We start from the raw sequence: 110,367 nt of genomic DNA, 5'->3' as shown, positions 1-110,367 counted from the left end.
TCGGCATGCGCCAAGTCGTCGATCTTGACGTGCCGCAATCGACGATCCGCTTTGGACGCCCGTCGATCACCAAGCACGATCCCGACTATTACGCCGTCGTCGTCGCCAATCACATTCTGGGCGGCGGCACCTTCACGTCGCGGCTGTTCCGCGAGGTGCGCGAAAAGCGCGGCATGGCCTATTCGGTCTATTCGCATCTCAACGAATATGACCATTGCCCGATGTTGATCGGCGCCGCCGCGACCAAGAACGAGCGCGCCGGCGAAGCGATCGGCGTGATCCAGGAAGAGTTCAGAAACTTCGTCGCCGACGGTCCGACCGAAGACGAATTGGACAAGGCGAAGAAATTTCTCATCGGCTCCTATGCGCTGCGCTTCGACACGTCGACGAAGATCGCGAGCCAGCTCGTCAATCTGCAGCTCGATGGTTTCGAGCCGAGTTTCCTTGACGAGCGCAATGGCCGGATCGCCGCGGTGACGATGGAGGATTGTCAGCGCGGCGCGAAGCGGCTCCTCGGCGACGGCGATCTGCTGGTGACGGTGGTGGGCAAGCCGGCGGGGGTGTAGCGGCCGGCCACGCCGCCGCTGGTCGGCATCTTGCTAAGAGATTGTCATGGATAACCCTCTCCTTATGGCCTGGAGCGGCCCTTTCGGCCTGCCGCCTTTCAACGCGGTCGCGCCCGCGCATTTCCGCGAGGCGTTCGAAACGGCCTTCGCCCAGCACAAGGCGGAGATCGACGGCATCGCCAATGACCCGTCGCCGCCGACCTTCGACAATGTCATCGGCGCGCTGGAGCGGGCGGGGCGGCTTCTCACCGATGTCGGCGCGGTCTTCTGGAATCTCGCCGCCACAGACACGACGCCCGAATTGCAGGCGATCGAGCGCGATATGGCCGGCGCCTTTTCGCGTCACTCCAGCGACATCTCCATGAATCCCGCGCTGTTTCGCCGGATCGAGGCGCTTTACGAGACGCGCGAGGCGATTGATTTGACGCCGGAGCAGCGCCGCGTTCTCGAACTGACCTATAAGAACTTCGTGCGCGCCGGCGCGAAGCTGAACGACGTCGACAAGGCGCGTCTCAAAGCGATCCTCGAGCGGCTGGCGGGCCTCTCGACGCAGTTTTCGCAGAATGTGCTGGCCGATGAATCATCATGGCTGCTGCTGCTCGACAAAAGCGATCTCGACGGCCTCTCGCCCGACTTTCGCGCCGGCGCTTCGCGCATTGCGGCGGAGCGTGGATCGCCCGGCAAATATGGCGTCACGCTGTCGCGCTCCAGCGCCGAAGTCTTTCTGCAAAGCTCGACGCGGCGCGATCTGCGCGAGACGGTGTTTCGCGCCTGGGCGAGCCGCGGCGAGAATGCGGGCGCGACCGACAACCGCCCGCTCATCCGCGAAATCCTGCAATTGCGCGAAGAGCGCGCGAAGTTGCTCGGCTTCGACAGTTTCGCCGCTTTCAAACTCGACGACTCCATGGCGAAGACGCCGGCCGCCGTGCGCGAACTGATCGATCGCGTCTGGGCGCCGGCGCTGACGCGCGCCGCTGAGGAGCGCGCGCAGATCCAGGCGATGGTCGAAGAAGAGGGCGCGAATTTCAACGTCGCGGCGCATGACAGGCGCTATTACGCCGAGCGCGTGCGCGCGAAGCGCTACGATCTCGATCAGGCCGCGCTGCGTCCCTATTTCCAGCTCGACAACATGATCGCCGCGGCGTTCGACGTCGCGCAAAAACTCTTCGGCCTGCGCTTCGTCGAGCAGAAGGGCTTGTCGCTCTACCATCCGGATGTGCGCGCCTTCGATGTGCTGGACAGCAACGGCAAGCATGTCGCGCTGTTCCTTGCCGATTATTTTGCGCGGCCGTCGAAGCGGGGCGGCGCCTGGATGTCGGACTTCCGCGCGCAGCACAAGCTCGTTGGCGAAACCAGGCCGATCATCGTCAATGTGATGAATTTCACCAAAGGCGCCGACGGCGCGCCAACGCTGCTCAGCCTCGACGACGCTCGCACGCTGTTCCACGAATTCGGCCATGGCTTGCATGGCATGCTGTCGGACGTGACCTATCCTTCGGTCGCGGGCACCAATGTCGCGCGCGATTTCGTCGAGCTGCCCTCGCAGCTATACGAGCACTGGCTGCTGGAGCCGGCGGTGCTGAAGACCTTCGCGCTTCATGCCGAGACGGGCGCGCCCATTCCCGATGATCTCGTCGCGCGCATCACCGCCTCGCGCCATTTCAATCAGGGCTTCGCGACGGTCGAGTTCTGCGCCTCGGCCCATGTCGATCTCGACATTCACGCGCAAAGCGTCGCGCCGGATTTCGACGCCGGCGCCTTCGAGGCGGACAGCCTCGCGCGAATTTCCATGCCGCCGGAAATCGTCATGCGGCACCGCCTGCCGCATTTCTCGCATATCTTCTCCGGCGACGGTTATTCGGCGGGCTATTACAGCTATCTCTGGGCCGAAGTGCTCGACGCCGACGCTTTCGAAGCCTTCAAGGAGACGGGCGACCCCTTCGCGCCCGAGGTCGCGCAGCGCCTGCACGATCACATCTACGCCGCGGGCGGAAGGCAGGACGCGGCGGACGCCTATGTGGCCTTTCGCGGGCGGATGCCGACGGTGGAGCCGCTGCTACGGCAACGGGGATTTGCGGAGCCGGCGGGGTAGCAGACCTCGCGCGTTGCAGTAACGAAGAAACTGGCGAGCGCGGATTCGTTTCGGCGAACACGTTAATCATCGCCGAGGTCTGGCTAGGAGGAATTGGACAAGGCCGATAGTTCCTCATCGGCGCTTCGACGCTTAGACGAAGATCGCGAGCCAGCTGGTCAAATCTGCAATTCGATGGATTCGAGCCGAGCTTCCTCGATGAGCGCAACGGCCGCGTCGCCGCAGTGACGATGGAGGAATGCATGCGCGCCACGCGGCGGCTGTTGGGCGACGGCGATCTGCCGGTGAGGTGTGAGAAGGATTCTGCTCCCACACAGCTGTAAGCATTTCGCACTCTGCAAGAGCTACTTTCGCATAGTGTTCCGTCCATCGTTCTCGACAACGACTGCGCTCCCACTCCCGACGCCAAACGAAAACAGCGATTCTTTTGGCTTCGGGCGCGCGGCATGTACTGTCTTCAGAACTTCTTCAACGTCGACTCGCGCGCGTTCGGCAAAGTCTTTGGTTCGAATGAGGCGTTCCCAGTTCGCTAAAGGCCTTTGGCCTAGCCGAGCGTCTGCATGCTTGGCATCACATAGGAAAGGCTGAGGTTCGATCTGCTCAGTTTTGCCGTGAGCCATTAGGTTCCTGAAATCTTGCAGTTGGGTAAGTGTTTGCACGGGCCGTTTGCCGGCCTCTCCATGAAAGTCCACCTTTAGAAGTTCGCAAATGAGGTTGAACTTCTTTGGCGGCGGCAAAGGCTCAACACTTTCCCAACAAGCTATCAAGCTCTTGCCAACGTGATTGAGATAAGCCTCGAACGCAAAAGCAGTTAAAACGATGCTGGAAAGAAATTGCCAGGAGGAGCCTTTCTCGTTCTCAATACCTCTCTCCAAGACGCACTTCGATGCGTGCCAAAGCTCCGCATACATGTGGACGGTCTTTTTTTGCGTTATCCGGACTTGAGCTGGTTTTTTCGTCACCGCCAAGAAGCCTGTGCAATGATTTCTCTAAGACGCCGGTGTGTAGCGAAGCCTTCGGTGAGCCAGGGTTCTCATACCAATTCCAACCGCAATTGACGGCCAAGCACTTTGGCCGCTCGTATAAGCGTTTCGAGCGTCGCTGCTATTCTTTGGGTCGAGCAAGCGGTCAATTTGCGCGCGGCTGGTCTCAATCATCTCGGCCATGCGCTCCTTGGTGATGCCCTTCTTCTTCATTTCGGCGGCGAGCTGTTGCGCAAGCACTTCCTTGATGGCGGCGGCCGTGACTTCCTCGCGGATGTCCTGCTCGTCGAGCCAGCTTTCGAAGGTCGAGCCAACATGCGGGTTAGTTTGCTTCGTCATGACAATAACTCGCCATTCAACGGCGCAGCGTTTCACGGAATCAAAATAGCAATAACGCGCTTTCGCGCAAAGACGCTCTCAAAAATCTGTGGCAGTACGATCACTGCAGCGCCGGCGACCGACAGGGATCGCATGGCGTGGATGCTCGCGACGCGCGCGGGCATGACGCGGCGTGGCGCCTTACTTCTGCTGCGGCAGCAGCGCCAGCAGATCCGCCATTTTCGGCGCGGCGCTCGGATTCATCATGCCCACCACATGATAGCCGGCGTCGACATGCAGCACTTCGCCCGAAACGCCGCGCGCCATCGGCGACAGCAGATAGACCGCCGTCTCGCCCACTTCCTCGATCGTCACGACCCGGCGCAGCGGCGAATTATATTCGTTCCAGCGCAGGATATAGCGGAAGTCGCCGATGCCCGAGGCCGCCATGGTCTTGATCGGCCCGGCCGAAATCGCGTTGACGCGGATGTTTTTGACGCCGAGATCGGCGGCGAGATAGCGCACCGACGCCTCCAGCGCCGCCTTCGCCACGCCCATCACATTATAATGCGGCATCCATTTTTCGGCGCCGTAATAGGTGAGCGTTAAGAGCGAGCCGCCATCCGTCATCAGCTTCTCGGCGCGCTGCGCGATCGCGGTGAAGGAGTAGCAGGAGATGTTCAGCGACATCTGGAAGTTTTCCAGCGTCGTCTCGACATAGCGCCCGTCGAGCTGGTCCTTGTCGGAATAGGCGAGGCAATGCACGACGAAATCGAGCCGGCCCCAGAGCTTTTCGATCTCGGCGAAGACCGCGTCCATCGTCTCCGGCTCGGCGACGTCGCAGCGCCCGATGACGGTCGCGCCGATGTCCGCCGCCAGCGGCCGCACGCGCTTTTCCAGCGCTTCGATCTGATAGGTGAGCGCCAGATCGGCGCCGGCGTCGGCGCAGGCCTTGGCGATTCCCCAGGCGATCGAGCGATTATTGGCGACGCCCAGGATGAGCCCCTTCTTGCCCTTGAGCAATCCGGCGAAAAGGGCGGCAGGCGCAGCTTGCTGTGTCATGCGTGTCTATATCCTGGGCAAAGAAGGGCTCGGCGGCTCGCGCCGTTTAGCGTGGTTTGGGCGCAAAGGAAACCCTCGCGCCACAGGCGGCGGCGGATGTGAAATCGCACGCGCCAGAACGGCCAAGCATAGCCAATTGCGCGGCGATGCCCTATCATTCGAAAGGAAACGTCATTGGCTTCGCAGACTGGCGAGAAGACCGAGCGGAGCGGGCCGCATGGGCAGAAGAGCCGATATCATAGCGGATCTGGGCGGAGCGACTCCGGCCCTGAGACGCTATGCGCGCGCCCTCTGCGCCGGCGCAGGCCCGGCCATCGCCGACGATCTCGTGCAAAGCGCGCTGCAGTCGGTCGGCGCGCGGATCCGGTCGCGTGAGCTGCGCCCCGCCGATCTCGCCGAAGCGCGAATCGAAGCCTATGCGGCGCTCGTCGCGCTGGCTCAGAAAAAGCTCGCCAATGCGCCAGGTCCAGCGTCGCGCCACCCGCCGGTCGTGCACGGGCTTGCAAGTCTTTGCTTCGACGAGCGCGCCATGCTGCTGCTCGTTTCGCTCGAGGGCTTCGGCTATGACGCCTCCGCGCGCATCGTCGGCGCGAGCCGGGAAACGGCGCTGGCGCGTCTGATGCGCGCCCGCGCGACGCTCGGCGCCGAGGGTTTGCGGCCCGTCGCGTCGTCGGAGGGCGCCCGCCGCGCCGCTTCGCATCTGCGGGTCGTGAAGTAGCGCCGATGACGCCCTCGGCCCTGATCGAAGAAGCCGATCTGCACGCCCTCGTCGACGGCGAACTCGACCCCGAGCGGCGGCGCAAGGTCGAAGACCATCTCCTGCAGCATCCCGAGGACGCCGCGCTCGTTGAAGGCTGGCGGCGACAGAACGCGGCGCTGCGCGCCGCTTTTGAGCCGGTGGCGCTTGAGACGCCGCCGCTGTCGCTGCGGGAGGCGGCGGCGCGCCCGCCGGCCCCGCCCGCCGGTCAGGGGCCGATCGAAACCGGCGCCATCCATTGGGGGCGACCGGGCGCGGCGCCGCGTCCGACGCGCAAGCTCGACGAAATCCGCGCCAGCCGGCGGCGGCAGGCGCTCGCGTCGACCCTGCTGACGCTCATCGCCGGCGCGGCCGTCGCCGCGGCGGCGTTGCTGTTTCTGGCAAGCCGTCCCCCGGCGCAGAGCCCGACGACGCGCGCCATCGCCGCCACGAGCTATGCCGCACGGGCCGGCTTGACCTACGCGACTTACATCCTTGACCCGCGACCCGTGGAGGTCGAGGCCAGCCGGCGCGGCGAACTTCTCGCGTGGCTTCAGGAGCGCGTCGGGTTTTCACGCGCGCCGGATTTGAGCGGCGTTGGATTGCGGCTGCTTGGCGGACGCGTCGCGCCCGGCGTCGCGGCGCCGGCGGCGTTTCTCGTCTATGAGCGCGACGATGGTGGGCGGGTCGGTCTTTATTTCGAGCGGGCGGAGGCCCTCGCCGCGCCGGCGGGCCAGCGCGGTCAGGGCGTTTCGGTCATCGAATGGCGGGCTGGCGGCTTCGCCTTCGTGCTCGTTGGCGCCTTGGCGCCCGAAGCGATGCAGGCCGCTGCGGAAGCGGCCGCCGCCGCAGTCGCGACGACGCCAGCCGAGGCTAAATAATCGAGATTTTCAAGCCATTTTGGCGCGCGGATCATAGGGCTGCGCGTCGCGCCATTCCCGCATCCGCGCGTCGAGATCGCTCGACGCCGTTTCCGGCAGCATGATCCTCAGCGAGACATAGAGGTCGCCGGCTATTTTGCCGTCGCTCGCGGGAAGGCCTTTGCCGCGCAGCCGCAGCACGCGCCCACTGTTGGAGTGCGGAGGGATGCTTAGCTCCACCTTGCCGTCCAGCGTCGGGGTCTCGACACGTCCGCCGAGCGCGGCTTCATAAACCGTGACCGGCAGCTCCAGCCGCAAATCGCGGCCATCCAGCTTGAAGTGCGGATGGGGCGCGACCTTCACGGTGATCAGCGCGTCGCCGGGTTCGCCCCCCATGGAGCCGGGCTGGCCCTGGCCGCGCAGACGGATCTGCTTGCCGTCTTCGATTCCCGCCGGAATTTTGACTTCCAGCGTGCGGCCGCTGGGCAGGATGACGCGGGCCGAGCCGCCGTGAGCGACCGTTTCGAGCGGCACGGTGGCGGTGGCGACGACATCGTCGCCTCGGGTCGGCTGCGGGCCGGCGCGACGGCGTCCGCCGGCGCCGAAGAGATCCGCGAAGAGGTCGGAAGGGTCGAAGCCCGCGCGCCCGCCGCCGCCGGGCGCCTCATTGCCGAAGTGAAACTCGAAATGCTGATCGCCGCCGGGCGCGCCGCCGCCAGGCGCGCCGCCCGTTCGCCAGCCGCGGGTGAAACCGCCGGGGCCGGCGCCGGCGCCAGCGCCCGCGCCGAAGCCCTCGAAGCCGGTGAAGCGGGGTTTCCCGTCCGGACCGATCTCGCCTTTGTCGAACTGCGCCTTCTTCTTCTCGTCGCCGACGATTTCATAGGCGGAGTTGATTTCCGTGAATCGCTCCTTGGCTTTCGTGTCGTCCTTGTTGCGGTCAGGGTGGAATTTCTTGGCGAGCTGGCGATAGGCCTTCTTGATTTCGGCGTGACTCGCCGATTTGGGCACGCCGAGAACGTCGTAAGGATCGCGCATAATTTTCCCATCAGCCCATGTGAGCGCCCGCCCTTGGCGGCGCGGGCGCGTATGTCCGCCCTATTATTTGGGAGAAGCGCGTTCGCAACGCAAGCGGCGCAGGTCGCGCCGCGCTGAAGGCTAACGCGACTTCGAAGCGAAAAAGGCGGCGAAGCGCCCGCGCGCTTCTGGCGACGTCAGCGCCTTGGCGAAAAGCGCGGCTTCCGCGTCGATGCGCGCCAGTATGTTCTTCGGCTCGCCGCGCATCAGCCGCCGCGCCGCGAGAAGCGCCTCACGGGGTTTCGCCGCCAGGCGGCGCGCGGCCTCCGTCGCAAGGTCGAGGACGTCTTCCGGGGAGGCGAGAGCGTTAACGAGACCGAGACGGAAGGCTTCCGCGCCGTCGAAACTCTCGCCGAGCAACAGATATTGGGACGCCTTGGCCATCCCGAACCGCAGCGGGACCAGCAGGCTGGCGCCACCCTCCGGCGGCAGCGCCAGATCGATGAACGGCATTTTGAAACGCGCCTCTGGGCTGGCGTAGACGAGGTCGCAGTGGAAGAGCAGGGTGGTCCCCACGCCGACGGCGTCCCCGGTCACGGCGGCGACGAGCGGCTTCTCGAAGGCCGCCGCCGCGCGAACGAAGGTCAGAGCCGGAAATGTTTCTGCGCCAGGCTCAATATCTCGGCCAGGAGCAAAATCGCGAAAGTCGGCGAGATCATTGCCCGCAGTGAAATTGCCGCCCGCGCCGGCGAAGACGACGGCATGCACCGTCTCGTCTCGGGCCGCTCCATCAAGAGCGGCGATCAATGCGCGATACATGTCGCGGTTCAGCGCGTTCTTTTTTTCGGGGCGGTTCAGCAGCAGGCGCAGCACCCCGGCATCCCTCGAAACGATGATCTTTTCCGACATAAAGGTCTCCGGATCAGCTCGCTGCGGCGAGCGTCGCCAAAGTTTTGAAGGAATTCCCTGAGATAGGTTAAATGCGGCGCCAGGGCCGGAGATCATCGGCGACTTGCAGCAGCGCCGCAAGCGCGTAGATTTCAACGCTTGAGATTGTCGACGGCTGGGGCGCCGTTTTTCCGACCCCATAGCAGCAGAGGCATGCGCGTCATGAATTTCGGCGAGGTGGCCAATCGGCTATTTGGCGGTTCGCCCGGACGCGGGCAGAGCTTCCTCTACGCCACGGAACAACGCCTGGTCCAAAGCATGGCGCGGGCAGCGCCGCGCTGGATCGCGCCTGCGCATCTGTCGATGATCGGCGCGGGCGGCGCGGCGCTCGCGGCGGCGGCGCTGGTCGGCTGCCGCTCATGGCCCGAGTTGGTCTGGCTCGTGCCGCCGGCGATGTTCATCAACTGGTTCGGCCTGACGACGGATCTTCCGCTTGCGCGGCTGCGCGGCTGCGAACTGCCGGGCGCCGGCATGTCGCATCACGTATCTGAACTCTTCTCGCACATACTGCTCATCATCGCCTACGGATTTTCGCCGTTTCTGACGCTGCGCGCTGCTGCGGCGGTGCTCGTCTGCTACCTGCTATTCTCCTCCTATGGCTACATTCGCGCCGCGACGCGCCACGTTCAGCAGATGGCGTACATTGGTCTGGGCGTAACGGAGTTTCGCATACTTCTGGCCTTCTGGCCTTTCGCCGCGATCGCGCTCGGCGTTCCCGCAAGTCAGCACGATCCCCTGCCGGCGATCGACGTCGCGGTGATCGGGCTGGCGCTGGTGGCGGTCCTCGGGCTGTTCGGCAAGCTGTTCAAGGACGGACGCCGGATCGCGGCCGCCTCCGCATCCGCGGCGCAAAGCAGCGACGAGTAATCGCTGGAACTTTCGTGAAGCGGGCGCATTTACCTTCATGCGCGCCGCTTTCGTGACGATGACAGTCATTGGAGTTCTGCTGGGAGCCGTTGGGGCAACCGCCAGCGCACGCTCCGCCTCCCCTTCTCCTTCAGCGCTTGAAGCGAGAGACGCGCCCGCGGCCTATACGAGCTGGCGTCTGAAAGTCGAAGCGGCGCGGCAACGCTATGAAGCCTTCGCCGCGCGTGCGGAATCCGAGCTGCGCGTGGGGCGGCCAACACGCGCTGGCGCGCCGACCTCGTTGGAGCCGCTCTTGGCGGCGCTTGACGATCCCACCCTTCGTTATAACGATCTGATCGTGACGCGAGGCGGCATTTTCGTATTTCATGGCGCCGAAGGCCAGCGCCACAGCCCGACCGATTTCGAGCGTCTCCCGGATGCCCGCGTGCGCGCGCTCTCGCTGAGAACCTTCGACAAAACTGATTGAAAAGTGGCGATTCGGGCGGTCCGGTTAACCATCCAAACGTTTTGGTAAAATTTTTACGATCCTTCACAAAACTGGTGGTATTTCCGCCATATAGCCGGCATATTGCGTTGGCCCGCACAAGCTCCCGGCGTCTCTGGGAGGGCTCTTCCTCTGTGTTCAATAATTCGCGCCGGCGGGCGCATATATTGGAGCGACTTTGACGATTGCCATTCCCCCGCTGCGGCTTTGCCTTGCGCTCGCTCTCGGATTGCAGCTGGCGGGGTGCTCGATTTTTCCGGCGGCAGGTCCATCCCGCAAGGACATTGTAGAGAGTATGGCGCCGACGTTGGCGACGCCGGAGCCGAGCTTCGCGCTTGTCGAGATCGACGGAAATTCGCTGGGCGTGCTCGCCCGCCGTGCGCCGCCGACATTGCGGGGCTACTTTGGCGATTACCGGCCTGCCGCCGCCCAAGCGATCGGAATTGGCGACTCGGTTCAAATCACTGTTTGGGAGGCCGCTTCCGGCGGATTGTTCTCGGCGCCCGTCGCCGATCGGATGAGCCCTGGATCTCGATCCGCCGCGATTCCGGACCAGATGGTCGGGCGCGACGGTTCGGTCACCGTGCCCTATGCCGGTCGCATCCAGGTCGCCGGCCGAAATCAGCAGGAAGTCGAGTCGGCCATCATTGAGCGGCTTCGCGGCAAGGCGATTGAACCGCAGGTCGTGGTCAATGTGACTCGCAACATCACCAACGCCGTCACGGTCACCGGCGAAGTCTCCAATGGTTCGCGCGTTCCGCTGACGCTCGGCGGCGATCGCATCATGGACGTCATCGCCGCGGCCGGCGGCTATCGCTCGCCAGTCCACGAAACCTTCGTGACCTTGACGCGCGGCAACCGCACGGCGCGGGCGCCCATTCAGGCGCTGCTCGTCAATCCTCGCGAAGACATCTATTTGCGGGCGGGCGACATTTTGACCGTCGAGCGCACGCCGCAGACGTTTACCGTCATGGGGGCGACCGGGGCCAACGCGGTCGTTCCATTCGATGCACGCGGAATCACGCTCGAAGAGGCGATCGGCAGGTCCGGCGGCCTGACCGATTCACGCGCCGACCCCGATGGGGTTTTCATTCTGCGCTACGAGCCGGCAAGTCTCGCGCGCGAATATCCGCAGGTCTCGCCGCGTCTGCTTGCGCTTGGGCTGGTGCCGGTCGCCTATCACCTCAATCTTCGCGAACCGGCGGCGTTGTTTGCGGCGCGCCGCTTCCCCATTCGCGACAAAGACATTCTTTACGTCAGCAACGCCCCGTTCTCCGACATCAGCAAGCTTATGCAGCTCGTCGGTACGGTTGGGCAGCCGGCAATTCAGGGCGTCGCCGTCAGTCGATATTTGTACTGAGGGGCATAAAGCTTGCTTCGCATTCGAGACCGAAAGTGCGGGTGCATTCCAGCTTTTGAATTTGGGTTAATGCCGGTTAAGTTCGCAATATGTCATCGTTTTGCCTGTTTCGTCCGTAATAAAGCTGGGATATGATCGGTTGTTCGCTTGAGCGTCATCGGAAATTGCGCAGACGCTGACTTGTTGAACGCTTTTGAGGGGTTCTCGTGGCCAATCAGCGCATCAACCAAAGTTTTCTCGCGCTCAAGGAGCGCGCTGTGCTGTTGGCCCTGGTGCGGCGTTTGCCGGACTGGGCGACCCCGGATCATCTAACAGCGATCGGGTTGTTCGGCGCGGGCCTGACACTGCTCGGCTTCATCGGCTGTCACTGGTCCAATGGATTTCTCGTTCTGGTCGTTGGAGGCCTGTTTCTCAACTGGTTTGGCGATTCTCTCGATGGCACGCTTGCGCGGCATCGTTCGATCGAACGGCCGCATTATGGCTATTTCATCGACCATTCGTCCGATCTCATCGCTCAGACTCTGATCGTTGTCGGTCTCGGCGTGTCGCCTTATTTCACGCTCGGCTCATCGCTGCTGGTGCTCTCGCTCTATCTTCTGATGAGTTCCTACACCTATCTGAGGGTCGTCACGGAGCAGGTGCACCGGTTGTCTTACGGCGGCATGGGCGCGACGGAGTTTCGAATTCTCGTCGCGTCCTGGGCGCTTTTTGCAGCTTGGCTCGGTTCCAGCACGACGACGGCGCAGGCTTATGGCTTCGTGGTGCTGGATCTCGTGATCGGCGGCCTGTCCGGGTTGACCTTCCTTGGCTTCGTCGTCGTCATACAGAAGGATCTTGCGCGGATGCAGCGCGAGGAGCGCGAGATTATGGGATCGCTCCCGCCGGCGTTGGCGGCGCACGAGCCATCCATATTGGAATTGGATGATCAAAGTCTGATTGAGCCTGCCGCGAACTGACGGCCGCTGACGAGCGCATGGCCCGATCTAGACCTCACGAGGCCGCCGCCCATTTTCCGTGAAGCGGCATTCTCTGTCGATTTCATCAGCAAAGAGAGGCGAAGGAGTCTGGGCTCTTTAAGGGCGCTGGCGCTGGGGCAGGGAAGGAGCATGGTTTCTCGCGGAACGGTACTTGTCACGGGCGCAAGCGGTTTCATCGGCGGCGCTGTCGCGAGAGGTTTGCTGGCGGAAGGATTCTGCGTACGCGCGCTTCTGCGCGGATCGAGTTCGCGCGGCAACGTGCCGCCGGATTGCGAGATCGTCGAAGGCGACGTCACTGATCGCGAGAGCGTCCGGCGGGCCATGACCGGCGTCTCGACTCTCTTTCACCTTGCAGCGAACTATCGCCTTTGGGCTCCCGATCCAGAACCGGTGATGCGCGTCAATGTGAGCGGGACGGAGATCGTCATGCGCGAGGCGCTGCGAGCCGGCGTACAGCGCGTCGTGCATACGAGCAGCGTCGCGACGCTTGATCCCGATTCAGCGCCCTGCACAGAATTCAACCGGTTGATTCCAGAACGGGCGATCGGCGCGTACAAGCTGAGCAAAGTTCTTTCTGAGCGGTTGGTCGAAGGCATGATCCGAGATGAAGGACTGCCTGCCGTCATCGTGTGCCCCTCTGCGCCGCTCGGCTCCGGCGACGTGCGGCCGACGCCAACCGGCAGGATCGTCTGCGAGGCGATGCGCGGCGGCATGCCGGCCTACGTCGATACCGGACTCAACATCGTTCATGTGGAGGATGTCGCCGCGGGCCACATTGCCGCGATGAAAGTCGGCGGGATCGGCGAGCGCTATATTCTCGGAGGCGAGAATCTGACCTTGCGCGACCTGCTTGTTGAAATATCGCGGATCACCGGGCGGCCGCCGCCTTGGGCGAAATTGCCGCGCTGGCCGCTCATGCCGCTCGCCTACGCCAATGAAATCGTCGCGCGCTTTGCCGGCTCGGAGCCGTTTCTCAATCGGGAGAGCTTGCGGCTTTCGGGGAAGCGCATGTTCTTCGACGATTCTAAGGCGCGCCGCACGCTCGGCTACAAAACGCGGCCGCCAGCCGATGCAGTCGCCGATGCGGTGCGTTGGTTCGCTGGCCGCGGCGCCTAGAGCCGGAGTGGGTTCGATGCGGTTCTCCGGGATGAGCATGTGCAGCGCCGCGCTTGCGACGGCGGCTGCTTTCCTGACGTATGCGCAGCCGCTCGCCGCGCAAGCGATTCGAGGCTTCACCTATTGCGCGCCGCCGGCACGCCCCAGCTGCATCGAGACATCCGCCGCCGCACTCGCGATGGCCGCTTGTGATGAGGAAATGCAGCTCTTTACGAAAATGGTTTTTCGCTATCGGGAGTGTCTCGAAAGAGAAACGGAACGCGCTGTTCGAGAAGCCAATGAGGCGATCGAGATTTGGCGATGTCGTTTGGACGAGACGAAGTGTCGCAACTGACGTCGACGTCGACTGACGCGGCGCGCAGCACCGTCATCTATGACGTCACGAGAATCGTGACACGCGCGCTGAATGCGGCGCCAAATGGCATCGATCGCGTGGATTTCGCTCTCGCAAGACATTTTCTTGCGCGCAGCGCAGGCGAGCGTGGTGCGCTCATTTGTACGGCGATCGGCCCGCGCCTCGCCGATCCCGACAGCGCGCTGGAGACGATCGATGGCGTCGAAAGTCTCTGGCGCGAAGATGGCGACGCCGGGGAAGATGAGGTCTATCGCGCCGTCGTCGCGGCGCTGCTATCCAACGGCTCCGCTCGGGCCTCGATGACTCGCGTCAGAAGATCGCCGAATCTCTCTTTCCTTGAGCGAAACTGGCAGGCGATGCGGCGCTGGGCGCCCTATCTTGGAAGGCCAACGGGCGAAGCGCCGCGTGGCGCGATCTATTTCAACGTCACGCAATTTCTGATTGATCGAAGCTGGTATCTGCGCTGGCTGACGGCGCGGCCTGATGTGAAGCCTGTTTTCTTCGTCCATGACCTCCTTCCAATCGAGGCGCCGGAGTTCTTTCGCGCGAGAGAAGCGATGCTGCATCCCAGACGCATGAGCAATGTCTGCCGCTATGGCGCAGGCGTTGTCGTCGGATCGCAAGCCGTCGCCGGGCGCCTTCGTCAATTCGCCGCCGAATGCGGAAGGCCGGAACTGCCGATCTGCGTCGCCCGCCTGCCCGTATCGCCGGTCTTCTCGTCGCGCGCCGAGCCGCCAGCGGCGCTTGACGGCGTCAACTATTTCGTTGTTTGCGGCACGATCGAACCGCGCAAGAATCTTTTGACGCTGCTGAACGTATGGCGCGCGTTGGCGCGAGATAAGGCTCCGCCGAAGCTCGTCATTGTCGGCAAGCGCGGCTGGCTCAGCGCCGCCGTGATCGAAATGCTGGAACGAAGCGCCGCATTGCGTCCTCACGTCATTGAGGCAGGCGGACTTTCCACGCCGGGACTGCGCTGCCTGCTTGCCGGCGCGCGTGCGCTGCTCATGCCCTCTTTCGCAGAAGGCTTTGGTCTGCCCGTCGCAGAAGCGCTTGCGGCGGGAACGCCCGTCATCGCCTCTGACATCGAGGTCTTCCGCGAAGTCGGCGGCGACGCGATCGATTATGTCGATCCGCTCGACGGACTTGGATGGCTGCAAGCCGTTCGCGATTATTCGACGCCGCAGTCGCCGCGTCGTCGCGCGGCGCTCGCGCGCATCAGCAGAGGAGGCACCGCCGATCCCAATGTTTTTTTTGCAAAGATTGATGAGTTCATCGCGCAATTATAAGCCGCTTTGACGCCAACCAGAATTGACCCGCCGGCGCGGCGCGCGCATTGTTTCATTACTCCAAATGAGTCGCCCAGCGCGAGAACGACTCGGGAAGTAAGAGGTTTAATTTGAATCTCTGCGAACAGACACAAGGGACTCCGCGCAAGTCGCCAAGTGAAGACGACCTGGTCGCGCTCGCGCAATTTCGCTCCGACTTACGAAGGTTTTTGGCCTTCAGCGAACAAGTCGCCGCCGACCATGGCGTGACCGTGCAATGGTATCAGGCGCTTCTGGTGGTGCGTACCTTTCGGGGCGCAAAACACATCAGCGTCGGCGAACTCGCCGAGCAGCTGATGATCCGCGATCACAGCGCGGCGGAGCTGGTGTCGCGCCTGGCGCAGGCCAAGCTTGTCAAGCGAAAGACCGATCCGACCGACCGTCGTAGATCGCTGGTCGTCATCACGCGGGCGGGCGACCGGCGGCTGTCGGAGCTCGCCGCCGTGCATTTGAAAAAGCTTCGGGATACGCGAGGCGCTCTTTTGAACTTTTTTCGCACGGCCACGGGGGCTCAATAGCCCGTCATTTCGAGATAGCCCTCGCCGCTGTGCGAACCCGTAAAGCGGATCGGACCTTCCCAATAAGCGAAATCGGTTCCCATCCAGCTTCTTGGATTGAGCGGCCGCGTCTCAATGTCAACGTCGCGGTTTTTAATCTTCACGCGCCAGCGGATCGGCACGTCGCGATCGGCGATACGCGTCGTCTCCAAAGGCTCGAGGACGATGTCTTCGCGCGCGAGTATGGATGTTGCGCCATCGGCGTCGATCCAATTCCCAAAGAGAAACGGCGCCGCCTCGACGCTGCGCATGCGATACAGCATCAGTCTGGCGCCGCCCTCAAGATGCAGCGAAAACCAGTCCCAGCCTTTTAGATCAGCGCTGAGCGGCTGACTCGACCATTCGCGATCCATCCAGGCGCGTCCGGAGACCTGGATTTTGCGTCCGCTCATCGACAATGAGCCTTCCGCCCGAAAGAACGGCTGGCTGTAATAATAGGAGGCCTGTCCAGCCTCGGACTTGCGGCTGTAGCCGCCTTCGCCTTGCAATACGACCGGCCCCGTCGCTGTAAGGTCGAGCGCATAGGCGAAACTCTTGTCGCTCGCGGCAACGCGCAGCCGCTCGATTCCGGCGTCCACGGAATCGTCGCGCGTTTCCAAAAGCCAGTCGTCGATGAAAGCGCGAAAGGGCGTCGCCTCGACGCCCGCCTGGCCAATTCCGCCGCGCGCGAATTTTTGCGCGAAGAGATGTTCATTCACGCTTGTCGCCGCCGCATGGCCCATCCAAATATTGCGATCGTCCCAGCCGGCCCGCGCCGCGTTCGGCTGCAGTGCAAAGCGAAAGAGCGTCCATTGCACGCCATAGGCGGCGCCGTCATCGCCTTTTAGATTCGCGGTGACGTACCACCATTCGGTACGAAAATCGGGATGCGCGCCGTGGTCTCTTGGAAAAGCGAGCTGCGTTCCGGCTCGTGGAATCGCGAAGCCGGGCGCCGTCGCGCCAAGCCCGCCGAAGCCTTGCGCCAACGCGCCGCTCGACGACAGCGCGAGAAGAAGCGCCGATCGCCTCGAAATTGCCGAGCTCCGTTCCTGGGAACTGTTCGGGGATCTAGCGTTCATTCGAGAAGACCCTGAGCAGTTCGGTCGGCGAGACGCGTGCGAGCCGAACGACGGGGATGAGCGCCGCAAAGAACGCGGCGCCGAGCGCGATGCAGGAAACCACGAGCCATTGCGCCGGAAACATATGGAATGGCAGCCGCCATCCGAAGGCGGCGACATTGACGATCGCGACAAGGCACCATGTCATGAACAGCCCGAGCGGGATCGCGAAAGCCGCGGCGCCGGCGGCGAAAGCCATGACCCGCGCCATTTCCAGCGCCGCAAGCTTGCGCCGCGTCGCGCCCAGGGCCCAGACTGGCGCGATGCGGGCGCGCCGCATGTCGCTGAGCGTCAGCAGGCTGGCGAAAAGCGCGACGCCGGACACGATCAGCGTGAGCGTGTTCAACGCCGTCGTGACGGCGAATGTGCGCTCGAAGATGTCCGTCGACAGCGTTTTGACTTCCGCTTGATCGATGATGCGCGCGATTTTTCCGCCAAAGCGCTGCCGAATGTTTTCGATGACGCGCTTTGTGGCGGCGGGATCGACACGCAGGCTGTATTGCACGCCGGAGGCGTCGTCGAAATAGCGCTTCAGCTTTTCGTGATCGATGCGCAGCTGGCCTTTCGGATTGCCGTAATCAGGAAAGACGCCGACGATGCGCGCGGACCAATCTCGCCCCGACGTCGAAATGTCGAGCGTCTCGCCGATGGCGAGACTGAGGCGGCGCGCCAACTGCTCGCTGACGAGAACGGCGTCCTGCGCGTGCAGCGCCGTCCACACACCCGTCGGGGCGTCGATCAAGGGAAAATGCGCCGTATAGGTTTCGTGAGGCGTCATGCCGACGACGTCGACGGGCCATCCGCCGATGCGCGTCTTCGCGCGCCAGACAGGAAGGATCGCGGCGATGTCGGGCTGGGTGCGCGCCCACGCCTCGATGTCGCGCGCATCGGCGGGCGTCGCCGCTTCGAAATAGATCTCGGCGACGAGCCGCGCGTCGAGCCAGCGATCGAACGTCTGGCGAAAGCCCTCGACCATGCTGCCGACGCCGATATTGGTCGCGAGCGCAATCAGCAGCGCCATCAGCGCAAGCGAAAGGCCGGAAATTTCCTGGCGTCCGTCGGCGAAGAACCAGCGGGCGAGCGGGCGGCGCGCGAAACGCTCGCCGAGCGCCAGGACTCCGGCGAGCCCGACCGGCAGAATGAGAGCGGCGGCAAGAAGCGCCAAGCCGATGATCGCGAAGCCTGACGCAAGTCCTTGGCCAAAGCCGTATGCGCCGGCCGCCGCGACAAGAGCAAGCGCCGCGAGCGTCGCCTGCCGTCCCAAATAGCGGTGATGCGCGCCGCGCCAGGCCATGGGACGCGCGAACGACAGCGCCGGCAGCCGCAATGCTTTCGTCAGGCCGCTCGCCGCCGCGAGGGCCGCCCCGGCGCCCGCCATCGCGAGGCCGGAGAGCCACCAGCGCGCATCTAGCGCAAGACGATCGGAGATTTGCGCGCCGTAGAGGCTCTCGAGACTTTTTGCGACATCCGGCAGAAGCGCCTGCGCGATGGCGTGACCGCCGAGGACGCCCGCGCCTCCCGCGATGAGCGTCAGGGCGCCGATTTCGAGTGCCATCGCCGCGATGAGATGAGGGGGACCAACTCCGAGCGCGCGTAAAGTGCGCAAGGTCGGCAGTCGCTGTTCGAACGCGAGGCCGTAAGCGGCGTGCACGATGAACAGACCGACGAGGAACGCAAGAAAGCCGAAGGCGGTGAGATTGAGGTGAAAACTGTCGGTCAGGCGGGCGAGATCGCTATCATCATCCGGCGCGACGAGTCGCAAAGCATCGCCGGCGATTGGCTTAAGCCGCGCCTCGTCGAATGTCTCCTCATCGAGGATAACGAGTCGCGAGAGCTTTCCGGGTCGATCGAGCAGGCGTTGCGCGACGCCGATGTCGACGATGATTGCGCCGGGCGGCGCTTCGGCGAGCGCCGCAAGCGGCGGGAGCAGCTGACCACGCTCGGTTTGCGGCTGGGCGCCCTCCGAAAGATCAAGCCGGCGCAAGGTCTGCGGGGCGGCAAAGCCGCGGCCTGGACCGGAAAAGAAATCTTCGATCACATCCGTTCGCGTCCGTCTGTCGGCAATCGGCGAACGGCGCGGCAGCGACAGCGGTTCGACGCCGATGATCCGAATATTCTTTTCGCCAATTCGGATTGCGCCTTCCAGCACCGGCGAGACTTCGACGCCGGCGCGACGCAGTCTCACGAAGAGCTCCTGGTCAAACAGGCCGCCGCGAGCGGCGACGAGCGTTCTCGCGCCGCCGCCCGAAATCGCGTTCGCTGCGGCGTCATAACTGTTGCGCGCTTGAGCGTTCAGCGCCTGCACGCCGCTCCAGAGCGCCGTGGCGATGGCGAGGCCGAGCACGAGCGTCGCGAGGTTCCCCGGCCGTCGGCGCCAGTGGCTGATAAGCGCGGCGAGCGTCCAGAGCGTCTCTCTCATTGCGCCGCCAGAAGACCGGATTCCAGCCGCACGCGCCGTTGCAGCCGCGCCGCAAGGCGTTCGCTGTGCGTCGCCATCAGAAAGGCGCAGCCGGTCGCGGCGACGAGGTCGAGCGCCAGCGCCATGACGGCGTCTCCGGTCGCTTCGTCGAGATTGCCGGTCGGTTCGTCCGCGAGCAGAAGCCTGGGGCGTACGGCGAGGGCGCGGCCGATGGCGACGCGCTGCTGCTGTCCGCCGGACAGCTCTTCAGGATAGCGGGCGGCGAGCGTCGCAAGGCCAAGACGCGCGGTGAGTTCTTCCTGCCACGCCGGATCGTAGCGCCCGGCAAGCCGCGCCTGGAAGCTCAGATTTTCGCCGACGGTCAGGCTCGGAATCAAATTGAATTGCTGAAAGACGACGCTGATCCTTTCGCGCCGGATGGCGGCCCGCGCGTTTTCCGACAGCCGCGTCAGCGCGACGCCATCGAGAACGATGTCGCCGGAATCGGCGTCGTCGAGCGCGCCGACCAGATGCAGCAGCGTGCTCTTGCCGCTGCCAGATTCGCCGGTCAGCGCGAGACTGGCGCCCGCAGCGAGCGTGAAGTCCACGCCGCGCAGCACGGGAATGCGGCCCTGCGGCGTCGGATAGGATTTCTTAAGCCCATCGACGCGCAGCATCGGCGCGCTTGTCCGCTCAGCGGCGAGATTTTCCGGCGTCGCGTCAATCGACAAGCATTGCGCCCTGATCAGACCGGCGAAGGCGGCCGGCGCGCCAGCCCTATATATGGCTCGCCTCGCCGATCGCCCAAACGTCGCCGAGCTAGAACGCGAGGCGCAAGCCTCCGTAGATCACCCGTCCCGTGCCGGGATAGAAGACTCGCGGATCGAGACCGCGGGCGTCGACGATCGTGGTCACGTCGCTGATGTAGTGGCGATTGGTCAGATTGCGCGCCTCGACAAAGAACGAGAGCCCGTAGGGCAGCTTCATGCCCGCCTGGACGCCCAGCAAGACATAGCCCGGCGCCTGCAGCGTATTGGCGTAGTCGACGAAAGCGCCTGCCGGAACCCAATCCATCTGCGGCGCGAGATAGAGGCCGTCGGGCCGCCAATAGGACAGCGTGGTGCGCAAGACGTGGCGCGGAATGCCGGCCAGCGTATTGTCGCCGAAGTCGCGATCGCCGACGAAGCGGAAATCGTTCCAGGTCCAAACCTGCGACAGCTTCAGCGCGTCGCCCGCATCCGGCGCGAAAATATCGCGCAAGAGTTCGGCGCTCGCAGCGAATTCGACGCCCTGGTGCATGGTGCGTTTCGCGTTGAAGGTTGTCGCCGGAATGCCGAGGCCGGGATTGGTGGTGAATTTCAGCAGTTCGTCCTGCAGTTCCGAATGGTAGAAGGTCACGTCCCAGGTGTAGCGGTCCCATCTGCCGCGCGCGCCGAGCTCCCCGGTCCAGGCTTTCTGCGCCGCGAGCGGCGTGAATTTCGTGCCGTCGCGCGGCGGCGGAAACACGCCTTGCGTCAGGTCGATGAAGTCCGGCACGTCGCGGCTTCCGGTCATGTCGGCGAAGAACTGAATGTCCGGCGTCGGTTCGTACATCAGACCGACCTTGGGCACGATGCCGCGGTAGACTTGGTCCGATACGCCGGGAACAGGCTCGAAGGGAATGCCGCCGAGAACCTCATAGCGGCGCGTATCGGCGAAAAGCTTGGCGCCGAACATGAAGATGAGCTGCGGCGTGATGTGCAGGCGATCCTCGAAATAGGCTTCGAGATTGAGCGCCGTCGCGCGATTGTTGCGCAGACGCGGATCCAATCCGGGATTGATGAACAGGCCGCAAAAGCCGAAGCATGAATTCGCCGCGCCAAATTGCGCGAGTCCATTGAATGAGTAAGGCGGAAAGGAGAACTGCGCGTTGGCGAAATTGGCGGGGATCCCGCCATAGGGATTGAGCCGCATGCCATCGTAATTGTCGGCCCAATTATCGCTCGACGATCCGCCCCAGACGCGGCCGCCGAGGATGAGCTCGTTGGGGTGGCCGTCGACGAGGAAATTCGAGGTGAGGCGCGGCGTGAATCCCCAGGTCCCGCCTTCCTGTTCGATGACCACGAAAATCGGATGATAGAGATAATTGTGCGTGTACCAGCTGTTGAGGTCGATGCGGCCGAACTCGCTCAGGATCGTGGTCTTGTTCGAAATACGCCAGTTCTTGACGTTGCGCGCCTGATTGGCGCCAAAGCCGTCCGGTCCGAAACCCGGCGGAAACGGCGGCAGCGACAGTCGCGGATTGTTGCGCGCGTCGAATTCGTTGAGTTGTCCCGGCAGCAATTGCCACGTGTCATAGACGCCGAAATAGAACCGCGTTTCGAGATCGTTCGAGAAGCGATAGCCGAGATTGCCGTTGAGCTGCGTGTAGTCCGTCGTCGAATGTTTTCTGTAATTGTCGGCATGGGTGAACGTGCCGTTGATGAGGAAATCGAAATTGCCGATGATGCGCGACATCTGCGCTTGCCCGCGCACGGTCCCGTAACTGCCGCCCTCGAGCGACGCCATGTTCGGCGCGAGCGCCGTATAGGCGGTGGGCGAGATGAAATTGATCGCGCCGCCGAGAGTCGAGGAGCCATAGGCGAGGGCGTTGCCGCCTTTCATAACCTCGATCGCGCGAAAATATTTGGGATCGATCTGATACATATCGCCGCCGCCGTCGGCGTAATTCATCGGAATGCCGTCCTGCAGCAGCTCCAGTCCACGCAGATGGAAGTCGCGCGTCAGATTCGAGCCGCGGATCGAAAGACGCAGTTCCTGCCCATAGCGGCTTTCGACATAGACGCCCGGCACGTCCTTGAGCGCGTCGCGTAGGTCGTGAACGTAGCGGGTTTGAATTTCAGGCGTATTGGCGTCGACGAAGGCGACCGAGCCGACGCTGCGCTCGAGTTCGCGGCGCTGCTGGGCGACTGACGGCACTGTAAGCGAGCCGCCGCCGCCGGTTTGCGTCCATGTGGCGGGGGCGGCTGGCGCTGTCGCCGTAGACGGCGCGCGACCGCCGCCGCGTCCGATGACGCGCGGCTTGGCGCCGCCAATGTCGATGGTCGGCAGACTCTGTTGCGCAAAGGCGCTCGAATCCGCGAGAGAAAGAACGAGGGCGACGGCGGAGGCGCCGCGCAGCAAGCCGGTCCGAAACATGGAATCTCTCCTGAGCGGCGTCTCGCCGCGCGATCGTTAAGGGAAGACTGACGCGTTCAGGAGAAGCAGGGCGGCGCGCGCGGCGCGGCGCGCGAACGTGCGCGGACGGTTTTTCTGGCCGGCGCCTGAATGGCGCAGAACGCGCGGCTCGCCGCGCGGGGCGGCGCATAGGCGATGGCGCCAGATACTGACGCGAAAAATGGAAAAACCAGCTCTTTCTGGCTGTGACCGCATAGCGAGCAGCATTGCTCGCCGCCACACGGATGCTTCGTCGGCGCAGGTTGGGAAGTGTCCGGACAGTGCACGGTCGTCCCGGGACGCGCGGCATGCGCCGGCGCGGCGGATGAAACCGCCGCGAGCGCGACAAGCAGCGCGATGCAAAGGGCCCCGATGCGCCGCAAAATCATCGAGCGAGGCATTCTCGCAAGAGCCGCCATCTTGTCTCGGATCCTCGTGGCTGCGTCTCGCCGAAGGCGTGAAAGGAGGGGCGTCCAGCGCCCGAACCAGAATGTTGGTAATATACCAAATTACGTGGGGCAACGCTTCGGCTGGTCTGACGGGCGTATTTTCGGTTGCTGTTGCTCCGGCGCAACAGTGCGCGACAGTCAGGGAATGGGCTTGTGATGGGGATCGAGCGGCGAATGGCTCCCATCCGCCTCGACGGCGGCCATGCCGTCAAATCGGGAGAAACGCGCGACGACGTCGGGGGAGAGACGCGTCTCTTCGGCCGCCAGCCGTTTTGAAAGCGCCTCAGCATTTGCTTTCGAAACGCCGAGTTTTTCCAGCGTGGCGCTGTCTTTCAAGGCGTCGCCGGCGCAAAGCGAGATGCTCCATGCATCGCCCTTACGCGTAAGAAACGCCCGGCCGCCGAGTTCGCCCTGGCGCCAGTCAGCGACGGCGGAGTCGCCTTCAACGACGACAGCATCCACGAAAAGGCGCGTTTCAGGCTTGTCGAATGTTTCGAAAAGCAGGCGGCGCGCCGCTTCGGCCCCGTCGTCGGCGCGCGCGGCTAGGCACGCCGCTGCACTGATCAATCCAATAAGAAATAATCTCATCAATCCTCTCCAACGTTAGCGTGGCGCGCGAGGTTGGTATATTACCAATATAATGTGACGCAAGCGTCAGAGGCGTTTCCGCGGCGCGTTTTTTTTGATACGACGCTGGCGCGGCGAAGGTTGAATGAACGCGAATGGCTATGGTGGAAAAAAGCGCGCGTCAGCGCATTCTGGACGCTGCGCTCAAAATCCTCAGGAAGGAAGGCGTCTCGGCGCTGACCCAAACCCGCGTCGCCGCCGCGGCCGGACTGCGGCAGTCGCATTTGACCTATTATTTTCCGCGTAAGTCGGATTTGCTCGCCGCGACGCTCGAAGCGTCGCATGCGCAGGCGCATAAGCCCAAGCGCGGTTCGATCGGAAGCGACGTTGATCCTGTCGAAGCGGTGCGCGCGCTCATGTTCGAGCGCAACAGGATGCGGTTCTTCTTGAGCGTCGTGGCTCAGGCGAGCGACCAATCGGACATTCGGGCAACGCTCGCCGCGCACGCCCGAGGCGTGGCCGAGCAGCTCGCGCCGCTCTTCGGCCGGACGGCCGACGACCCTGATATCATCGCCTTTATTGACATGCTGCGCGGCATGGGGTTGCGCCTCCTGCTGGAATCGGATGACAAGCGCCGTGCGGCTGTTGATATCGACGCGCTCGCTGCGCGCTTCGGCCTCAGGCGGGCGCCTGAAGCGCGGCTTTGAGCCATGGCCTGGAGCCGCTAGAACTGTGGCCATGCAACGAATCGGTAGAAGCGCCGGCCGCCCGGAAGGTCAGCCCTACGCCCTCGCGGCGGCGTTCTTCCTCGTCTGCGCGCTGGCGCTCGCCTTTCCCTGGATTTCCGGGAGCGTCACCATTCCCTGGGACGCGAAAGCGCATTTTTTCCCGCAATTCGCCTTTCTCGCCCATGCGCTACACAGCGGCCAGTCGCCGTTCTGGACGCCGCACGTCTTTGCGGGGATGCCGCAGATCGCCGATCCGCAATCGCTGATCTTCTCTCCGTTTTTCCTGCTGGCGGCGGCGCTCGTTCCAGAGCCGTCCTTCGTCCTGGCCGACGCGATCGTCTTTGCGATGCTGGCCATGGGCGGCCTTGCGCTCATCGCCTATTTTCGCGATCGCGGCTGGAGCGCCGCGGGAGGATTGCTCGCTGCGCTCGCGTTCGCTTTTGGCGGCTCGGCGGCCTGGCGAATTCAGCATGTCGGGCAGATCATGAGTCTCGCCTGGCTGCCGGTCACGCTGTGGCTGCTGGCGCGGGGGCTAGATCGGCGCTCGGCGCTCTACGGCGCCGCTGCGGGCGCCGCCGCCGCACTGCTGGTGCTGGGACGGGACCAGGTCGCGTTCCTAGGCGTGCTGATGCTGTCCGCTTATGCCGCCTATCGCATCGCTACCGATGAATCGCCCAAACTCAGCGCGGTCACGCCGCTCGCGGCGGGCGCGCTCGTCGGGTTGACGATCATCGCCGTGCCGCTCGCGTTCACGCTGGAGCTCGCCGCGCATTCAAACCGACCCGAGATCGATCTCGACGGCGCATTCAAGGGCTCGCTGCCGCCGGGCTCCTTCTGGACGCTGATCTCGGCCAATATGTTCGGCACGGACGGCCCGCTCAAAAACTTCTGGGGCCCCCCGGTCGGCGAGCGCGACCTTTACCTCGCGCGCAACATGTCCAATGTCTACATGGGCGAACTGACGCTCGTATCGTTGCTCGCGGCGCTGGGCAGGCGCTTCCTTGCGAATAAGGAAATCCGCTTCTTCGCCGCCGCCGCGCTGTTTTTCGCCCTCTACGCCCTGGGCCGCTACACGCCGGCCTTCGCCTTCTTCTATCATCTGCCGGGCGTCGACCTCTGGCGCCGGCCGGCCGACGCCACCTTCCTGTTTTGCGCGACTCTCGCGGTTCTCGCCGGCTATGGCTTCAATCTCGTTGAGCGGGGCGAAGTCACGCCGCGTACGGCTTGGCTTATCGGCGCCGTCGCCGCGCTGTTCGCGGCCGCGCTGCTTGTCGCGGGCGTGAAGGGCCATCTCAACCAAGCCTCCTGGCCGCTCGCGACAAGCGCGATTTTTGCCGCGCTCGCTATCGCGCTAATCCTCGCGACTCGCGACAGGCTGCTGCGCGGCCCGTATCTGCTCGCGGCGGTCGCCACGTTGATGAGCGTCGATCTTACGATCGGCAATGGACCAAATGAATCGACGGCCTTGCCGCCTGAACAGTTCGACGCCTTGCGAGTCGACGGCAAGGATCCGGTGATCGCCTATCTGCGCGGCAAGCTCAAGGAGACAGCGGGGCCGGATCGTCGCGACCGCGTCGAACTTGCGGCGATCGATTTTCATTGGCCGAACGCGTCGCTCGTTCATGGCTTCGATCATGATCTTGGTTACAATCCCATCCGGCTGCGGCTCTTCGAAGACGTAACCGGCGCCGGAGACCATCTCGCGCTTCCCGAGCAGCGCCAGTTTTCCAAGCTCTATCCTTCCTATCGCTCAGTCCTGTCGGACATGCTCGGCCTGCGATTTATCGCGACCGGCGTGCCCATCGAAAAGATCGACGGGAATTACAAGCATGGCGACTTCGTCGAACTCACGCGCATCGGCGACGTTCACATTTACGAAAATCCCCGCGCCATGCCGCGCGTCATACTCGCAACCTGCGCCATCCACGTCGATTTCGCGGCGATGATGAAGAGCGGCGAGTGGCCGGAGGCGGACTATCGCGAGACGGTGCTCCTGGAGACGCCGCCGATCTGCCATACGCGCAAAGATGCGCCGCCGGCGACGGCGAAAATCCTTTCCTACGAGAACGATCGCATCGTCGCCGAGGCCAGCGCGCCTCCGGGCGGAGGTTGGCTTGTTTTGCACGACGTCTGGCATCCGTGGTGGTTTGCGAGCCTCGACGGCGTGGAAGCGCCGATTCTGCGCGCGAATGTCATGTTCCGGGCTGTCGCCATTCCGGAAGGGCGCCATGAGGTGCGGTTCCACTTTCAGCCGCTGCGTGGGTTGTTGACCGAATTGTCACGAAGATAGCGAGCGAATGTCGGCAATTAGCGCGTGACACGAATTCTCTTTGCCCGGCTCCGATGTCATTCCCGACGCGCGCAACGCGCGCAATCGGGAATCCAGAGCAAAACCAACATTGTTGGATCGGCTCTGGATTCCCGGTCAGGCCTTCGACCCGCCGGGAATGACAGGGTCCGAGCGAATGGATCAGCCTGAATCCCTGTTATATCCATCCCGCGACCTCGCGCTTCGCCAGGGTCTCGATCAGCGCCATGCTTTCGTCGCTGTCGTTGAGACATGGCAGGCGGGCGAATTTCTCGCCGCCTTTCTCGAGAAAGAGATCGCGAATTTCGACGCCAAGCTCTTCGATCGTCTCAAGGCAATCGGCGGAAAATCCCGGCGCGACGACGGCGATGCGCTTGACGCCGGCGCCGGCAAGCTCGGTCACCACATCCGACGTATAGGGCTCGATCCACCGCGCGCGTCCAAAGCGCGACTGAAAGGCGAGACGCAGGCTTTGGGCGTTCATGCCGAGCCGTCCGCAGAGCAGTCGCCACGTCGCTTCGCAGTGCGCGCGATAAGGATCGCCGCGATCAATCTGCGCCTGCGGAAGCCCATGGAACGAGGCGATGATGACCTCTGGTTCGAAATCGAGCGCGGCGCGCGCGCGCGTAATATTCGTCGCGAGCGCGTCGATATAGGCGGGGTCGTCGTAATAGGGCGCGCCGATGCGGAGCGCCGGCTGCTTGCGCATCTCCCGCAGCGCGTCGAAAGCGGCGTCGGCGGCGGAGCCCGTGGTCGATGAAGCATATTGCGGGTAGAGCGGCAGCACCGCGATCCGCTCGCAGCCTTTTACGATCAGCGATTCGATCTGCGTCGCGATCGACGGCGCGCCGTAGCGTAGCGCGTAGTCGATGATGAGGTTCGAAGCGCCAATCCGCGCCTGCAGCTTCTCGGCTTGCAGGCGGGTAAAGGTCTTCAGCGGACCTTCGCCGGTGTCGCTGTTCCAGATCGACTCATAGAGCTTCGCCGAGCGGGCCGGGCGGGTGTTGAGCACGACGCCGTAGAGGATCGGCAGCCATAGCGCGCGCGGGAGGTCGACGACTCTGCGGTCGGACAGAAATTCCGCCAGGTAGCGCCGCACCGCCGCGACATCGGGCGCATCAGGCGTGCCGAGATTGACGAGAAGGAGTCCGACGGGCGCTTCTCTCGAGATCGTGGCTGACGTCATGATGACCCTTGTTGCGGACCGCCCGCCCGGATCGCGGCGCGGCAAAGAACATCTTCTAGCGGCGGCGGCGGTCCTGGCAACTCGCCAATGACGATTGTCGCGCGGCATGGAAATCGCTTCTCGCACGAAGGCCGGCTGATGTGCGGATTGGCCCCTCGCGAAAGGGCGCCATGAAATCCATATCTCGCAGCCGCGCCATGTGCGAATGGGACGATTTCGACACCGCCGCGCCGCAAATTCGGGCGGCGCTGGCCTTGTCCGATGGGCCGGCGACGCCCCCCTTCCTCCTGCTTTCTGAGCCCGGCATCACCGCCGGCGAACAGCGCGCCTGTTCCGAGAGCTGGACAGCCGCGCGGCTATTGGCGGCCGGGCCGCTGCGCGCCAGCCTCGCGATGCGATTCGACCTCTCCACCCGCAGCAGGATCCGCGTCGGTTATCTGTCAAACGACTTCCACGAGCATGCGACCGCGCATCTTCTTGTCGAGACGCTCGAGGCGCATGATCGCGCCCGCTTCGAGATTCGCGCTTACAGCTATTGCGGCGTCGAGGGGGCGATGCGGACGCGGCTGCGGGCCGCCTTCGACGCTTTCGCCGACATTTCGCAGCTGACCGACGCCGAGGCCGCGCGCCTCATCAATGCGGACGGCGTCGATATTCTGATTGACCTCAAGGGCTTCACCCATGGCGCGCGCACCAGCGTGATGATGCTGCGGCCCGCGCCCGTTCAGGTCAATTATCTCGGCTATCCCGGCACGCTCGGAACGGGCGTGTGCGATTACATCGTGACCGATCGCTATGTCACGCCGCCGTCGTCGGCGTCGGCCTATTCGGAGGCCTTCGCCTATCTGCCCCACGCCTATCAGCCGCACGGGCGCGGGACGCCGCTGCGCGCGCCGCCCTCGCGGGCCGCCGCCGGTCTGCCGGCGGAAGGCTTCGTCTATTGCTGCTTCAATCAGGCCTATAAGCTCACGCCTTTCATCTTCGATCTTTGGGCGCGACTGCTCGAGGCGACGCCGGGCGCGGTGCTGTGGCTCTCGGCGGCGATGCTGGCGGAAGGCAATCTGCGCAATGAAATGCGCAGACGCGGAATTGACGCCGCGCGGATGATCTTCGCGCCGCATTTGCCGCAGGCCGAACATCTGGCGCGCCTGCAACTCGCCGATCTTGCGCTCGACACGGCGCCCTTCGGATCACATACAACCGCGAGCGACGCGCTTTGGGCGGGCGTGCCGATCGTGACCTGCGCCGGCGACACCTTTCCCTCGCGCGTGGCCGGGAGCCTCTTGCATGCGATCGGATTGCCGGAGTTGATCGCGGCGGATTTTGACGAGTATTTGGAGATCGCGCTGGTCTTGGCGGGCGATCCCGTCCGTTGCGCCGAACTGCGGGCGAAGCTCGCCGCCAATCGCCTGACGACGGCGCTTTTCGACGTCTACGCCTACACGCGCGCGCTGGAATCGCTGTTCGAAGACATGTGGCGCCGGCGTCTCGCCGGCGCGCCGCCCGTGGTCATCGGAGCGCTCTAAGACTCGCCGCGCGTCGCGCGCTCGAAGGCGGAGCGTTCGTCGTCGGCCATGTGAAAGGCGTGCTCCTGCGCCGGAAAGAGCCCGGCGCGAACGTCGCGCGCATAGGCCTCGACGGCCTCGCGCAGCGCCGCGCCAACGGCGCCGTAGCGGCGGTTGTGCTTGAATTCACGCGCGGTGATCCCTGCAAGATCGTTGACGACGAGCACCTGTCCGTCCGTCGCCGCGCCGGCGCCGATGCCGATGGTCGGCGCGCCGATCGCTTGCGTGATCCGCGCCGCGAGTTCCTGCGGCACGAGCTCCAGCACCACGAACTTCTGTCCGGCGACGTCGAGCGCCAACGCGTCGTCATAGAGTTTCGCGGCGGCCTCCGCCGTCTTGCCCTGGCGCCGCTTCACGTCGTGATGCTGCGATTCGAGGCCCAGATGTGAGCACACGTCGAAGCCCGCCGCCGTCAGGGCGCGCATGATTTCCGGTTGCGCGCCTTCAAATTTCACGCAATCGGCGCCAGATTCGCGCAGCAGGCGCGAACTCTCGATCGCCTGCTGGGGCGTGTCGTAGGTCGCATAGGGCAAATCGCCGATGATGTAGACCTCGGGCGCGCCGCGCCGCACCGCCGCGATGTGATGCGCCATATCGGCGAGCGTCACCTCGCGCTCATGCGCATAGCCCAGAACATTCACCCCGACGCTGTCGCCGACGAGGATAATGTCGACGCCGGCCTCCGCCTCGATGCGCGCGGTCGGCGCGTCATAGGCGGTGACGACCACGATTTTCTCGCCTCGGCGCTTCATGTCAAGGAAGGTGCTGGCGTTGGGCAAACGGCGACTCCGGCGCGCCTAATCGTCAGGACGACACTCTATATCAAACGGCTTGCGCTGGCGGGGAATGCGTCAGTGCGCCACGCCGTCCCTGCAGGCGTGCGGCTGGCCGGGAACGCGGATTTCCTGGAAGCCGCCGCATTTGTCGCAGGCGGACAGCAGCGCGGAGAGGGCCGCCATCAGCGCGAACACTCGGATTTTCCGCGTCATCTCGTCTCTCCTGGCGGCGGCTTGACGGCGCGACCATACTGGCCGAGCCGCCCTGCGGCAAGCCGCGAGGCCTTGCGCTCTTGCATCCTGCTTAAAGCCGCGTATAAACCGCCGATCGCGACGTTCCCGGCCGGGGGCTGAACGGAAGCGCTCAAGCGCATATTCCCGAAACGCAAAAAGCGATTTCGGACGAGAATATGGGCAGAGAGCGAGGGTTTTAATGCCCGTCTTCCCGTGCCTCCGCCTTCGAACTTTCCTTCTCGAGCCTTTCCGGGGGCAGGTCCCCAAGAAGCGCTCGAAGGGCTTGGCGCCGGAGCGGCTCGCGGCAACGGAAAGGCGAAAATCCATGCCTCTTTACGAGCATGTCTATCTCGCGCGTCAGGATGTTTCTCCCCAGCAGGTGGAGGCCCTGACCGCGCAGTTCAAAAACGTCATCGCGTCGCTCGGCGGCACGGTCGGCAAGACCGAATATTGGGGCGTCAAGTCGCTCGCCTATCGGATCAACAAGAACCGCAAGGCGCATTTCACCCTGATGAACATCGATGCGCCGCCGGCGGCGCTCGCCGAGATGCAGCGCCAGCAGAGCATCAACGAAGATATTCTGCGCGTGCTGACGCTGCGCGTCGACGAGCTGGAGGAGGGTCCCTCCGCGCAGCTTCGCAAGCGTGAAGACGACGACCGCGGCGAGCGCCGCGGCCCGCGCGGCGACAGAGGCGATCGCGGGGATCGAGGCGATCGTCCCGAGCGTCGCCCGCGTCGTGAAGAAGGCAAGGTTGAAGGAGAGGTCGAATGAGCACCGCCCCGCGCCGCCCCTTCTTCCGCCGCCGCAAGTCCTGCCCGTTCACCGGCGCCAACGCGCCGAAGATCGACTATAAGGACACGCGTCTCTTGTCCCGCTACATCAGCGAGCGCGGCAAGATCGTGCCCTCGCGCATCACCGCCGTTTCGGCCAAGAAGCAGCGCGAACTCGCGCAGGCGATCAAACGCGCCCGCTTCCTCGGCTTACTGCCTTACGTGATCCGCTAAGAAGATCGCGTTTTGAAGCCTGCGGCCGCGCCCTGAAAGGGGCGCGGCTTTTTTTCGACTGATTCGGGCATCCGTCGCTGGCTTGCTTCTCCCGGTAGCGCTTGCCCCCTCACCCCGCCGGCTGCTGCGCGCCGGCTTCGTAAACCCCGTCGAGCGGCGTCGTCGAAACGGTGGGCTCGGTCATGAACTGCGCCGCCGCGAGCATCGCGAAGCGACCGCCTTTCGCGACCAATTCGTCGAAGCCGCCGCTCTCGACGATCTCGCCCTGATCGAAGACGAGAATGCGGTCGGCGTTGCGCACCGTCGCCAGCCGATGGGCGATGACGAAGGTCGTGCGGCCCTTCATCGCCGCCTCCAACGCCTTTTGGATCATCCGCTCGGTCGTCGCGTCGAGCGCCGAGGTCGCCTCGTCGAAGACCATGATCGGCGGATTTTTCAACAGCGCCCTTGCGATCGAGAGCCGCTGGCGCTCGCCGCCCGAGAGCGAGCGGCCGCGTTCGCCGACGCGCGTCGCCCGCCCATCGCTCTGATGCGCGACAAACTCCGTCGCCTGCGCCAGTTCGAGCGCATGGGCGATCTCCTCGTCTGACGCGTCCGGATTGCCGATTCGCAGATTTTCCTCGATCGATCGCGCAAACAGCATCGGCTCTTGAAAGACGACGCCGATATTGCGGCGAAGCGAGCTGAGAGTGAATTCGCGGATGTCGACGCCGTCGATTTTCACGGAACCGCTGTCTGGATCGAAAGCCCGATGCAAGAGCCCGAGCGTCGTTGATTTTCCAGAGCCCGTCGAGCCGACGAGCGCGATCGTCTCGCCCGGTTTCGCCGTAAATGACACGTCCCGCACCGCGGGCCGGCGTCCGTCGTAGGCAAAGGTGACGTTGTCGAATTCGACCGCGCCCACGAGCCGCTCCGCGTCGCGGGCATGCCGACGATCGGCGACGCTCGGCGGCGTGTCGATCACGCCGAAGAATTCCGCGATCTTCGCGGACTGCTGGAACAGGACATTGACGAAGCCGACCGCCTGTTCGAGGCGGGCGATCAGCATCGTTGCAAAGCTCATGAAGGCGACGATCTCGCCGATCGTGGCGAGGCCGCGCAAATGCAGCCAGATTCCCAGAAGGAAAATCGCCAGAATCGTCAGCGTCGCCGAGGCGCGGCTGGCGACGGCGACGAAGGCCCACCAGGAGAGTACGGGCATTTGCGCCGCGATGACGTCATCGATGATGCGGTTCAGCGCATGCGACTCGCTTTCGATGCGCGTAAAGCTCTGCACCACCGGAATGTTGCCAAGCGCATCCGATGCATGTTCGGCGAGCGTTGAATTGTAGCGCTCGACCTGACCCTGCAGATCTTCCGTGCGTCGCAGGACGAAGCTCGTCACGAAATAGAAGATCACGACAAGCGCCATGAGCAGCGAGCCGAGCCGCCAATTGACGAACAGCGTCGCCGGCAAGAGCACGAAAAGCGCAACGAAGGACGCGCAGTTCTCGCGAAAGAACGACAGCCACAGCCCAGACATGGCGTTGGCCCCGTCGAGCATGATCTTTAAGAGCCGTCCGGAGTGGACGTTGGTGTGAAAACTCAACGGCAGGCTGAGAACGTGGTCGAAGTAATCCGACATGATCGCAAGCCGCCGGCGATGCGCGAGACGATCGGCGTTGAGCCCGACGAGGATGGCGCCGCCGATCGAAAACAGGCCGAAGGCGGCCCAGGCGGACACGAGCGGCAGCAGATCGCTCCATGTCAAAGTCGCGCCGGGCGCCTGCGCGCGCGTCATGCGATCGATGATGCGCCCAAAGAGCATCGGCTCGGCGAAGGCGGAGACGGCGAGCGCCAGATTGGCCGCGACCAGTATGAGCGCAAGCCGCGCCTGAGGCCGCAACAGCCCCAGCACGCGCACATAAACTTTAAAGACGGACATTGACGACGCCTGCCAGCAGGGGAAGGTTCAACAAACGTGCGACGGATCGCAACTCTCGCGTTTGCTTCGAGTAACATGGCGACTGTGGCGGACGCGCGCTACAGGGCTGGCTGCTTGCGCGCAAGGTTTGCAAGTGAGATCTTGCGACCGCTTCCGGCGGCGTCTGGCCGAGTTATTCGTCCTCGCCGAAGCGATTGGCGACGAGCGTCTCCAGCGCGTCGAGCGCCGCCTTCGCCTGTGGTCCGGTCGCCGTGACGGCGATGGTCGTGCCCTGGCTGGCGCCCAGCGTCAGAATGCCCATAATCGAGCTGCCGCCAACGGTTTCGTCGCCTCTCGAAACAGTGATGACGGCGTCGAATTTTTCGCAGCACTGCACGAATTTTGCGGTTGCGCGGGCGTGCAGCCCCTTCTTGTTGACGATCGCGAGCTCCCGCGACATGGCGTCTTCGGCCGCAGCCTGATGCAATTTATCGGTCACGAGATCATTCATTTAGCGTTGAGCACTTTGCTGGCGATGTAAACATATTTGCGGCCGGCGTCCTGCGCCTGCAGCACCGCCTGCTCCAAAGGTTGCGTATCGCGGACCGAAGCGAGTTTGATCAGCATTGGCAGATTGACTCCCGCGAGAACCTCCACCTTTCCGCCATCCATTACCGATATAGCAAGATTGGAGGGCGTGCCGCCGAACATATCGGTGAGCAGCACCACGCCTTCGCCGCTGTCGGCCTCGCGGATCGCCTCAATGATATCTCCGCGCCGGCGCTCCATATCGTCCTCGGGCCCAATCGAGATCGCCGCAATCTGCTTTTGAGGTCCGACGACGTGTTCGAGCGCCGCGCGAAACTCAGTGGCAAGGTGGCCATGGGTCACCAAGACCATTCCGATCATACGACCCTACCACTCATGAAGACGTCTCTTGCGCGCCGATGTCTCGTAAAATGCGTCGGCCCGCAAGGGCGAACGGAGCCAAATTGCATCCCAGGAGGAGCCGTTGCGCCCGCCGTGATCGCCCCGCTCAACAGGGGCGACATTTTGTGCAACGCGGCGAAATAGGCAAGCGAAAACAGCAGGGCCCCGTCAATTTGTCGCAACGTTCTGAATGTAAGCTGCAATCCGCGCCACCGCTCCGACGTTTGCGGCGTTTTCGAACATACGCGGCAGCGTCACGCCGCTCAACCGAGTCGTTGCTTCCTCTTCATCGGGATATCGTTTCGGCGACTCGCCGGATGCGAGGAGGTCGATGACGGCCCGTAAAACGCAGGCCGGCTCGTAGGCGACGCGTAAAAGCCCGAGACCGCGCGCTTCGACGATCCCCCGGATCGACGGGTGCGGTCTTGCGATCAGGCGGCCGTGGCGCGCTTCGAGCGCGACTCGATCGTCGCCGACGAGCGCCGCGAATGCGCCGCGCGCCCGCCAGTCGGCGACAAGCTGTAAGCTGAGAGCGCTCTTGCCGGCGCCGGACGGTCCGCGCAGCAGCAGGCCGAACGCGCCGAGAACCAGCGCATTGGCGTGAACATACTCTGACGCTTGCGGCGGCGTCATCGCGCCGAAGGCAACCAGACGACAAAGCGCGCGCCAAGCACGGCGTCGCCGGGCAGGGGCTCGTCAGTGCCCTGCGGATGCGCGCGGGTGCGGTTGAGGGCCCGGATGCGCCCGCCATGCGCCTCGATGATTTGGCGGGAGATCGAGAGCCCGAGCCCGGAGTTCTGGCCAAACCCCTGTTCCGGCCGGTCGGTGTAGAAGCGCTCGAAAATGCGTTCGAACGCGCCGTCGGGAATTCCGGGGCCGTCGTCATCGACGATGATCTCGAAGCCTTCGATCTGCTGGCCTCCCGGCCCCTTGGCCCGCTCCGGCCACAGCAGCACCCGCACGACGCCGCCCGGCCTTGAAAACGACCGGCCGTTGTCGATCAGATTGTTGAACACCTGCCCGAGGCGCGAGTCATTGCCCAGAACGCGCCAGCGGCTGCGCGGCGCGTCGTATGGAGAGGAGCGCACGGTCAGCTGAATGTTGACGCCGTCGCCGCGCTCCACCGCGCGCGCCAATTCGACGACGGTCGACAGCGCCGCCGAGAGATCGACGACGTCCATGTCGGCGCGCGCGAGTTCGGCGTCGAGACGAGACGCGTCGGAAATATCGCTGATCAAACGGTCGAGCCGGCCGACGTCATGCTTGATGATGGCGAGCAGCCTGTCGCGCGACTCCTGGGTCTTGGCGATCGGCAGCGTCTCGACGGCGCTGCGCAGAGACGTCAATGGATTCTTGAGTTCATGCGCGACATCCGCGGCGAAATGCTCGATCGCGTCGATGCGGTTGTAGAGCGCCTTCGTCATGTCGCGCAGCGCGCCCGAAAGATGGCCGATTTCGTCCGGCCGGTCCGAGAAGTCCGGGATCTCCTGGCGGGATTTGACGCCGCGCCGCACGCGCTCGGCCGCTTCGGCGAGGCGGCGCATCGGTTCGGTGATCGTGTTGGTGAAGAACAGCGAAATCAGCAGCATCACGCCGGCCGAGACCAGAAAGATGCGGATGATGCCCCAGCGTTCCGTGACGATGACGGCGTCGATGTCGCCGCCCATGGTCGAGAGGAGCAGCGCGCCGCGCACCGACCGGTAACGCTGAACCGGGACGGCGACGGAAATGATGGTTTCGCCCCTGGCGTTGGCGCGCACCACCGAATGAATATGGCCGCCGAGCGCGCTGCCGACCTCAGGATAGGCTTTGCCGTTACCCATGCCGATGTCTTCGTAAAGCGGCAGCTCCGGTCGATGTGACAGGCGCTGGACAAACTCCAGCGACCGTTCGAGGAACGACGATGCGTCGAGGGTGGTGGGCTGGCCTCCAGCGGGCGGCAGCTCGAAGCGCAGAATGTTCGAACGACCGGAGACGGAGCGCGAGTCGAGCAGCAGAAAGCCGTCGCGGTCGTAGATGCGCGCCCGCAGCCGAGTCGGGGACACCAGTCGCCGCAGCAGCGGCCCGACGCGTTCGGGGTTGAGCGAAAACTCCAGCGGGGAGCCGCCGTCGGCGTCGCTCGCGCTTTCTCCCGGCGCAAGCTTCAACAGCTTCTCGGGATCGATGGAAATGGCGTCGGTGTCGACAGTCGCCGAGGCCGCCACCGCCGCGGCGATGATCTCGCCCTGCGTTTGCAGGCTTTGCACGCGGGCGTCGATCAGACCTTCGCGAAACTGGTTGAGGTAGAGGAACCCAGCCAGCAGCGCGACCAGCCCGCCAAGATTGAGAACGACGATGCGGCGGGTGAGCGAGGACGAAAGATGCGACTGGACGGTTCGCTGCACAGTGCGCTGCGCCCGCGCCAAACGGACGGAGATCGTCCGCCATAGGCGGGCCCGCGCCGCCGCGGCGTCGCGCGCTGGAGCGGTCGCCGGGACCGCCGGACGCGGCGCTTCCGCGGCCGGGTCACCGACGGCGGTCACGTCGCCGTCACCTTCGATGCTTGCGTCCATCTCGCGTCCCCTCCGCGAGAACTCAGGCTTCCTTGAATCGATAGCCCACGCCATAGAGCGTCTCGATCATTTCGAAATCGTTGTCCACGACCTTGAATTTCTTACGTAAACGCTTGATGTGGCTGTCGATCGTTCGATCGTCGACATAGACCTGGTCGTCATAGGCCGCGTCCATGAGCGCGTTGCGGCTCTTCACGACGCCGGGACGCTGCGCCAGCGACTGCAAAATCAGGAATTCCGTGACCGTCAGCACCACCGGATCGCCTCGCCAGGTACAGGTGTGGCGCTCAGGGTCCATCAGCAGCGCGCCGCGCTCCAGGACCTTGGCCTCCGATTCCTTCTGAGCCGCCGCCTCCTTAGGATTGGAGCGCCGCAGAATCGCCTTGACCCGCTCGACGAGCAGCCGTTGCGAGAAAGGCTTATGAATGAAGTCGTCCGCCCCCATCTTCAGGCCGAACAGCTCGTCGATTTCCTCGTCTTTGGAGGTGAGAAAAATCACCGGGAGGTCCGACTTCTGCCGCAGTCGACGCAGAAGCTCCATGCCGTCCATCCGCGGCATCTTAATGTCGAAGATCGCCAGATCGGGCGGGTTGGCGCGCAGCCCGTCGAGCGCTTGTGCGCCGTCGGTATAGGTCTGGACGCGATACCCCTCGCCCTCCAGAGCGATGGAGACAGAGGTGAGAATGTTTCGATCGTCGTCGACGAGAGCGATGGTCGGCATCTTCACCCTTTGCTATTTGCGGCCGCAATTTAACGTCCGGGCCGGCGCGACGTGACTGCGCTTTCCGCGCGAAACGGCCGCCCCCGACTCCTCGAAGGGCGCGACGTCGATGCTCAACAGCCGATACTCTTATCGGCTCGACCGCGGGACTTTCGAAAGGCGCGCCGTCGACCCGACAAAGTCGGAGGCCAAGGCGGCTGAAATGTGGCCGAGGTCCGTTCCCAGAGGGCGGCGCCGCCTCGATGCCGCTGGACCGCTTATACACAATATTGCTAAAAAAATCACCTTGTGCCTGGGTATGCGCAATTAAACATAATGACGACAATGGGATAGCTTAGCAGGAGCGACAGTCGGCGGCGTCCCCGGGGTCTTGGAAAATCTCGGGTTTTCGCCAATTTGCTATAGGTTCTTTTAGCCCCGACGCCGGTCGGCTCTAAGGCAAGTGAAAAGAGGCGCAGCGCGCGGCGTCAGCCCCAGGAGTGGATCGATGAGCGAAGATTGGGCATATCAGGTTCGGGTCAATCTCGTCGAGGATGCGGCAAAGCTCGCGCGCAAGGAGCCGGAAAATCCGGCGCTCAAGCCTCTCAGCGACATTCTCGCCAAATATAACGCGAAGCTTCGGAACCAGCTCGACGCTTTTGCCGAATATGTCGCCGCGGCCGAACAGCGCGGGGAGGAGAATTTCCCGCTCTACAAATGGACCAAGGCGGTGATCGAAGACCCGGCGAAAATCGAGAAGCACAGCAAAGCCTTCTCGATCCATGTCGCCGGTGAGGAAATCTATGGAAAGGACGTCGCCGACGCGCTTGAGGCGGAACTTCAGCCCCTCGTCGGCGGTCCGCTGGTCGCCCGATTGACTAAGCACGACAGCAACCCCGCGAACAATCCGCAGGCGCCTGCGCAATATCGTTAGAGCAGCCACGGCGGGCGGTCGGTTCGCCGCGTCATGGCCGCGCTTGTCGCGGCCATCCACGCCGTGGCGCCTTCCCTGGCGCGCCTTCCAAGTCAATAGCGCGGTCGCCTCGTGATGTGCGGCGCAAGGCGGGGCATGACGGCAAACTGCGCGGCGCCCGCTCCCTCTCCCGCGTCTCGGGGGAGGGGGTCGCGAGGCTTACGCCGTTTCGAGAAAGCCGGCGATCTCATCCTTGAGGACCAGCCGCTTCTTCTTGAGGTCTTCGATCGTTGCGTCATCCGCCGGCTCGACATTGGTCTCCATGCGGTGAATGGCGCGATTGAGCGTGTGATATTCCTCAGTGAGGCGCGCGAAGTGCGCGTTCTTGGCCTTCAAGGCGTGAATGGCCTCGGCGTGTTCGGGAAATTCTTCGTGCAACTCATGCGCAACATGGCTCATTCGAGCTTCCTTCCTTGATCAACTTTGGCGGCGTCGCCGTCGCAGTGGGGGATGATGTTACCGGCCCGCGCCAGGCGCAATGCCGTCGGCATGCGACCAAACTGCGCAGATGAGACGGCTTCTGCGGATTTGGCGGCTGCGCCCGTCCCGAGCCAACGGCGCGCCGGCGCCACACGGTTGCGATCGGTCGGCCATAATCTCGGGGCGGTCTCGATCCAACTGTAGCATGCAGCGTTCAGAATGGCGAAGGCACGCCAAGCTGGGGCGCCTACTCGAAACGCCATTTGCCCTTGCGCTCTCAGTAGGCGTGGCCGCCAGGCTCAAAGATACGCGAGGGGATCTTTCCACGCAGCACCCGATAGACCCAAGCGGCATAGGCCAGAACAATCGCGAGAAAAATGATAACGGCGATGATCATGATGAACAGCGTCAGACGAACAGCGTCAATGACTCGATGAGGCGTGCCCGGCAGTGCTCGCCGCGCTATCGATGGGCGCCAGCTGGAGCTAAGCGTTCTCGCGTCTCGGCCAGACCGGATCGAAGCGCTGGAGCCGAAAAAGGGCAAGGACATGGGGCCCGCCATTAACGGCTGGGATGAGCTTGCAAAGAAGCTCGGCGAGCATGTCGAGCCGGGGATTGAGTTTTTGAAGAATTTTCACTTCGGGCGGATGAGAGCCGTCGCGTCGATACACAATCCCAATAAAATCCTGGCGGCAAGCAGATGCGAATTTCTTCAATCATGACAGATTCTTTGCTTGACGCCGCCCAGCGTCGCCATTAGGTTCCGCCCACTTTCGACAGGCCGTAAGTTCATGCCGTCGGCGAGCGCCTCGCTCTCGATCCTTCGAACTTAAACGCTGTCGCCTTGCCTGTGACCGCCAAATATAGTTGGTAATCAGCACGTCGCGAAAGCGACTGACAGGAAGGCACGATCCCGGCGACGGGATCCTCTGCGTTAGAAGCGCCTTGGCCCTTACGGCCATCGGCGCTTCGCTCGTTTGCGCGTGCCTTTAAGGGCCATGCGCGGCGGGATCCCTTGACATCCGCCATTCGCAATCACGCGAAGGACCCTATTGAATGCCGACGATCAGCCAATTGATCCGCAAGCCGCGCCAAGCGCCGACCTATCGCGAGAAGGCGCGCCATCTGCAGTCCTGCCCGCAGAAGCGCGGCGTGTGCACTCGCGTCTATACGACGACGCCGAAGAAGCCGAACTCCGCGCTTCGCAAGGTCGCCAAGGTGCGCCTGACCAACGGATTCGAGGTCATCGGCTACATCCCGGGCGAGGGCCATAACCTTCAGGAGCACTCGGTCGTGATGATCCGCGGCGGCCGCGTGAAGGATCTTCCCGGCGTCCGCTATCACATTCTGCGCGGCGTGCTGGACACGCAGGGCGTCAAGGACCGCAAGCAGCGCCGTTCGAAATACGGCGCGAAGCGTCCGAAGTAAGGAGCCGTTCGATGTCTCGTCGCCACCGGGCCGAAAAACGTGAAGTGATCGAAGACGCCAAATTTGGCGACATCGTTCTCACGAAATTCATGAACTCGATCATGTACGACGGCAAGAAGTCGGTCGCCGAGCAGATTGTCTATGGCGCGCTCGATCAGGTCGAGTCGAAGGCCAAGAGCGATCCGCTCGCCGTCTTCAAGCAGGCGCTCGAGAATGTCGCGCCGGCGATCGAGGTTCGGTCCCGCCGCGTCGGCGGCGCCACCTATCAGGTGCCGGTCGAAGTGCGCAACGAGCGTCGTCAGGCGCTCGCCATCCGCTGGATCATCACCGCGGCCCGCGCCCGCAACGACAAGACCATGGTCGACCGTCTGTCGGCCGAACTGCTCGACGCGTCCAACAACCGCGGCGCCGCGGTGAAGAAGCGCGAAGACACGCATCGCATGGCGGAGGCCAACCGCGCCTTCTCGCACTACCGCTGGTAAGGACAACCGTCATGGCCCGCTCTCATCCGATCGAGGACTACCGTAACTTCGGCATCATGGCCCACATTGATGCGGGCAAGACGACGACGACGGAACGCATCCTCTATTACTCCGGCAAGAGCCATAAAATCGGCGAGGTGCATGAAGGCGCCGCGACGATGGACTGGATGGAGCAGGAGCAGGAGCGCGGCATCACCATCACGTCCGCCGCAACGACGACGTTCTGGAACGGCAAGCGCCTCAACATCATCGACACGCCCGGCCATGTCGACTTCACCATCGAAGTCGAGCGCAGCCTGCGCGTGCTCGACGGGGCCGTATGCGTGCTCGACGGCAATCAGGGCGTCGAGCCGCAGACCGAGACGGTCTGGCGTCAGGCCGACAAATACAATGTGCCGCGCATCGTCTTCGTCAACAAAATGGACAAGATCGGCGCCGACTTCGACCGCTGCGTCGAGGAAATCAAGACCCGCGTCGGCGGCCGCCCGGTTTGCGTGCAATTGCCGATCGGCTCCGAGTCGAATTTCAAGGGCATTATCGATCTCGTGCGCATGAAGGCCGTCGTCTGGGAAGACGAAGGCCTTGGCGCGAAATATCACGACGAAGAGATTCCGGCCGACCTGCTCGACAAAGCCAAGGAATATCGTTTGGCGCTGATCGAAGCCGCGGTCGAAATGGACGACGAGGCCATGGCGGCCTATCTCGACGGCCAGGAGCCGGACGAGGAGACGCTGCACAGGCTCATCCGCGCCGCCGTGCGCAAGATCGCCTTCATCCCGGTGTTCTGCGGCTCGGCCTTCAAGAACAAGGGCGTGCAGCCGCTGCTCGACGCGGTCGTGCATTATCTGCCGTCGCCGGTCGATCGCGAGGCGATCAAGGGCGTCGACGTGGACACGGGCGAGGAGCTGGACCGCAAGCCGCTCGATTCCGAGCCCTTCTCCATGCTCGCGTTCAAGATCATGGACGATCCCTTCGTCGGCACGATCACCTTCGCCCGCGTCTATTCGGGCAAGATCGACTCCGGCACGACAGTGCTCAATTCGACGAAAGAGAAGAAAGAGCGCATCGGCCGCATGCTGCTGATGCACGCCAATAATCGCGAAGACATCAAGGAAGCCTTTGCGGGCGACATCGTCGCGCTCGCGGGCCTCAAGGACACGCGCACCGGCGACACGCTCTGCGACATGCAGAAGCCCGTCATTCTGGAGCGGATGGAGTTTCCGGATCCGGTCATCGAGATCGCCATCGAGCCGAAGTCGAAGGCCGATCAGGAGAAGCTCGGCATCGCGCTGCAGAAGCTCGCCGCCGAGGATCCCTCTTTCCGCGTCTCGACCGATCAGGAAAGCGGCCAGACCATCCTCAAGGGCATGGGCGAACTGCATCTCGACATCAAGGTCGACATCTTGAAGCGCACCTATAAGGTCGACGCCAATATCGGCGCGCCGCAGGTCGCTTATCGCGAGCGTCTCGGCCGCAAGCTCGAGATCGACTATACGCATAAGAAACAGACCGGCGGCACCGGCCAGTTCGCGCGCGTGAAGATCATTTTCGAACCCAATGAAGCCGGCAAGGGCAATGAGTTCGAAAGCAAGATCGTCGGCGGCGCGGTGCCGAAGGAATATATCCCGGGCGTCGACAAGGGAATTGCGTCGGTGACGACGTCCGGCATTCTCGCCGGCTTCCCGGTCGTCGATCTGAAAGCCACGCTCATCGACGGCGCCTTCCATGACGTCGACTCGTCGGTGCTCGCCTTCGAGATCGCCTCGCGCGCCGCGACGCGCGAAGCGCTGCAGAAGGGCGGCTCGGTGCTGCTCGAGCCGATCATGAAGGTCGAAGTGGTGACGCCGGAGGAATATACCGGTTCTGTCATCGGCGATCTGAACTCCCGTCGCGGACAGATTCAAGGTCAGGACATGCGCGCCAACGCCGTGGTGATCAACGCCATGGTGCCGCTCGCCAACATGTTCGGCTACGTCAATCAGCTGCGCTCCTTCACGCAGGGACGTGCAAGCTACACGATGCAATTCGATCACTACGAACAAGTCCCCGAAGCGGAGTCGAAGAAGGTCCAGGCGAAATACGCCTGATCTCGAACGCGACGGGGCGACAGGTACTCTTCAAAGGAGCACGGCGATGGCCAAGGAAAAGTTTTCACGCACGAAGCCGCACTGCAACATTGGGACGATTGGGCACGTCGACCATGGCAAGACGTCTTTGACGGCGGCGATCACCAAGGTGCTGGCGGAGACGGGCGGCGCGACCTTTACGGCCTATGATCAGATCGACAAGGCGCCGGAAGAGAAGGCGCGCGGCATCACGATTTCGACGGCGCATGTCGAATATGAGACGAAGAACCGCCATTACGCCCATGTCGACTGCCCCGGCCACGCGGATTATGTGAAGAACATGATCACCGGCGCGGCGCAGATGGACGGCGCGATCCTGGTGGTCTCGGCCGCCGACGGGCCGATGCCGCAGACCCGCGAGCACATTCTCTTGGCCCGTCAGGTCGGCGTGCCGGCGCTCGTCGTGTTCCTCAACAAGGTCGACATGGTCGACGATCCGGAGCTTCTGGAGCTCGTCGAGCTCGAAGTGCGCGAGCTGCTCAGCAAGTATGAGTTCCCCGGCGACGACATTCCGATCACCAAGGGTTCGGCGCTGTGCGCGCTCGAGGGCAAGAACCCCGAGATCGGCCATGACGCGATCCTGAAGCTGATGGAGACGGTCGACGCCTACATCCCGCAGCCGGAGCGGCCGAAGGATCAGCCGTTCCTGATGCCGGTCGAGGACGTGTTCTCGATTTCGGGCCGCGGCACGGTGGTGACGGGGCGCATCGAGCGCGGCGTGATCAAGGTGGGCGAGGAAGTCGAGATCGTCGGCATCCGTCCGACGACGAAGTCGACGGTGACGGGCGTCGAGATGTTCCGCAAGCTGCTCGACCAGGGCGAGGCGGGCGACAATGTCGGCTGTCTGCTGCGCGGCACGAAGCGCGAGGACGTCGAGCGCGGCCAGGTGCTGTGCAAGCCGGGCTCGGTGAAGCCGCACACGAAGTTCAAGGCTGAGGCGTATATCCTCACCAAGGAAGAGGGCGGCCGTCATACGCCGTTCTTCACCAACTATCGCCCGCAATTCTACTTCCGCACGACGGACGTGACCGGCATCGTCACATTGCCCGAGGGCGTGGAGATGGTGATGCCGGGCGACAATGTGACGATGGAAGTCGCGCTGATCGTGCCGATCGCCATGGAGGAGAAGCTGCGCTTCGCCATCCGCGAAGGCGGCAGAACAGTCGGCGCCGGCGTCGTCGCCAGCATCATCGAGTAAAGCGAATCCCGGGCCGCGGGCCAAGCGCTCGCTCTTGTGAAAGAAGTCGCGCGCAACGGCGCGCGGCGCATGAAGGCGAGCAGAACTGCTCGCGGTCCTAAAGGACGGAAAAATGAACGGTCAAAATATCCGGATTCGCCTTAAGGCGTTCGATCACCGGATTCTCGACACGTCGACGAAGGAGATCGTCTCGACGGCCAAGCGCACGGGCGCTCAGGTCCGCGGTCCGATTCCTCTTCCGACGCGTATCGAAAAATTCACGGTGAACCGTTCGCCGCATATCGACAAGAAGTCGCGCGAACAGTTCGAGATCAGAACGCATAAACGCGTTCTCGATATCGTCGATCCCACCCCGCAAACGGTGGACGCGCTCATGAAGCTCGATCTCGCCGCCGGCGTGGATGTCGAGATCAAGCTCTAAACGGATTCAAGCGGCGCTCGCTAAAGGATGCGAGCGCGCTTTGCGAAGGATTGGATCATGCGGTCGGGCGTCATCGCGCAAAAGGTCGGAATGACCCGCATCTTCACGGAGGCGGGCGAGCATGTGCCGGTCACGGTCCTGAAGCTCGACGGCTGCCAGGTCGTCGCGCAGCGGACTCAAGAGAAGAACGGCTACACCGCCGTTCAACTCGGCATCGGCCGCGCCAAGGTCAAGAATGTCTCGAAGGCCGAACGTACGCGGTTCGCCGCGGCCTCGGTGGAGCCGAAGATGAAGCTCGCCGAGTTTCGGGTGAAAGAGGAAGAATTGCTGCCGATCGGCGCCGAAATCACGGCGGACCATTTCGTCGTCGGCCAGTTCGTCGATGTGACGGGAACCTCCACCGGCAAGGGCTTTGCCGGACCGATGAAGCGTTGGGGCTTCGGCGGTCTGCGCGCGACCCACGGCGTCTCCGTTTCGCACCGTTCGCACGGTTCGACCGGCGGCCGTCAGGACCCGGGCAAGACCTTCAAGAACAAGAAAATGGCCGGCCATATGGGCGTCGACCGCGTCACCACGCAAAATCTGCGGGTGGTGCAGACCGACCCTGCGCGGGGACTGCTGCTGGTCGAAGGCGCGGTGCCGGGCACGGCCGGCGGTTGGATTTTCGTGCGCGACGCGGTGAAGCGCGCGCTGCCGAAGGATGCGCCGCAGCCGGGCAAATTCCGCCTCGGCAACGGACAGGGTGAAGCCGCGAATTTAGACGCCGCTCCGCAAGAAGCGAACAAGGAGGACTGAGCCGTGAAGATCGACGTCACGTCGTTCGACGGCCAGGCGGCCGGTTCGATCGAACTTTCCGATGAGGTCTTCGGCCTTGAGCCGCGCAAGGACCTGATCTTCCGCATGATCCGCTGGCAGCTCGCCAAGCGGCGCGCCGGCACCCATGCGGTGAAGAACCGTGCCGAGATCGCGCGCTCGGGCAAGAAGCTGCACAAGCAGAAGGGCACCGGCGGCGCCCGTCACGGCTCGGCGCGCGCGCCGCAGTTTCGCGGCGGTGGACGCGCCTTCGGCCCGGTGGTGCGCAGCCATGCGCATGACCTGACCAAGAAGGTGCGCCAGCTCGCGCTGAAACACGCTCTGTCCGCGAAAGCCAAGGACGGCGGCATCATCGTTTGGGAGACGGCGGAGCTCGCCGAGCCCAAGACGAAGCTGCTCGTATCGAGTTTCGCCAAGACCGGCCTCGAGAACGCGATCATCATCGTTGGCGGCGCGCCGCAGAATAATTTCGTGCTCGCCGCACGCAATATCCCGAAGATCGACATTCTGCCCGTCGAAGGCGTCAATGTTTACGACATCCTCCGCCGCGAGAAGCTGGTGTTGACCCGCGCCGCGGTGGACGCGCTGGAGGCGCGACTGAAATGAGCAAGGACGTTCGCCATTACGACGTGATCGTCGCCCCGGTCATCACCGAGAAGGCGACGCTCGCCTCGGAGAGCAATAAGGTGGTCTTCAAGGTCGCGAAGACCGCCACGAAGCCGCAGATCAAAGCGGCGGTCGAAGGTCTCTTCGACGTCAAGGTCGAAGCGGTCAATACGCTGGTGCGCAAGGGCAAGCTCAAGACCTTCCGCGGTCAGCGCGGCCAGCAGAGCGACGTCAAGAAAGCGGTCGTGACTCTCGCCGAGGGCCACAAGATCGACGTGACGACCGGACTGTAAGGAAGGCGTGGGGATAGAACGATGGCGCTGAAGACATTCAAGCCGGTCACGCCGAGCCTTCGCCAGCTCGTCATTGTCGACCGCAGCGAGCTCTACAAGGGCAAGCCGGTCAAGACTCTGACCGAAGGCAAGAGCTCCAAGGGCGGGCGCAACAACGCCGGCCGGATCACCGTGCGTTTTCGCGGCGGCGGCCATAAGCAGGCCTATCGCGTCGTCGATTTCAAGCGGCGGAAGCTCGATGTCGCCGGCAAGGTCGAGCGGCTCGAATATGATCCGAATCGCACGGCGTTCATCGCGCTCATTCGCTACACGGACAATGAGCTTGCCTACATTCTCGCGCCGCAGCGGCTCTCCGTCGGCGACGAAGTGATCGCCGGCAATCAGGTCGACGTGAAGCCCGGCAACGCCATGCCGATCGCCAACATCCCTGTCGGCGCCATCGTGCACAATGTCGAGATGAAGATCGGCAAGGGCGGCGCCATCGCTCGGTCAGCCGGCACCTATGCGCAGATCGTCGGCCGCGACCAGGGCTATGTGATCGTCAGGCTGAATTCGGGCGAGCAGCGCCTGGTGCATGGCCAGTGCTTCGCGACGCTCGGCGCCGTGTCCAACCCCGATCATATGAACACCTCGATCGGCAAGGCCGGCCGCTCACGCTGGCTCGGCCGCCGCCCGCACAATCGCGGCGTCACGATGAATCCGATCGATCATCCGCATGGCGGCGGCGAAGGCCGCACCTCCGGCGGTCGTCATCCGGTCACGCCCTGGGGCAAGCCGACCAAGGGCAAGAAGACCCGCACCAATAAATCCACCGACCGTTTCATTGTGTCCTCGCGACACAATCGCAAGAAGAAGGGCTAACCCATGGCGCGCTCGATTTGGAAGGGCCCGTTCGTTGACGGCTATCTTCTTAAGAAGGCCGAGACCTCGCGCGGTTCAGGCCGCTCCGAGGTGATCAAGATTTGGAGCCGCCGCTCCACGATCATCCCGCAATTCGTGGGGCTGACCTTCGGCGTGCACAACGGCCAGAAACATATTCCCGTGGCAGTGTCGGAAGACATGATCGGGCACAAATTCGGCGAATTCGCTCCGACCCGCACCTTCCACGGCCATGCGGCCGACAAGAAGGCCAAGAGGGGCTAAGAGAGGCTAAGAGAGGCTCACGATGTCGAAGGAAGCCAATCCGCGCCGGCTTGCGGACAATGAAGCGAAGGCCGTCGCGCGCATGCTGCGCGTCTCGCCGCAGAAGCTCAATCTGCTCGCGCAGTTGATTCGCGGCAAGAAGGTGGATCGCGCGCTCGCCGATCTGGAGTTCTCCAGAAAGCGGATCGCGCATGAGGTGAAGAAGGCGCTTGAAAGCGCCATCGCCAACGCCGAGAACAATCACGGTCTCGACGTCGACGATCTCGTCGTCGCCCAGGCCTTTGTCGGAAAGGCGCTGGTGATGAAGCGTTTCCACGCCCGCGCCCGCGGCCGTGCGAGCCGCGTCGAGAAGCCGTTCGCCAATCTGACGATCATCGTGCGCGAAGTCGAAGCGCAGGCCAACGCCTAAAGGATTTAAAACCATGGGTCAGAAGGTTAATCCGATCGGGCTGCGACTGGGCGTCAACCGCACCTGGGATTCGCGCTGGTTCGCCAATAAGGGCGAATACGCCAAGCTCCTGCACGAGGACATGGCGATCCGCGAAACCGTGTCGAAAACGCTGAAGCAGGCGGCGGTGTCGAAGATCGTCATCGAGCGCCCGCACAAGAAGTGCCGCGTGACGATCTATTCGGCGCGTCCCGGCGTCGTCATCGGCAAGAAGGGCGCGGACATCGACAAGATTCGCAAGCTTGTGGGCAAGCTCACCGGCAGCGAAGTCGTCATCAACATCGTCGAAGTGCGCAAGCCCGAAACCGAGGCCGCGCTCGTCGCCGAGTCGATCGCCCAGCAGCTCGAACGTCGCGTCGCCTTCCGCCGCGCGATGAAGCGCGCCGTGCAATCGGCCATTCGGCTGGGCGCGCAGGGCATTCGCATCAATTGCTCGGGCCGTCTTGGCGGCGCCGAGATCGCCCGTCTCGAATGGTATCGCGAAGGGCGCGTGCCGCTGCATACGCTGCGCGCCGACGTCGATTACGGCACGGCGACCGCGCATACCGCCTATGGCGCTTGCGGAATCAAGGTCTGGATCTTCAAGGGCGAAATCCTCGAGCACGATCCGATGGCGCAGGATAAGAAGGCGGCCGAACAGGCGTCCGGCGGCGATCATGGCGATCGCGACCGCGGCGGCGAACGCCGCCGTCGCGAGCACCGCGAACCGCGCGACGCGGCGTAACGAACAAGATTAAAGAGCGCAATCATGCTGCAACCCAAACGCACCAAGTTCCGCAAGGCCTTTAAGGGCCGCATCCGTGGCGCCTCCAAGGCGGGCTTTTTGCTGAACTTCGGTCAGTTCGGCCTAAAGGCGCTGGAGCCGGATCGCATCACCGCGCGCCAGATCGAAGCCGCGCGCCGCGCCCTGACGCGCCATATGAAGCGCGCCGGCCGCGTCTGGATTCGCATCTTCCCCGACGTGCCGGTCTCCAAGAAGCCGACCGAAGTGCGTATGGGCAAGGGCAAGGGCGCGCCGGAATTCTGGGCCGTGCGCGTTGCGCCCGGCCGCATCATGTTCGAGATCGACGGCGTGCCGGCGCCTATCGCGCGGGAGGCCTTGACGCTTGCTGCCGCGAAGCTGCCGATTAAGACGCGCTTCATCGAACGCATCGCCGAATAAGGGGAACGTGATGAAATCCAAACAGCGCCTCTCCGACATCAAGGCGATGACCGAAGATCAGCTCAATGACGAAGTGCTGAAGCTCAAGAAAGAGCAGTTCAATCTGCGCTTCCAGCGGGCGACCGGCCAGCTCGAGAACACCTCACGCGTGCGCGTCGTTCGTCGCGACATTGCCCGCACGAAAACCATCGCCGCGCATAAGCGCGCCGAAAAGCAGGGTTAAAGCGCCATGCCGAAGCGAATTCTCCAGGGCGTCGTCGTCAGCGACAAGCAGAACAAGACCGTGGTGGTGAAGGTCGAACGTCGCTTCACCCACCCGCTGTTCCAGAAGACGGTGCGCCGCACGAAGAACTATCACGCCCATGACGAGAACGGCGCGTTCAAGGTGGGCGATTCGGTGACGATCGAAGAGACCGCGCCGATCTCGAAATTGAAGCGCTGGCGGGTCGTCGAAGTGACGGCCGAGGCGTAGTCGTTAGAACGAACTGTCCGGACGAAGTCGGCGAGTCAAAGCGGGCTTGCCGAAACCAGACCGGAACGAAAGGCGGGTAAGCCATGATTCAGATGCAAACCAATCTCGACGTCGCCGACAACTCCGGCGCGCGCCGCGTGATGTGCATCAAGGTGCTGGGCGGCTCCAAGCGCAAATACGCCGGCGTCGGCGACATTATTGTCGTGTCGATCAAGGAGGCGATTCCGCGCGGCCGCGTCAAGAAGGGCGATGTGCTGAAGGCCGTCGTCGTTCGCACCGCGAAGGACATCAAGCGTGCCGACGGCTCCGTGATCCGTTTCGATTCGAACGCCGCGGTGCTGATCAACAATCAGAAAGAGCCGATCGGCACCCGCATATTCGGGCCGGTGCCGCGCGAGCTGCGCGCCAAGAACCACATGAAGATCATCTCGCTCGCCCCGGAGGTTTTGTAATGGCCGCCAAGATCAAGAAGGGCGACAAAGTCGTCGTTCTCGCCGGCCGCGACAAGGGCCGCAGCGGCGAGGTGCTGCGCGTGATTCCCGACGAGGGCCGCGCCGTCGTCGACGGCGTCAACATCGTCAAGCGCCATCAGCGTCAGACCAAGGATCGCGAAGCCGGCATCATCAACAAGGCCGCGCCGATCAATTTGTCGAATCTGGCGGTCGCCGATCCCAAGGACGGCAAGGCGACGCGGGTTGGATTCAAGATTCTCGACGACGGCCGCAAGGTCCGCGTCGCCAAGCGTTCCGGAGAATTGATCGATGGCTGAGGAAAAGAAGCCCAAGGCCGAAAAGCCCGCCAAGGCTCAAAAGCCCGCCGCCGAGGGCGCGGAGGCGAAGGAGCCCAAGAAGGCCGCCGCCAAATCCGGCGAAAAGCCTGCGGCTAAGGAAAAGCCGGCGACATCCGGCGACGACGCGGCAGCGTTCGGCGCGGACGGCTCCTACGTGCCGCGCATGCGCAAGCATTACGAAGAGGTCGTGCGCGAAGCGTTGCAGAAGCAGTTCGGCTATAAGAACGCGCTCGAAGTGCCGACGATCGAGAAGATCGTGCTCAACATGGGCGTTGGCGAATCCGTCAACGACAGCAAGAAGGCGACGTCGGCGGCGGCCGACCTTAGCCTTATCGCCGGCCAGCGGCCGGTCGTCACCCGCGCGCGCAAGGCGATCTCGACCTTCAAGCTGCGCGAGAACATGCCGATCGGCGCGAAGGTGACGCTGCGCAAGACGCGCATGTACGAGTTCCTCGACCGGCTGATCACCGTGGCGCTGCCGCGCGTGCGCGACTTCCGCGGATTGAATCCGAAGTCGTTCGACGGGCGCGGGAATTATGCGCTCGGCATCAAGGAGCACATCGTGTTCCCCGAAATCGACTACGACAAGGCCGAGTCGATCCTGGGCATGGACGTGATCGTCTGCACGACGGCCAAGACCGACGAAGAGGCGCGCGCCTTGCTGAAGGCGTTCAATTTCCCGTTCCGGCAGTGAGGGCGTAACAGCTCCTCAAACGCGGATACTGAAAGGCGAAACTGGTAATGGCGAAGAAAAGCGCGATAGAGAACAACAAGCGGAAGCGAAGGCTCGTGAAGTCCTACGCCGGGCGGCGCGCGCGGCTGAAGGCGGTCGCGAATGACAAGACGCTGAGCGTCGAAGAGCAGTTCGAGGCGCGTCTCAAGCTTGCTGAGCTCCCGCGCAATTCCGCGCCCGTTCGCGTGCGCAACCGCTGCGAAGTGTCGGGCCGTCCGCGCGGGTTTTATCGCAAGCTGAAAATGTCGCGCATTGCGCTGCGCGAATTGGGGTCCCGCGGCCTGGTGCCCGGCCTCGTGAAGTCAAGCTGGTAAGGAGACGCAGATGGCGATCAACGATCCATTGGGCGATCTTCTCACCCGCATCCGCAACGCACAGATGCGCCGCAAGGACAAGGTGTCCTCTCCGGGCTCCAAGCTGCGCGCGCATGTGCTCGACGTGCTGAAGGAAGAGGGCTATATCCGCGGCTATAGCAGCACCGACTTCGGCAATGGCCGGACTGAGTTCGAGATCGAACTGAAGTATTTCGACGGCGAGCCGGTCATCAAGCAGATCGAACGCGTGTCGCGCCCGGGCCGCCGAGTCTATGCGGCCGTTGACGCAGTGCCGCGCGTGGCGAATGGCCTCGGCGTCACCATCGTGTCGACTCCGAAGGGCGTCATGGCCGATCATGCGGCGCGCGAGAATAATGTCGGTGGCGAGGTGCTGTGCAAGGTCTTCTAGACCTTGCGCCTCATCAAACAGGATTTGCAACCATGTCTCGTATCGGCAAGAAGCCTGTCGTCATTCCCGCCGGCGTCACCGCCAAGGTGGACGGTCAGCTCGTGCAGGTGAAGGGCGCGAAGGGTCAGCTGGAGTTTCTGGCGCCCGACGACGTCTCCGTCGTCCAGCAGGATAACGCCATCTCGGTCGACCCGCGCAATGAAACCAAGCGCGCCCGCGCGCTGTGGGGCACGGCGCGCGCCCAGATCAACAATATCGTCGTCGGCGTGACCACGGGCTTTGAAAAGAAGCTTGAGATCACCGGCGTCGGCTATCGCGCCGCGGTGCAGGGAAAAACGCTGCAACTCGCGCTCGGCTATTCGCATGACGTGAGCTATCCGATTCCGGCCGGCATCGCGATCGTGACGCCGAAGCCGACGGAAATCACCGTCACCGGCATGGATCGGCGCCAGGTCGGTCAAGTCGCCGCGGAGATCCGTGCGTTGCGCCCGCCCGAGCCCTACAAGGGCAAGGGCGTCAAATACGCCAATGAATTCATCTTCCGCAAGGAAGGCAAGAAGAAGTAAGGACCCGCCATGGCCAGGGATGTCAAAGTCGAACAGCGTCGAAAGGCGCGGGTGCGCCGGGCGATCCGTGAACGCGCCAAGGGGCGGTTGCGCCTTTCGGTGTTTCGCTCGTCCAAGCAGATCTACGCGCAGATCATCGACGACGAGAAGGGCGCGACGGTCGCAGCCGCCTCTTCGCTCGAGAAGGCGAACCGCGAGGGTCTGAAGACTGGCGCGGACGTCGAGGCGGCGAAGGTCGTCGGCAAGCTCCTCGCGGAGCGCGCCGTCGCCAAGGGCGTCAAGGAGGTCGTTTTCGACCGTGGCGCTTACATGTATCACGGGCGCGTCAAGGCGCTGGCAGACGGCGCCCGCGAGGGCGGTCTGGAGTTCTAACAGGGGGCGCGCGTCGTTGAGGGCGCGCGCTTCTCGCGCGGAATGCGTGCCGGCGCTCAAGCGCCGGGCGTCGATCCGATGGGTCGGCAGTGAAGGAAGCGAGCGGCGCATCACGCCGCGTAAGTGACGGAAGAGACAATGGCGCGTGAAGGAGAAGGCGGTCGCGGCCGCGATCGGGATCGTGACGGCGACGGCGAATTTGTGGATCGTCTGGTCCACATCAATCGCGTCGCGAAGGTGGTGAAGGGCGGCCGGCGTTTCGGCTTCGCCGCGCTCGTCGTCGTCGGCGACCAGAAGGGCCGCGTGGGCTATGGACACGGCAAGGCGCGCGAAGTGCCTGAGGCGATCCGCAAGGCGACGGAAGCGGCCAAGCGCGCGTTGATCCGCGTGCCGCTGCGCGAAGGCCGCACGCTGCATCATGACGTTCATGGCCGCCATGGCGCGGGCCGCGTCATTCTGCGCGCTGCGCCGGCCGGCACCGGAATCATCGCCGGCGGTCCAATGCGCGCGATTTTCGAAACGCTGGGCATGCACGACGTCGTGGCGAAGAGCCAGGGGTCGTCCAATCCCTACAACATGATCCGCGCGACCTTCGATGCGCTTGGCCGCGAAGACTCGCCGCGCTCCGTCGCGGCGCGCCGCTCGCTTAAAGTTTCGGTGCTGCAGTCGCGCCGTCAAGGCGTCGACGCCGACGCCGTCGACGCGTAAGGAGACGACCCATGACGAAGAGCACGCAGCAGATCGTCGTCGAACAGATCGGCAGCCCGATCGGCCGGCCCGAACGGCAGCGCCGCACGCTTCTTGGCCTCGGCCTGACGCGCATCGGCCGCCGCCGCGCGCTGGAAGACACGCCGGCCGTGCGCGGGATGATCGCTAAGGTGGCGCATCTCGTGAAAATCGTCGACGCCAAAACCGTCGACGGGAAGTGAGGACGCGGCCATGAAACTTAATGAAATCACCGACAATCCAGGCGCGAGCAAGAACCGCATGCGCGTCGGCCGCGGCATCGGCTCCGGCAAGGGCAAGACCGGCGGACGCGGCGTCAAGGGCCAGAAGGCGCGCACCGGCGTGGCGATCAAGGGCTTCGAGGGCGGTCAGATGCCGTTGCATCGGCGTCTGCCGAAGCGCGGATTCTACAATCCGTTCTCGACCCACTACAACGAGGTCAATCTCGGGCGCATTCAACAGGCGCTCGACGCCGGCAAGCTCGACGCCACCGCGCCGGTGACGGTCGAGGCGCTGCTTGCGGCCGGCGTCGTCACCAGACCGCGCGACGGCGTCAAGATCCTCGGCCAGGGCGAGTTGAAGACGAAGCTCGCCTTCGAGGTCTCGGCGGCCTCCAAGTCGGCGGTCGCGGCCATCGAGGGCGCCGGCGGCACCGTGAAACTTCTCGCCGGCGAGACGCCAGCGCAGTAACTCAAAAAGGCGCGGCCGCTCTCGCATGAGCGGCTGCGCTGTTTTATACCAAACGCTCCGAACGGAGCGGGCGAGCCTCGCGCGCTGCTAGCTCCGAGCGCTGAGCCCAACAAAATGGCGTCGCGTCGACAGCGGCGCGAAAGGGGAGTTCCTTCATGGCATCGGCAGCCGAGCAGCTCGCGGCCAACGTCAATCTCTCCGCCTTCGGCAAATCCGAGGAACTGAAAAAGCGCATCCTGTTCACGCTGGGCGCGCTGATCGTCTATCGCCTCGGCACCTACGTGCCGCTGCCGGGTATCGACCCCGAGGCTTTCGCGAAGAGCTTTTTCGGCCAGTCGAAGGGCATGCTGGAGCTCTTCAACATGTTCGCGGGCGGCGCCGTGCAGCGCCGCGCGATCTTCGCCCTCAACATCATGCCGTATATTTCGGCGTCGATTATCGTCCAGCTGCTGACGTCGGTGATTCCGACGCTCGAGACGCTGAAGAAAGAGGGCGAGCAGGGCCGCAAGGTCCTCAACCAATATACCCGCTACCTCACCGTCGCGCTCGCGACGTTCCAGGCCTACGCCATGGCGATCGGGCTCGAGGGCCAGCAGGGCGTCGTCACCGATCCTGGCCTGTTCTTCCGCATCACCACCGTCGTGACGCTGGTCGGCGGCACAATGTTCCTGATGTGGCTTGGCGAGCAGATCACCTCGCGCGGAATCGGCAACGGATCTTCGCTCATCATCTTTGCGGGCATCGTCGCAGCGTTTCCGTCGGCGATCGTGTCGACCTTGGAGCTCGGCCGGCAGGGCGCAATTTCGACGGCGCTGATCATCGGCGTCATCATCATGTCCTTCGCCGTCGTCGCCTTCATCGTGTTCATGGAGCGGGCGCAGCGACGCCTGCTGATCACCTATCCCAAGCGTCAGCACGGTAACCGCGTCTACGAGGGACAGACGTCCTTCCTGCCGCTGAAGCTGAACACGTCCGGCGTTATCCCGCCGATCTTCGCATCGTCGCTGCTGCTCTTGCCGACGACCGTGGCGAATTTCTACCAGTCGACCGGCAGCGAGAGCATCTTCGCGACGATCTCCGCCTATTTCGGCCATGGGCGGCCGCTGTATATGCTCGCCTATGTGGGATTGATCGTGTTCTTCGCCTTCTTCTACACCGCGATCGTCTTCAATCCGGTCGAGACGGCGGACAATCTCAAGAAGCACGGCGGTTTCGTGCCGGGCATTCGCCCCGGCGAACGCACCGCGAAATTCATCGACGAAGTGCTGATGCGGATCACCGTGCTCGGCGCGGCCTATCTGGCGGTCATCTGCATCATTCCGGAAGGGCTCATCGCCTACGCCAATCTGCCCTTCTATTTCGGCGGCACGTCGCTGCTCATCGTCGTCAGCGTCACCATGGATACTGTGGCGCAGATCCACGGTCATATGCAGGCGCAGCAATATGAGGGGCTGATTCGCAAGACCAAGCTTCGCGGCGGGAAACGCGCCCGATGAGGCTGGTGCTGCTCGGTCCGCCCGGGGCCGGCAAAGGAACGCAGGCGGCGCGTTTGGTCGAAAAGCACGGCGTGCCGCAGCTGTCGACAGGAGACATGCTGCGCGCCGCGGTCGCGGCGAAAACGCCGATTGGCCTGAGGGCCAAGGAGATCATGGACGCTGGCGCGCTGGTGCCGGACGAGGTCGTGATCGGCCTGATCGACGAACGGCTCGGCGCGTCTGACTGCGCCAGCGGGTTCATTCTCGACGGCTTCCCGCGCACTGTGGCGCAGGCCGAGGCGCTGCAGGAGCTTCTCGTGCGCAGGGGTTTGTCGCTCGACGCCGTGCTCGAGCTCGCCGTCGACGAAGGCGCGCTCGTCGACCGGATGCGCAAACGGGTGGATGAAACCCGCGCCGCGGGCGGCGCGGTGCGCGCAGACGACAATCCGGAAAGCTTCAAGACGCGGCTCGAAGCCTATCGGGCCCAGACGGCCCCTGTGTCGGCGCACTACGCCAAGCGTAGCGAATTGACCAGGATCGACGGGATGGCGCCGATTGAGGATGTAACCGCGGAGATCGATCGCGCCCTGTCGGACGCCGACTAGATTTTTTCGCGGAATCGCTTGACCCTCAACCCGTTGGCCCCTAAATAGGCAGTCTTCACGTTGTTGGACAGTCGGCTCCGGCTCCCGGATTGGGGGGCGGGGCCTGTTTTCGTATGAAGACGGTTCACAACCGTCCGCATGGGCCGGGCTCCACCGGACGCGGGCGTCATCCCGGAGCTTAAGGCTCCTTCTCACATGGAGAGACAAAGTGGCCCGTATTGCAGGCGTCAATATCCCGACCAACAAGCGCGTCGTCATCGCGCTCCAGTATATCCACGGCATTGGCGCCAAGAAGGCAGAGGAAATCTGCGAGAAGGTGAGCATCCCGGCCGAGCGCCGCGTGGCGCAGCTCACTGACGCGGAAGTTCTGCAAATTCGCGAAACCATCGACCGCGACTACATGGTCGAAGGCGATCTGCGCCGCGAGGTCGCGATCAACATCAAGCGCTTGATGGATCTCGGCTGCTATCGCGGCCTGCGCCATCGCCGCCAGCTTCCCGTGCGCGGCCAGCGCACGCACACCAACGCCCGCACCCGCAAGGGCAAGGCGAAGCCGATCGCCGGCAAGAAGAAGTAGTCGGCCGTCAGGACGATTATGGATGGCGGGGACACGCCCGGCCATGACAACCGAAATCCCTAGCGCCTGGAACTACGGGCGCGTTTGAAGGACGCAAGAAAAAATGGCTAAGGACACAACGCGCGTTCGCCGCCGCGAGCGCAAGAACATCGTTTCCGGCGTCGCGCATGTGAATTCGACGTTTAACAACACCATGATCACCATCACCGACGCGCAAGGCAACACTGTGTCGTGGTCGTCCGCCGGGTCGATGGGATTCAAAGGCTCGCGTAAATCCACGCCCTACGCCGCGCAGATGGCCGCCGAAGACGCCGCCCGCAAAGCCGGCGAGCATGGCGTGCGCACGCTTGAAGTCGAAGTCTCCGGTCCGGGCTCCGGCCGTGAGTCGGCGCTGCGCGCGCTGCAGGCGGCGGGCTTCACCGTAACTTCGATCCGCGATGTAACGCCCATTCCCCACAACGGCTGCCGGCCGCGCAAGCGCCGCCGCGTCTGAGTTCATTGTCTGATTTGATTTCGCGCGGCGCGGCGCATGCCCGGCGCCGCACTCAGGAGCTTCAAGGAAAGGCCTCCAAGTGAGCATCCAGAAGAACTGGCAGGAACTCATCAAGCCGAACAAGCTCGAAGTCGCCGCCGGAGACGATCCCAAGCGCGTCGCGACCGCGGTCGCTGAGCCGCTGGAGCGCGGCTTCGGCGTGACGCTTGGCAACGCCCTGCGCCGCATTCTGCTGTCGTCTTTGCAGGGCGCGGCGATCACGTCGATTCACATCGACGGCGTGCTGCACGAGTTCTCTTCGATCCCCGGCGTCCGCGAGGACGTGACCGACATCGTCCTCAACATCAAGGACATCGCCATCAAATACCAGGGCGATGGCATGAAGCGCCTGACGCTCAAGAAGACGGGACCAGGGGCCGTCACCGCGGGCGACATCCAGGTGACGGGCGACGTGCAGGTCCTCAACCCTGAACTCGTCATCTGCACGCTCGACGAAGGCGCCGAGATCCGCATCGAGTTCACCGTCGCCAACGGCAAGGGCTATGCACCCGCCGACCGCAACCGCGCCGAAGACGCCCCGATCGGCCTCATTCCGATCGACAGCCTCTATTCGCCGGTCAAAAAGGTCAGCTATCGGGTCGAAAACACCCGCGAGGGCCAGGTTCTCGACTATGACAAGCTGACGCTGACGGTCGAAACAAATGGCGCGATGAGTCCGGAAGACGCGATCGCCTATTCGGCGCGCATTCTGCAGGACCAGCTCAACGTCTTCGTCAATTTCGAAGAGCCGCGCCGCGAGGAGGCTGCGCCGTCCATTCCGCAACTCGCTTTCAATCCGGCGCTGCTGAAGAAGGTGGACGAGTTGGAGCTTTCGGTGCGTTCGGCGAACTGCCTGAAGAACGACAACATCGTCTACATCGGCGACCTTATCCAGAAGTCGGAAGCCGAGATGCTGCGCACGCCGAACTTCGGCCGCAAGTCCTTGAACGAGATCAAGGAGGTGCTGGCGCAGATGGGTCTGCATCTGGGCATGGAAGTCCCTGGCTGGCCGCCGGAGAACATCGACGATCTCGCGAAGAGATTCGAGGAGCATTATTGAGTTTCCCCCTTCTCCCGCTTGCGGGAGAAGGTGTCGCGCGAATGCGCGACGGATGAGGGCGCGGGAAATTCCCCTCACCCGGCCCCGCTTGGCGGGGCCACCCTCTCTCGCGAGAGAGGGAAATAATGGAGACGGCCGTTCCTTGGCACGGCGGCCGCATAATCAACGGAGAGCCGCATGTATCACGGTCACAAGAAGCGCCGCTTCGGGCGCACGCATGAGCACCGCAAGGCGATGTTCGCCAATATGGCGCAGGCGCTCATCAAGCATGAGCAGATTGTCACGACGCTGCCGAAGGCGAAGGATCTGCGTCCCGTCGTCGAAAAGCTCGTGACGCTGGGCAAGCGCGGCGACCTCCACGCGCGCCGGCAGGCGATCGCCAAGATCAAGGACGTCAAGCTTGTCGGCAAGCTCTTCGACGTGCTCGGACCTCGCTACAAGGATCGCAACGGCGGCTACACACGCGTGCTGAAGGCGGGCTTCCGCTACGGCGACAATGCGCCGCTTGCGGTCATCGAATTCGTCGATCGCGACGTAAACGCCAGGGGGCAGGACTCCGGACCCGTCCACGAAGGAGAGGCGGCGGCGTAAGCGGTTCAAAGGCGACCGTTTCGATCGTCATGATGATCACAATCGCGGCGTCGTGTCTCCGTCATCGGGATGCGGCGCCGAAAGCGTTTTAAGGGCAAGGAAGCGTCCGAGAACCTCGGAGCAGACGCCGCATGATCGGCGATTGGGCCTCCGGCTGGCGCCTCGTCGGCGCTTCTCCGCACGGAACCATCATTGCAGCGCATTCTTATCGTCTCGCGTCTTTGCGTCTATAAATGCGCCGGCAAAAACGAGCTACGGAGCGCTTCATGAAGATTTCGGCGCGTCAGATTATTGTTGCGGCGCTCGCCTGCGCCTTCGCGGCGCCTTTCGCCTCCGCGCGCGCCGAAGTTTCGCCCGAGGCGGCTCAGACCGCTTCCCCAAGGCCGCCTGGCCGCGTCGAGAGCTTTACGCCGCCGGGGCCCGATCGCGCTGTGCCGACGAGCCGCGGCGAGTTGATGAATTCCTTCGCGCCGGTGGTCAAAAAGGCGCAGCCGGCGGTCGTCAACGTCTTCGCGTCGCGCGTCGAGCGCATGCCCGCAAATCCGCTGTTCGAGGACCCGATCTTTCGTCGCTTTTTTGGCGAGGGCGGCGGCATGCCGGGGCGCAACATGGCGCAGTCGCTCGGCTCGGGCGTGATCGTCGATCAAAGCGGTCTCGTCGTCACCAACAACCACGTGATCGAGGGCATGACCGACGTGAAGGTGGCGCTCGCCGACAAGCGCGAATTCGCCGCGAAGATTTTGTTACGCGATCCGCGCACCGATCTCGCGGTGTTGAAGCTGGCCGACGGCGCCAATTTTCCAACGATGGAGCTTGGCGATTCGGATGCGCTTGAAGTCGGCGATTTGACGCTCGCGATCGGCAATCCCTTTGGCGTCGGTCAAACGGTGACGCAAGGCATTATTTCGGCGCTTTCGCGCACCCATGTCGGCATCAGCGACTATGGCTTCTTCATTCAGACGGACGCGGCGATCAACCCCGGCAACTCGGGCGGACCGCTGGTCGATATGAACGGGCGCGTCGTCGGCATCAATTCCGCGATCTTCTCGAAGTCCGGGGGCTCGGTCGGCATCGGCTTCGCCATTCCCGTCAATATGGTCAAGAGCGTGATCGCCGCCGCGAAGGGCGGCGGCAAGCAGGTGCGGCGGGCCTGGATGGGCGCGACGCTGCAATCGCTGTCGCAGGAGATCGCCGACGGCCTCGGGCTCGATCGCCCCACCGGCGCTCTGCTGGCCGACGTCGATCCGAAGGGGCCGTCAGCTGAAGCCGGTCTGAAGCGCGGCGACGTCATCATTTCGGTCGACGGCCAGACGGCCGATGACCCGGAGGCGGTCGGCTATCGGCTCGCCACCAAGCCGATTGGCGGGCAGGCGACGCTCGGCGTGTTGCGCGGCGGCAAAAAGATCGTCGCGCAAATTCGCCTCGCGCCGGCGCCGGAAACGCCGCCGCGCGACGCGATAAGGATAAAGGGCGCGTCGCCCTTCGCCGGCGCGACGGTGATAAATATTTCTCCCGCGGTCATCGAAGAGATGTCGGTGCAGGGAACGACCAATGGCGTCGTGGTGTCCGAGGTCGATGACGGCTCCTACGCGCAGCAGCTCAATCTGCAGCGCGGCGACATCATTCTCGCCGTCAATGATCAAAAGATCGGGACGACGCGCGATCTGGAGAGCGTAACGGCGGCGCGCGCCTACTATTGGAAGATCACCCTGGCGCGCGGCGGGCAGGTGTTCACGACCGTTATCGGCGGTTAAATCGGCATGAGCGCGCTTGTAATCCTCGTCACGACGATTGACGACGAGGAAAAGGCGCGCGCGCTTGCCCGGGCGGCGCTCTCGGCGAAGCTCGCCGCCTGCGTTCAGATACATCCCATTCGCAGCCATTACGTCTGGAAGGACGAGATGCGCGAAGAGCCTGAGTTTTTATTGCACATGAAAGCGCGCGGCGATGACTATCCCGCGCTTGCCGAACTGGTCCGCCGTCTGCATAGCTATGAGACGCCGGAAATACTGCGCATCGACGTCGCCGAGGCGGACAAAGATTATCTCGCCTGGGCGATGGAGGCGACGCGACGGTAAGCGCACCGGCGAAGCGTCTTCCAAATCGTCGATCTCGGCATTACGTTCTGCGCGGCGAGCCCCCGCGCGCCACGCCAGCCATCGGGACCCTTGGATGTCACCTCCCACCGACTATTTTGTTGATCGCCGTAGGCTTCGCCGCAAGCTCGGCTGGTGGCGTCTCGCCGCCCTAATCGCCTTGGGCGTCGCGGGCCTCGTCGCCGTGGTGCGGCTCGGCGGCGCCGATTCCGCCGATAAGCTCACGCCGCATATCGCCCGCCTCGAACTGCAGGGCGTCATCACCGGCGACGACGATACGATCGATATGATCAAGAAGATCGGGGAATCGAGCCAGACGAAGGCTCTGCTGCTGGAGATTGAGAGTCCCGGCGGCACGACGACAGGCTCCGAACGGCTCTATGAGGAGCTTCGGCGCGTCGCTGAGAAGAAGCCCGTCGTCGCCGTTGTCGGGACGGTGGCCGCGTCCGGCGCCTATATCGCCGCGCTCGCCGCCGACACGATCGTCGCGCGGGGCAATTCGCTGGTCGGCTCGATCGGCGTGTTGTTCCAATATCCCAACGTCTCGAAGCTGCTTAATAATTGGGGCGTCGAGGTCGAGACGATAAAATCGTCGCCGCTCAAGGCCACGCCGAACGGGCTCGAACCGACGAGCCCCGAAGCGCGCGAAGCGATCGCCAGTCTTGTCGCGGACTCCTTCGCTTGGTTCAAGGCGCTGGTTCAGGAGCGGCGCAAGCTTGACGACGCGGAACTGGCCAAGGTCTCTGACGGCCGTGTTTTCACCGCGCGCCAGGGCGTGCCGCTGAAGCTTGTCGATCTCATCGGCGGCCAACGCGAGGCCATCGATTGGCTGGTCGCCAACAAAGGAATTGCGAAAGACATGCCTGTGCGCGAGTGGAAGAAGAAATCCAGCCTCGAGCGGCTTGGGCTTGTCGGCGCCGCCGCCGGCCTCGCGCGGGTCGCCGGATTGGAATCGATCGCCGGTTTTTTAGAAAAATCAATTCTCCTCGAACGGAGCGGCGAGCTTGACGGCCTTTTGGCGATTTGGCAGCATTCGGCCGCAAACTGACTCGGGCGTCGCGCTGTGTTCGACGCCAACATATTGGATCGGCTCATGATAAAGTCGGAACTTATTCAACGTATCGCGCGCCGAAATGGCCATCTTTACCAGCGCGACGTCGAGACAATCGTCAGCACGATTCTTGACGAGATCACCTCGGCATTGGCGCGGGGCGATCGCGTTGAATTGCGAGGCTTCGGCGCGTTTTCGGTCAAGAAACGCGATGCGCGCACCGGCCGCAATCCACGCACGGGCGCGCAGGTGTCGGTGCAGCAAAAGAGCGTGCCGTTCTTCAAAACCGGTAAAGAGATGCGCGAGCGCCTCAACGAGAATTATCCGGGCTGATGCGATTTAAAGCGGCTGCGTCCTCTGGGTCTCGGGACGCGCGGCAGCGGCGAAGCGGCGGCTGTATGTGGCGGCTGCCCAGCGTGTTGCGCGGCGCCGGCAAGAGGGAGATGTTATGAAGTCCATCCTGCGCGTCATCATTTTCGTTCCTCTGGCGCTCATCATTTTGTTTTTCTCGATGGCCAATCGTGGCTCGGTGCGCATCGGGCTTGATCCCTTCGCGCCGAGCGACGGATCGGGTCCTTCTTTCGAGGCGCCGATCTTCCTTGTCGTTCTGGCGTCGATGGCGATTGGCGTGCTTGCGGGCGGGATCTCTTCCTGGCTTGGGCATCTCTCCGTGCGCCGCGCCGCGAAGATCGCTCGCGCCGAGGCGCGCAAGACGCGTGTGGAGATCGATAAGCTGCGTCAGCAGGCGTTGGCGAGCCTGCCGGCCGATAAGAGAGTGAAGAGCAGTTAAGCGGACTGTCTCTGTCGCGCCCTCAATGGAAATCCCGCGACTTCGGCAAGATCCGAACATTGCGCGGATGGCCGCCGCGCGGATGCTGGGGATGGATGAATTCGTCCGCGCGAGACAGGACGATTTCCGGCTGATGCGCGTCTGACAGTCTCTTGAGGTCTTGGCTGCGGTCGATAATGCGCTGCGCCATCAGATGCACGACATTTTCGGGGCTCTTCTGCACCCTTCCTTCCACCAGCATGAGTCGTGACGCCATCGTCTCGCGGCGGTAGCGCTCGAAGAGGCGCGCCCAGATGACGATATTGAGGATGCCGGTTTCATCTTCGAGCGTGACGAAAATGGCGTTGCCCTGTCCGGGCCGTTGCCGCACCAGCACGACGCCGGCGCCGCGCGCAAAGGCGCCATCCGTGAGCGCCGAAACTTCCGCGCAAGTGATGATCCGTTCGCGCGCGAAAATCGGCCGCAGCACCGCCATTGGATGGGCTTTCAGCGAGAGCCGCAGCGTTTGATAATCGGCCGCCACATGTTCGCCAAGCGACATGGACGGCAGCAGCGGATCTTGTTCCTTGGCGAGTTCGCGCGCGTCGGCGGCGGCAAAGAGCGGCAGGGGTTTGGCGTCGGGCAGACGCCGCACGGCCCAGAGCGCGTCGCGGCGGTCGGTTTGCAATGAGCGGAAAGCGTCGGCGTCGGCGAGCGCGCGCATCGTCGCGCCGTTGAGCGCCGCCCGCCGCGCAAGGTCTTCGACGCTGTCATAGGGCTTCGTCCGCGCTGCGACGATGCGATGTCCTTCGCTCTCATGCACGCCGTCCGCCTGGCGGAAGCCGAGACGCAGCGCCAAATCTCCCGTACGTTCCAGCGTATTGTCCCATTCGCTGAAATTCACGTCGACGGCGCGCACGTCGACGCCATGCTCGCGCGCGTCGCGCACGATCTGCGTCGGCGCATAAAAGCCCATCGGCTGCGAGTTGAGCAGGGCGCAGGCGAAGATCGCCGGATAGTGACATTTGATCCAGGAGGAGATGTAGACGAGCTTGGCGAAGGACGCGGCGTGGCTTTCGGGAAAGCCATAGGAGCCGAAGCCCTTGATCTGTTCGAAACAGCTTTGCGCGAAGCCGCGATCATAGCCGCGCGCCGCCATGCGTTCGACCATCAGCGCCTCGAATTCATGGATGGTGCCAAGATTGCGAAAGGTCGCCATGGCGCGGCGCAGGCGATTGGCTTCAACATCGGAGAATTTTGCGGCGACCATGGCGAGCTTCATCGCCTGCTCCTGAAAGAGCGGCACGCCCTTGGTCTTTTCAAGCACCTTGCGCAATTCGTCCGGCGGTCCGTGCTCCGGCGCGGGCGAGGGATAGATCACCGGCTCGCTTCCGGAACGGCGGCGCAGATAGGGATGCACCATATTGCCCTGGATCGGTCCCGGCCGCACGATCGCCACCTGAATGACGAGATCATAGAATTCACGCGGCTTCAGGCGCGGCAGCATATTCATCTGGGCGCGACTCTCGACCTGAAAGACGCCGATGGAGTCGCCTCTGCACAGCATGTCGTAGGTCGCCATGTCGTCGGCCGGCACGTCGGCGAGGCCCATGTCTTTTCCCTCATGGGCGCGCAAATAATCGAAACATTTTCGGATGCAGGTGAGCATGCCGAGCGCCAGCACGTCGACTTTCATCAGGCCAAGCGCGTCGATGTCGTCCTTGTCCCATTCGATGAAAGTGCGCTCAGGCATCGCGGCGTTGGCGATGGGCGTCAACTCGTCGAGCCGCCCGCGCGCGAGAACGAAGCCGCCGACATGCTGCGAGAGATGGCGCGGAAAGCCGAGCAGCCGGGTCGCGAAATGAATGGCGCGGCGGATGACGGGATTTTCGGGATCAAGCCCGGTCTGGCGGATATAAGTCTGCGGAATGTCGGCGCCCCAACTGCCCCATTGCGTGCTGGCGAGAGCGGCGGTCACGTCCTCGGTCAGTCCGAAGACCTTGCCGACTTCGCGAATGGCGCTGCGCGGCCTGTAGCTGATGACAGTCGCAACGAGTCCGGCGCGCTCGCGGCCGTATTTGCCGTAAATATGCTGGATGATCTCTTCGCGCCGCTCATGCTCGAAATCGACGTCGATGTCGGGCGGCTCCTTGCGCTCCTGCGAGATGAATCTGGCGAAGAGCAGATCATTCTCCGCCGGATCGACACAGGTGACGCCGAGCACATAGCAGACGGCGGAATTGGCGGCGGAGCCGCGCCCCTGGCAGAGAATCCCCTTGTCTTCGGCGATCCGCACGATGTCGTGAATGGTGAGAAAATAACGCGCATAGTCGAGCGTCTCGATGAGCGCCAGTTCTTCGCGCAGAAGCTTCTCGACCTTCTCCGGCACGCCGTCTGGATAGCGCATGACGGCGTGGCGATAGGTCAGCTCCTCGAGCCATTCCTGGGGATTGCGCCCCGGCGGGACAGGCTCGTCCGGATATTCATATGTCAATTGATCGAGCGAGAAATCGACGCGCGCGAGAAAACATTGCGTCTCCTCGAGCGCCTCCGGCGCGTCAGCGAAGAGCCGCATCATTTCTTCCGGCGTCTTCAAATAGCGCTCGGCGTTGATCTCGATCCGGCGTCCGGCTTGCGCGAGCGTCACGCCTTCGCGGATGCAGGTCATAACGTCTTGCAGATCGCGCTGGCCGGGATCGGCGTAAAGCGCGTCATTCGTCGCGAGCAAGGGCGTCTGCGTTCGCGCGGCAATTTCTTTCAGTCTTGCGAGGCGCCGCCTGTCGTCGCCGCGCCGCGGCATGGTCGCGCCGAGCCAGACGTCGTCTTGCGCAAGATCGCTCAGACGCGCGAGCGTCGAGGGCAGGCGCGTCAGATTGCGTGAAGGCATGACGATCAGCAGCAGATCGTGCGCGGCTTGTGCAAGATCGTCGAAATAAAGACGGCATTCGCCTTTCTTGGCGCGAAGATTCCCTGTCGTCAGCAGCCGCGTGAGCCTCGCCCAGCCATTGCGATTTTGTGGATGGGCGACGATGTCGGGCGTCTCGTCGGCGAAGACGAGCCGCACGCCGACGACGAGCTTGAAGGATTGGGCGCGCTCTGCGTCAAGCTGCGCCAGAAGCGTCGCATCGTCGCCGGCCGGCGGATCGCTTAATTTTTCGCGCAGTTCCTTAAGCGCGGCATAGGCGCGCACGACCCCGGCGACGCTGTTGCGGTCGGCGATGCCAATTCCGCTATGGCCGAGCAGCAGCGCCGTCAGCGCCATGTCTGACGGATGCGACGCGCCGCGCAGGAAGGAGAAATTCGTTGCCGCGACGAGTTCGGCGAAAGGCGCGCTCATGCGAAGAGCCCATGCAGGAACCAGCGCGGCGCGGCGGTTTCGCTTTCATAGAGGCCTTCGCGAAACACCCAGAAGCGATGGCCTTCGCGATCCTCCAGCCGGTAATAGTCGCGCGTTCGCCTGTCGCGGCCAACCGCGTTGCGCCACCATTCCGGCGCGATGCGCTCCGGCCCTTCGGCGCGGGCGATCATGTGGCGCACGCGGCGCCATTTGAAATGCATCGGCGGCCCGTCCGGCGTCTCGGCCATTGTGTCGATGGGCTGCGGCGGATCAAACAGAAACAGCGGCCGCAAGGGCGGTTCGCCAAGTTCCGGCTTCTCCCAGGAATTGGGTTTGGAAGGAGACGCCGCGTAAACATAGGAGGCGGCGCGCACGGGATCATGCGTCTCATGCGCCGCAAAGCGCAGCACGCGTTCGCGGCCAAAACGCGCCGCGAGGCGATCAACGAGATCGGCGACGTCGCCTTCCTGCGCGCTCTGCCGCTCGAAGCCGATCTGGCTTTGCGCCAGCGTTTCGGCGTTGAGGACGCAAAAGCGGATAACGTCGAAGCCGAATCCCGGATCGAGCGGATCGGCGAGCGACTCGGCCTTCAGGTTAAAGAGTCGCAGCAGCGCTTCGACATTGCGCGAGGGCGCGCCGGTTTCGAAACGCAGGGCCGCCACCGCGCCGTCGGTGCGAAAGAAGCGCGCTTCAAAAGCGCGGCCGCCTTCGCCGCGCCTTTCGAGAATGCCCATCGCTTCCGCGATCAGCGGCCGCAGAACATTCTCTATAGCTGAGAGATCGAGAAAAGGCTCGGCGAAGCGCCGCTCGACCATGCATTCCGGCAAAGGCCGCAAGGGCGTGATGCGCGCGTCCTCGCGTCCCAGAATGCGCGTCAGCCGCCGCATCGTTTCGTCGCCAAAACGCGCCGTCAGCGCGGCCGAGGAACGATCGGCGAGATCGCCCAATGTCGTGAGGCCGGCGCGCGTCAGCGCCACGCTCGTCTCTTTTGGCGCTTCGAGCGCGGCGATGGAGAGCGGGCGTGTGAAAATTTCATCTTCGCCCGGAGGCGTGACGCCCTCTTGGCCAAAACGCGCCAGAGCGCGCGCGGCGTCCGGCGTTCCGGCGACGGCGGCGCGGCCGGTGAAGGAGAGGCGCGCCATCGCCCGCAGGATGCAGGTCCGCATCATCGCTTCGCCGCCAAAAAGATGCGCGCAGCCCGTCGCGTCGAGCATGAGGCCGCCGGGCGGATCGAGCGCCACGAGCGGCGTGAACTGTTCGCAAAAGGCGGCCAGCCGCAGCATCAGCCGCTCGTCGGCGTCAGGGTCGGCCTGCGCGACGGCGAGATGGGGCGCGCGCGCCCTGGCGTCGGCGAGGGTCATGCCCGGCGTCAGGCCGAGCGCGATCGCCTTTCGATCGAGCGCGTCGATGCGCAGCGCGCTACGTTCTTTTTTGACGAGGATGAGCGGCGAATCATCCGAATTTGCGTCCGGCCCTCTGCGGCGCGCCTTCGCCAGGCGTTCCGCCGACAGGAAGGGAAGCCACAGAGCCAGATAGCGACGATGCGTCGAATGTTCTGTCCTCGAAGGCGCCACGGTCACGGTTCCACTCCACACGCCACTCATGCCCCGCCGCGCCGCCGCGCTGGCGCAGCAGAAAAATCGTAAAAGCCGCTGATCCCGGCGCATTCGCCGCCAGCGCGCGGGAAGGCGCGGCGCGCACAAGCCAGCGGCTTGCGGCGGCGCTCGGCGCAGGGGAGGCGCCGACGCGGGAGACAAAGATCGGCGCGCCAGCGGCAGCGGCCGCCAGAGCCAGGCGCCGGCTCGCGGTCAGATCATAGGCGCGCGCTTCGCCGAAGAGTTCGATCAGCGTCGCGCCCACAGTTGCGCAGCGTCCGGCTTCGACGCCCGCCTGCAGCGCCTCTCGAGCGTCGCGCACGCGAATGAAGGCGACGGCGGCGGGGTCGAGGCCGATGTCGGCGAGGCCCGGCGGATAGGGCGCGCCGGATTCGGCGCTCAGCGCCTCGGGGCGCGCCCAGAGCAGCGGCTTTTCCGCGCCCGCCAGTGCGCGCCTGGCGAGCGCCAGAGCGAAGCCCATCGCCGCCGGGGCGTCGGCGGCGGTCTCGGCATAGGCCTCGTGCAGCGCCGCGCGGAGAATTCCGCCGCCGAGCCGCCGATCGAGGCTTTCCGCCCCGAGCGCGATGGTCTCGGAAGTTGCGGCCCGATGGGCGCAAGCCAGGCTTTTCCGCAGCGACGCCAGCGGTTGGGTCATCTCATGAGTTCCTGTTATGTTCTCATAATGACTCCCGATGCGGGAGAGTCAAGGCGGGGCTGGCTAACGGCAGGGCTCCGTATCCAGGTTAACAAGGCGTCATCTCACAGCGTCATGGCCGCGCTTGTCACGGCCATCCACGCGATGACACGACGCAAATGTCAGGACATGAGCCGAACATGCCGTCTCCACGTGATGCGTTTCGCGATGTCCCGGCGTGGATGCCCGGCACGAGGCCGGGCATGACGGCTGCGGGGAGGAAGATTCCGGACGGCTGATGCCCGCCCGCGCCGGGCTTCGAATGTCACTTCGTCTTCAGATATTCGACGATCGCCATGGCGCCGGCGACGTCGTCGGACCAATCGAGCTTCAACGTCTTGCCGTCCTCGGTGACGTCTTTGTCGTGCCCCTTGTTGGAGAGCGCCGGAAAGGACGCCGTGTCGAAACGATAGCCTTCGCGCGAGAGCGTTTGCGCCGGCTCCCAGGAGAAGCCGCCGAGCTTCTTGTCATAGTCGAGCCGGCTCTTGATGAAGACGGCCGGGCGCTCGCGCGGCACGAGGAGATGATAAAGCGTCGGCACTGAGCCGTTGTGCAGATAGGGCGCCTGCGCCCACACGCCGCCAAGCGGCAGGGCGTTATAGCCTTCATGCGTCGCGGGATCGGCCATGGAGACGTCCGCGCGGTTCTCCAGCGAGACGCCTTCGAACTTCGCGCAGGGCGCAAGCCGGTCGCCCGAGGGCGGCATCTCGACGACTCTCGTCGGCGAACAGATCTTCGTAAAACTGTCGCGGGCGTTTTTCGCAATCGTGTCGCTGACGACGCGCGCCCGGCCGAGATCCGTGCCGAGGTCGTAGACCTTGCCGTTATGCGGCCGATGACACGCCGCGCAGTTCTCGTCGAACAGCGCCGCGCCCTTTTTCGCGAGCGCGAGATCGACGGGGAAGGGGTACACGGGCGCCGGCAGATCGCGCAGCAGATCCTCGCTGAAAGCAGCGATGCGGATGTCGGTGTCGCGTCCGAGCCCCAGCGTCAATTCGGCGGCGAGGTTGCGGAAGATCGGAATCGGAATATTGCCGTTCCATTGTCCGCCGCCGTCGACGAGTTGCGTGTGATCCGGGGACCAGCGCGCCAGACGCTTCTCCTGCTCCCACACGGCCATGAAGTCGGTGATGCCCGGCGTCGGCGGCAGGCTTGTCATCGGATCGGGAGTTTCGCCGCTCGCTTCGGCGGCGGCGTAGACCATCGACGTGCTGACGCCGGTCGCGTCGGCCATGCCGCCGAAACCTTGCGTCATCTGCTCCTCGAAGCCTTTGTAGTTCTTGTAGACGAGGTCGAGCAGCGAGACATATTCGAGTCCGGCGCGCGTCAGGAATTTTTCGACGATCGCCGGCGCGTCCCGCATGAAGAGTTCAATCTGACGCGTCTCATAGGCGGCGTCGAAGCGGCGGCCAGCGAAGGAGTAATTCTTGTAGAAGTAATTTCTGTCTTGGGCATGCGCCTTGTCGAGCGCTGTAAGAATGGCCCGAGTGGCGCGTTCGATCTTCTCCTCCGGCGTCGTCGCCCCCTCGGTGATCTTCTTGATCGTGTTTCTCACTCTGACGCGATACTGAACGAGGTTGAACTGCGCGTTCACGCCGCCGTCGAGATAGCGCAGACTGCCGTCGTCGAGCCGCACCCGACCGATATGGCAGGCGCCGCAACTCAAAGCCGCGTAATCCAGGGCGCCGCTGGGATCGTCGCGCGCCAGGCCGGTCCAGCCGAAGCCGCGCGCGATGGGGTAGGTGGGATCGCGCGCGTCGATGAAGAGGCCGGCGACGTCGAGAAAATTATCCGCGCTTCCCCATTCTTCGGGCGCGAGCTTTGGCAGGAGCTTCAAAATGATGAACGGAGCGCCGTCGCTCAGGCCGAAGGGAAAATCCGCAAACCAGCGATAGGCGACCGGCTTTCGGCTGATATAGGCGTCGAGCGCCTTCAGTCTTTTTTCCTGCTCGGCGCGCCACTCGCCGCCGGAAGGCGCCGTTTGCGCGAAAGCCGGCGCGTGGAGACACGCGTGTGACGCCAGCGCCAAGCATGCGACGAACGAAACGCGCGCGATCGCGCTTGTGAGACGCGTCACCACGGCCATTTTGGGAATCCCGTCGGCTCTTTGGGCTGGGACCGGAACTTCGAGGAGGCGATATAGACGTCGCGACGCAGCCGATTGATGCCGCCGATCGGCTGGTGCGCCGTGAGCCCGTGCCATGGCGTGAACGCCATGTGCTCGCATTCCGTCACCTGAAACGCATTGTCGAAATCCTGCTGGTCGATCTCGATGGTCGCGACATTTTGCGGCGGCGCGGTCGTCTCCGACCATTCGGCGGTCGCGTCTTCGATCGGCAGCGAATCATCATTGCGCAGCTGGACTTTGAAATCGAAGACTGCCGGCTTGCCATTGGCGGGATCGAGGCTCTTCTTCATCGCCTCGCGCAGATAATTCGTGGTTGGATTTGCCGGCACGGGCGTCTTTTCCGCGCTTCTCGGCGTCACGCTGAATTTCGCGACCCTGTCGGAGCCATAAAGAAACGGCGCAGCCGAAAAATACGGACTCTCGAGCGGATTGCCGACGTTGGTTTGCTGGATCTTCTTGACGACCGCCGCCGTCTTCAGTCGATCAGGCGACAGGGGCGGCGCAAAAAAGGACGTGATGTCGTCATGTTTCGCGAGCTGAATCTTGGTGACTTCCAGATATTCGGAGACGTTCGGGAAGGCGAAGCCCGGAAGATTGATCAGCAGGAAATCCTGCGTCTTTGCGCCGGGCTCGTTTAAGAGCGTGTCTCCGTCGACGCCGATGAGCTTGATCGCCATGCCGCGGCTGTCGGGTCCCTTCTTTCCAAGATCGGGCGCAAGAAAGGGCGTCGCGTTGGAGAAGCGAATCCAGGCCGGATATTTCTTGCCCGGCGTCGCGAAGACGCCAGCCCGGTAATTTGGGGGAATATCCGAATTGACGGTAAATGTCGCTTTGACGCAGCCGTGATCTTTTGGATGCACGCCGCGCCGCGCCATCCCTTCCGGATAGCGCATCTGCAGAAGCTGCGTGGTGAGCGAAATGATCTGCCCGATCTGCTCGGCTTCGCCCGCAGGCGCTTTCTCGAATTTGGTGAGCGGGGCCGCCGGTACGGCGGCCGCCGCCTGTTCGGCGCTGGCGGCTTGGCGCGGGCTTGTTGACATCGCCAAAAGCATGGCGGCCGTCGCGACAGACGCGCTCCGTCTTCTCATCATGTTTTCCCTCCCCTCGAGAAAGCGATTTCTTGAATTGCGCATTTGAAAGAAGTCCGCCGCAAGGACGTTATACGCCCGTGTGACCTTGACGCCTAGAATGGCGCTATCGACGTTGTGCAGAATGTTGAGCCGGCGATAGCAGATGCGGTTGCGGCGAAGCTCGCCGCAAGCAGCTTTCTCAAGAACATTGTTCGCTCCCACCCGAATCGACGAAACTGAAAACGCTAACACTATCAGATTTGCAAACTGGCGAAGGCGCAATATAAGCTTGCCGCTGGTGGGGAACGCCGATCCTTCGTTAAGGTTCCGCCGGCAGACGATTTTGCAGCGCAGGATGCGCTGTGCAGCGCAGTGGCCCGCGGTTGCGCCTATCCCTTGCGCGCAACTATAGTAGCGATCTCAAACATTGCGGAGCGCGCCCATTGCGCGTCGCCGTTTACGAGCGGCTGCCGACGACATGACTCAGAGCAGCGGTTTTGCGGAAGCGATCCGCAGAGCCGAGTGTCATCGAACGGTCGTGAAAAGCGGGCTTCGATGCGCGCCAGACAATGTGCTCAATGATCCTGGCTGAAGCGGACTCAGAGAACGCGCCCGTAGGTTCACGTCGCTTCGGCGTGGAGTCCTGTGCGCAATTTGACGCCGAGCTTATTCATGATGCTTGTTGCGGCCGCGCGCGGATCCGCCATATGGGGCTGCGCGGCCGCGCAGCGCTCGCGCGGGCCGTCGAGAAGCGGCTTCGACGTCTGCCCGGCGTCCTTTTCGTTCGCTCCAGCGAATTGACGGGTTCGACTCTCATCGAATTTCAGCAGCCCGTCACAAGCGCGCGACTGATGCAGGCGCTCGAAGCGGCGGTCGCTGAAGAGCCGGTATTCGACGTCGGCGAAAGCGCGTTGCTAACGCCGGAAAACGCCGCTCACGCCGAAGCGATCGATGCGCTCGCGGCGCGGCTGGAGACGGACCTCGGTCGAGGCTTAACGACAGAGGACGCGTCGGAACGACTGCAGAAATGGGGGCATAACGAGCTCCGCCGCGCAGAGCCGCGCTCGGCGGCGATCGTTTTCGCGGAACAGTTGACCAGTCTCCCGATTGTTTTGCTCGGCGCATCGGCGGTGGTGTCGCTGGCCACCGGCGGCGTCGCCGACGCGGTGATGATCGCTGCGGTGGTGCTGATCAACGCCGGCATCGCCGCGGCCACCGAACGTCAGGCGGACCGAACGATTTCGGGCCTTGCCTCGGAGGAGTTGTCGGACGCCGCCGTCGTCCGCGACGGCGCGCGACTGAGGATCGACGCGCGCGATCTTGCGCCGGGCGACCTCCTGCTGATCGAACGCGGCGTCTTTGTGCCGGCGGACGCGCGGCTGATCGCCAGCGACGATCTGACCGTGAACGAATCGCCGTTGACCGGCGAGGCGCAACCGGCGCCGAAAGAGGCAAAGATTGTTCTGGCGCCGGATACGGGAGTCTCCGATCGTCGCAATATGGTGTTTCGCGGCACGGCGGTGACCGGCGGATCCGGCGTAGCCATTATCACCGCCATCGGCGCGCAGACCGAGATCGGCCGCGTGCAGCAGTTGCTCGGCGCGCTACAACGGCCACAAACGCCTATTCAGCGCGAACTGGGCGACGTCGAGCGCGAACTTGTCATCGTCAATGGCGCCATTTGCGCGTGCGTCTTCGCTCTTGGCCTTCTGCGCGGGCACGGGCTTATCCCGACCTTGCGCAGCGCGATTTCGCTCGCGGTGGCGGCCATCCCCGAAGGGCTGCCCGCCGTCGCGACCACGACGCTCGCCTTGGGCGTGCAGGACATGCGCAAGCGCAAGGTGCTGGTGCGCAAGATCGACGCCGTGGAGACGCTTGGCGCGATCGAGACGATCGGACTCGATAAGACCGGCACGCTCACCGAAAACCGCATGGCGGCGGTTCGCGTTCACGTCGATAATGGCGCGTTTGAGCTCCAGGAAGGCAGACTGTTGCGCGACGGCGTCGATGCCGACGCCGCGACAGTCGCTATTGCGCGTCGCCTCTTCGAAGCCGCGACGCTATGCAGCGACGCCGCCGTCGCGCCCGCGGCGAAAGGTTGGGAGATCGACGGCACGCCGACCGAAACAGCATTGGTGCAAGCGGGCGTGGCGATGGGCGTCGATCCCCTCGCTCTGCGGCGATCTGCGCCTATGGCGACCTGCGTGGCGCGCGGCGAGGGCCGCAAGCGCATGAGCACGCTCCACGAAGCGACCGGCGGCGCGCGGGTGCTTTGCGTTAAAGGCGATCCGGTCGAGGTGCTGGCGCGTTGCGCGACCCGCAGCATGGCCGATGGCGCCGCGCCGCTCGACGGCCCGGCGCGGACCGCCATTCTCAAGGCCAATGAGCGCATGGCCGGCGACGCGCTGCGCGTTCTTGGCGTCGCGATCGGCGAAGCCGGCGGCGATCCCCGTGACGAGCATGATCTCGTGTGGCTCGGCCTTGCCGGCATCGCGAATCCTATTCGCGCCAGCGTCGGCCCAGCGCTCAAGCAGCTGCATCGCGCCGGCGTGCGCACGGTGATGATCACCGGCGATCAAAGCGCGACCGCCTTCGCCATCGCGCGGCGTCTCGATCTCAATCACGGCGGCGAGCTGCGCGTGCTCGAGGCCGGGCAGATGGCGAAGATGCAGCCCGAGATGCTCGAGGCGCTGGCGAGGCAGCCGCATGTCTTCGCGCGCGTCAGCCCCGTCGACAAGCTCAACATCGTCAAGGCGCTGCAAGGCCACGGCCATATCGTGGCGATGACCGGCGACGGCGTCAACGACGGCCCCGCCTTGCGCGCGGCGGACGTCGGAATCGCGATGGGCGGAGAAGGCGCCGACGTCGCCCGGCAGGTCGCAGACATCGTGCTCGCGACCGACGACATGGACGGCATCGTCGAGGCCATCCGACTCGGCCGCGCCACCTATGCGAATATTCGTAAGGTCCTGCGCTATCTCGTTTCGACCAACGCATCCGAGACGATCGCCATGCTCGGCGCCGCCCTTGTCGGCGGCGAGCCGTTGACGCCGATGCAACTGCTCTGGCTCAATCTGGCGACCGACGCGCTGCCGGCGATCGCGCTGGGGCTTGAGCCGCCGGAGCCCGACGTGCTCGACAGGCCGCCGCATGATCCGAAAGCGCCGATTCTCGCCGCCTCCGATTTTAGGCGCATTCTTCGCGAGGGGTCGGTGATGGGCGTTGCGGCGCTGATCGGCTATTTCAGCCTCGGCGGCGGCGCCGGCGGCGCGCGCGCTAGCACCGTCACCTTTCACGGCCTCACCTGCGGCCAGTTGCTCCACAGTCTGGCCTGTCGTTCGGAGTTACGCGGATTAAGCTCCGAGGTCGGCAGGCCGCCCAATTCGACGCTCTATGGCGCCGTCGGCGCGACCCTGCTGCTGCAGGCGGGCGTGCAACTCTTTCCGTTGACCCGGCGCCTTCTCGGCCTGTCGCCGCTCGGCGCCGGCGACCTGTTGCGGATCGGCGCCATCGCCCTCGGCAGTTCGCTCGCCAACGATATCATCGGCAGAATCGCCGATCGCGAAGAGGCGGCGCCGCGCCGCAACGGAGAAAGCCATGTCGCCTGACATGATCTTCACGTCGGAGTCGGTGACTCCGGGGCACCCCGACAAGCTCTGCGATCAGATCAGCGATGCGGCCATTGATGCGCTGCTGCGTGAAGATGATCGCGCGCGCGCAACTGTGGAATGCGCCCTGGCGACCGGCGTCGTCTTTCTCGCCGCGCGATACGCCGCCGACGCGCTCGTCGATTTGCCGGCGCTGGCGCGCGCGGTCATGCAGGAGGCCGGTTACGCCGCTGGGAGCTTCGACGCGCGCAACTGCTCGATTCTGACGAGCTTCGTGGAATTGCCGCTCGAGGCGCGCGAGCCGCCTCTCCAAGAGCTTGACGACGACGCGGCGATCAGCCGGCGCGTGGCGCGTGAGCAGGCCAATGTTTTCGGCTACGCCTGTCGCGATACGCCTGAATTCATGCCGGCGCCGATCAGCCTCGCGCATAAGGTCGCGCGGGCGCTCGACGCCGCTCGGCGCGACGGATTCTCGTCGCTCTCGCCTGACGCCAAGACGCAAGTCTCGGTCGAATTTCGCGGCGGTCGCCCCGCACGAATCTATGGGGTTTCGCTGACCGTCGCCTTTGACGGCGCGGCGATGGACGACGCCAAGTTCGACCGGCTGCGCGCGATCGCGCTTGATGCGCTTTCCGCGGGCGACATGAGGCCGGACGCTCACACGACGGTTCACGTCAACGCCGGCGAGCCCTTTGAAATCGGCGGACCCGCGCGCCACGCCGGCCTGACTGGGCGCAAGAGCGGCATCGACGCCTATGGCGAGATCGCGCGCCAGAGCGGCTCGGCGCTGTCAGGCAAGGACCCTTCGCGCATCGAACGCGCCGGCGCTTACGCCGCGCGGCACGCCGCCAAGAACATCGTCGCGGCGGGCCTCGCCGAGCGCTGCGAAGTTCACCTGGCTTACGCGGCGGGGCAGGCGGAGCCCATCAGTCTCTCGGTCGAGACCTTCGGCAGCGGCTATCTGGCGGATGAGAAAATCGCCAGACGCCTCGCCGCGCTTCTGGATTTTCGGCCTGGCTCGATCGTCCGCCGCTTCGGCTTGCGCACCGCGCCCCAGAGGTGCGGCCCGGCCGGCTTCTATCTGCCGCTGGCCACCTACGGACATTTTGGCCGCGCCGATCTCGATCTCCCGTGGGAAGCGACCGATGTCGCGGATGCGCTCAGGGGTTAGGACTAATCGCCATTCCCGCCGTCGCCATCCGGCGACCAGACTCCGCCCAGCCGGCTCGCATACCACAGCAGGGTGATCGCCGGCGGCAAAACGCTCTCCTTCGACATTTGCCACAGCGCGGCGGCGAACAGCGCCAGCGCCGCGACGGCTTTCGGGTCGATCGAGACTGCCGGCGCCTCGCGCGCGGCGTGAGGCGCTTCGCCGACGACAAAGAGCCGCGCCTCCTGCGCCGCGACGCCGATGCGCGCCAAGGGTCCGCTGTGCTGAATGAGCACGCTGCCCGTCATTGGCGCCACTTCGACATTGCGAACGCCGGCGATCGCCGAAAGGCCCTTGGCGACCGAAGCGAAATAAGCGGCGTCGCCGCGGCGGTCGGCGACGCGCAGCCGCGCGCGGCCGGGCATGGCGTGCGCCACCTGCGCCAGGGGCAGGATTGCCTCGCTCATCTACGCGCTCTCGCCTGCGGTGCGCGAGGCGGGAGCCTCGCCTGCTGGCGCCGCGCTCTCGGGCTTTGCCGTCGCTGCGGACGTTGTTTCGGTCTTTGCTTGCGCAGCCTTCGTCTGCGCCGCGGCCATCGCTGCCGCGAAAATATCGGCCACGGCCTCGGCCTTCGCTTCGGCGAAGAGATCCTCGGCGGCCTCGGCGAGTTCGGCGCCTTGCACGCGCGCTTCGTGATAGGCCATCACCGCGGCTTTCATCGCCGCCTTGGCGATCGGGCGCACGCGCTGCGTTCCCTGCCGGTTTAGGAGCAAAACCGCGGCGGCGCCCGTCAACGCGCCTAGCGCAAATCCAAAGGGTTTCATCACTTCGACTCCGGTCCGATTCGCTACGGGCCACCAGGGCCAAGCGAAGACGGCGAGGAAATTCTATCAAGACATCCTATCAGCAACAATCGACGCGATCGCGAAAAGAGCGCGCGTACACGGTCACATAACTGTAACGTGGCGCGTTCCTATGAGCTGCGGCTACCCGCTGCTCAATCGGCCCGGACGCCGCTTGTCTCTCAGAACATCAATGAGAAGCCATGACCGTAATGCCCAGTACCCCGACGCTAGACCGCCTGCCTCCAGTGGAGACGAACGGCCAGACCGTGGGGCGCTATCTCGTGACGTCCGTGCCTGTGGCCCGCTCGCTGGAAAGCGCCGGCGAGGCGCGGGGGCGGTTGATCGGCCAGCGTTTCGACGACGCCTCGCATGTTTTCGTGGTTGCCGAAGACGGTCGCCTGATTGGCGTCGTCGCCATACGCGATCTGCTTGGCGCGCCGGAGTCGACGCCGCTGCATGACATTGCCCGAACGGCCGAAGCCTACAGCGTGCCGCTCGGCGCCGATCGCGAAGCTGCGGCGAGCGTCGCCATTCACTCGGGACTGTCGATCTTGGCCGTCTGCGACGCCGAAGGAAGATTTCTCGGCGCCGTGCCGGCGCGCGCGCTCATGACCATCTTGCGCGACGAGCATCTTGAGGATCTGCATCACATGGTGGGCATCCTCGGCAAGTCGGAGGCTGCAAGAGACGCGTTGACGGCCGCGCCGCACCGTCGCGCGCTTTATCGATTGCCCTGGCTGCTTGTCGGCATGGCCGGCAGCGCCGCGGCGACCGCGATGATGTCGCGCTTCGAAACCGCGCTCAGCGCGCATATCGCCGTCGCCTTCTTTATCCCTGCGATCGTTTATCTCGCGGATTCGGTCGGCACGCAGTCGGAAGTCGTCGTCATCCGCGGCCTCTCCCTGACCGATTCGGCCTTGCTGCCGCTTTTCGCCGGGGAGCTGGGCACCGGGGCGCTGCTCGGCGCGATGCTCGGCGGTCTCGCTTTCCCGATCGTCTGGTTCTTCTTTTCGAGCGTCGGCCTCGCCGCGACCGTCGGAATTTCGCTGGCGGTCGCGAGCACCATCGCAACGACGTTCGGGTTTCTAATGCCCTGGATTTTCGCGCGGCTCGGCTATGACGCAGCGCTCGGCTCCGGCCCGGTCGCGACCGTGGTGCAGGACACGTTTTCCCTCTTGACTTATTTTGTCGTCGCTTCTTGGCTGGTGTTCTGAGCCGCGGGATGGAAGCGTGTGGCGGTCAATCACGACGCCTGAAGGCCGCGACGCCGCAGGGTTCGAGAAGACGCTCGCCCAGCAATAGAGCTTCGTCGCCGACGAGGGTTGAGATGTCCGTAGTCACGGCGCCGTAATTGAAGATGTAGCGCATTGCGCCATTATCGCGGACGCGGATATCCTCCGGTAGGGCGAGCGTCGACATGCCGGCGACATGAACAACATGGCGCAGCATGTTGTTTAGCAATTCTTCGTCCGGCCAACCGGCGAGATAAAGGACCTTCTCGGATCGCGCGAGCGCAGTTTCGCCGTCTTCCGATGTGAACTCGGGCGCGACGTTCTCGCCGAGAGCCAAGAATTCGCGCCACCGCACGAAAGCGCCTAGTCCGGAAAGCGTAATCCGTGCGCCTGGTCGAAGGCTTTCGGCACGTCTGACGCGAATGTCGATGATGCGTCGCAAAACGCCGGGAGGGAGATCCGCGGGTATTTGAAAATCAGCGGTCTTCGATCCCGTGCGCGGGCCAAGCAGAATGGTCGCGCCGCTTTGCGCCAGCGCGTCCGCGAAGTCGTGAGACGGCGCAAAAAGCGCGGGAGCGATGATCAGCATTCGATCCGCGATCGCCGCCGCGGTCGGCGGAACGACGTCGACGGAAAGTCCCGCGCGCCGCAACGCCCGATAGAAGCACATGACGAGATCGAAATAGGCGAAGTCCTGGCCTTGCGGCTGGATGCGCCACGCCCAGGCGCTTTCATAGTCGAAAACCAGAGCGACTTGCGCCCGGGCCGTTTCGACCCGCGCATCAAGCTCGGCGAGTGATTTCGAAATGCGCGCGACGTCATGATAGGCGTCGTTCGGCGCGGCGTTTGGCAGCATCAGCGCTTCATGCATCTGCTCTTGCGCGAAAGGCGCCTGCCGCCAGCGAAAATAACTCACCGCCTCGGCGCCGGCGGCGAAGGCCTCGAAGGTCCAGAGCCGCACGGCGCCTCTCGCGGGGGCCGGATTCCACGGCGCCCAATTCACCGGCCCCGGCTGCTGCTCCATCACCTGCCATCGGCCGCGCCCGCAGGCGCGGTAGAGATCGTGATGAAAGGCCTGAAAGTCAGGATCGCCCACGCGCATGTAGCGCAGCTTGAAAGCGTCGTCGTGAGAGGAGCGTTCCAGAAAGCCGAGCGGGTAGCTGTCCCACGCGGCGACGTCGAGATCGTCTGAGAGCGCGTAGTGATCAAAGTCGACGAACGCGCCCATGAAATTATGGAGGATCGTCGCGTCCGGCGCATGACGCCGGATGATTTGCGCTTGGCGGCGATTGAAGGCGACGACCTGATCCGACGAGAAACGCTGAAAATCCATCAGATGCGATGGATTGGCTTCGGTGACGGTCAGGTTCGGCAGCTCAATCTCATCGAAGCTTCGATAGTCCATCGACCAGAAGACATTGCCCCAGGCTTCGTTCAGCGTTTCGATCGTGCGATATTTAGTCTCGCACCATCGCCGAAACGCCTGCAGAGCGGCCGGCGAATAGCTGAGCACCGTGTCGTGGCAGCCATATTCATTGTCGGTCTGCCACGCCGCTACGGCGGGATGGCCGCCGAAGGCGTGCGCCAGAAGCTCGACGATGCGGTCACATTCTTGAGCGTAGCCTTCGTGGCTGAAACAATAATGGCGGCGCGAACCGAATTTGCGCAGCCTGCCGTAGGCGTCGAGCGCCGCCATCTCGGGCATCTTGTCGACGAGCCATTTGGGCGGCGTCGCCGTCGGCGTCCCAAGCGCGACCTTGAGTCCGGCGCGGTCAAGCGTCTCGATAGCCCGGCTCAGCCATTCGAAGCGATAGGCGCGCTCGCTGGGCTCCAGCCGCGACCAGGCGAATTCGCCAATCCGAACAAAGGAGAGACCTAGCTCCTTCATCATGGCCGCGTCTTCGCTCCAGCGTGACTGAGGCCAATGTTCAGGATAGTAGCAAACGCCAAGCCGTTGACGTGTCATGGGCGGACTATCATTTGATCCCCTACCGCCAATCCGATGCGGCGTCGCCTTGACGATTTGATGACAATGGGATTGTGGCCGGAATGGAGTCGAGGATCGAGCAAGATCTGATTGCCGCCTTCCGCCGCAGTTTCGAGCGTGAGCCACGCCTCTTTCGGGCGCCGGGCCGCATCAATCTCATTGGCGAGCATACCGATTACAATGACGGCTTCGTCATGCCGGCGGCGCTTGATCTCTCGATCTGGGCGGCCATTGCGTCGCGTTCCGACCGCCGCCTGCGGATAGGCTCGCTTGTGATGGATGAAGTCATCGAATTCGACCTTGATGACGCGAATGCTCAGCCGCGCGGCGACTGGACCGATTATGTGCGTGGCGTGGCGATTTTTCTTGAGCGCGCTGGTTACAAGCTGAGCGGCGCCGATATCGTCCTCGACGGAAATCTGCCCATCGGCGCCGGACTCTCGGCCTCGGCGGCGTTCGAAGTCGCCGCGGGCTTCGCGCTTTTGACGATCTCCGGCTGCGAGGTCGACAGAGTCGAACTCGCCAAGATCTGTCAGCGCGCCGAAAACCAATTCGTCGGCGTTCGCTGCGGCATTATGGACCAATACATATCGTGCTGCGCCGTCGAAGGGAGCGCCCTGCTGCTCGACTGCCGCAGTCTCGTTTCGCGGAAAGTTGCGATAGATCCAAACGCGCGTCTTGTCATTTGCGACACGATGGTGCGCCATCAACTCGCGAGCGATGAATATAATTCGCGTCGCGAGGACTGCGAGCGCGCGGTCGCGGCGCTCTCGACGCGGCTCGACGGCGTATCGGCGTTGCGGGACGTGACATTCGCCCAATTGATACGCCACGCCGACGCGATGCCCGAGCTAATCTTTCGCCGCGCGCGGCACGTCGTGGGCGAGATCGACCGCACGCTGCGCGCCGCAGCGGCGCTGGACGCGGGCGACCTCAAGGAATGCGGCCGTCTCATGTATCTTTCGCATGAAAGTCTGCGCGACGACTATGAGGTGAGCTGCGCCGAACTCGATCTCATGGTCGAGATCGCACGCGACCTTCCGGGAGTCTACGGCGCGCGGATGATGGGCGGCGGATTTGGCGGCTGCACCATCAATCTGGTGGAAGCGAGCCGCGCTGACGCCTTCGCGCAGGCGATGGCTGACAGATATCGCGCCGCGACCGGCGTTATGCCGCCCATCCTCACCTGCGTGCCCGGTCCTGGCGCGGGCCCTGTCGGCGATTAGGAGCGGCTCGTGTCCTTGCTCAGCAACGCCTCACATCGCCGTCTCAACCAGCTCACGGGCGAGTGGGTGCTTGTCTCGCCGCATCGGACCGGCCGTCCATGGCAAGGCCAGGTCGAAAAGACCCATGCTTCAGAACGACCTCGATACGATCCAACCTGCTATTTGTGTCCTGGAAACGCGCGGGCGAATGGCGAACGCAACCCGGCCTATAGGGGCGTTTTTGCGTTCGATAACGACTTCGCGGCGCTCACGCCGCAGGCGTCAGCGGAGGAGATCGTTCAAGGCGGACTGCTTGTCGCGCAAAGCGAGCCCGGCGGATGTCGTGTGCTGTGCTTCTCGCCGCGCCACGATCTGACTCTGTCGCGCATGACCGTTCCCGAGATCGTTCCCGTCATTGACGCATGGCGGGAGGAAACCATTGGTCTGGGCGAACTCGACGCGATCAATTACGTGCAGATTTTCGAAAATCGCGGCGCGGCGATGGGCGCCAGCAATCCGCATCCGCACTGCCAGATCTGGGCGACCCACAGCGTTCCGAACGAAGCAGTCAAGGAATCGAAGCGGCAGGGCGCATATCTGGCGCAGAACGGATCTTGTCTCCTTTGCGATTATCTGGCGCTTGAAGAAAGACTCGGCGAGCGGATCGTTTGCCGCAACGACCATTTCGTCGCGCTTGTGCCTTTCTGGGCGATCTGGCCGTTCGAGACGATGGTGCTCGCAACAAGGCATATCGGCTCTTTCGCTGATCTTACCGGGGAGGAGGCGCAGGGGCTCGCCGACATCCTTCGTCGGCTGACCATTCGCTACGATAATCTGTTCGAAACCGACTTCCCCTATTCGATGGGGTTCCACCAGCGTCCGACAGACGGCGCGCCGCACGCCGACTGGCATTTTCATGCGCATTTCTATCCGCCGCTGCTGCGTTCGGCGAGCGTGCGGAAATTTATGGTGGGCTTCGAGTTGCTGGGCGAACCGCAACGCGACATCACGCCGGAAGCCGCGGCGGCGCGCCTGCGTGACGTTTCCGAAACGCACTATCTGGATACGCCCACACGATAAGCAGGGCTCGGCGAATGAGAAAAAGCGCGATCACCGCCGAAGCCGCAGCGCAGCTCGTTCCCGATGGAGCGCGCGTCATGATCGGGGGCTTCCTCGGCGTCGGGTCGCCTGATCGGTTGATCGACGCGCTCGTCGCGCGTGGCGCGCGCGCACTGACGATCATCGGCAACGACACAGCCTATCCGACGGTCGGCGTCGGCAGGCTGATCGAAGCGGGATGCGTTGCGCGCGTGGAGGTCTCGCATATCGGCACCAATCCGACCACGCAGCGATTGATGAGCGCCGGCGCGATCGACGTGGAGCTCATACCGCAAGGCACGCTCGCCGAACGAATCCGCGCCGCGGGCAGCGGGCTGGGCGGCGTCCTGACGCCGACCGGCGTGGGAACGGTCGTCGCGCAGGACAAGCAGGTCATCGAGATTGACGGCGCGAGCTTTCTCATCGAGAAGCCGCTGCGAGCGGATTTCGCCCTGCTGCGCGCGCATGAGGCCGACTATTACGGCAATCTGACCTATCGTCTGACGGCCGCCAATTTCAACCCGGTCATGGCCTTCGCCGCGGACTGCGTCATCGTCGAACCCGACGAGATCGTGCCCGTAGGAGTCATCCCGCCCGACGCGGTGCGCACGCCGGGCGTGCTCGTCACGCACATCGTGGGCAGGGCGCGCTGATGGACGCCAAGGAAATCATCGCCCGCCGTGTCGCTCTTGAGCTGCGCGACGGCATGCTCGTCAATCTCGGGATCGGCCTGCCGACTCTCGTGGCGCGTTTCATCCCGCCGGGGATGTCCGTCGCCATGCAGAGCGAAAATGGCCTTATCGGCTTCAGCGCGCCGCCGCCGGAGGGAATGGAGAATCGCGATCTCATTGACGCCAGCGGCGGACTCATCATGTCGTTGCCGGGCGCCGCCAGTTTCGATAGCGCGACGAGCTTCGCGCTGATTCGAGGCGGCCATGTCGACATGGCGGTGCTTGGCGCGTTGCAGATCGACGCCGCGGGACGCCTCGCCAGTTGGATGATTCCAGGAAAGTTTACGCCGGGGATGGGCGGCGCCATGGACCTCGTCGCGGGCGCCAAGCGCGTCATCATCGCGATGCAGCACGTCGCCAAGGGCGAGCCGAAGATCGTCGAATCTCTGACCTTGCCACCGACGGCGACGCGGCGCGTCAGCCTGATCGTGACGGAGCTTGCCGTCATTGAGCCGACCGATGAGGGGCTGGCGCTACGCGAGCGCGCGCCCGGCGTCAGCGTCGCGGATATCGTCGCCTCTACTGGCGCGCGGCTGATCGTGCCGGAAGTTACGCCTGAGATGCCTCTCTGTCGCGATTAGCAGGCAGGCGTCGTACTTGATATCGACCACGCTCGATACAGGTATCGCTCTGGCCGCGTCGCGCACTTTGCGCAGCGGTCGTTAGCCTAAACGAAAGAGCAACCGATGAGTAAGCTGTTGATCTTTTCTCTTTCCGCCTTCATTGGCCTCGCCGCGTTCAATCCCGCGACAGCTCGGACGATGGACAAGCAGCGCACGGCCTGCGAGCGCGATTCCCACAAGTTCTGCGCGGCGGACGAGCCCAATGCGATCGCCGTCGAAAGATGCCTGCGCACGCATATGAACGAGCTTTCAAGCGCGTGCAAACGCCAGTTCAAGGCAAAGCGCCGCTGATTCAGCGCGTCGCTTGAGGAATGCCGGCGCCGGCCGCGCATTCCGCCAAGGGTCGGGCGCCGTGAGGGTGCGCGGCTGATTGCAGCGCCTTCGCAGGCCCACTAAACTGCCGGGCATGAACCGGCTGTCGAAAAGCGCCAAGGCGTGGGGCGTGTTACTTGCCGCCAGCGCGCTGGCTTTGGGCGCGTGCGCCGTGTCGGCGCGCGCCGCGCCCTGCGGATCGTCGCCAGCCGGCTTTAGCCAGTGGCTCGAGGAGGTGAAACGCGACGCCCTGGCGGAAGGCGTTTCACAACGGACGCTCGACGCTGCGTTGAGTGGCGTAGCCTATGATCACGCGGTGATTGGCCGCGATCGCGGACAGCGGATTTTTCACCAAAGTTTCGAGAAGTTTTCGAGCCGCCTGGTGACGCCCGGCCGCTTGAGCAAGGCGCGGGCGCTGCTTCAGCGGCACGCGGCGCTTCTCGCACAGATCGAGGCGCGTTATGGCGTTCCCGGAGCGGTGCTCGTGGCGATCTGGGGATTGGAAACCGGCTTTGGCGCCGACAATGGGCGCTTCAGGACGATGCAGGCGCTCGCGACGCTCGCCTATGACTGCAGGCGCTCCGCGCAATTTCACGAAGAGCTGAAGCACGCGATGAGAATCGTCGAGCGCGGCGACATGTCTCCGGCGCAGATGCGCGGCGACTGGGCTGGCGAAATCGGCCAGACGCAATTCATGCCTTCCTCCTATCTGAAATATGGCGTCGATTTCGACGGCGACGGCAGACGTGATCTCATACGATCCACGCCAGACGCGCTCGCCTCGACGGCGAATTTCCTCAAGGGGAAAGGTTGGCGCACGGGCGCGGGCTGGAATGAAGGCGAGCCCAACTTCGCGGTTCTGCTCGAGTGGAATCAGGCGCGCGTTTACGTAAAAACCATCGCCCTGTTGGCGACGAAGCTCACCGGCCCGCAATGAGCGGCGTCGCGCTGTTCGCGTGCATGCTCAAAGACCGCTGAACAATCCGCTCTCATGGATTTTAGCGAATTCGCCCTTGAAAAAGTTCGTTGTTCTAATTTTCGACTAGGCTATAAGGCTCACAGTTCCGTCGCCTCACCAGCGCAGGTTTTGCCATGCCTTACGCTTCAGTCTCGAATTTCCGCCGCGGCATCTTCCTGCTTGCGCTTTGTGCGGGCGCGTCCGGCGTTTCGCTCTCCGCGTCGGCGCAAAGCAAACTGCCAAAATGCTCCGAGGAAAACATCTCGAAGCAGTGCTTCGGCGTCGTAACCGCGCCGGACGGCAACCGCTATATCGGAGAGATGAAGGGCGGCAAGGCCAACGGCAAAGGCGCGCTCATTTTCACGGACGGCAAGAAATACGGGGGCGAATTCCGCGACGGCGCGCCAAACGGCAAGGGAACCATCACACATCCTGACGGCGAGTCCTACACCGGCAATTTCAAGGACGGGAAGAAAAGCGGGCAGGGCAAATTGGTGGCTGCTGACGGAAAAATCTATGTCGGCCAGTTCAAGGAGGACGTTCCCAATGGCATGGGCGCCGTCACCATGCCAGACGGCAAGAAGTTCTCCGGAAAGTTCGTTGACGGCGAACTTGCCGTGAAGCCGAACGCCGGCAGCGCGGCGCAGAAGGAACAGAAGGGGTCGAAAAACGGTCTGCCGCCTTGCGACGTCAGTTTGGCGACGCCTTGGAAGCGCTGCGTCGGCGGATTGAAGTTTCCAAACGGCGACTTTTATGCAGGCGAGTTCCGCGACGGAAAAGCGACCGGTCGCGGCACGATCACCTTCGCGTCCGGCGGACAATACGTCGGCGAGTTCCGCGACGGCATCCGTCACGGCAAAGGCACTTACACGATCGCCAACGGCGAAAGCTACAGCGGCGAATTCGTCAACGGCCGGATCGTCGGCAAGGGCGCTTATACATTTCCCGACGGCAAGAAATATGTGGGCGAATTCCGCGACGGACGTCCGCACGGCAAGGGCATTCTCACCCTGCCGAATGGCGCCTCCTACCGCGGCGAGTTCCAGAATGGCGAGCCGGACGGACAGGGAACGATGAGCTTGCCCGATGGCCAATCGCAGAGCGGAATCTTCAGAGCGGGCAAATATCAGCCCCAATAGACCGCGTGGGCCCGGCGCGCCAGCGGGCGCAAGGTCTCATTTGATCGGTGAACGCCAAGGCGGGCCGCCTCGCTGAGGCGACGTCCTTGAAAGCGCAAACCCCAGCCGGGGGCTGGGGTTTTCTGGTCTCGGCCGTCTTTCGTTTCCCCGCGCCTATTGGATGGGCGTGACGATCGAGGCTTGCGCATTATTGGAAATGGAGATGTTGTCAGAGTCCGTCTTGCTGATCGTGGCGCCTGCGGAGTCGATGATGCTGCCGATCGCGAAGGCTTGCTTATCGATGTTTACATTGCTCTGATTCTGGTTGCCCGATCCAAGATCGACCATGCTTCCGCCGACCGAGCCGTTTTGAACGACGGCGGCGTTATTGTTCACGCCGATCTGTGTGACGGCCGAATAATTGTTGCCGTACGCTTGGGACTGATTCTGGTTCTGATTGTTCTGACCGTCGGCGAGGGCCGAACCGGCAGCGAGCGTGCAGAAGGATATTGTCGCGATCAGCTTTTTCATGAGTCTGGTCCCTGGAAGTTGGCCTTCGTTGTTCGGATACTGCCTACAGTCACCCTAGCTTTGCAGCGCGCCGCGGTCGATCGTTTCGACCTCGACGAACTGCGATAGAATCCTCGATGTGGCCGAAACGCCACATGTCTCCAGCCTCATCAAAAGGCCTTTCGCATATAGGTGAGGACGTTCGGGAAGTTGACGGCCACTGGCAGGCCGCGTCCGCCGAGGTATTGGCCGTTGGCCTGGCTCCATGTCCAACCGCCTTCCAGCCCGAACGCCCATCCCTCGCCGGCCCAATACTCGGCGTTTCCGACGACGCGCTGACCTCTGACTTGCGTATTGAAGCCGAAAGCGACGTTGCCGAAACCCAGAAACTCGGGGGCGGAGCCCATGTAGCTCTGAAACGCCGCTCCGGTGATCGAGGTCTTGAACACGGGAGTCCAAAGATGTTCGTAGGATCCCATCAATGACTGACCGGAACTCCTCTGGATCGTTCCAGTCGAGCTGCTCACATAGTCGATCGACATATACGGCATGCCGAGGTACGACAGCGCGCCTTGAGTGGCGGTCGCCGATAGCATGGCCTTGCCGTACATTTCGCCGCCAAGGGGACCGATGAGCCCGCTCCACTTCCAACGATATTCGCCGGCGAGCTGCGCAGCCCAGCCCCACGTGGAGTATTTCGGCATGAAGGAATTGTAAGCGTTGGCGGAAACATCCCTGATTTCGTGCATCGCTCCCGACGCGTGGATGACGAAGGCGGGCGCGCCGACGCGCAATTGCGCGACAAAGTCCGGGTATCCCATGCCCGTCGGATATCTCGACAGAACCCCGTCCGGATAACGCCTCAGCGTCGGATCTTCAGCCGATACGCTGATCGAGGCGCCCAAGCGCGGCAGGAGACCTGGGAGAACGTTGATATTTTCGATTCTGTGGGTGTACGAAACCGCCGGCGTCGTCATGTAGGACGCGTAGCCCGGCATGAAGGTGTAGCCGGTACGGCTGAAACTGAACAGCGACGGCTGGAGTCCAACGCGCAGCCCGCCCCATTGAACCCAGGCCTGATCGAAGGCGCCCCTCCAGTAGTTTCCGTAAAGTTGATTCAGCGTGATGCGCGTTTCGCCTTCATAATTTTTTACCGTCCTGGCGAACAATCCGGCGTTGATGAACACGGAGATCGTTCCGTAATCCGTGTTCCGGAACGCCAGAAAATTCACCATGCTGTAGGTGCCGGTATAAGCGCCGGACGTTGTCTTGCCGACGAGCGGATTTTTCCAATAGTACAACATCGGAACGGCGGCGCTCAATCCGAGACCGTTCCATCCGTATCGATAGGCAGGAAGGCGCTGCGTCGTGAACGCTATGTCTTCGGTCGCAAAGTCCTTGCCCAGGAAACCGGTAAAGGATCCGTGGACCGCGCCGCAAAAGCCGATATAGGGAATTTGAAAAAATTGGGTGTTGCCGTTCAGATTGCACGGCCCCGTCATTCTGACGACGGGCCGCGGAGCCGCTTTTGCTACCGGCTGACTGACAGGACGCTTCTCTTTCACTCGCGTTTTTGACGCGGCGTTGAGCTCTTGGATGGCGCGCTCAGCTTCCAGAATCGAAGCGTCGACGCCCTTATCGAAGCTTGCCGGCTGTGCGAGCGCAGTCGACGCGCCGGCCATTCCGGCGGCGCAGGCGAACGATACGACGATTTTTGTTCGCTTTTTCACGTAGTCCTGTCCTTTGGACATCAAGTCAAAGGTTCGTCGTTAGTGCATTCGTCCAAAGCTGTTCGTCGCCGTCAGACCTGGCGGCGTCCAGATCGCCAGACTCATGCTGTCCGTGGCGAACAGAGAGAGATAGCCTTCTGGCGTTTGATAAGACTGGTAGATCGGGCCGTCGGTCGGCACCAGCACGCGAGGCGCCGAACCATTTCCGACATGGGAGTTTTGCGCAACCGCGGCGACATTCGTGCCGCCCATTTGCGTGATCTGCGAACTGTTCTCCACGCCGTTCTGGGTCACGGACGCGTAATTCTGTCCGCCATAACGCGGACCATCGCCGCGAACGCTCGCGCTGCCGCTAGACTGACCCGTGGAGTCGCCGATCTGCTGCATCTGCGAATAGTTGTTGAGTCCGTTCTGGTTGATCACCGCTTGATTCGCCTGATTGGAATCCTGAACTCCATAATAGACGTTCACGAAGCCTGACTGCGAGAGGTCGATGGACGACTGCGATCCGCCGGTGAACCCATATGCGAAATTGAAAGGCGCGCTTTGCGTCGCCATCTGCGCAAAGGCGGAATTCATGACGCTCAGGAGGAAGATTGCGGCTAAAAGCGAGGTTCGCGACATCGTCTATTCCCAGCTCTCGAAAAATGACGACCAAGCGCGCGGCGGCGCACTCTCAAAGACAAAGCGCTAAGAGCTAACGCCTGAAAAAAACCGGCTGCCGACAGTCGAAGCGATAGGGGCGATTGTCGCTGCCCGGAACCGGCTCCAAGACCCAGATGTCGTCTCTGAGATAATCCTGGGCTTCCGTCTGCGCCAAATAGCCGCCGAGACATGCCGGCGAACTGTCCTCAGCCACGACCGCTATAGATCGTCTCTGCCTGTGGCTCTTGGCTGCGTCGGCGGGCGACGCAATTGCAGAGAGACCGAAGAGAACGACGAGGGCGGCTTGCAGTATTGGCTTCATAGGACTGATCCTTTGAACATATGCTGCGCGCCGCCCTCGATGTTAGCCAGGCTCGCTAAGATCAGGGAGCGTTGTTGCCGACGGCGTTGTGGTTCGCGGCGACCGCGACCCCGGCGAGCGCGATCGCATTGTCCTGGATATCGATCGGGTTGAAGGAGTCATCGATCCGCAGGCCGCCAGCGACGCCGCCACGATCGGCGACATTGATGTTGGTGTCGACTTCGATCCTCGACACCGAGGTGTTGTCGATGCTGGTGTTGTTGGAGTTGATGGTGATCATGAAGGCCTGGCCGTTGCCGCCGTTGGCGTCGATGCCGTTGCCAATGCCCTGCTGGGTGGAGCCGGCGATCGAAGCCGAACGCTGTGAAGCCAGATTGGCCTGCACCGTGCCGACAGTCGCGGTCGACGAGGTGGTGCTGTCGCCGGTGCCGACGCCAACGTTAATCGGAACGATCGGGGTCGCGGACGCGTCCTGCAGCGCCGTGCCATTGGCAGAGAGCGCGACCGGGATGGCAAGGCCGCCGGCGAGGCCGCCCTGATTGGCCTCATTGCCGGACAGCGCAACCGGAATGCTGACCGCGACGACGTTGACGTCGCCCGCGTCGCCGCCGTTGCCGGAGTCGACGATGCTGCCGACGCTGAAGGCGTGCGTGTCCAGGTTGAAGTTGGTGTTGGCCTGGTTGAACGTGTCGGTCGCCATCGTGATGCCGCCGCCGACGGCGACGTTCTGGTTGACGACGCCAACGTTGTTGATGCCGAGGTTGGTGACGCTGCCAACGTTCACGCCCTGCGAGACGGAGGTGTTGATGCCGACGTTGGCGCCGATCGGGTCAGCGAAAGCGGGGGTAGCGAGCACGGCGGCGATGGCCACAAGCGAGAGCTTCTTCATGGGGAGGATCCTTCTAGAGATTTTTTCTAATCAGACGACCAGCACGCCAGTCATCGTGGCGCAGAGTTGGCGAAGAGCGGTCGATCCGTCCAGCCACTAAATATCCCGATAACCACTTTTAGTAACAACTGTGGCGAAAGTGCAACATCATCTTGCAGTGCAATGTATAATGGCTAAAACCTAGAAGTTACACCGATATTTGCAGTTTATCTTGGAAAAAACATGGCCCTTCGACCCTATGTGGATAACCTCGGCGATGAGAGGTTAACGTCGTTGGTGAAGTGCAAATGAGAATTATGGAACGGTTCCGAATTATGAACTTTAGATGAATGTAAGACGCCTTCTTGTATTCGATCGAAGTACAATGATAGCTAATAAGCTGAGCGCTCTACCTGGTAAATTGGGGAAAAAGCATGAAATGTCGTTGGGTTAGCCTGATTTCGTCGGTGTTTGTCTCATTGGCGATCCTAAGTCCGACTTCGCTTGTGGCTCAAGGAGATATGGGCCCGATCGGGACCGTGGTCTTGGAGAACATGGTGCGGGAGCAAAATCCGCCTGGGGATGGCTATGAGACATTCAGACCACGGCCGTCTTACAGATACGGAAGCTGCAAGACTCACAAGATGCGCAGTTGCCGGCGTGGATTTCGCTCGAGCAAAGCTCATTAGCGCTCCTGTTCGGGCAAGATGCGTCGTTATACATGCGAGTTATTTTGCTAAACAGCCGCCCGATCTCGCCCTGCGCGTCCGGCATGGGGCGCTGTCTATAAAGACGTTTTTCAGGACGACGATGGGGGAGCGCATCGACACGCCCTGAACGTCGCCAAAGGCTTCGCTGAGTTGTCGAAATGTCGCGCGAGCATGCGCGCCGACATTGGGTAAGGACCTGGTTCTTGGCGCACGCGCCGGCGGCCAAGCCTTGAACCCCGCAATTCTGCGTCTTCAACTTGCTCCGCGTGCGCGTTCTGGGATGACCACGCCGGCGAGCAAGCCCGCTCCTGTTCAACGGATCGGCTTGCGCGGGGGCGGCTCGGCGCCGGCGATTCGCGCCTCGCACTTTACTGAGACGCGCCAATCATGACTTCGGCCATAGAAATTGCGATAGGCCAGGAATCGAATCAGTCATGCTTTGCAGCTTCTCTCTGCCGATAACCTGCTCCGCGCCGCCGAAGATCTCTCTGGCCAGCTTCTGAAGCTGGTCGGGAGAGAGACCCAGGCTCGTCAATCGAGCCGTCAGCGCAAGGACGTCGCCCTTCGCGCCGCCCACCAGGCCGCCGACCCCTCCGAGCACGCCGCCGAGCAGACCCCGCCGCGGCGCCGACGCAGCGTCCCTGATCGCGGCTTCAGTGCCGGGAATTTTCTCGATCAGCTCGTCGGCAGGGCCATTCGGATGGCGCTTCTGGAGGAAGCCAAAAACGTGACCGACGGCGAGTCTCGCGACCGCGGGCGCGATGCCGACTGACGCCGCGATATGCGCGACCCATTCGTCCATATTCGGCCCTCGAAATTCTCGGTCTGATTGCGATGCCGGCGATAATGTTGGTGAGCGCGGTGGGGCTCGAACCCACGACCCCCTGATTAAAAGTCAGGTGCTCTACCGACTGAGCTACGCGCTCGCACCAGAGGCGGCGGGCGGCGCCGCCGAAGTCGACTGAGCGGGTCGGTCCGTTCGGCCGGGCGGGTCGTCTGTCCCGCGCCTCGCGATCAACTACCGGCGGGCGGCGGGCCGGTCAACCCCCGGAGGGCGCGCGCCGCTCTCATGCCGTCAACTTGGCGAAAAGCACCAGCAGGCCGAAGAGGACAGCCGAGACGACCGTCGTGATCCCCGCTTTTTTCAAGAGATCTGGCGAGGCGGGGGCGCCAGGGTCGGCGCCCTCGGGAAGATCTTCTTCGGCCTCTTCGGAAGAGCGCACGCCGAGCGGCAGCACGGCGAACAGCACGATCCACCAGATGGTCAGGTAGATCGCAGCCGCGAGCGGCAGGGAAAAGGGCATATGCGCCTTAAGCCTGCTCGAGTTCGATCAAGGCGCCGCAGAAGTCCTTGGGATGCAAAAACAGCACGGGCTTGCCATGCGCGCCGATCCTTGGCTCTCCATCGCCCAGCACGCGCGCGCCCGAGGCCTTAAGTTGTTCGCGCGCGGCGATAATGTCTTCGACCTCGTAGCAGATGTGGTGGATGCCGCCCGCTGGATTTTTCGCGACGAAGCCGGCGATCGGCGAGTTTTCGCCATATGGCTCTAGCAGCTCGATCTTGGTGTTCGGCAATTCGACGAAAACGACCGTAACGCCATGCTCCACGACGCGTTCTGGCGCCGAGACCTTCGCCCCCAGGGCGTCGCGATAGACGGCGGAGGCCTTTTCGACGCTATCGACAGCGATAGCGACATGGTTCAGACGGCCGATCATTTTCACCTTCCGGAAGAATGCTGTGCAGCGCCAATAAGCGCTGACGCGGGCAATTTCAACCGGCGGGGCGCGCCTCGGCCTGCTGCGGGCGGCCAAATCCGTCGATCGCGCCCCGCAAGACGACGAAGCGCGGATCGACGCGTGCGAAGGAGCTCCAGGGACAGCCGTCGGAAAGGCCTCGCCTAATCGATTCGAGCGCCTCGGCGCGCTTGCCAAGAGCGAAAAACGCCGCGCCGAGAAAGCAGGGCGGCGCATAGAGCTCGGCGTCTTCAATGAGCCTGCCGATGAGCGCTTGCGCTTCCTCGGCGCGGCCGGCGCGGGCGAGCGCATAGGCGAGCACGGTCAATTGGAAGGGATCGTCCGGGCTCGAGGCGACGGCGCGGCGCGCCGTGCTAACCGCCTGTTCGTGAACGCCCTGAAGGCTGTAGGCGATGGACATCACGAGATGCAGAGTCGCCGCGTCGGGCCTTAAATCGAGCCCGTCGCGCGCATAGCGGCGCGCCCGCTCGAGGTCGCCGGCGCAGAGAATGAGCCATGCGCGCACCGACAGCAGCGCCTGATCGTGCGGCGAGTTGACGAGGCCCTCTTCGCAATCGGCGAGACCCTCGTCGAGACGATCGGCCGCCGCGAGCAGCCAACTGCGGTAGACGCGCGCCTTGCCGTAGAGCGGGTCATCGGCGACCGCATGATCGAGGAGCGCGAGGCCCTCGGAAAGCTTGCCCCTCAGCGCGCCCCGGGCCCAGCCGAGAACGGCCAGCGCCGGCGTATGATCGCGCAGGACGCCGAGCGCCCGGCCGGCGAAGTCCTCGATCATCGCCGCCGCCTGGGCGGGACGAAGAAACCCGCGCACGACTCGGCCCGCGGCGATGTCGGCGGCGAGCGACCAGACCGCAGGGTTGCCGGGTTCGATCTGGGCGGCGGACGCAATCGCTTCCTGCGCACGGGCGAAGCCCTCTCGCGTGCGGTCGCCGGCAAGCTCATAGGCGGTCTGCCAGAGATCGAGAATATGCGGCTCGCTCAACGGCGCGAGACGGAGCGTTTGCGCCGCGCCCTCGTCGATGGTTTCGACCGTTCCGCGGAGCAACAGCCCCCGGCCATAGGCGGTGGCGATCAGCTCCTCGCCGCCGGCCTCGCGCAGCGGCTTCCGCAAAAGATAGGCGCAGCGGTCGATCGAATCGTCGGAAGCGGCGCGATCCGGCCACAGGCGCGCGGCGATTTCGGCCTTGGTGAGCAGGACGCCAGGCGACTCCAGAAGCATTTCAAGGAGTTGACGCGCCTGCGGGCCCAGATGAATGCGCTTGCCGTCGCGCTGCAGTCCGCCCTGCGCGCTGTAACTAAATCCTGAAAATCGCTTAACCAATTCGCCCATGGCAGCCCCCAACCGGCCGCGATGATGGCAAGACAGCGCGGCTTCGGCAAGAGGCAGAATAAGGTTAAGTCTTCAAAATTGCATAGTTTTTTGAAATCAGGCCGTTCCGAGGGGCTCCCTAAAATAAAAAACGCCGGACGTACCTCCGGCCCGGCGTTTGAGCCTTCCTTAGTACGCAGCACGCTCGGAAGGCTCGGCGCAGTCTATGCGCGTCCAAATTGACGGCCGCATGACGCTGCGCCGCACGCTCTAACCGCCGCGCACGCTCTGGTCGTCCTTTCCCCAAACGAACAGCACGAGAGCGAGAACGCCAGCGGCCGCAAACAGAAAGTAAGGCATCCGCGCGAGCAGCGGCCGGCCGCCGACGGTGAAGGGGAACCGCGACACCCAGTGCTCGCCGTTAGGGCCGTCCGCCGTGACAATCCCGACGAATCGGCCGGTCTCGTTAAAGACATGCTCAAAGTTCAGCGTGCCGGCCGGATAGACCTTTGGCGGCAGGTAGGCCACGGTGATGGCGTCGAGGCGCTCCTGCGACCCCTTGTCGCCGATGTCGCGGATGATGCGAAAGTCGGTCGACATGTCCCGCAGCTCGTCCTGAGCATAATCGAGGACGAAAATCGTCGCGCCAGTCGTGGGAATGTCCTCACAGAACCTGTTGCGCGACGCCGCAGGCTGATAGCCGGAGAAATACATGATATCGGGGCCGATTTTCAGCATGCAGGCGTTCTGCCGGCGCTGCATCGCGCCATGAGCGAAAGCGAACGATAGAGGCGCGCAGACGAGCGCCGCGATCATCAGCAACCAAATAGGATTAAGCGGCTTCGACATGCCGTCCTCCCTGTTCAAATGCTGGACGACGCTGCTCTGAAACTCAGCTTGCGCGTCATCCCTTCGTCTAATAGCGGTTCGGTGCGTCGCCCACGCGCATGCGATAGGCTGTCCAAGGACAGAACCCGGCAGGAACGAAAAAGATGCGCCCGGTATCGAATTTCCTCATTATCGCGCTGCTTCCGCTCGCGGGCGGCTGGGCGCGGGCGGCGGATCTCAACGACTATCCGACCTCCGCGCGCGCCGATTACGTCTTCGGCTGCATGAAGGCGAACGGCGACACGCGCCTCTCTTTGGATCAGTGCTCCTGCTCCATAGACGTCATCGCGACCATTCTGTCTTATGAGCGGTATGTCACGGCCGAGACCGTCGCTAGCGTCAATCAGCAGGCGGGGCAGGTCGGCGCGCTGATGCGCAATACGGATGCGGCGCGCGACGCGCTCCAGGAATTACGCCGCGCTCAGGCTGAGGCGCAGGTGCGGTGTTTTTAGAAGCCAATCGATGCAAGAGCTGGAGAACCCATGCTTATTCTCATTCTCGGAATCGTGATTTTTCTCGGGGTCCATACGCTAACGAGCTTTCGCGAGACGCGCACTAGCCTGATCGAGCGTTATGGCCTTCAAACCTATAAGGCCGCCTACGGTCTCGTCGCCGCCATCGGTCTCGGGCTGATCGTCTACGGCTTCATTCGGTATCGCGCGGAGGGCTTGATTTATGTCTGGACGCCGCCGTCATGGGGACGCCATCTCGCCATGCCGCTCGTCTGGTTCGCTTTCGTCGCGATCGCGAGCCGTCGCGCGCCGCCGGGCCGCATTCGCGGCGCGCTGCGCCATCCGACTCTCGTCGCGATAAAGAGCTGGGCGCTCGCGCATCTTCTCGTGAATGGCGATCTCGGCGGCATGATCCTGTTCGGGTCTTTTCTCGCCTGGGGCGTCTTCGACCGCATCGCGGTGAAGAAGCGCGGGGACGGGGGCGCGCCGCGGATTTCGCAGTTCACGTGGGGCGACGCGATCGCGCTCGGCGTCGGAACGGCGCTGTTCCTCATCGTGCTCTATCTGCACCCATGGCTGTTCGGCGTTTCGGTGCTGCCGGCGTGAGCAACGCTCGACTTCATCCTATGACGGCGCCGATTCGTCTTCGCTTGGCGCCGCCGTCTCCAGGCTTCGGCCCTGCCAGGGCCAGCGGCCTTCAAGCTCCGCCTCCATCGTAAAGCTCATCCCCGTGCGGATCATCACGATCAGGCCGAGCACGAAGACATTCTCGAGGCTTGGATGTTCGACGGAGACGGTCCGGATGATGTCGCCGCCGACGAGGAACTCCAACCCGAGCAGGATCGAGCGGCCGACATTCTTTCGGTAGCCGCGATAGGTGAGGGGGTGCGCTCTCCAGGGCGTCAGAAAAGCGAGCGTCGACAGGACCGCGCCAATGACGATGATCAGCACGCCGACGACGTCGAGCGCCAGACCGGCGAAGTTGATGATCTCGTGGATGCCGGCGAGATAGGACACTAGCGCTTCGCTCTCATGCGCCGGTCCCGACGAGCCGCGCGAGCGCCTTGGCGTGGCCGATGAGCGGCAGCAGCGCGGCGAGCTCCGGCCCGCTCTCGGCGCCGGTCAGCGCCAGCCGCAGCGGATGAAAGAGCGCTTTGCCCTTCCTTCCGGTCGCCGTCTTGATGTCGCTTGTCCAGGCCGCCCATGTGGTCTCGTCCCAAGGCTCCGACGGTAAAAGCTGCGCCGCGTCTTTCAGGAATGACTCGTCCTCGCGGACCGGCTCGATCTCGCCGTCCACGACGCGCCACCATGTCAGAATATCGTCGAAACGCGCAAGATTGCCGCGCGCCGCGCGCCATAAGGGCTCCGCCTTGCGGCCGACGATCGTCAAGGCTTCGAGCCGCTCGCGCACGTCATCATATTCGTAAAGCGCGAGAGTGCGATGCGTCAGAGTTTCAAGATCGGCGGGGTCGAAACGCGCCGGATTGCGCGAGACATGCGACAGATTGAACCTCTGTGCGAGTTCGCCGAGCGAGCGTACGGCGTGGACATTGTCGGAGGAGCCGGTCAGCGTCGCGAGCGCGGCGACGGCGAGGGGCTCATAGCCGTCTTCGCGCAGCGAGGCGATGGAGAGCGACCCGGTTCGCTTCGACAGAGCCTCGCCGCCCGCGCCGATGAGAAGATTGTGATGCGCGAAAATCGGCGTCGGCGCATGCGGCGCGAGCGCTCGGATGAGCTGCAACTGGACGGCCGTATTGGTGACGTGGTCTTCGCCGCGAATAACATGGGTGATCCCCATGTCGATATCGTCGACGACCGAGGGCAGCGTGTAAAGAAAACTGCCGTCCTCGCGGATCAGGACCGGGTCGGACAGGGCCGAACAGTCGATATGCGCCGGACCGCGCACCAGATCATTCCATTCGGCGACGCCTGGCTCGAGCATGAATCGCCAGTGCGGCTGCCGGCCCTCGGCTTCGAGCGCGGCGCGATCAGACGCGGAGAGGCGCAGCGCCGCGCGATCGTAAACTGGCGGAAGCCCGCGCGCCTGCTGCATTTTGCGGCGCTTGTCCAACTCTTCCTGGGTTTCATAGCAAGGGTAGAGGCGGCCGGATCGCCGCAGGCGATCGGCGGCGTCCTCATAGAGCGCGACGCGCTCGGACTGGCGGAAAACCTCATGTGGAACGACGCCCAGCCAGGCGAGATCAATCTCGATTCCACGCGCGAATTCCTCGCTGGATCTAGCAAAATCAGTGTCATCGAACCGTAGCGCGAATCGTCCAAGGTTGGCGGCGGCGAACAGAAAATTGAATAGCGCGACGCGCGCGTTGCCGATGTGAATGCGGCCGGTCGGCGAAGGCGCGAAACGAACGATCGGAGAGGTCATGAGGAAGCTTCGTCAGGAGTTTCAACAGGGAATTCGGCAGCAGAGCTTCCAGCAGGGATTTTCAACAGCCGCGCGTCGGGAGAAGATTCTCGCGCCACCATCCTTTTGCCAAGACCCCGCGTCTTTGTCAGGCGGAATTTCAAATTGGCCGCGCCCCGGCGTCGCGCGCCGGAAGCCGAGCCACTCCGCTGGCGTTCGGCGTTCCGATTCTCTGCGTTACGACTCTTAAGAAAAAGCGCCGTTCATGATCCTGGCCTATATCTGCGCCGGCTGGTGCGCCGTCATTCTCATCCTCAATTTCACAAGCGTGGCCCTGATGTCCCGAAAATGTCGGGCGCGGGCGCGGACTCTGCCTCCCCCGGACAATGCGCCGCCGGTGAGCATCGTGCGGCCCTTGCGCGGGCTGGAGCCCTTCAGCGAGGAGACGCTCGGCGCGACCTTCAACCTCGACTACCCCGACTATGAGATCGTCTTCTGCGTGCAGTCGCCGAGCGATCCGGTCATTCCGCTGGTCGAGCGGCTGATCGCGGCGCATCCCGAGCGCGAGGCGCGGCTGCTCGTCGGCGACGATTACGTCAGCGCCAATCCCAAGCTCAATAATTGCGTCAAAGGCTGGGATGCGGCGCGCCATCATCACGTGATCCTCGCAGATTCCAACGCGCTGCCGCCGCGCGACTATATCCAGACGATGCTCGCCGCGTTCCGCGACAATACGGCGATGAGCGTCTCGATGCCGATCGGCTCGCGGCCGAAAGGCTTCTGGGCGATGGTCGAATGCGGGATTCTCAATACATTCCAGGCGCGCTGGCAATATGGCGCCGAGGCGATCGGGGCCGCCTTCGCTCAGGGCAAGAACATGATGTGGCGGCGCGACGTGCTCGACAGAGCTGGCGGCATTCGTGCGCTGGCGAGCGAAATCGCCGAGGACGCCGCCTCGACCAAAGTCATCCGCGCTCAAGGCATGGATGTGCGCCTCGTCGACATGCCTTTCGAACAGCCGCTCGGCCAACGCACCGCCCGTGAAGTCTATTCACGGCATGTGCGCTGGGCGCGGCTGCGGCGCGCCACCTTCCCCGCGCATTACGCCCCCGAATTCATGAACGGCAGTTTTGCGGCGATCGTGCTCGGCGCCTACGCCGCCGTTCAGCTCGACGGCGGGATCTCCACGGTGGCGCTGGTCACGACGCTCATCGTATTTTCGCTGCACGGCGGCGAGATCTGGCTGGCGCGCGTCTGCGGCTTCCCGCTCGACTGGCGCACGCCCTTCGCGCTCATCGTGCGCGACCTGATGCTGCCGGTGATGTTCATCGACGCGCTGCTCTACGACGATTTCGTCTGGCACGGCGCCGAGATGACGGTGCGCGAGGCGGAAGAGACGACGGGCTAGCCAGCCCGCGCCGTCTTGCCTCACTCCGCCGCGTGCTGCTCCTGCACGCCGCGGGCGACGCGCTCCTCCTTCAACAGCTCGGCCACCAAGAACGCGACTTCGATCGCCTGTTCGGCGTTGAGGCGCGGATCGCAATAGGTGTGATAGCGGTCGCGCAGATCGCTCTCCGAAATCGCCCGCGCGCCGCCCATGCATTCGGTGACGTCCTTGCCGGTCATCTCGAGATGGATGCCGCCGGCGTAGGATCCCTCCGCCTGATGAACGGCGAAGAAGTTGCGGATTTCCGACATGATTCGATCGAACGGCCGCGTCTTGTAACCTCCGGCGCTGACCGTGTTGCCATGCATCGGATCGCAGGACCAGACGATCTTGCGGCCTTCGCGCGTCACCGCCCGCACCAGCGCAGGCAGCGCATCATCGATCTTGTCCGCGCCGAAGCGGCAGATCAGCGTGAGTCTGCCGGGCTCGTTCTCGGGATCGAGCGCGTCGATGAGGCGCAGCAGCGCGTCGGGCTTCAAGCTCGGACCGCATTTCAGCCCAAGCGGGTTTTTGACGCCGCGGACGAATTCGATATGGGCGCCGTCTTCCTGACGGGTGCGGTCGCCGACCCACAGCATATGGCCGGAGGTCGCGTAATAGTCGCCCGTCGTCGAGTCGATGCGGGTCAGCGCCTGTTCGTAGCAGAGCAGCAGCGCCTCATGCGAAGTGTAGAAGTCGGTGCCGCGCAATTCCGGATGATGCTCCGGATCGAGACCAATCGCGCGCATGAAGCTTAAGGTCTCGGTGATCTGATCGGCGAGCTTCTGGTAGCGCTCGGACTGCGGGCTGCTCTTGACGAAGCCCAGCATCCAGCGATGGACGTTTTCGAGATTGGCGAAGCCGCCCGCCGCAAAGGCGCGGATGAGGTTCAGCGTCGCCGCGGATTGCCGATAGGCGAGCAGCTGGCGCTGCGGATCGGGTTCGCGCGCCTGCGGGTTGAACGCGAGGTCGTTGATGATGTCGCCGCGATAGCTCGGCAACTCGAGGTCGCCCTGCTTTTCGAGCGGCGAGGAGCGCGGCTTGGCGAACTGGCCGGCGATGCGCCCGACCTTCACCACCGGCGACGCGGCGGCGTAGGTCAGCACGACGGCCATCTGCAGGAAAACGCGGAAAAAGTCGCGGATATTGTCGGCCGAATGTTCCGAGAAACTCTCGGCGCAGTCCCCGCCCTGCAGCAGGAACGCCTTGCCGGCGGCGACTTCGGCCAAGTGGCGCTTCAGGTTGCGCGCTTCTCCGGCGAAAACGAGCGGCGGAAAGCCGGCGAGCTGGCGCTCGACATCGGCGAGCGCCGTCTGGTCCCGATAGACCGGCGTCTGCTCGATCGGTAGATTTCTCCAGCTGCCCGGCGACCAACGTTCCACTTCGCAAAACTCCGCAAAATCAGGCCCGATAGGCGCTGGGGTCGTTCTCGCAGCGACGCCAGCGGCGCTTATAGTGGATTATTGCCTCTAATGCGACCCTCCGCTTGGCCGCGGCGATTTGGCGAAGCCGGGGGCGACCGGCTATAAAGCCGGGGCGCGAGCGCGGCCGAGAGCGAGGGGGCGAACCGGGGCGATGCCGTTCATTCTATCGCAATTCATCGAGGCGTCCCGCTGGCTCGGCGCGCTTGTCGTGCTGGCGGTCCACACGAACAACATGTTCACCAACCAGGCGGACATCATGAGCGCGCCGCATGGGCCGCTCGCCTATGTCTGGTGGTTCTACTCGGCCTTCGAGCTGGGGCATCAGGCGGTGCTCGCCTTCTTCGTGATGTCGGGCTATCTCGTCGGCGGCGCGGTGCTGGCGCATATGCGCAAGAACCAGGGCTTCCTGCGCGAATATTTCATTCATCGAGTGTCGCGAATCTATCTCGTCGTGGGGCCTGCCGTCGCGCTCACGCTCGTTCTCGATTCACTCGGCAGATGGCTGTTCGCCAGCAGCGGCGTCTATGAATGGCCGCTGTTCAAGGGGCATTTCTCCCCGGTTCTGTTTCTTGCAAGTTTTCTCAATCTGCAAGGCATCGCCTTCGACTATTTCGGCACCAACGGGCCCTTGTGGTCGCTCGCCTGCGAATTCTGGTACTACGTGACCTTTCCGTTGCTGCTGCTGCCCTTTGCGCGCAATTACCCGCTGGCGCTGCGCTTTTTGGGTTTCGCGCTGGGCGCGGCGCTCTTCCTGGCGCTCTCGACGCCGCCGAGCTGGTTCAAATTCGGCTATATTCTCTGGGCCGGCGGCGCCTTCGCCACGCTGCTTGCCCGGCCGATGATCCGCTCGCGCTGGCAGGCGCTCATCCTCTACGCCGCCGTCGTCGCGGTCATCCGGCTCGTCGTGCGCGGCCATCTTCTCGAGGCCCATCCCTGGCTCGCCGATGCTGGCGATCTTCTCGCGTCGGGCTTGTTCGTCAATGTCCTGCTCGCCTTCCGCTATGGGCCGGCCGAAGGCTTTTCATTGCTGCGTCCGAAGTTCCACAAGACGCTCGCCGATTTTTCCTTCTCGCTTTACAGCATCCATATGCCGATCCTGATCTTCGCGCGCGCGGCGGTCGGCAGCACATTGGGGAATGACTGGGCGACTCAGCTCGCCACCCCGCAAAATTACGCCGTGGCCTTCTCGGTGATGGGGGTCGCCATCGTCGCCGGCTATTTCTTCTCCCGAGTCACCGAGGCGAAGACGGGCGCGGCGCGGCGCAAGCTTCGCGCCCTTCTCGACAGATGGGCGCCCGAGCCCGCCGCTCCGGCTCCGGAGCATGAGGTGGCGCCGGCGCAGCCGCCGCGCCAGCGGATCGAAGCCTAAGCCTGCGGCCTCAGCAAACGTGACGGCGCGCGCATCGTCACGAGCTCTTCCGCCATCGTCGGATGCACGGCCATCGTCGCGTCGAAATCGCGCTTCGTCGCGCCCATTCGCAAGGCGACGGCGACGAGCTGCGCCATTTCCCCCGCCTCGGGACCGAATATATGTGCGCCAAGCACGCGCCCGTTCGAGCCGTGGATGATCAGCTTCATATAAACGCGTTCGCCGCGTCCAGAGAGCGTCGCGCGCATGGGGCGAAACTGCGTCTCATAAATATCGATCGCGCCATGCTGCGCGAGCGCCTCGGCCTCGGTCAGACCAACCGTTCCGATTTCGGGCGTGGTGAAGACGGCGCTTGGCGTGCATGCGTAATCGACCGCCGTCGGCGTCCCGCCGAAGACGCTGTCGGCGAAGGCTTGCCCTTCGCGAATGGCGACAGGCGTTAGATTGATCCGATCGGTGACGTCGCCGACGGCGTAGACGGATTCAAGGTTCGTGCGCGAATTCTCATCGACCGCAACCGCGCCATTTTCGCGTAAGTCCACGCCTGCGGCCTCGAGCCCCATGTCTTGCGTCATCGGCCTGCGCCCGGTCGCGATGAGCAGGCAGTCGACCTCAAGCGGCGCGTTGTCACTCATCTCGACCGTCAGAACGTCAGCGTTTTTCGTAATGCGCGTCGGCAGGACGCCGGCCCGATGTTCGACGCCAGCCGTCTTGAGCGCTTCGCAGAGACGCGAACGCAGATCGTCGTCGAAGCCGCGCAGCGGCAGATCGGCGCGATAGGCGAGATGCACCTTTGCGCCAAGCCGCGCGAAGACGCTGGCGAATTCGACGGCGATATATCCCGCTCCAACGATCAACAGCCTTTGCGGAAACTTCGGCAGATCGAAAATCTCGTTCGAGGATACGCCGAATTCGATGCCTGGAATGTGGGGGGCGAGCACCGGCGCGCCGCCGGTGGCGATGAGAATGTAGCGGGCGCGGGCGGAGCGGCCGTTGGAAAAACGCACGCCGTTTGGATCGGTGAGCGTCGCGCGCGCGCGGATGAGCTCGACGCCGGAACTCGCGAGCGTTTCAGCGTAAAGGTCTGAAAGGCGCGTGATCTCCTTTTCCTTTGCGGCGACGAGCGCTGGCCAGTCAAACGACACATCGCCGACGCGCCAGCCGAATCCGGCAGCGTCTTGGAAATCATCGTGAAAACGGCTCGCCAGCACGTAAAGCTTTTTAGGAACGCAGCCGCGTATGACGCAGGTGCCGCCGACGCGAAATTCCTCGGCGATCGCGACTTTCGCGCCATGGCTTGCGGCGACGCGCGCCGCACGGACGCCGCCGGATCCGGCGCCGACGACGATAAGGTCATAGTCGAAAGTCATAAGGGGTCGCCCGATATGTTTCCCAGGATGCGCACGCCTTCGGCGCCGGCGATGAAGATCGCCGTTGCAAGTCCGATGAACAGTCCGTGATCCACGACTCCGGGAATCGCCGAAAGCCGCGCAGCGAGGGCGTCTGGATCGTCAATGGCGCCAAATGCGCAGTCGACGATGTAATGGACGCCGTCGGTGATGAAGCGCTCGCCAGGCTCCGCTTCGCGCATCGTCAGCGGGCCGATGAGTCCCAGACCGCGCGCGACCCGTTCGATATGCAGCAGGGTGGAGCGCGCGCCGAATCGATCGATTTCGACCGGCAGGGGGAAGGCGCCGAGCGTGCGCACCTCCTTCGTCGCGTCGGCGATGACGAACATCCGCGTCGAGGCGGCGGCGACGATCTTTTCGCGCAGCAGCGCCCCGCCGCCGCCTTTGATCAAGCGAAGCGCCGCGTCGAATTCGTCAGCGCCGTCGACGGTGAGATCGAGTTGTGGCGTCTCGTCGAGGGTGGAAAGCGGTATCCCGAGGCTTTCGGCCTGAGCGCGGGTGCGCTCGGAGGTCGGCACGCAAAGGACTTCCAGACCCTCCCTGACGCGGGCGCCGAGAAGATCGACGAAATGCGCCGCCGTCGATCCCGTGCCGAGCCCGAGCCGCATGCCATGCGTGACGGACTCGAGCGCCGCGCGCGCGGCGGCGCGCTTCATTGCCTCGGCGGAAAAAGCGCTCATGCGGACATTCGCTTCGCCAGGTCGATCGCTCATTTGGCCGGCGGCGTGCAGACCACCGATGTCTCGTTCAGCACGAAGCAGATCGACATCATGCCGGAACGCAGATCAACGCGGAATACGCCGCCTTCGCCGGTATGACGCGATGCGACCAGCGCATATTCGCTGAAAACGCCGGCGCGCGCGCCTTCGCCAGGCGGATAGCACAGCGTCACGCCGATCGCTGCGCCTTCCTTCAGGCCATATTGGCAGGCGCCGACCTCGCCATTGGAACGGTCCAGGCGAAACACGCGATTGAGATCCGTCTGCGGCGCCGCCAGAAATTCGTAATTTCCGGCCGCCGCCATCGACGCACCGGAAAGGGCGAAGACAAGCGCGCCGGCCGTCAAAGCTGCACGTCGACGCGTTTGGAAATGGCGCGTTCCACGCATTTTTGCGCTCCCTGTCGCGAATCGGTCGGCGCAGTCTACACGCAGAGCCCTCGCCTGCGGAGGCGACAAAATTCGCCTATCGGATCAACGGCGCTTGATCCCGGGGGGCGGCGCGGCTACCCCCTGGGCTATGACAGCCCGCTTCCCTGTTCTCGTTTTCGATCTCGACGGCACATTGGCCGACACAGCGTATGATCTCATCGGCACGCTCAATGTGCTGCTCATGCGCGAGGGATTGACGCCGCTCGCGCTCGAGGCCGGACGGCCGCTTGTCGGCGCCGGCGCGCGGGCGCTGATCGAGCGCGGCTTCGCCCATCAGGGCGCGCCGCTCGATCCGGCGCGCGCCGAGGGGCTGGTGCGCGACTTCCTGGCTTATTACGAGGCGCACATCGCCGACGAAAGCAGGCTGTTCCCCGGCGCCCTCGCGGCGCTCGATCGGTTCAAGGCGGCCGGCTTTCGCCTCGCCGTCTGCACCAATAAGCCTGAAGAACTGGCGCGGCTGCTGTTGCACAAACTCTCGGCGGCGGACCGTTTCGCAGCGATCTGCGGCCGCGGCAGCTTTCCGATGCACAAGCCCGATCCGCGCACGCTGTGGTTGACGGTCGAGGCGGCGGACGGCGACCCTAGGCGCGCGGTGATGGTCGGGGATTCCAAGACCGATATCGACACCGCCCGCGCCGCCGGAACGCCTTCGGTGGCGGTCGATTTCGGCTATACCGACACGCCGGTCGCGGCGCTTTCGCCCGATCGCGTGATTTCGCATTTCGACGAGCTGTGGGACGCGGTCGCCTCGCTGGAAGAGGCGCTGTTCCAGCGCGCGATTGAGGCGTCCTGATCTTTTGAGCCCCGCTTCGCCGTCGACGCCGGCGCCGCGCACGTTCCGGAAAGGATCGCAATATGGAGAAAATGCATTTCACGCGGATGGACCAGGGCACCGACGAAGATTTTCAGATCCTCAAACAGGTTCACGAGCACACGCTCAAGGAACTGCCGGACCGGCTCTTTGGACTGCTGGGCGATCTAGGCAAGGACACGGCCTATAACATCACGCGCCGCGATCACTGTCTGCAATCGGCGACGCGCGCGCTGCGCGACGGCAAGGACGAAGAATATGTGGTCGTCGCGCTGCTGCATGACGCGTGCGAAACGCTTGGACCTTTCAACCACGGCGAGGTGATCGCCGCGATCCTGAGGCCCTTCATCAGCCGCGACAATTACTGGATGCTAGCGCAGCACGGCCTGTTTCAGACCTATTTCTACGCCGCCCACCTTGGCCTCGATCCGAACGCCCGCGACAAATTCCGGTCGGACCCGGCCTATGAGCAGACGATCGAGTTCTGCGCCAAATATGACGAAGTGTCGTTCGATCCCGCCTACAAGAATGAGCCGCTCTCGACCTTCGAGCCGATGGTGCGGCGCGTTCTCTCGAAGGATTGGACCCCGCCGTGAGCGGCCGGGGCGCGTGGCCCAGGCTTGAGCCTCGGCGGCGGGCAGTCGGCGGCGAGGCGGCGATCTCCGGCGCCGGAGGGCGATCTCCGATCTTGACGGAGGGCGCCGGGCTCTCATACAGGATGAGGATCGATCGTACAGGATGAGGATCGATCGCCGATGGCGACGGGCGGCTAGCTCAGCGGGAGAGCACTCCCTTCACACGGGAGGGGTCACAGGTTCAATCCCTGTGCCGCCCACCAGCAAAATCAAGGTGTTAACTGAGATGGAGCGGCCTGCGCAGGAGGCTAGCTACCGTATAGCTACTATGCGGACATTAGTCGCCCCTCTGACGGTCGCCGATCTTCGCGCTGAGGGCGTCGCTGGTGCGTGGGTCTGGTGCACCGGGCTTCGTTCTTGTGCTCACTTGGCCGTCCGATTGGTTCCGCTCGAACCAATGGGACGGCCAGGCCGCGGCTCCAGATTCGATCGAGCCCTTATGATCTCCAGGCTGGTCGGTTACGCCAATCACTCGGAAATCCCATTGCCGCGGGATCCACAAGCGGATGGGCGTCCAGCAAATCGATGAGATGCTTTCGCCAGCCGGAAGAGGGAGCGATGATCCCCAGTAAATAGCCAAGAGTCGCAAGGGTGTTATAGAGCTTTCGCGCCGCCTGGGGGTTCATGGCGAGCTTCAGTGCTCCCGGCGAATTGGGGAGGGCCATAGTCACTGTAAACTGCTTGTTCCACAGTCGACCATGATGCGCGCAGATATTTCGGACGTATGTCAGATGGTGCGCCAGCGAGACAAGCACTCGCTCGTCCAGACCGTAGGACTTTGCAATTGCCTGTCGGTCGACACGAAGCTTCAAGTTGCCCAGCCACTTCGAGAGCTGACCCAATGAGATTACCTCCGACGTCATCCAGATTGGCGGCAGCTCAGGGTCGCGATATTTCCGGCGATAATGCTCGATGAAGGTATCGCGGGACCGCTCGATTTCCTCAATAAGGCTGGTCATCGCCTTCGCATAGTGATCCGGCCGGGTGTAGTGGACCGGCTCGAGATAGCCATGCGGCCCGTAGTTCATAGCCAAGTGATGCGCCCAACGGCCCCGCAAGGAGACCTCAATCCGTTCGATCGCGTCCATAACGAGTAATCTCAGTTGGCGATCAAAAACGTACAGGGACAGCACGTCTTCAAATGTCGCTCCCTCTTTGAAACTGTGATCGCCCGGAACGGAACAGGGTTGCTCAAAGGGCAGCCAATAGGCTCGTAACCGGTAGTAGGTGATGTGCTGCAGGAAATGCTTCGCTCTCGCCTCATCCTCGATTCGCAGGCCACGGCGCCGCAAGAGGTTGAGCTGGTCCTCAATCGATAGGGCCGGCTTTGTAAACCTCATCCCCCGAATCCATTCTAGAACAAGAATTTGCAGTCGCTCAAAAATAAGAAACCCGCCGGGGTGCGCAGTTCGAAGCCGAAGCTCCGTCCGAGGCGTGGCGGGTCTTATTGAGATAGATATGGCCGAGAGGGCTTAAGAAAGCAATACTCCGACAAGAGAAACAGTGCCCCCGCCACACCTTCGCTCGTCCTGCTATGCTCTCCCTATGTGCGGCCGATTCACACAGCACCTTTCCTGGGAAGAGCTTTTCTCCGGGGCTCCGTTAGCGCTTGGCCTTGTCGAAGGCTTCAAGCGGGGGCATGCTGATATTTGATACGGCCACACGGCGAATGCCCGCTTAGATGGGCAAGGGCGCACAGAGGCCGGGTTCGATTCAAGAGTACTGAGCTTCGGGAGGAACTCCATGGAATCGAATGAAACGGCTGCGCTCGAACAGCACCGCGAATTTACCGAAGTCGTAGGCCTGTTCGACTCGGTTGATAAACTGCAGTCTGCCATTGACGATTTGATGACTCACGGATTCGACAGATCCGAAATCAGCCTCCTCACCGAAGACGCGAAGACGCGCGAAAAGGTTGGGTCGAAACGCTCGGTCGAAATCGAGGACAGCGATGAAGCTCCTCGCATTTCCTACATCGAAACCGAGTCGCTTAATGAAGGCAAAGCTGCGCTCATCGGCCTGCTCTTCTATGTCGGCGCCACTGCTGGCGCGATCGCCGTTTGGACCATCTACGGCAGTTTCGCCGAGGCGATCTTTGCGGGCATTGGCGCTGGCATGGCCGCCAGCGTGATTGGCCTGGGCGTCGGCGCATTCATTCGACGTCGTCAGCGCAATTGGGTGCAGGCGCAATTAGCGCGCGGCGGTCTGTTGCTGTGGGTGCGAACCCGGACCGAAGAACACGAACGCGCCGCCATGTCTGCCATGCAGAACAATGGAGGCCACGACGTGCATGTTCATAGCCTGGCGGCATAGGCCTCACGATCCAGACTGAGCGCTGCTGACCCTGTTACACCTATGACTAAAATTCTCCGGCGGGTAAGGGGTATTTCTATCGACGCTCATGACGCATTAACGCCGACAAAGCTCGTCGAATGTCCCTTTGAAGTCCGCGTCGACGAGGTCTTGCACGACCGGTTCTATGATGTCCGCGACGCTGTTGCGGTCGCCAAGCAGGTCAAAGCGACAAACGGAGCGGCCGACGTCGTGGTGATAGACACACGGACCAAGAAATTGGTGATCAAGGTTGATGGTTGAGCAAATTTTCTCGCCGCGCGCGAAAAAGCCCGGTCGTCGCCGGCCGGGCTGGAGGTGCGGTCGGAAGGACCGTCGCCGAGCACTTTTGGCTCGGTGCGGGCCGGTTCGTACGCGCGCGGAGCGATGCAGGCAACCGCGACCAGCCGCCATAGTTAATGCTATGCTACCGCCATGTGCGGTCGGTTCACGCAGCGTCTGACCTGGGAAGAGCCTCACCGGCTCGCGGCCGATCTGATCGGCCAGCCTCCTTCCACAATCGCCGAAGGGCCAATTACAATGGGCGCCGCCCAAGCAGTTTACCGAAGCGCCTTGGCGAATTATTCTGGCGGCGGCGTGGATTGGAGAAAAAAATGCGCAAGCTGCTGGTGATTTTAGCCGTGTCGACTCTCTTCCTCTCGGCTCCTGCGATGGCCCACGACCCGCAGACTCATGGGATGGTCCCTGGCGGACACGGCAGGCACATGCATCGGGATTGGAGCACTCCGGGTCAGCACAGACATAACGTTTGCTGGCATCGCCATCACGGAAAATGGGTATGGGTCTGTCGCTAACGGAGAAAGCGTCTCGCGCGATAATCGCCGTCTCGCAAAATTTAGGGGGCGGCCCGGACGACAACGCCCGCCATGTTTGGCGGGCGTCTTTTATCCGAACAGCTGGGCGTCACTGGCAAACCCAAACCCAGTGGCCTTGATCCCATACCCAGCAGGGACCATGGACGTGGCCGCCGCCCAGACCGTAGTACCCGGAGCCGCCGCTCCAATCGCGGTGCATGTGGCGGCCATGCCCTCCGTAGTCCGGCAGATACCGTCCGTGGTGCGATGTGCCGGATTGCGCCAATGGCGCCCACAACATCGCTGCTGCTAGAACTGCGCCAGAAGTTATTATTTTACGCATAGGGTCCTCCCCATCTTTGTGTGGAGAACTATGGCGCTTGGAGTCGATTTAAAGGGTGCGGATGACCGGCGGTCGCGCGGCAGTTACGCAAAGAACTCGCCCGCCGCGACGCAGCACATTCGGAGCCCCGCATCTAGCGGGGGCTCAATCATAAGAACTCGCTGGCTGCGCTGGATGGATCGACCCCGCGGCGCGGGCCAAGGAAATACACATGCGCGAGGTTCTTCGCATTTCTTGACGCGGGCGGTGTTTGAGCTTTGCTTAGCCCCCATTCGCGGAAGAGTCGTAGCCGACCTCGGCAATGTATACGTCGTGCTTTAAAATCATGGTTTCACCCCAGCGCGTTCGGCGCTGGAAATCAAAATGGTCTGCGGCCTCGCCGAGAGGATAAGGCCCCGCTGCCCTTGCCCAATAGCTCCATGGCATCCTCGGCAATTTCCTCAGGCTCGTTCTGCCCCTCACCTTCCCCGGCGACAGCAAGCACAGCCCGCATCAGCGCAGTTCCGTCGAGGCTTATCCCGCGATCGGCGGCCATTCGATTGGCGGCCCGGAAGGCTTCGTCGATCAAATCCTGATGCATACGGGCTCCTTCCTGACTGCAGATCGCCTTAGTCCAATAAGGTGCTATGAGCCGAATGAACCGACAATGGGGCGGCTAATTTGAATTTCGGTCATCCAAATTCCATAGCCGATCCAGCAGGATTTTCAGATCGGCGTGGCAGCGTTCGATATGCTCTCGAATGACGACTCGGTCATCATGCGTCAGAGTATCCAGCCTGATGTTGAACCACTCGCGCCGGATAGTCTCACGCAGCGATTCTATTCCTCGTATCAGCTTCTCAGCTTCGGTCATCGTAT

The 110,367-nt window shown here is 63.4% G+C and carries 119 protein-coding genes and 2 tRNA genes (1 of these 121 cut by a window edge); 72 read left to right on the top strand and 49 right to left on the bottom strand.

The genetic code is table 11. The features are described from left to right. Positions 1–566 carry the end of a M16 family metallopeptidase gene (locus A3OO_RS0101535; RefSeq protein ID WP_018406066.1) on the top strand. Its footprint begins 718 nt before the window's first position, so only the last 566 of its 1,284 coding nucleotides appear in the window; its start codon lies off the left edge, out of view; its stop codon occupies positions 564–566. A gap of 46 nt (positions 567–612) precedes the next feature. Next, positions 613–2,658: a M3 family metallopeptidase gene (locus A3OO_RS0101530; protein WP_040573343.1), complete on the top strand. Its 2,046-nt coding sequence runs from the start codon at positions 613–615 to the stop codon at positions 2,656–2,658. A 344-nt stretch (positions 2,659–3,002) separates the two neighbouring features. Here the strand turns inward: A3OO_RS0101530 and A3OO_RS20955 are convergent, their stop codons facing one another. From A3OO_RS20955 to fabI, 3 genes are all read right to left on the bottom strand, one after another. After that, positions 3,003–3,569 carry a hypothetical protein gene (locus tag A3OO_RS20955; RefSeq protein ID WP_018406064.1) on the bottom strand — a complete coding sequence of 189 codons (567 nt, stop codon included), beginning with the start codon at positions 3,567–3,569 and terminating at the stop codon, positions 3,003–3,005. A 78-nt stretch (positions 3,570–3,647) separates the two neighbouring features. Then, positions 3,648–4,016, bottom strand: coding sequence for a helix-turn-helix domain-containing protein (locus A3OO_RS20950; RefSeq protein WP_245257073.1), 369 nt, complete (start codon positions 4,014–4,016; stop codon positions 3,648–3,650). A gap of 144 nt (positions 4,017–4,160) precedes the next feature. Next, positions 4,161–5,021 (bottom strand): enoyl-ACP reductase FabI, encoded by an 861-nt coding sequence (gene fabI, locus A3OO_RS0101510; protein WP_018406062.1) that lies wholly within the window; start codon positions 5,019–5,021, stop codon positions 4,161–4,163. Between the two features lie 217 nt (positions 5,022–5,238). On the opposite strand from fabI, the gene A3OO_RS0101505 reads away from it, so the two are divergent. Together A3OO_RS0101505 and A3OO_RS0101500 are read left to right on the top strand one after the other, a co-directional pair. After that, complete coding sequence (locus A3OO_RS0101505; protein WP_026222585.1) at positions 5,239–5,739, top strand: DNA-directed RNA polymerase sigma-70 factor; 501 nt, start codon at positions 5,239–5,241, stop codon at positions 5,737–5,739. Positions 5,740–5,744: 5 nt separating this feature from the next. Beyond that, positions 5,745–6,638, top strand: coding sequence for an anti-sigma factor family protein (locus A3OO_RS0101500; RefSeq protein WP_018406060.1), 894 nt, complete (start codon positions 5,745–5,747; stop codon positions 6,636–6,638). Between the two features lie 9 nt (positions 6,639–6,647). Here the strand turns inward: A3OO_RS0101500 and A3OO_RS0101495 are convergent, their stop codons facing one another. Continuing rightward, positions 6,648–7,652 carry a DnaJ C-terminal domain-containing protein gene (locus A3OO_RS0101495; RefSeq protein ID WP_018406059.1) on the bottom strand — a complete coding sequence of 335 codons (1,005 nt, stop codon included), beginning with the start codon at positions 7,650–7,652 and terminating at the stop codon, positions 6,648–6,650. 120 nt (positions 7,653–7,772) lie between these two features. After that, on the bottom strand, positions 7,773–8,540 hold the full coding sequence (locus tag A3OO_RS0101490; protein WP_018406058.1) for an enoyl-CoA hydratase-related protein: 768 nt from the start codon (positions 8,538–8,540) through the stop codon (positions 7,773–7,775). 201 nt (positions 8,541–8,741) lie between these two features. On the opposite strand from A3OO_RS0101490, the gene A3OO_RS0101485 reads away from it, so the two are divergent. From A3OO_RS0101485 to A3OO_RS0101450, 7 genes are all read left to right on the top strand, one after another. Beyond that, positions 8,742–9,446, top strand: coding sequence for a CDP-alcohol phosphatidyltransferase family protein (locus A3OO_RS0101485; RefSeq protein WP_156824886.1), 705 nt, complete (start codon positions 8,742–8,744; stop codon positions 9,444–9,446). A 292-nt stretch (positions 9,447–9,738) separates the two neighbouring features. Next, positions 9,739–9,912 carry a hypothetical protein gene (locus tag A3OO_RS23385; RefSeq protein ID WP_156824721.1) on the top strand — a complete coding sequence of 58 codons (174 nt, stop codon included), beginning with the start codon at positions 9,739–9,741 and terminating at the stop codon, positions 9,910–9,912. Positions 9,913–10,108: 196 nt separating this feature from the next. Then, positions 10,109–11,290, top strand: a complete 1,182-nt coding sequence (locus A3OO_RS0101475) for a polysaccharide biosynthesis/export family protein (RefSeq protein WP_342446750.1) — start codon at positions 10,109–10,111, stop codon at positions 11,288–11,290. A 206-nt stretch (positions 11,291–11,496) separates the two neighbouring features. Further along, positions 11,497–12,246 (top strand): CDP-alcohol phosphatidyltransferase family protein, encoded by a 750-nt coding sequence (locus A3OO_RS0101470; protein ID WP_018406054.1) that lies wholly within the window; start codon positions 11,497–11,499, stop codon positions 12,244–12,246. A gap of 150 nt (positions 12,247–12,396) precedes the next feature. Further along, positions 12,397–13,383 (top strand): hopanoid-associated sugar epimerase, encoded by a 987-nt coding sequence (gene hpnA, locus A3OO_RS0101465; protein ID WP_018406053.1) that lies wholly within the window; start codon positions 12,397–12,399, stop codon positions 13,381–13,383. A 300-nt stretch (positions 13,384–13,683) separates the two neighbouring features. Next, entirely contained in the window at positions 13,684–15,024 is a 1,341-nt protein-coding gene (locus A3OO_RS0101455) for a glycosyltransferase family 4 protein (RefSeq protein ID WP_051080336.1), read from the top strand. Between the two features lie 209 nt (positions 15,025–15,233). Beyond that, on the top strand, positions 15,234–15,581 hold the full coding sequence (locus A3OO_RS0101450) for a MarR family winged helix-turn-helix transcriptional regulator (RefSeq protein ID WP_245257072.1): 348 nt from the start codon (positions 15,234–15,236) through the stop codon (positions 15,579–15,581). Here A3OO_RS0101450 and A3OO_RS0101445 read toward each other — a convergent pair. The 5 genes from A3OO_RS0101445 to A3OO_RS0101420 form a co-directional block, all read right to left on the bottom strand. Then, the gene (locus A3OO_RS0101445; protein WP_051080335.1) at positions 15,575–16,678 is read right to left on the bottom strand and encodes a lipocalin-like domain-containing protein; all 1,104 of its coding nucleotides are present in this window, start codon (positions 16,676–16,678) and stop codon (positions 15,575–15,577) included. The genes A3OO_RS0101450 and A3OO_RS0101445 overlap by 7 nt on opposite strands. Continuing rightward, positions 16,668–19,136 (bottom strand): ABC transporter permease, encoded by a 2,469-nt coding sequence (locus A3OO_RS0101440; RefSeq protein WP_018406048.1) that lies wholly within the window; start codon positions 19,134–19,136, stop codon positions 16,668–16,670. Before A3OO_RS0101440 ends, A3OO_RS0101445 begins: the two co-directional genes overlap by 11 nt. Next, on the bottom strand, positions 19,133–19,792 hold the full coding sequence (locus A3OO_RS0101435; protein ID WP_026222580.1) for an ABC transporter ATP-binding protein: 660 nt from the start codon (positions 19,790–19,792) through the stop codon (positions 19,133–19,135). The genes A3OO_RS0101440 and A3OO_RS0101435 overlap by 4 nt, the downstream gene beginning before the upstream one ends. Positions 19,793–19,934: 142 nt before the next feature. Then, entirely contained in the window at positions 19,935–22,292 is a 2,358-nt protein-coding gene (locus A3OO_RS0101430; protein WP_018406046.1) for a TonB-dependent receptor family protein, read from the bottom strand. A gap of 605 nt (positions 22,293–22,897) precedes the next feature. Then, positions 22,898–23,347 carry a copper uptake system-associated protein gene (locus A3OO_RS0101420; protein WP_026222579.1) on the bottom strand — a complete coding sequence of 150 codons (450 nt, stop codon included), beginning with the start codon at positions 23,345–23,347 and terminating at the stop codon, positions 22,898–22,900. Positions 23,348–23,487: 140 nt separating this feature from the next. Between A3OO_RS0101420 and A3OO_RS0101415 the strand changes: the two genes are divergently transcribed. Together A3OO_RS0101415 and A3OO_RS0101410 are read left to right on the top strand one after the other, a co-directional pair. Continuing rightward, complete coding sequence (locus tag A3OO_RS0101415) at positions 23,488–24,033, top strand: TetR family transcriptional regulator (protein ID WP_018406043.1); 546 nt, start codon at positions 23,488–23,490, stop codon at positions 24,031–24,033. Positions 24,034–24,064: 31 nt separating this feature from the next. Continuing rightward, a complete protein-coding gene (locus A3OO_RS0101410) occupies positions 24,065–26,344 on the top strand; it encodes a membrane protein (RefSeq protein ID WP_040573534.1) in 2,280 nt (759 codons plus the stop codon). 196 nt (positions 26,345–26,540) lie between these two features. Here A3OO_RS0101410 and hemH read toward each other — a convergent pair whose 3' ends face one another. Continuing rightward, on the bottom strand, positions 26,541–27,548 hold the full coding sequence (hemH, locus tag A3OO_RS0101405; RefSeq protein WP_018406041.1) for a ferrochelatase: 1,008 nt from the start codon (positions 27,546–27,548) through the stop codon (positions 26,541–26,543). A 170-nt stretch (positions 27,549–27,718) separates the two neighbouring features. Between hemH and A3OO_RS0101400 the strand changes: the two genes are divergently transcribed. Beyond that, positions 27,719–29,074, top strand: coding sequence for an O-linked N-acetylglucosamine transferase, SPINDLY family protein (locus tag A3OO_RS0101400; RefSeq protein WP_040573342.1), 1,356 nt, complete (start codon positions 27,719–27,721; stop codon positions 29,072–29,074). On the opposite strand, the gene panB is transcribed toward A3OO_RS0101400, so the two are convergent. Both panB and A3OO_RS23915 read right to left on the bottom strand, forming a co-directional pair. Beyond that, positions 29,071–29,892, bottom strand: a complete 822-nt coding sequence (panB, locus tag A3OO_RS0101395; RefSeq protein ID WP_280642568.1) for a 3-methyl-2-oxobutanoate hydroxymethyltransferase — start codon at positions 29,890–29,892, stop codon at positions 29,071–29,073. The two genes, A3OO_RS0101400 and panB, sit on opposite strands and share 4 nt — an antisense overlap. Positions 29,893–29,964: 72 nt before the next feature. Further along, positions 29,965–30,102, bottom strand: a complete 138-nt coding sequence (locus A3OO_RS23915) for a hypothetical protein (RefSeq protein ID WP_018406038.1) — start codon at positions 30,100–30,102, stop codon at positions 29,965–29,967. 346 nt (positions 30,103–30,448) lie between these two features. On the opposite strand from A3OO_RS23915, the gene rpsF reads away from it, so the two are divergent. Next, positions 30,449–30,895 carry a 30S ribosomal protein S6 gene (rpsF, locus tag A3OO_RS0101385; protein ID WP_026222577.1) on the top strand — a complete coding sequence of 149 codons (447 nt, stop codon included), beginning with the start codon at positions 30,449–30,451 and terminating at the stop codon, positions 30,893–30,895. After that, positions 30,892–31,128, top strand: a complete 237-nt coding sequence (gene rpsR, locus A3OO_RS0101380) for a 30S ribosomal protein S18 (RefSeq protein ID WP_014890780.1) — start codon at positions 30,892–30,894, stop codon at positions 31,126–31,128. The genes rpsF and rpsR overlap by 4 nt, the downstream gene beginning before the upstream one ends. Positions 31,129–31,237: 109 nt before the next feature. Here the strand turns inward: rpsR and A3OO_RS0101375 are convergent, their stop codons facing one another. The 6 genes from A3OO_RS0101375 to A3OO_RS0101350 all read right to left on the bottom strand — a co-directional run bounded on the left by A3OO_RS0101375 (position 31,238) and on the right by A3OO_RS0101350 (position 37,234). Further along, positions 31,238–33,052, bottom strand: coding sequence for a glucan ABC transporter ATP-binding protein/ permease (locus tag A3OO_RS0101375; protein WP_018406036.1), 1,815 nt, complete (start codon positions 33,050–33,052; stop codon positions 31,238–31,240). Positions 33,053–33,224: 172 nt separating this feature from the next. Continuing rightward, a complete protein-coding gene (locus tag A3OO_RS0101370; RefSeq protein WP_018406035.1) occupies positions 33,225–33,542 on the bottom strand; it encodes an HPr family phosphocarrier protein in 318 nt (105 codons plus the stop codon). Further along, positions 33,539–33,940 (bottom strand): PTS sugar transporter subunit IIA, encoded by a 402-nt coding sequence (locus A3OO_RS0101365; RefSeq protein ID WP_018406034.1) that lies wholly within the window; start codon positions 33,938–33,940, stop codon positions 33,539–33,541. Before A3OO_RS0101365 ends, A3OO_RS0101370 begins: the two co-directional genes overlap by 4 nt. A 189-nt stretch (positions 33,941–34,129) precedes the next feature. Further along, entirely contained in the window at positions 34,130–34,594 is a 465-nt protein-coding gene (locus A3OO_RS0101360; RefSeq protein WP_018406033.1) for an HPr kinase/phosphorylase, read from the bottom strand. Continuing rightward, complete coding sequence (locus tag A3OO_RS0101355; RefSeq protein WP_018406032.1) at positions 34,591–36,513, bottom strand: sensor histidine kinase; 1,923 nt, start codon at positions 36,511–36,513, stop codon at positions 34,591–34,593. The genes A3OO_RS0101360 and A3OO_RS0101355 overlap by 4 nt, the downstream gene beginning before the upstream one ends. Positions 36,514–36,535: 22 nt before the next feature. Continuing rightward, positions 36,536–37,234 (bottom strand): response regulator transcription factor, encoded by a 699-nt coding sequence (locus tag A3OO_RS0101350; protein ID WP_018406031.1) that lies wholly within the window; start codon positions 37,232–37,234, stop codon positions 36,536–36,538. 487 nt (positions 37,235–37,721) lie between these two features. Between A3OO_RS0101350 and A3OO_RS0101345 the strand changes: the two genes are divergently transcribed. Beyond that, positions 37,722–38,147, top strand: coding sequence for a hypothetical protein (locus tag A3OO_RS0101345; protein ID WP_018406029.1), 426 nt, complete (start codon positions 37,722–37,724; stop codon positions 38,145–38,147). 198 nt (positions 38,148–38,345) lie between these two features. Here the strand turns inward: A3OO_RS0101345 and A3OO_RS0101340 are convergent, their stop codons facing one another. Further along, positions 38,346–38,585: an HP1242/YdcH family protein gene (locus tag A3OO_RS0101340; protein WP_018406028.1), complete on the bottom strand. Its 240-nt coding sequence runs from the start codon at positions 38,583–38,585 to the stop codon at positions 38,346–38,348. Positions 38,586–39,091: 506 nt separating this feature from the next. Continuing rightward, the gene (locus A3OO_RS23910) at positions 39,092–39,322 is read right to left on the bottom strand and encodes a hypothetical protein (protein WP_198008731.1); all 231 of its coding nucleotides are present in this window, start codon (positions 39,320–39,322) and stop codon (positions 39,092–39,094) included. A 340-nt stretch (positions 39,323–39,662) separates the two neighbouring features. On the opposite strand from A3OO_RS23910, the gene rpsL reads away from it, so the two are divergent. From rpsL to A3OO_RS0101140, 36 genes are all read left to right on the top strand, one after another. Further along, entirely contained in the window at positions 39,663–40,034 is a 372-nt protein-coding gene (gene rpsL, locus A3OO_RS0101320; RefSeq protein WP_014890767.1) for a 30S ribosomal protein S12, read from the top strand. Between the two features lie 11 nt (positions 40,035–40,045). Beyond that, positions 40,046–40,516: a 30S ribosomal protein S7 gene (rpsG, locus tag A3OO_RS0101315; protein WP_018406024.1), complete on the top strand. Its 471-nt coding sequence runs from the start codon at positions 40,046–40,048 to the stop codon at positions 40,514–40,516. Between the two features lie 11 nt (positions 40,517–40,527). Then, on the top strand, positions 40,528–42,603 hold the full coding sequence (gene fusA, locus A3OO_RS0101310; protein ID WP_018406023.1) for an elongation factor G: 2,076 nt from the start codon (positions 40,528–40,530) through the stop codon (positions 42,601–42,603). Positions 42,604–42,649: 46 nt separating this feature from the next. Further along, entirely contained in the window at positions 42,650–43,840 is a 1,191-nt protein-coding gene (gene tuf, locus A3OO_RS0101305) for an elongation factor Tu (protein ID WP_018406022.1), read from the top strand. A gap of 112 nt (positions 43,841–43,952) precedes the next feature. Next, entirely contained in the window at positions 43,953–44,261 is a 309-nt protein-coding gene (gene rpsJ / locus A3OO_RS0101300) for a 30S ribosomal protein S10 (RefSeq protein WP_014890764.1), read from the top strand. Positions 44,262–44,318: 57 nt separating this feature from the next. Continuing rightward, positions 44,319–45,056 carry a 50S ribosomal protein L3 gene (gene rplC, locus A3OO_RS0101295; protein ID WP_040573532.1) on the top strand — a complete coding sequence of 246 codons (738 nt, stop codon included), beginning with the start codon at positions 44,319–44,321 and terminating at the stop codon, positions 45,054–45,056. A 3-nt stretch (positions 45,057–45,059) separates the two neighbouring features. Then, complete coding sequence (gene rplD, locus A3OO_RS0101290; RefSeq protein WP_018406020.1) at positions 45,060–45,680, top strand: 50S ribosomal protein L4; 621 nt, start codon at positions 45,060–45,062, stop codon at positions 45,678–45,680. Then, positions 45,677–45,973 (top strand): 50S ribosomal protein L23, encoded by a 297-nt coding sequence (locus A3OO_RS0101285; protein WP_018406019.1) that lies wholly within the window; start codon positions 45,677–45,679, stop codon positions 45,971–45,973. The genes rplD and A3OO_RS0101285 overlap by 4 nt, the downstream gene beginning before the upstream one ends. Positions 45,974–45,994: 21 nt before the next feature. Next, positions 45,995–46,834, top strand: coding sequence for a 50S ribosomal protein L2 (gene rplB, locus A3OO_RS0101280; RefSeq protein WP_018406018.1), 840 nt, complete (start codon positions 45,995–45,997; stop codon positions 46,832–46,834). A gap of 3 nt (positions 46,835–46,837) precedes the next feature. After that, entirely contained in the window at positions 46,838–47,116 is a 279-nt protein-coding gene (rpsS, locus tag A3OO_RS0101275; protein WP_018406017.1) for a 30S ribosomal protein S19, read from the top strand. A gap of 22 nt (positions 47,117–47,138) precedes the next feature. Further along, the gene (gene rplV / locus A3OO_RS0101270; RefSeq protein WP_018406016.1) at positions 47,139–47,525 is read left to right on the top strand and encodes a 50S ribosomal protein L22; all 387 of its coding nucleotides are present in this window, start codon (positions 47,139–47,141) and stop codon (positions 47,523–47,525) included. A 13-nt stretch (positions 47,526–47,538) separates the two neighbouring features. Next, positions 47,539–48,288 (top strand): 30S ribosomal protein S3, encoded by a 750-nt coding sequence (gene rpsC / locus A3OO_RS0101265; RefSeq protein ID WP_018406015.1) that lies wholly within the window; start codon positions 47,539–47,541, stop codon positions 48,286–48,288. Positions 48,289–48,312: 24 nt separating this feature from the next. Next, positions 48,313–48,726, top strand: coding sequence for a 50S ribosomal protein L16 (gene rplP / locus A3OO_RS0101260; protein ID WP_018406014.1), 414 nt, complete (start codon positions 48,313–48,315; stop codon positions 48,724–48,726). Positions 48,727–48,736: 10 nt separating this feature from the next. After that, positions 48,737–48,949 (top strand): 50S ribosomal protein L29, encoded by a 213-nt coding sequence (gene rpmC / locus A3OO_RS0101255; RefSeq protein WP_018406013.1) that lies wholly within the window; start codon positions 48,737–48,739, stop codon positions 48,947–48,949. Positions 48,950–48,955: 6 nt separating this feature from the next. After that, on the top strand, positions 48,956–49,198 hold the full coding sequence (rpsQ, locus tag A3OO_RS0101250; RefSeq protein WP_018406012.1) for a 30S ribosomal protein S17: 243 nt from the start codon (positions 48,956–48,958) through the stop codon (positions 49,196–49,198). 83 nt (positions 49,199–49,281) lie between these two features. After that, the gene (rplN, locus tag A3OO_RS0101245) at positions 49,282–49,650 is read left to right on the top strand and encodes a 50S ribosomal protein L14 (RefSeq protein WP_018266630.1); all 369 of its coding nucleotides are present in this window, start codon (positions 49,282–49,284) and stop codon (positions 49,648–49,650) included. Next, a complete protein-coding gene (gene rplX / locus A3OO_RS0101240) occupies positions 49,650–49,967 on the top strand; it encodes a 50S ribosomal protein L24 (RefSeq protein WP_018406011.1) in 318 nt (105 codons plus the stop codon). The genes rplN and rplX overlap by 1 nt, the downstream gene beginning before the upstream one ends. Beyond that, positions 49,960–50,682, top strand: a complete 723-nt coding sequence (gene rplE / locus A3OO_RS0101235; protein ID WP_018406010.1) for a 50S ribosomal protein L5 — start codon at positions 49,960–49,962, stop codon at positions 50,680–50,682. The genes rplX and rplE overlap by 8 nt, the downstream gene beginning before the upstream one ends. A 47-nt stretch (positions 50,683–50,729) precedes the next feature. Then, positions 50,730–51,035 carry a 30S ribosomal protein S14 gene (rpsN, locus tag A3OO_RS0101230; protein ID WP_014890750.1) on the top strand — a complete coding sequence of 102 codons (306 nt, stop codon included), beginning with the start codon at positions 50,730–50,732 and terminating at the stop codon, positions 51,033–51,035. A 10-nt stretch (positions 51,036–51,045) separates the two neighbouring features. After that, positions 51,046–51,444 carry a 30S ribosomal protein S8 gene (rpsH, locus tag A3OO_RS0101225; RefSeq protein WP_014890749.1) on the top strand — a complete coding sequence of 133 codons (399 nt, stop codon included), beginning with the start codon at positions 51,046–51,048 and terminating at the stop codon, positions 51,442–51,444. Positions 51,445–51,476: 32 nt separating this feature from the next. Beyond that, a complete protein-coding gene (gene rplF / locus A3OO_RS0101220) occupies positions 51,477–52,010 on the top strand; it encodes a 50S ribosomal protein L6 (protein ID WP_018406009.1) in 534 nt (177 codons plus the stop codon). Positions 52,011–52,019: 9 nt separating this feature from the next. Further along, positions 52,020–52,382: a 50S ribosomal protein L18 gene (rplR, locus tag A3OO_RS0101215; protein WP_018406008.1), complete on the top strand. Its 363-nt coding sequence runs from the start codon at positions 52,020–52,022 to the stop codon at positions 52,380–52,382. Positions 52,383–52,520: 138 nt separating this feature from the next. Then, positions 52,521–53,090, top strand: a complete 570-nt coding sequence (gene rpsE, locus A3OO_RS0101210) for a 30S ribosomal protein S5 (RefSeq protein ID WP_018406007.1) — start codon at positions 52,521–52,523, stop codon at positions 53,088–53,090. An 11-nt stretch (positions 53,091–53,101) separates the two neighbouring features. Further along, the gene (gene rpmD / locus A3OO_RS0101205; RefSeq protein ID WP_014890745.1) at positions 53,102–53,311 is read left to right on the top strand and encodes a 50S ribosomal protein L30; all 210 of its coding nucleotides are present in this window, start codon (positions 53,102–53,104) and stop codon (positions 53,309–53,311) included. A 10-nt stretch (positions 53,312–53,321) separates the two neighbouring features. Then, positions 53,322–53,798, top strand: a complete 477-nt coding sequence (rplO, locus tag A3OO_RS0101200; protein WP_018406006.1) for a 50S ribosomal protein L15 — start codon at positions 53,322–53,324, stop codon at positions 53,796–53,798. 155 nt (positions 53,799–53,953) lie between these two features. Beyond that, positions 53,954–55,294 carry a preprotein translocase subunit SecY gene (gene secY / locus A3OO_RS0101195; RefSeq protein ID WP_018406005.1) on the top strand — a complete coding sequence of 447 codons (1,341 nt, stop codon included), beginning with the start codon at positions 53,954–53,956 and terminating at the stop codon, positions 55,292–55,294. After that, a complete protein-coding gene (locus tag A3OO_RS0101190; RefSeq protein ID WP_018406004.1) occupies positions 55,291–55,878 on the top strand; it encodes an adenylate kinase in 588 nt (195 codons plus the stop codon). The genes secY and A3OO_RS0101190 overlap by 4 nt, the downstream gene beginning before the upstream one ends. A gap of 208 nt (positions 55,879–56,086) precedes the next feature. Further along, positions 56,087–56,455, top strand: a complete 369-nt coding sequence (gene rpsM, locus A3OO_RS0101185; protein WP_018406003.1) for a 30S ribosomal protein S13 — start codon at positions 56,087–56,089, stop codon at positions 56,453–56,455. Between the two features lie 103 nt (positions 56,456–56,558). Then, on the top strand, positions 56,559–56,948 hold the full coding sequence (rpsK, locus tag A3OO_RS0101180) for a 30S ribosomal protein S11 (protein ID WP_014890740.1): 390 nt from the start codon (positions 56,559–56,561) through the stop codon (positions 56,946–56,948). 79 nt (positions 56,949–57,027) lie between these two features. After that, complete coding sequence (locus A3OO_RS0101175; protein ID WP_018406002.1) at positions 57,028–58,047, top strand: DNA-directed RNA polymerase subunit alpha; 1,020 nt, start codon at positions 57,028–57,030, stop codon at positions 58,045–58,047. A 177-nt stretch (positions 58,048–58,224) separates the two neighbouring features. Next, entirely contained in the window at positions 58,225–58,638 is a 414-nt protein-coding gene (rplQ, locus tag A3OO_RS0101170) for a 50S ribosomal protein L17 (RefSeq protein WP_018406001.1), read from the top strand. A gap of 266 nt (positions 58,639–58,904) precedes the next feature. Then, positions 58,905–60,392 carry a DegQ family serine endoprotease gene (locus A3OO_RS0101160; RefSeq protein ID WP_083909793.1) on the top strand — a complete coding sequence of 496 codons (1,488 nt, stop codon included), beginning with the start codon at positions 58,905–58,907 and terminating at the stop codon, positions 60,390–60,392. A gap of 6 nt (positions 60,393–60,398) precedes the next feature. Further along, a complete protein-coding gene (gene cutA / locus A3OO_RS0101155; RefSeq protein WP_018405998.1) occupies positions 60,399–60,716 on the top strand; it encodes a divalent-cation tolerance protein CutA in 318 nt (105 codons plus the stop codon). Positions 60,717–60,810: 94 nt separating this feature from the next. After that, entirely contained in the window at positions 60,811–61,782 is a 972-nt protein-coding gene (sppA, locus tag A3OO_RS0101150) for a signal peptide peptidase SppA (RefSeq protein WP_018405997.1), read from the top strand. A gap of 45 nt (positions 61,783–61,827) precedes the next feature. Beyond that, positions 61,828–62,118, top strand: a complete 291-nt coding sequence (gene ihfB, locus A3OO_RS0101145) for an integration host factor subunit beta (protein WP_014890734.1) — start codon at positions 61,828–61,830, stop codon at positions 62,116–62,118. Positions 62,119–62,233: 115 nt separating this feature from the next. Then, the gene (locus A3OO_RS0101140; protein ID WP_018405995.1) at positions 62,234–62,575 is read left to right on the top strand and encodes a LapA family protein; all 342 of its coding nucleotides are present in this window, start codon (positions 62,234–62,236) and stop codon (positions 62,573–62,575) included. A gap of 22 nt (positions 62,576–62,597) precedes the next feature. Here A3OO_RS0101140 and A3OO_RS0101135 read toward each other — a convergent pair whose 3' ends face one another. The 5 genes from A3OO_RS0101135 to A3OO_RS0101115 form a co-directional block, all read right to left on the bottom strand. Then, positions 62,598–65,891, bottom strand: a complete 3,294-nt coding sequence (locus A3OO_RS0101135; RefSeq protein WP_018405994.1) for an error-prone DNA polymerase — start codon at positions 65,889–65,891, stop codon at positions 62,598–62,600. Further along, entirely contained in the window at positions 65,888–67,423 is a 1,536-nt protein-coding gene (locus A3OO_RS0101130; protein ID WP_425338969.1) for a Y-family DNA polymerase, read from the bottom strand. The genes A3OO_RS0101135 and A3OO_RS0101130 overlap by 4 nt, the downstream gene beginning before the upstream one ends. Then, positions 67,344–68,141, bottom strand: coding sequence for a hypothetical protein (locus A3OO_RS0101125; protein WP_018405992.1), 798 nt, complete (start codon positions 68,139–68,141; stop codon positions 67,344–67,346). Before A3OO_RS0101125 ends, A3OO_RS0101130 begins: the two co-directional genes overlap by 80 nt. Before the next feature lie 304 nt (positions 68,142–68,445). Continuing rightward, a complete protein-coding gene (locus A3OO_RS0101120) occupies positions 68,446–70,266 on the bottom strand; it encodes a c-type cytochrome (RefSeq protein WP_018405991.1) in 1,821 nt (606 codons plus the stop codon). Further along, entirely contained in the window at positions 70,254–71,399 is a 1,146-nt protein-coding gene (locus A3OO_RS0101115; protein WP_245257071.1) for a catalase family protein, read from the bottom strand. The genes A3OO_RS0101120 and A3OO_RS0101115 overlap by 13 nt, the downstream gene beginning before the upstream one ends. A gap of 686 nt (positions 71,400–72,085) precedes the next feature. On the opposite strand from A3OO_RS0101115, the gene A3OO_RS0101110 reads away from it, so the two are divergent. Together A3OO_RS0101110 and A3OO_RS0101105 are read left to right on the top strand one after the other, a co-directional pair. Beyond that, entirely contained in the window at positions 72,086–74,986 is a 2,901-nt protein-coding gene (locus A3OO_RS0101110) for a cation-translocating P-type ATPase (protein ID WP_018405989.1), read from the top strand. Next, the gene (locus A3OO_RS0101105; RefSeq protein WP_018405988.1) at positions 74,976–76,157 is read left to right on the top strand and encodes a methionine adenosyltransferase; all 1,182 of its coding nucleotides are present in this window, start codon (positions 74,976–74,978) and stop codon (positions 76,155–76,157) included. Before A3OO_RS0101110 ends, A3OO_RS0101105 begins: the two co-directional genes overlap by 11 nt. Positions 76,158–76,159: 2 nt before the next feature. On the opposite strand, the gene A3OO_RS0101100 is transcribed toward A3OO_RS0101105, so the two are convergent. Continuing rightward, on the bottom strand, positions 76,160–76,603 hold the full coding sequence (locus tag A3OO_RS0101100; RefSeq protein ID WP_018405987.1) for an HMA2 domain-containing protein: 444 nt from the start codon (positions 76,601–76,603) through the stop codon (positions 76,160–76,162). After that, on the bottom strand, positions 76,604–76,960 hold the full coding sequence (locus tag A3OO_RS0101095) for a DUF5132 domain-containing protein (protein WP_018405986.1): 357 nt from the start codon (positions 76,958–76,960) through the stop codon (positions 76,604–76,606). It lies immediately after the preceding gene. Positions 76,961–77,181: 221 nt separating this feature from the next. Here A3OO_RS0101095 and A3OO_RS0101090 point away from each other — a divergent pair, with 221 nt between their 5' ends. After that, a complete protein-coding gene (locus tag A3OO_RS0101090; protein WP_245257070.1) occupies positions 77,182–78,195 on the top strand; it encodes a magnesium transporter in 1,014 nt (337 codons plus the stop codon). A gap of 25 nt (positions 78,196–78,220) precedes the next feature. On the opposite strand, the gene A3OO_RS0101085 is transcribed toward A3OO_RS0101090, so the two are convergent. Then, entirely contained in the window at positions 78,221–80,179 is a 1,959-nt protein-coding gene (locus A3OO_RS0101085) for a beta-galactosidase (protein ID WP_026222574.1), read from the bottom strand. A gap of 83 nt (positions 80,180–80,262) precedes the next feature. Between A3OO_RS0101085 and galK the strand changes: the two genes are divergently transcribed. The 7 genes from galK to A3OO_RS0101050 all read left to right on the top strand — a co-directional run bounded on the left by galK (position 80,263) and on the right by A3OO_RS0101050 (position 86,266). Further along, entirely contained in the window at positions 80,263–81,426 is a 1,164-nt protein-coding gene (galK, locus tag A3OO_RS0101080) for a galactokinase (RefSeq protein ID WP_018405983.1), read from the top strand. 9 nt (positions 81,427–81,435) lie between these two features. Then, on the top strand, positions 81,436–82,485 hold the full coding sequence (locus A3OO_RS0101075; protein ID WP_026222573.1) for a UDP-glucose--hexose-1-phosphate uridylyltransferase: 1,050 nt from the start codon (positions 81,436–81,438) through the stop codon (positions 82,483–82,485). A 14-nt stretch (positions 82,486–82,499) separates the two neighbouring features. Beyond that, positions 82,500–83,156 (top strand): CoA transferase subunit A, encoded by a 657-nt coding sequence (locus A3OO_RS0101070; RefSeq protein WP_018405981.1) that lies wholly within the window; start codon positions 82,500–82,502, stop codon positions 83,154–83,156. Beyond that, the gene (locus A3OO_RS0101065) at positions 83,156–83,815 is read left to right on the top strand and encodes a 3-oxoacid CoA-transferase subunit B (RefSeq protein ID WP_018405980.1); all 660 of its coding nucleotides are present in this window, start codon (positions 83,156–83,158) and stop codon (positions 83,813–83,815) included. The genes A3OO_RS0101070 and A3OO_RS0101065 overlap by 1 nt, the downstream gene beginning before the upstream one ends. Positions 83,816–83,920: 105 nt before the next feature. After that, positions 83,921–84,148 (top strand): hypothetical protein, encoded by a 228-nt coding sequence (locus A3OO_RS0101060; RefSeq protein WP_018405979.1) that lies wholly within the window; start codon positions 83,921–83,923, stop codon positions 84,146–84,148. A gap of 115 nt (positions 84,149–84,263) precedes the next feature. Further along, complete coding sequence (locus A3OO_RS0101055; protein WP_018405978.1) at positions 84,264–85,106, top strand: lytic murein transglycosylase; 843 nt, start codon at positions 84,264–84,266, stop codon at positions 85,104–85,106. Between the two features lie 155 nt (positions 85,107–85,261). Beyond that, positions 85,262–86,266, top strand: a complete 1,005-nt coding sequence (locus A3OO_RS0101050) for an MORN repeat-containing protein (protein WP_018405977.1) — start codon at positions 85,262–85,264, stop codon at positions 86,264–86,266. Positions 86,267–86,419: 153 nt separating this feature from the next. Here A3OO_RS0101050 and A3OO_RS0101045 read toward each other — a convergent pair whose 3' ends face one another. From A3OO_RS0101045 to A3OO_RS0100985, 11 genes are all read right to left on the bottom strand, one after another. Continuing rightward, entirely contained in the window at positions 86,420–86,776 is a 357-nt protein-coding gene (locus A3OO_RS0101045; RefSeq protein WP_018405976.1) for a hypothetical protein, read from the bottom strand. Positions 86,777–86,925: 149 nt separating this feature from the next. Continuing rightward, positions 86,926–88,485: a porin gene (locus tag A3OO_RS0101035; protein ID WP_156824720.1), complete on the bottom strand. Its 1,560-nt coding sequence runs from the start codon at positions 88,483–88,485 to the stop codon at positions 86,926–86,928. 39 nt (positions 88,486–88,524) lie between these two features. Continuing rightward, the gene (locus A3OO_RS0101030) at positions 88,525–89,109 is read right to left on the bottom strand and encodes a hypothetical protein (protein ID WP_040573341.1); all 585 of its coding nucleotides are present in this window, start codon (positions 89,107–89,109) and stop codon (positions 88,525–88,527) included. Positions 89,110–89,182: 73 nt separating this feature from the next. Beyond that, positions 89,183–89,452: a hypothetical protein gene (locus tag A3OO_RS0101020; RefSeq protein WP_018405971.1), complete on the bottom strand. Its 270-nt coding sequence runs from the start codon at positions 89,450–89,452 to the stop codon at positions 89,183–89,185. Between the two features lie 61 nt (positions 89,453–89,513). Further along, positions 89,514–90,341, bottom strand: coding sequence for a hypothetical protein (locus A3OO_RS0101015; RefSeq protein ID WP_018405970.1), 828 nt, complete (start codon positions 90,339–90,341; stop codon positions 89,514–89,516). Positions 90,342–91,415: 1,074 nt separating this feature from the next. Continuing rightward, complete coding sequence (locus A3OO_RS0101010) at positions 91,416–91,832, bottom strand: hypothetical protein (protein ID WP_018405969.1); 417 nt, start codon at positions 91,830–91,832, stop codon at positions 91,416–91,418. Between the two features lie 48 nt (positions 91,833–91,880). Beyond that, positions 91,881–91,956, bottom strand: a tRNA-Lys gene (locus tag A3OO_RS0101005). Between the two features lie 141 nt (positions 91,957–92,097). Continuing rightward, complete coding sequence (locus tag A3OO_RS0101000) at positions 92,098–92,334, bottom strand: DUF1467 family protein (protein WP_018405968.1); 237 nt, start codon at positions 92,332–92,334, stop codon at positions 92,098–92,100. A gap of 7 nt (positions 92,335–92,341) precedes the next feature. Further along, entirely contained in the window at positions 92,342–92,746 is a 405-nt protein-coding gene (gene mce / locus A3OO_RS0100995) for a methylmalonyl-CoA epimerase (protein ID WP_026222572.1), read from the bottom strand. A 55-nt stretch (positions 92,747–92,801) separates the two neighbouring features. Next, positions 92,802–94,115 (bottom strand): winged helix-turn-helix domain-containing protein, encoded by a 1,314-nt coding sequence (locus A3OO_RS0100990; RefSeq protein WP_018405966.1) that lies wholly within the window; start codon positions 94,113–94,115, stop codon positions 92,802–92,804. Between the two features lie 249 nt (positions 94,116–94,364). Continuing rightward, positions 94,365–94,943, bottom strand: coding sequence for a hypothetical protein (locus tag A3OO_RS0100985; RefSeq protein WP_018405965.1), 579 nt, complete (start codon positions 94,941–94,943; stop codon positions 94,365–94,367). 143 nt (positions 94,944–95,086) lie between these two features. Here A3OO_RS0100985 and A3OO_RS0100980 point away from each other — a divergent pair, with 143 nt between their 5' ends. Further along, positions 95,087–95,434, top strand: coding sequence for a hypothetical protein (locus A3OO_RS0100980; protein WP_018405964.1), 348 nt, complete (start codon positions 95,087–95,089; stop codon positions 95,432–95,434). Positions 95,435–95,464: 30 nt separating this feature from the next. Next, positions 95,465–96,040 (top strand): NnrU family protein, encoded by a 576-nt coding sequence (locus A3OO_RS0100975; protein WP_018405963.1) that lies wholly within the window; start codon positions 95,465–95,467, stop codon positions 96,038–96,040. A gap of 18 nt (positions 96,041–96,058) precedes the next feature. On the opposite strand, the gene A3OO_RS0100970 is transcribed toward A3OO_RS0100975, so the two are convergent. Both A3OO_RS0100970 and gltX read right to left on the bottom strand, forming a co-directional pair. Then, the gene (locus tag A3OO_RS0100970) at positions 96,059–96,451 is read right to left on the bottom strand and encodes a DUF1622 domain-containing protein (RefSeq protein WP_018405962.1); all 393 of its coding nucleotides are present in this window, start codon (positions 96,449–96,451) and stop codon (positions 96,059–96,061) included. A 13-nt stretch (positions 96,452–96,464) separates the two neighbouring features. Beyond that, positions 96,465–97,817, bottom strand: a complete 1,353-nt coding sequence (gene gltX / locus A3OO_RS0100965; protein ID WP_018405961.1) for a glutamate--tRNA ligase — start codon at positions 97,815–97,817, stop codon at positions 96,465–96,467. Positions 97,818–98,061: 244 nt separating this feature from the next. Between gltX and A3OO_RS0100960 the strand changes: the two genes are divergently transcribed. After that, positions 98,062–99,204 (top strand): ceramide glucosyltransferase, encoded by a 1,143-nt coding sequence (locus A3OO_RS0100960; protein ID WP_018405960.1) that lies wholly within the window; start codon positions 98,062–98,064, stop codon positions 99,202–99,204. Between the two features lie 20 nt (positions 99,205–99,224). Here the strand turns inward: A3OO_RS0100960 and A3OO_RS0100955 are convergent, their stop codons facing one another. After that, the gene (locus tag A3OO_RS0100955) at positions 99,225–100,604 is read right to left on the bottom strand and encodes a class II 3-deoxy-7-phosphoheptulonate synthase (RefSeq protein WP_018405959.1); all 1,380 of its coding nucleotides are present in this window, start codon (positions 100,602–100,604) and stop codon (positions 99,225–99,227) included. A 193-nt stretch (positions 100,605–100,797) separates the two neighbouring features. Between A3OO_RS0100955 and A3OO_RS0100950 the strand changes: the two genes are divergently transcribed. Further along, positions 100,798–102,015 (top strand): acyltransferase family protein, encoded by a 1,218-nt coding sequence (locus A3OO_RS0100950; protein ID WP_018405958.1) that lies wholly within the window; start codon positions 100,798–100,800, stop codon positions 102,013–102,015. Here the strand turns inward: A3OO_RS0100950 and gor are convergent. Genes gor through A3OO_RS0100935 form a run of 3 tightly spaced genes read right to left on the bottom strand, consistent with a single transcriptional unit; the run spans position 102,012 to position 104,532 of the window. Then, positions 102,012–103,385 (bottom strand): glutathione-disulfide reductase, encoded by a 1,374-nt coding sequence (gene gor, locus A3OO_RS0100945; RefSeq protein ID WP_018405957.1) that lies wholly within the window; start codon positions 103,383–103,385, stop codon positions 102,012–102,014. The two genes, A3OO_RS0100950 and gor, sit on opposite strands and share 4 nt — an antisense overlap. Continuing rightward, positions 103,382–104,104, bottom strand: a complete 723-nt coding sequence (rpiA, locus tag A3OO_RS0100940) for a ribose-5-phosphate isomerase RpiA (RefSeq protein ID WP_026222571.1) — start codon at positions 104,102–104,104, stop codon at positions 103,382–103,384. The genes gor and rpiA overlap by 4 nt, the downstream gene beginning before the upstream one ends. Before the next feature lie 29 nt (positions 104,105–104,133). Next, positions 104,134–104,532, bottom strand: coding sequence for a hypothetical protein (locus tag A3OO_RS0100935; RefSeq protein ID WP_026222570.1), 399 nt, complete (start codon positions 104,530–104,532; stop codon positions 104,134–104,136). A gap of 130 nt (positions 104,533–104,662) precedes the next feature. Here A3OO_RS0100935 and A3OO_RS0100930 point away from each other — a divergent pair, with 130 nt between their 5' ends. The 3 genes from A3OO_RS0100930 to A3OO_RS0100920 all read left to right on the top strand — a co-directional run bounded on the left by A3OO_RS0100930 (position 104,663) and on the right by A3OO_RS0100920 (position 106,223). After that, the gene (locus A3OO_RS0100930; protein ID WP_018405954.1) at positions 104,663–105,367 is read left to right on the top strand and encodes an HAD family hydrolase; all 705 of its coding nucleotides are present in this window, start codon (positions 104,663–104,665) and stop codon (positions 105,365–105,367) included. 62 nt (positions 105,368–105,429) lie between these two features. Beyond that, complete coding sequence (locus A3OO_RS0100925; protein WP_018405953.1) at positions 105,430–105,981, top strand: HD domain-containing protein; 552 nt, start codon at positions 105,430–105,432, stop codon at positions 105,979–105,981. Between the two features lie 167 nt (positions 105,982–106,148). After that, positions 106,149–106,223: transfer RNA gene (locus A3OO_RS0100920), tRNA-Val, on the top strand. Between the two features lie 234 nt (positions 106,224–106,457). Here A3OO_RS0100920 and A3OO_RS0100915 read toward each other — a convergent pair. Then, positions 106,458–107,360 carry an Abi family protein gene (locus A3OO_RS0100915; protein WP_018405952.1) on the bottom strand — a complete coding sequence of 301 codons (903 nt, stop codon included), beginning with the start codon at positions 107,358–107,360 and terminating at the stop codon, positions 106,458–106,460. A 403-nt stretch (positions 107,361–107,763) separates the two neighbouring features. Between A3OO_RS0100915 and A3OO_RS0100910 the strand changes: the two genes are divergently transcribed. Both A3OO_RS0100910 and A3OO_RS0100905 read left to right on the top strand, forming a co-directional pair. Next, entirely contained in the window at positions 107,764–108,333 is a 570-nt protein-coding gene (locus A3OO_RS0100910) for a hypothetical protein (RefSeq protein ID WP_018405951.1), read from the top strand. Positions 108,334–108,375: 42 nt separating this feature from the next. Beyond that, positions 108,376–108,615 (top strand): hypothetical protein, encoded by a 240-nt coding sequence (locus tag A3OO_RS0100905; protein ID WP_018405950.1) that lies wholly within the window; start codon positions 108,376–108,378, stop codon positions 108,613–108,615. A gap of 1,252 nt (positions 108,616–109,867) precedes the next feature. On the opposite strand, the gene A3OO_RS0100895 is transcribed toward A3OO_RS0100905, so the two are convergent. Continuing rightward, positions 109,868–110,089 carry a hypothetical protein gene (locus tag A3OO_RS0100895; protein ID WP_018405948.1) on the bottom strand — a complete coding sequence of 74 codons (222 nt, stop codon included), beginning with the start codon at positions 110,087–110,089 and terminating at the stop codon, positions 109,868–109,870. A 75-nt stretch (positions 110,090–110,164) separates the two neighbouring features. Then, positions 110,165–110,362 (bottom strand): hypothetical protein, encoded by a 198-nt coding sequence (locus A3OO_RS0100890; RefSeq protein ID WP_018405947.1) that lies wholly within the window; start codon positions 110,360–110,362, stop codon positions 110,165–110,167. Positions 110,363–110,367: the final 5 nt, after the last annotated feature.

The sequence above is a fragment of the Methylocystis rosea SV97 genome, assembly GCF_000372845.1.
GTDB classification, from domain to species: domain Bacteria; phylum Pseudomonadota; class Alphaproteobacteria; order Rhizobiales; family Beijerinckiaceae; genus Methylocystis; species Methylocystis rosea.
Note: the sequence above shows the minus strand (reverse complement) of the source record. Positions and strands in the feature narration are given on the sequence as shown.

Coding starts and splice junctions, on each gene's coding strand:
- A3OO_RS0101045 (WP_018405976.1), bottom strand. CDS start 86,776: ATGAAAAAGCTGATCGCGACAATATCCTTCTGCACGCTCGCTGCCGGT.
- secY (WP_018406005.1), top strand. CDS start 53,954: ATGGCATCGGCAGCCGAGCAGCTCGCGGCCAACGTCAATCTCTCCGCC.
- rpsF (WP_026222577.1), top strand. CDS start 30,449: ATGCCTCTTTACGAGCATGTCTATCTCGCGCGTCAGGATGTTTCTCCC.
- A3OO_RS0101455 (WP_051080336.1), top strand. CDS start 13,684: ATGTCGTTTGGACGAGACGAAGTGTCGCAACTGACGTCGACGTCGACT.
- A3OO_RS0101445 (WP_051080335.1), bottom strand. CDS start 16,678: ATGAACGCTAGATCCCCGAACAGTTCCCAGGAACGGAGCTCGGCAATT.
- hemH (WP_018406041.1), bottom strand. CDS start 27,548: ATGACGTCAGCCACGATCTCGAGAGAAGCGCCCGTCGGACTCCTTCTC.
- A3OO_RS0101055 (WP_018405978.1), top strand. CDS start 84,264: ATGAACCGGCTGTCGAAAAGCGCCAAGGCGTGGGGCGTGTTACTTGCC.
- rplF (WP_018406009.1), top strand. CDS start 51,477: ATGTCTCGTATCGGCAAGAAGCCTGTCGTCATTCCCGCCGGCGTCACC.
- rpsH (WP_014890749.1), top strand. CDS start 51,046: ATGGCGATCAACGATCCATTGGGCGATCTTCTCACCCGCATCCGCAAC.
- rplR (WP_018406008.1), top strand. CDS start 52,020: ATGGCCAGGGATGTCAAAGTCGAACAGCGTCGAAAGGCGCGGGTGCGC.
- A3OO_RS0100905 (WP_018405950.1), top strand. CDS start 108,376: ATGACTAAAATTCTCCGGCGGGTAAGGGGTATTTCTATCGACGCTCAT.
- A3OO_RS0101505 (WP_026222585.1), top strand. CDS start 5,239: ATGGGCAGAAGAGCCGATATCATAGCGGATCTGGGCGGAGCGACTCCG.
- rplO (WP_018406006.1), top strand. CDS start 53,322: ATGAAACTTAATGAAATCACCGACAATCCAGGCGCGAGCAAGAACCGC.
- A3OO_RS0101140 (WP_018405995.1), top strand. CDS start 62,234: ATGAAGTCCATCCTGCGCGTCATCATTTTCGTTCCTCTGGCGCTCATC.
- A3OO_RS0101065 (WP_018405980.1), top strand. CDS start 83,156: ATGGACGCCAAGGAAATCATCGCCCGCCGTGTCGCTCTTGAGCTGCGC.
- A3OO_RS0100925 (WP_018405953.1), top strand. CDS start 105,430: ATGGAGAAAATGCATTTCACGCGGATGGACCAGGGCACCGACGAAGAT.
- A3OO_RS0100960 (WP_018405960.1), top strand. CDS start 98,062: ATGATCCTGGCCTATATCTGCGCCGGCTGGTGCGCCGTCATTCTCATC.
- A3OO_RS0101190 (WP_018406004.1), top strand. CDS start 55,291: ATGAGGCTGGTGCTGCTCGGTCCGCCCGGGGCCGGCAAAGGAACGCAG.
- A3OO_RS0101050 (WP_018405977.1), top strand. CDS start 85,262: ATGCCTTACGCTTCAGTCTCGAATTTCCGCCGCGGCATCTTCCTGCTT.
- A3OO_RS0101400 (WP_040573342.1), top strand. CDS start 27,719: ATGAAATCCATATCTCGCAGCCGCGCCATGTGCGAATGGGACGATTTC.
- A3OO_RS0101085 (WP_026222574.1), bottom strand. CDS start 80,179: ATGACACGTCAACGGCTTGGCGTTTGCTACTATCCTGAACATTGGCCT.
- rpsE (WP_018406007.1), top strand. CDS start 52,521: ATGGCGCGTGAAGGAGAAGGCGGTCGCGGCCGCGATCGGGATCGTGAC.
- rpsQ (WP_018406012.1), top strand. CDS start 48,956: ATGCCGAAGCGAATTCTCCAGGGCGTCGTCGTCAGCGACAAGCAGAAC.
- A3OO_RS0101105 (WP_018405988.1), top strand. CDS start 74,976: ATGTCGCCTGACATGATCTTCACGTCGGAGTCGGTGACTCCGGGGCAC.
- galK (WP_018405983.1), top strand. CDS start 80,263: ATGGAGTCGAGGATCGAGCAAGATCTGATTGCCGCCTTCCGCCGCAGT.
- A3OO_RS0101435 (WP_026222580.1), bottom strand. CDS start 19,792: ATGCTGCGCGTCGATGGGCTTAAGAAATCCTATCCGACGCCGCAGGGC.
- A3OO_RS23915 (WP_018406038.1), bottom strand. CDS start 30,102: ATGACGCGGAAAATCCGAGTGTTCGCGCTGATGGCGGCCCTCTCCGCG.
- A3OO_RS0101340 (WP_018406028.1), bottom strand. CDS start 38,585: ATGAGCCATGTTGCGCATGAGTTGCACGAAGAATTTCCCGAACACGCC.
- rplB (WP_018406018.1), top strand. CDS start 45,995: ATGGCGCTGAAGACATTCAAGCCGGTCACGCCGAGCCTTCGCCAGCTC.
- A3OO_RS0101110 (WP_018405989.1), top strand. CDS start 72,086: ATGGGGCTGCGCGGCCGCGCAGCGCTCGCGCGGGCCGTCGAGAAGCGG.
- A3OO_RS0101485 (WP_156824886.1), top strand. CDS start 8,742: ATGAATTTCGGCGAGGTGGCCAATCGGCTATTTGGCGGTTCGCCCGGA.
- A3OO_RS0101370 (WP_018406035.1), bottom strand. CDS start 33,542: ATGAATGATCTCGTGACCGATAAATTGCATCAGGCTGCGGCCGAAGAC.
- A3OO_RS0101440 (WP_018406048.1), bottom strand. CDS start 19,136: ATGAGAGAGACGCTCTGGACGCTCGCCGCGCTTATCAGCCACTGGCGC.
- A3OO_RS0101095 (WP_018405986.1), bottom strand. CDS start 76,960: ATGAAACCCTTTGGATTTGCGCTAGGCGCGTTGACGGGCGCCGCCGCG.
- A3OO_RS0101345 (WP_018406029.1), top strand. CDS start 37,722: ATGAGCGAAGATTGGGCATATCAGGTTCGGGTCAATCTCGTCGAGGAT.
- mce (WP_026222572.1), bottom strand. CDS start 92,746: ATGATCGGCCGTCTGAACCATGTCGCTATCGCTGTCGATAGCGTCGAA.
- A3OO_RS0101120 (WP_018405991.1), bottom strand. CDS start 70,266: ATGGCCGTGGTGACGCGTCTCACAAGCGCGATCGCGCGCGTTTCGTTC.
- A3OO_RS0101355 (WP_018406032.1), bottom strand. CDS start 36,513: ATGGACGCAAGCATCGAAGGTGACGGCGACGTGACCGCCGTCGGTGAC.
- A3OO_RS0101415 (WP_018406043.1), top strand. CDS start 23,488: ATGGTGGAAAAAAGCGCGCGTCAGCGCATTCTGGACGCTGCGCTCAAA.
- A3OO_RS0101420 (WP_026222579.1), bottom strand. CDS start 23,347: ATGAGATTATTTCTTATTGGATTGATCAGTGCAGCGGCGTGCCTAGCC.
- rpsC (WP_018406015.1), top strand. CDS start 47,539: ATGGGTCAGAAGGTTAATCCGATCGGGCTGCGACTGGGCGTCAACCGC.
- A3OO_RS0101490 (WP_018406058.1), bottom strand. CDS start 8,540: ATGTCGGAAAAGATCATCGTTTCGAGGGATGCCGGGGTGCTGCGCCTG.
- rpsR (WP_014890780.1), top strand. CDS start 30,892: ATGAGCACCGCCCCGCGCCGCCCCTTCTTCCGCCGCCGCAAGTCCTGC.
- A3OO_RS0100980 (WP_018405964.1), top strand. CDS start 95,087: ATGCGCCCGGTATCGAATTTCCTCATTATCGCGCTGCTTCCGCTCGCG.
- rpsK (WP_014890740.1), top strand. CDS start 56,559: ATGGCTAAGGACACAACGCGCGTTCGCCGCCGCGAGCGCAAGAACATC.
- A3OO_RS0100895 (WP_018405948.1), bottom strand. CDS start 110,089: ATGCATCAGGATTTGATCGACGAAGCCTTCCGGGCCGCCAATCGAATG.
- A3OO_RS0101135 (WP_018405994.1), bottom strand. CDS start 65,891: ATGAGCGCGCCTTTCGCCGAACTCGTCGCGGCAACGAATTTCTCCTTC.
- rpsL (WP_014890767.1), top strand. CDS start 39,663: ATGCCGACGATCAGCCAATTGATCCGCAAGCCGCGCCAAGCGCCGACC.
- cutA (WP_018405998.1), top strand. CDS start 60,399: ATGAGCGCGCTTGTAATCCTCGTCACGACGATTGACGACGAGGAAAAG.
- gor (WP_018405957.1), bottom strand. CDS start 103,385: ATGACTTTCGACTATGACCTTATCGTCGTCGGCGCCGGATCCGGCGGC.
- rplV (WP_018406016.1), top strand. CDS start 47,139: ATGTCGAAGGAAGCCAATCCGCGCCGGCTTGCGGACAATGAAGCGAAG.
- A3OO_RS0100950 (WP_018405958.1), top strand. CDS start 100,798: ATGCCGTTCATTCTATCGCAATTCATCGAGGCGTCCCGCTGGCTCGGC.
- hpnA (WP_018406053.1), top strand. CDS start 12,397: ATGGTTTCTCGCGGAACGGTACTTGTCACGGGCGCAAGCGGTTTCATC.
- A3OO_RS0101115 (WP_245257071.1), bottom strand. CDS start 71,399: ATGATGAGAAGACGGAGCGCGTCTGTCGCGACGGCCGCCATGCTTTTG.
- A3OO_RS0100935 (WP_026222570.1), bottom strand. CDS start 104,532: ATGCGTGGAACGCGCCATTTCCAAACGCGTCGACGTGCAGCTTTGACG.
- A3OO_RS0101100 (WP_018405987.1), bottom strand. CDS start 76,603: ATGAGCGAGGCAATCCTGCCCCTGGCGCAGGTGGCGCACGCCATGCCC.
- ihfB (WP_014890734.1), top strand. CDS start 61,828: ATGATAAAGTCGGAACTTATTCAACGTATCGCGCGCCGAAATGGCCAT.
- A3OO_RS20955 (WP_018406064.1), bottom strand. CDS start 3,569: ATGTATGCGGAGCTTTGGCACGCATCGAAGTGCGTCTTGGAGAGAGGT.
- A3OO_RS0101285 (WP_018406019.1), top strand. CDS start 45,677: ATGAGCAAGGACGTTCGCCATTACGACGTGATCGTCGCCCCGGTCATC.
- rpsG (WP_018406024.1), top strand. CDS start 40,046: ATGTCTCGTCGCCACCGGGCCGAAAAACGTGAAGTGATCGAAGACGCC.
- tuf (WP_018406022.1), top strand. CDS start 42,650: ATGGCCAAGGAAAAGTTTTCACGCACGAAGCCGCACTGCAACATTGGG.
- rplC (WP_040573532.1), top strand. CDS start 44,319: ATGCGGTCGGGCGTCATCGCGCAAAAGGTCGGAATGACCCGCATCTTC.
- rpiA (WP_026222571.1), bottom strand. CDS start 104,104: ATGAGCGCTTTTTCCGCCGAGGCAATGAAGCGCGCCGCCGCGCGCGCG.
- rpmC (WP_018406013.1), top strand. CDS start 48,737: ATGAAATCCAAACAGCGCCTCTCCGACATCAAGGCGATGACCGAAGAT.
- gltX (WP_018405961.1), bottom strand. CDS start 97,817: ATGACCTCTCCGATCGTTCGTTTCGCGCCTTCGCCGACCGGCCGCATT.
- rplP (WP_018406014.1), top strand. CDS start 48,313: ATGCTGCAACCCAAACGCACCAAGTTCCGCAAGGCCTTTAAGGGCCGC.
- A3OO_RS0100910 (WP_018405951.1), top strand. CDS start 107,764: ATGGAATCGAATGAAACGGCTGCGCTCGAACAGCACCGCGAATTTACC.
- A3OO_RS0101090 (WP_245257070.1), top strand. CDS start 77,182: ATGACCGTAATGCCCAGTACCCCGACGCTAGACCGCCTGCCTCCAGTG.
- A3OO_RS0101430 (WP_018406046.1), bottom strand. CDS start 22,292: ATGTTTCGGACCGGCTTGCTGCGCGGCGCCTCCGCCGTCGCCCTCGTT.
- rplE (WP_018406010.1), top strand. CDS start 49,960: ATGGCTGAGGAAAAGAAGCCCAAGGCCGAAAAGCCCGCCAAGGCTCAA.
- sppA (WP_018405997.1), top strand. CDS start 60,811: ATGTCACCTCCCACCGACTATTTTGTTGATCGCCGTAGGCTTCGCCGC.
- A3OO_RS0100890 (WP_018405947.1), bottom strand. CDS start 110,362: ATGACCGAAGCTGAGAAGCTGATACGAGGAATAGAATCGCTGCGTGAG.
- rpmD (WP_014890745.1), top strand. CDS start 53,102: ATGACGAAGAGCACGCAGCAGATCGTCGTCGAACAGATCGGCAGCCCG.
- A3OO_RS0101015 (WP_018405970.1), bottom strand. CDS start 90,341: ATGAAGAAGCTCTCGCTTGTGGCCATCGCCGCCGTGCTCGCTACCCCC.
- A3OO_RS0100990 (WP_018405966.1), bottom strand. CDS start 94,115: ATGGGCGAATTGGTTAAGCGATTTTCAGGATTTAGTTACAGCGCGCAG.
- rplQ (WP_018406001.1), top strand. CDS start 58,225: ATGTATCACGGTCACAAGAAGCGCCGCTTCGGGCGCACGCATGAGCAC.
- A3OO_RS0101500 (WP_018406060.1), top strand. CDS start 5,745: ATGACGCCCTCGGCCCTGATCGAAGAAGCCGATCTGCACGCCCTCGTC.
- A3OO_RS0100915 (WP_018405952.1), bottom strand. CDS start 107,360: ATGAGGTTTACAAAGCCGGCCCTATCGATTGAGGACCAGCTCAACCTC.
- A3OO_RS0101360 (WP_018406033.1), bottom strand. CDS start 34,594: ATGACGCCGCCGCAAGCGTCAGAGTATGTTCACGCCAATGCGCTGGTT.
- A3OO_RS0100975 (WP_018405963.1), top strand. CDS start 95,465: ATGCTTATTCTCATTCTCGGAATCGTGATTTTTCTCGGGGTCCATACG.
- A3OO_RS0101070 (WP_018405981.1), top strand. CDS start 82,500: ATGAGAAAAAGCGCGATCACCGCCGAAGCCGCAGCGCAGCTCGTTCCC.
- rplN (WP_018266630.1), top strand. CDS start 49,282: ATGATTCAGATGCAAACCAATCTCGACGTCGCCGACAACTCCGGCGCG.
- A3OO_RS0101375 (WP_018406036.1), bottom strand. CDS start 33,052: ATGTCCGTCTTTAAAGTTTATGTGCGCGTGCTGGGGCTGTTGCGGCCT.
- A3OO_RS0100985 (WP_018405965.1), bottom strand. CDS start 94,943: ATGTCGAAGCCGCTTAATCCTATTTGGTTGCTGATGATCGCGGCGCTC.
- fabI (WP_018406062.1), bottom strand. CDS start 5,021: ATGACACAGCAAGCTGCGCCTGCCGCCCTTTTCGCCGGATTGCTCAAG.
- A3OO_RS0100930 (WP_018405954.1), top strand. CDS start 104,663: ATGACAGCCCGCTTCCCTGTTCTCGTTTTCGATCTCGACGGCACATTG.
- A3OO_RS0101000 (WP_018405968.1), bottom strand. CDS start 92,334: ATGCCCTTTTCCCTGCCGCTCGCGGCTGCGATCTACCTGACCATCTGG.
- A3OO_RS0101530 (WP_040573343.1), top strand. CDS start 613: ATGGATAACCCTCTCCTTATGGCCTGGAGCGGCCCTTTCGGCCTGCCG.
- A3OO_RS0101160 (WP_083909793.1), top strand. CDS start 58,905: ATGAAGATTTCGGCGCGTCAGATTATTGTTGCGGCGCTCGCCTGCGCC.
- A3OO_RS0101365 (WP_018406034.1), bottom strand. CDS start 33,940: ATGATCGGAATGGTCTTGGTGACCCATGGCCACCTTGCCACTGAGTTT.
- rpsJ (WP_014890764.1), top strand. CDS start 43,953: ATGAACGGTCAAAATATCCGGATTCGCCTTAAGGCGTTCGATCACCGG.
- A3OO_RS0101410 (WP_040573534.1), top strand. CDS start 24,065: ATGCAACGAATCGGTAGAAGCGCCGGCCGCCCGGAAGGTCAGCCCTAC.
- rpsS (WP_018406017.1), top strand. CDS start 46,838: ATGGCGCGCTCGATTTGGAAGGGCCCGTTCGTTGACGGCTATCTTCTT.
- A3OO_RS0101125 (WP_018405992.1), bottom strand. CDS start 68,141: ATGACCCAACCGCTGGCGTCGCTGCGGAAAAGCCTGGCTTGCGCCCAT.
- A3OO_RS0101350 (WP_018406031.1), bottom strand. CDS start 37,234: ATGCCGACCATCGCTCTCGTCGACGACGATCGAAACATTCTCACCTCT.
- A3OO_RS0101020 (WP_018405971.1), bottom strand. CDS start 89,452: ATGAAGCCAATACTGCAAGCCGCCCTCGTCGTTCTCTTCGGTCTCTCT.
- A3OO_RS0101495 (WP_018406059.1), bottom strand. CDS start 7,652: ATGCGCGATCCTTACGACGTTCTCGGCGTGCCCAAATCGGCGAGTCAC.
- A3OO_RS0101010 (WP_018405969.1), bottom strand. CDS start 91,832: ATGGACGAATGGGTCGCGCATATCGCGGCGTCAGTCGGCATCGCGCCC.
- rpsN (WP_014890750.1), top strand. CDS start 50,730: ATGGCGAAGAAAAGCGCGATAGAGAACAACAAGCGGAAGCGAAGGCTC.
- rplX (WP_018406011.1), top strand. CDS start 49,650: ATGGCCGCCAAGATCAAGAAGGGCGACAAAGTCGTCGTTCTCGCCGGC.
- A3OO_RS0101030 (WP_040573341.1), bottom strand. CDS start 89,109: ATGTCGCGAACCTCGCTTTTAGCCGCAATCTTCCTCCTGAGCGTCATG.
- A3OO_RS0101060 (WP_018405979.1), top strand. CDS start 83,921: ATGAGTAAGCTGTTGATCTTTTCTCTTTCCGCCTTCATTGGCCTCGCC.
- fusA (WP_018406023.1), top strand. CDS start 40,528: ATGGCCCGCTCTCATCCGATCGAGGACTACCGTAACTTCGGCATCATG.